General features: G+C 53.8%; 114 protein-coding genes, 1 tRNA gene and 1 pseudogene (2 of these 116 cut by a window edge). 58 read left to right on the top strand and 58 right to left on the bottom strand.

The annotated features are described in order from the left end of the window. The 5 genes from HF685_RS16410 to HF685_RS12370 all read right to left on the bottom strand — a co-directional run. Positions 1–476, bottom strand: the 5' portion of a protein-coding gene (locus HF685_RS16410) for a heparinase II/III family protein (RefSeq protein ID WP_246218607.1). Its footprint begins 397 nt before the window's first position; the window shows 476 of its 873 coding nt (coding positions 1–476); its start codon is at positions 474–476; its stop codon lies off the left edge, out of view. Positions 477–484: 8 nt separating this feature from the next. Next, the gene (locus tag HF685_RS16405; RefSeq protein WP_246218606.1) at positions 485–1,384 is read right to left on the bottom strand and encodes a hypothetical protein; all 900 of its coding nucleotides are present in this window, start codon (positions 1,382–1,384) and stop codon (positions 485–487) included. Beyond that, on the bottom strand, positions 1,381–2,043 hold the full coding sequence (gene rpe, locus HF685_RS12380; protein WP_168820254.1) for a ribulose-phosphate 3-epimerase: 663 nt from the start codon (positions 2,041–2,043) through the stop codon (positions 1,381–1,383). The genes HF685_RS16405 and rpe overlap by 4 nt, the downstream gene beginning before the upstream one ends. A gap of 120 nt (positions 2,044–2,163) precedes the next feature. Further along, positions 2,164–3,465 carry an RsmB/NOP family class I SAM-dependent RNA methyltransferase gene (locus tag HF685_RS12375; RefSeq protein WP_168820253.1) on the bottom strand — a complete coding sequence of 434 codons (1,302 nt, stop codon included), beginning with the start codon at positions 3,463–3,465 and terminating at the stop codon, positions 2,164–2,166. A gap of 99 nt (positions 3,466–3,564) precedes the next feature. Further along, entirely contained in the window at positions 3,565–4,476 is a 912-nt protein-coding gene (locus HF685_RS12370; protein WP_211051181.1) for a M48 family metalloprotease, read from the bottom strand. 86 nt (positions 4,477–4,562) lie between these two features. On the opposite strand from HF685_RS12370, the gene HF685_RS12365 reads away from it, so the two are divergent. Together HF685_RS12365 and HF685_RS12360 are read left to right on the top strand one after the other, a co-directional pair. Further along, positions 4,563–4,745, top strand: coding sequence for a DUF1674 domain-containing protein (locus HF685_RS12365; protein ID WP_168820252.1), 183 nt, complete (start codon positions 4,563–4,565; stop codon positions 4,743–4,745). Between the two features lie 124 nt (positions 4,746–4,869). Beyond that, positions 4,870–5,205 carry a PilZ domain-containing protein gene (locus HF685_RS12360; RefSeq protein ID WP_168820251.1) on the top strand — a complete coding sequence of 112 codons (336 nt, stop codon included), beginning with the start codon at positions 4,870–4,872 and terminating at the stop codon, positions 5,203–5,205. Between the two features lie 39 nt (positions 5,206–5,244). On the opposite strand, the gene HF685_RS12355 is transcribed toward HF685_RS12360, so the two are convergent. Genes HF685_RS12355 through HF685_RS12345 form a run of 3 tightly spaced genes read right to left on the bottom strand, consistent with a single transcriptional unit; the run spans position 5,245 to position 7,403 of the window. Next, on the bottom strand, positions 5,245–5,607 hold the full coding sequence (locus HF685_RS12355) for a nuclear transport factor 2 family protein (protein WP_168820250.1): 363 nt from the start codon (positions 5,605–5,607) through the stop codon (positions 5,245–5,247). Positions 5,608–5,618: 11 nt separating this feature from the next. Further along, the gene (bla, locus tag HF685_RS12350) at positions 5,619–6,590 is read right to left on the bottom strand and encodes a subclass B3 metallo-beta-lactamase (RefSeq protein WP_168820249.1); all 972 of its coding nucleotides are present in this window, start codon (positions 6,588–6,590) and stop codon (positions 5,619–5,621) included. 51 nt (positions 6,591–6,641) lie between these two features. Then, positions 6,642–7,403: a helix-turn-helix domain-containing protein gene (locus tag HF685_RS12345; RefSeq protein ID WP_168820248.1), complete on the bottom strand. Its 762-nt coding sequence runs from the start codon at positions 7,401–7,403 to the stop codon at positions 6,642–6,644. A 127-nt stretch (positions 7,404–7,530) separates the two neighbouring features. Here HF685_RS12345 and HF685_RS12340 point away from each other — a divergent pair, with 127 nt between their 5' ends. Then, positions 7,531–7,965 carry a hypothetical protein gene (locus HF685_RS12340; protein WP_168820247.1) on the top strand — a complete coding sequence of 145 codons (435 nt, stop codon included), beginning with the start codon at positions 7,531–7,533 and terminating at the stop codon, positions 7,963–7,965. Here the strand turns inward: HF685_RS12340 and HF685_RS12335 are convergent, their stop codons facing one another. Next, complete coding sequence (locus tag HF685_RS12335) at positions 7,966–8,958, bottom strand: SDR family oxidoreductase (protein WP_168820246.1); 993 nt, start codon at positions 8,956–8,958, stop codon at positions 7,966–7,968. It abuts the gene before it with no gap. Between the two features lie 75 nt (positions 8,959–9,033). On the opposite strand from HF685_RS12335, the gene HF685_RS12330 reads away from it, so the two are divergent. From HF685_RS12330 to HF685_RS12320, 3 genes are all read left to right on the top strand, one after another. Continuing rightward, positions 9,034–9,858 (top strand): TauD/TfdA dioxygenase family protein, encoded by an 825-nt coding sequence (locus HF685_RS12330; protein WP_168820245.1) that lies wholly within the window; start codon positions 9,034–9,036, stop codon positions 9,856–9,858. Positions 9,859–10,037: 179 nt separating this feature from the next. Further along, the gene (locus HF685_RS12325) at positions 10,038–11,240 is read left to right on the top strand and encodes an acyltransferase family protein (RefSeq protein ID WP_168820244.1); all 1,203 of its coding nucleotides are present in this window, start codon (positions 10,038–10,040) and stop codon (positions 11,238–11,240) included. A 191-nt stretch (positions 11,241–11,431) separates the two neighbouring features. Beyond that, positions 11,432–12,304, top strand: a complete 873-nt coding sequence (locus HF685_RS12320) for an alpha/beta fold hydrolase (protein WP_168820243.1) — start codon at positions 11,432–11,434, stop codon at positions 12,302–12,304. A gap of 44 nt (positions 12,305–12,348) precedes the next feature. Here HF685_RS12320 and HF685_RS12315 read toward each other — a convergent pair whose 3' ends face one another. Next, positions 12,349–13,473, bottom strand: a complete 1,125-nt coding sequence (locus HF685_RS12315; RefSeq protein ID WP_168820242.1) for a hypothetical protein — start codon at positions 13,471–13,473, stop codon at positions 12,349–12,351. Between the two features lie 148 nt (positions 13,474–13,621). On the opposite strand from HF685_RS12315, the gene ribB reads away from it, so the two are divergent. After that, positions 13,622–14,938 (top strand): 3,4-dihydroxy-2-butanone-4-phosphate synthase, encoded by a 1,317-nt coding sequence (ribB, locus tag HF685_RS12310; protein WP_168820241.1) that lies wholly within the window; start codon positions 13,622–13,624, stop codon positions 14,936–14,938. Then, positions 14,938–15,360, top strand: coding sequence for a 6,7-dimethyl-8-ribityllumazine synthase (gene ribH / locus HF685_RS12305; RefSeq protein WP_168820240.1), 423 nt, complete (start codon positions 14,938–14,940; stop codon positions 15,358–15,360). The genes ribB and ribH overlap by 1 nt, the downstream gene beginning before the upstream one ends. A 42-nt stretch (positions 15,361–15,402) precedes the next feature. On the opposite strand, the gene HF685_RS12300 is transcribed toward ribH, so the two are convergent. The 3 genes from HF685_RS12300 to HF685_RS12290 all read right to left on the bottom strand — a co-directional run bounded on the left by HF685_RS12300 (position 15,403) and on the right by HF685_RS12290 (position 17,738). Next, entirely contained in the window at positions 15,403–15,921 is a 519-nt protein-coding gene (locus HF685_RS12300; protein ID WP_168820239.1) for a preprotein translocase subunit YajC, read from the bottom strand. 154 nt (positions 15,922–16,075) lie between these two features. Then, positions 16,076–16,852, bottom strand: a complete 777-nt coding sequence (locus tag HF685_RS12295) for an ion transporter (protein WP_211051180.1) — start codon at positions 16,850–16,852, stop codon at positions 16,076–16,078. 94 nt (positions 16,853–16,946) lie between these two features. Continuing rightward, a complete protein-coding gene (locus HF685_RS12290) occupies positions 16,947–17,738 on the bottom strand; it encodes a class I SAM-dependent methyltransferase (RefSeq protein WP_168820238.1) in 792 nt (263 codons plus the stop codon). Between the two features lie 145 nt (positions 17,739–17,883). Between HF685_RS12290 and HF685_RS12285 the strand changes: the two genes are divergently transcribed. From HF685_RS12285 to HF685_RS12275, 3 genes and pseudogenes are all read left to right on the top strand, one after another. Next, entirely contained in the window at positions 17,884–18,801 is a 918-nt protein-coding gene (locus tag HF685_RS12285) for an ImuA family protein (RefSeq protein WP_168820237.1), read from the top strand. A gap of 90 nt (positions 18,802–18,891) precedes the next feature. Beyond that, complete coding sequence (locus tag HF685_RS12280) at positions 18,892–20,244, top strand: Y-family DNA polymerase (protein WP_343040050.1); 1,353 nt, start codon at positions 18,892–18,894, stop codon at positions 20,242–20,244. A gap of 97 nt (positions 20,245–20,341) precedes the next feature. Beyond that, positions 20,342–23,897: pseudogene (locus HF685_RS12275) on the top strand (error-prone DNA polymerase). Here HF685_RS12275 and HF685_RS12270 read toward each other — a convergent pair. Continuing rightward, positions 23,894–25,153, bottom strand: coding sequence for an ACS family MFS transporter (locus HF685_RS12270; protein ID WP_168820236.1), 1,260 nt, complete (start codon positions 25,151–25,153; stop codon positions 23,894–23,896). The pseudogene HF685_RS12275 and the gene HF685_RS12270 sit on opposite strands and share 4 nt — an antisense overlap. Positions 25,154–25,292: 139 nt before the next feature. Here HF685_RS12270 and hppD point away from each other — a divergent pair, with 139 nt between their 5' ends. The 3 genes from hppD to HF685_RS12255 all read left to right on the top strand — a co-directional run bounded on the left by hppD (position 25,293) and on the right by HF685_RS12255 (position 28,176). Then, the gene (gene hppD / locus HF685_RS12265; RefSeq protein ID WP_168820235.1) at positions 25,293–26,396 is read left to right on the top strand and encodes a 4-hydroxyphenylpyruvate dioxygenase; all 1,104 of its coding nucleotides are present in this window, start codon (positions 25,293–25,295) and stop codon (positions 26,394–26,396) included. 97 nt (positions 26,397–26,493) lie between these two features. Continuing rightward, positions 26,494–27,051 (top strand): VOC family protein, encoded by a 558-nt coding sequence (locus HF685_RS12260; protein WP_168820234.1) that lies wholly within the window; start codon positions 26,494–26,496, stop codon positions 27,049–27,051. A gap of 114 nt (positions 27,052–27,165) precedes the next feature. Beyond that, entirely contained in the window at positions 27,166–28,176 is a 1,011-nt protein-coding gene (locus HF685_RS12255; RefSeq protein WP_168820233.1) for a fumarylacetoacetate hydrolase family protein, read from the top strand. Positions 28,177–28,251: 75 nt separating this feature from the next. Here the strand turns inward: HF685_RS12255 and HF685_RS12250 are convergent, their stop codons facing one another. From HF685_RS12250 to HF685_RS12240, 3 genes are all read right to left on the bottom strand, one after another. Further along, positions 28,252–28,641 (bottom strand): hypothetical protein, encoded by a 390-nt coding sequence (locus HF685_RS12250; protein WP_168820232.1) that lies wholly within the window; start codon positions 28,639–28,641, stop codon positions 28,252–28,254. An 84-nt stretch (positions 28,642–28,725) separates the two neighbouring features. Then, positions 28,726–29,196: an Lrp/AsnC family transcriptional regulator gene (locus HF685_RS12245; RefSeq protein ID WP_211051179.1), complete on the bottom strand. Its 471-nt coding sequence runs from the start codon at positions 29,194–29,196 to the stop codon at positions 28,726–28,728. A 53-nt stretch (positions 29,197–29,249) separates the two neighbouring features. After that, a complete protein-coding gene (locus HF685_RS12240; RefSeq protein WP_168820230.1) occupies positions 29,250–30,761 on the bottom strand; it encodes a hypothetical protein in 1,512 nt (503 codons plus the stop codon). 91 nt (positions 30,762–30,852) lie between these two features. Between HF685_RS12240 and HF685_RS12235 the strand changes: the two genes are divergently transcribed. Together HF685_RS12235 and HF685_RS12230 are read left to right on the top strand one after the other, a co-directional pair. Further along, positions 30,853–32,064 carry a CaiB/BaiF CoA transferase family protein gene (locus HF685_RS12235; RefSeq protein ID WP_168820229.1) on the top strand — a complete coding sequence of 404 codons (1,212 nt, stop codon included), beginning with the start codon at positions 30,853–30,855 and terminating at the stop codon, positions 32,062–32,064. 283 nt (positions 32,065–32,347) lie between these two features. After that, on the top strand, positions 32,348–33,079 hold the full coding sequence (locus HF685_RS12230) for a class I SAM-dependent methyltransferase (RefSeq protein WP_168820228.1): 732 nt from the start codon (positions 32,348–32,350) through the stop codon (positions 33,077–33,079). A 446-nt stretch (positions 33,080–33,525) separates the two neighbouring features. Here the strand turns inward: HF685_RS12230 and HF685_RS12225 are convergent, their stop codons facing one another. The 12 genes from HF685_RS12225 to gspH form a co-directional block, all read right to left on the bottom strand. Continuing rightward, the gene (locus HF685_RS12225) at positions 33,526–34,509 is read right to left on the bottom strand and encodes an MBL fold metallo-hydrolase (RefSeq protein ID WP_168820227.1); all 984 of its coding nucleotides are present in this window, start codon (positions 34,507–34,509) and stop codon (positions 33,526–33,528) included. A gap of 24 nt (positions 34,510–34,533) precedes the next feature. Continuing rightward, positions 34,534–35,178, bottom strand: coding sequence for a TetR family transcriptional regulator (locus HF685_RS12220; protein WP_168820226.1), 645 nt, complete (start codon positions 35,176–35,178; stop codon positions 34,534–34,536). 26 nt (positions 35,179–35,204) lie between these two features. Beyond that, on the bottom strand, positions 35,205–36,077 hold the full coding sequence (locus HF685_RS12215; RefSeq protein WP_168820225.1) for a crotonase/enoyl-CoA hydratase family protein: 873 nt from the start codon (positions 36,075–36,077) through the stop codon (positions 35,205–35,207). Between the two features lie 94 nt (positions 36,078–36,171). Then, the gene (locus HF685_RS12210) at positions 36,172–36,954 is read right to left on the bottom strand and encodes an SDR family NAD(P)-dependent oxidoreductase (RefSeq protein ID WP_168820224.1); all 783 of its coding nucleotides are present in this window, start codon (positions 36,952–36,954) and stop codon (positions 36,172–36,174) included. 112 nt (positions 36,955–37,066) lie between these two features. Beyond that, positions 37,067–38,239, bottom strand: a complete 1,173-nt coding sequence (locus tag HF685_RS12205; RefSeq protein ID WP_168820223.1) for an acetyl-CoA C-acetyltransferase — start codon at positions 38,237–38,239, stop codon at positions 37,067–37,069. A 179-nt stretch (positions 38,240–38,418) separates the two neighbouring features. After that, positions 38,419–39,849: an aldehyde dehydrogenase family protein gene (locus tag HF685_RS12200; protein WP_168820222.1), complete on the bottom strand. Its 1,431-nt coding sequence runs from the start codon at positions 39,847–39,849 to the stop codon at positions 38,419–38,421. A gap of 84 nt (positions 39,850–39,933) precedes the next feature. After that, positions 39,934–41,247 (bottom strand): cytochrome P450, encoded by a 1,314-nt coding sequence (locus HF685_RS12195; protein WP_168820221.1) that lies wholly within the window; start codon positions 41,245–41,247, stop codon positions 39,934–39,936. After that, positions 41,247–42,731: an acyl-CoA synthetase gene (locus HF685_RS12190; protein WP_246218605.1), complete on the bottom strand. Its 1,485-nt coding sequence runs from the start codon at positions 42,729–42,731 to the stop codon at positions 41,247–41,249. The genes HF685_RS12195 and HF685_RS12190 overlap by 1 nt, the downstream gene beginning before the upstream one ends. A gap of 173 nt (positions 42,732–42,904) precedes the next feature. Continuing rightward, positions 42,905–44,245, bottom strand: coding sequence for a serine hydrolase domain-containing protein (locus HF685_RS12185; protein WP_168820219.1), 1,341 nt, complete (start codon positions 44,243–44,245; stop codon positions 42,905–42,907). A gap of 13 nt (positions 44,246–44,258) precedes the next feature. Next, positions 44,259–45,008, bottom strand: coding sequence for a 6-phosphogluconolactonase (locus HF685_RS12180; protein WP_246218604.1), 750 nt, complete (start codon positions 45,006–45,008; stop codon positions 44,259–44,261). A gap of 69 nt (positions 45,009–45,077) precedes the next feature. Beyond that, positions 45,078–45,509 carry a type II secretion system minor pseudopilin GspI gene (gspI, locus tag HF685_RS12175; RefSeq protein ID WP_168820218.1) on the bottom strand — a complete coding sequence of 144 codons (432 nt, stop codon included), beginning with the start codon at positions 45,507–45,509 and terminating at the stop codon, positions 45,078–45,080. A gap of 17 nt (positions 45,510–45,526) precedes the next feature. Further along, complete coding sequence (gene gspH / locus HF685_RS12170; protein ID WP_246218833.1) at positions 45,527–46,012, bottom strand: type II secretion system minor pseudopilin GspH; 486 nt, start codon at positions 46,010–46,012, stop codon at positions 45,527–45,529. Positions 46,013–46,120: 108 nt separating this feature from the next. Here gspH and HF685_RS12165 point away from each other — a divergent pair, with 108 nt between their 5' ends. From HF685_RS12165 to HF685_RS12140, 6 genes are all read left to right on the top strand, one after another. Beyond that, on the top strand, positions 46,121–46,918 hold the full coding sequence (locus HF685_RS12165; protein ID WP_168820216.1) for an enoyl-CoA hydratase-related protein: 798 nt from the start codon (positions 46,121–46,123) through the stop codon (positions 46,916–46,918). 1 nt (position 46,919) lies between these two features. Then, positions 46,920–48,866, top strand: a complete 1,947-nt coding sequence (locus tag HF685_RS12160; protein WP_168820215.1) for an alkyl/aryl-sulfatase — start codon at positions 46,920–46,922, stop codon at positions 48,864–48,866. A 12-nt stretch (positions 48,867–48,878) separates the two neighbouring features. Then, positions 48,879–50,033, top strand: a complete 1,155-nt coding sequence (locus tag HF685_RS12155; protein ID WP_168820214.1) for an acyl-CoA dehydrogenase family protein — start codon at positions 48,879–48,881, stop codon at positions 50,031–50,033. Between the two features lie 116 nt (positions 50,034–50,149). Next, the gene (locus HF685_RS12150; protein ID WP_168820213.1) at positions 50,150–51,178 is read left to right on the top strand and encodes an acyl-CoA dehydrogenase family protein; all 1,029 of its coding nucleotides are present in this window, start codon (positions 50,150–50,152) and stop codon (positions 51,176–51,178) included. A 39-nt stretch (positions 51,179–51,217) separates the two neighbouring features. After that, entirely contained in the window at positions 51,218–52,198 is a 981-nt protein-coding gene (locus HF685_RS12145; RefSeq protein ID WP_168820212.1) for an NAD(P)H-dependent flavin oxidoreductase, read from the top strand. Positions 52,199–52,201: 3 nt separating this feature from the next. Next, positions 52,202–52,987 carry an SDR family NAD(P)-dependent oxidoreductase gene (locus HF685_RS12140; RefSeq protein WP_168820211.1) on the top strand — a complete coding sequence of 262 codons (786 nt, stop codon included), beginning with the start codon at positions 52,202–52,204 and terminating at the stop codon, positions 52,985–52,987. Here HF685_RS12140 and HF685_RS12135 read toward each other — a convergent pair. Both HF685_RS12135 and HF685_RS12130 read right to left on the bottom strand, forming a co-directional pair. After that, positions 52,984–54,696 carry an alpha/beta hydrolase family protein gene (locus HF685_RS12135; protein ID WP_168820210.1) on the bottom strand — a complete coding sequence of 571 codons (1,713 nt, stop codon included), beginning with the start codon at positions 54,694–54,696 and terminating at the stop codon, positions 52,984–52,986. The two genes, HF685_RS12140 and HF685_RS12135, sit on opposite strands and share 4 nt — an antisense overlap. A 114-nt stretch (positions 54,697–54,810) precedes the next feature. Beyond that, the gene (locus HF685_RS12130) at positions 54,811–55,752 is read right to left on the bottom strand and encodes a carbon-nitrogen hydrolase family protein (protein WP_168820209.1); all 942 of its coding nucleotides are present in this window, start codon (positions 55,750–55,752) and stop codon (positions 54,811–54,813) included. A gap of 162 nt (positions 55,753–55,914) precedes the next feature. On the opposite strand from HF685_RS12130, the gene HF685_RS12125 reads away from it, so the two are divergent. Both HF685_RS12125 and HF685_RS12120 read left to right on the top strand, forming a co-directional pair. Further along, positions 55,915–57,231 carry a metallophosphoesterase gene (locus tag HF685_RS12125; protein ID WP_168820208.1) on the top strand — a complete coding sequence of 439 codons (1,317 nt, stop codon included), beginning with the start codon at positions 55,915–55,917 and terminating at the stop codon, positions 57,229–57,231. 39 nt (positions 57,232–57,270) lie between these two features. Next, positions 57,271–57,411, top strand: a complete 141-nt coding sequence (locus HF685_RS12120) for a hypothetical protein (RefSeq protein WP_168820207.1) — start codon at positions 57,271–57,273, stop codon at positions 57,409–57,411. 32 nt (positions 57,412–57,443) lie between these two features. On the opposite strand, the gene HF685_RS12115 is transcribed toward HF685_RS12120, so the two are convergent. The 8 genes from HF685_RS12115 to HF685_RS12080 form a co-directional block, all read right to left on the bottom strand. Then, complete coding sequence (locus tag HF685_RS12115; protein WP_168820206.1) at positions 57,444–58,430, bottom strand: alpha/beta fold hydrolase; 987 nt, start codon at positions 58,428–58,430, stop codon at positions 57,444–57,446. A gap of 9 nt (positions 58,431–58,439) precedes the next feature. Further along, positions 58,440–59,201, bottom strand: a complete 762-nt coding sequence (locus HF685_RS12110; RefSeq protein ID WP_168820205.1) for a crotonase/enoyl-CoA hydratase family protein — start codon at positions 59,199–59,201, stop codon at positions 58,440–58,442. Between the two features lie 18 nt (positions 59,202–59,219). Beyond that, on the bottom strand, positions 59,220–60,344 hold the full coding sequence (locus HF685_RS12105; protein ID WP_168820204.1) for an acyl-CoA dehydrogenase family protein: 1,125 nt from the start codon (positions 60,342–60,344) through the stop codon (positions 59,220–59,222). Positions 60,345–60,359: 15 nt separating this feature from the next. Next, complete coding sequence (locus HF685_RS12100; RefSeq protein WP_168820203.1) at positions 60,360–61,571, bottom strand: acyl-CoA dehydrogenase family protein; 1,212 nt, start codon at positions 61,569–61,571, stop codon at positions 60,360–60,362. Between the two features lie 125 nt (positions 61,572–61,696). Continuing rightward, entirely contained in the window at positions 61,697–62,155 is a 459-nt protein-coding gene (locus HF685_RS12095) for a MaoC family dehydratase (RefSeq protein ID WP_168820202.1), read from the bottom strand. Positions 62,156–62,262: 107 nt separating this feature from the next. After that, positions 62,263–63,177 (bottom strand): SDR family NAD(P)-dependent oxidoreductase, encoded by a 915-nt coding sequence (locus tag HF685_RS12090; protein ID WP_168820201.1) that lies wholly within the window; start codon positions 63,175–63,177, stop codon positions 62,263–62,265. Between the two features lie 101 nt (positions 63,178–63,278). Next, positions 63,279–64,856, bottom strand: coding sequence for a WS/DGAT/MGAT family O-acyltransferase (locus HF685_RS12085; protein WP_168820200.1), 1,578 nt, complete (start codon positions 64,854–64,856; stop codon positions 63,279–63,281). Between the two features lie 97 nt (positions 64,857–64,953). Next, the gene (locus tag HF685_RS12080) at positions 64,954–65,859 is read right to left on the bottom strand and encodes an arginase family protein (protein WP_168820199.1); all 906 of its coding nucleotides are present in this window, start codon (positions 65,857–65,859) and stop codon (positions 64,954–64,956) included. A gap of 108 nt (positions 65,860–65,967) precedes the next feature. Here HF685_RS12080 and hutI point away from each other — a divergent pair, with 108 nt between their 5' ends. The 4 genes from hutI to HF685_RS12060 all read left to right on the top strand — a co-directional run bounded on the left by hutI (position 65,968) and on the right by HF685_RS12060 (position 70,842). After that, positions 65,968–67,191: an imidazolonepropionase gene (gene hutI, locus HF685_RS12075; protein ID WP_168820198.1), complete on the top strand. Its 1,224-nt coding sequence runs from the start codon at positions 65,968–65,970 to the stop codon at positions 67,189–67,191. A gap of 39 nt (positions 67,192–67,230) precedes the next feature. Next, the gene (gene hutH, locus HF685_RS12070; RefSeq protein WP_168820197.1) at positions 67,231–68,763 is read left to right on the top strand and encodes a histidine ammonia-lyase; all 1,533 of its coding nucleotides are present in this window, start codon (positions 67,231–67,233) and stop codon (positions 68,761–68,763) included. Between the two features lie 13 nt (positions 68,764–68,776). Then, a complete protein-coding gene (hutU, locus tag HF685_RS12065) occupies positions 68,777–70,441 on the top strand; it encodes a urocanate hydratase (RefSeq protein ID WP_168820196.1) in 1,665 nt (554 codons plus the stop codon). Between the two features lie 324 nt (positions 70,442–70,765). Beyond that, a tRNA-Arg gene (locus HF685_RS12060) sits at positions 70,766–70,842 on the top strand. Positions 70,843–70,924: 82 nt separating this feature from the next. Here HF685_RS12060 and HF685_RS12055 read toward each other — a convergent pair. The 3 genes from HF685_RS12055 to HF685_RS16730 all read right to left on the bottom strand — a co-directional run bounded on the left by HF685_RS12055 (position 70,925) and on the right by HF685_RS16730 (position 72,067). Continuing rightward, on the bottom strand, positions 70,925–71,275 hold the full coding sequence (locus HF685_RS12055; protein ID WP_211051177.1) for a hypothetical protein: 351 nt from the start codon (positions 71,273–71,275) through the stop codon (positions 70,925–70,927). A 268-nt stretch (positions 71,276–71,543) separates the two neighbouring features. Then, positions 71,544–71,909, bottom strand: coding sequence for an LmrA/YxaF family transcription factor (locus HF685_RS16400; protein ID WP_246218856.1), 366 nt, complete (start codon positions 71,907–71,909; stop codon positions 71,544–71,546). A gap of 35 nt (positions 71,910–71,944) precedes the next feature. Next, a complete protein-coding gene (locus tag HF685_RS16730) occupies positions 71,945–72,067 on the bottom strand; it encodes a helix-turn-helix domain-containing protein (protein WP_425500187.1) in 123 nt (40 codons plus the stop codon). A gap of 149 nt (positions 72,068–72,216) precedes the next feature. On the opposite strand from HF685_RS16730, the gene HF685_RS12045 reads away from it, so the two are divergent. Both HF685_RS12045 and HF685_RS12040 read left to right on the top strand, forming a co-directional pair. Further along, positions 72,217–72,894, top strand: a complete 678-nt coding sequence (locus HF685_RS12045; RefSeq protein ID WP_168820194.1) for a crotonase/enoyl-CoA hydratase family protein — start codon at positions 72,217–72,219, stop codon at positions 72,892–72,894. 36 nt (positions 72,895–72,930) lie between these two features. Continuing rightward, entirely contained in the window at positions 72,931–73,404 is a 474-nt protein-coding gene (locus HF685_RS12040) for an AAC(3)-I family aminoglycoside N-acetyltransferase (RefSeq protein WP_168820193.1), read from the top strand. Between the two features lie 34 nt (positions 73,405–73,438). Here HF685_RS12040 and HF685_RS12035 read toward each other — a convergent pair whose 3' ends face one another. Together HF685_RS12035 and HF685_RS12030 are read right to left on the bottom strand one after the other, a co-directional pair. After that, the gene (locus HF685_RS12035; RefSeq protein WP_168820192.1) at positions 73,439–73,825 is read right to left on the bottom strand and encodes a DUF4345 domain-containing protein; all 387 of its coding nucleotides are present in this window, start codon (positions 73,823–73,825) and stop codon (positions 73,439–73,441) included. 85 nt (positions 73,826–73,910) lie between these two features. Further along, entirely contained in the window at positions 73,911–74,795 is an 885-nt protein-coding gene (locus HF685_RS12030; protein WP_168820191.1) for an alpha/beta fold hydrolase, read from the bottom strand. Between the two features lie 187 nt (positions 74,796–74,982). Between HF685_RS12030 and HF685_RS12025 the strand changes: the two genes are divergently transcribed. The 3 genes from HF685_RS12025 (at position 74,983) to HF685_RS12015 (ending at position 76,862) form a co-directional block, all read left to right on the top strand. Then, the gene (locus HF685_RS12025; RefSeq protein ID WP_168820190.1) at positions 74,983–75,507 is read left to right on the top strand and encodes a TetR/AcrR family transcriptional regulator; all 525 of its coding nucleotides are present in this window, start codon (positions 74,983–74,985) and stop codon (positions 75,505–75,507) included. A gap of 154 nt (positions 75,508–75,661) precedes the next feature. Next, positions 75,662–76,483: a sterol desaturase family protein gene (locus HF685_RS12020; RefSeq protein ID WP_168820189.1), complete on the top strand. Its 822-nt coding sequence runs from the start codon at positions 75,662–75,664 to the stop codon at positions 76,481–76,483. After that, complete coding sequence (locus tag HF685_RS12015) at positions 76,467–76,862, top strand: PaaI family thioesterase (RefSeq protein ID WP_246218603.1); 396 nt, start codon at positions 76,467–76,469, stop codon at positions 76,860–76,862. Before HF685_RS12020 ends, HF685_RS12015 begins: the two co-directional genes overlap by 17 nt. Positions 76,863–77,052: 190 nt before the next feature. On the opposite strand, the gene HF685_RS12010 is transcribed toward HF685_RS12015, so the two are convergent. Both HF685_RS12010 and HF685_RS12005 read right to left on the bottom strand, forming a co-directional pair. Beyond that, on the bottom strand, positions 77,053–78,054 hold the full coding sequence (locus HF685_RS12010; protein ID WP_168820188.1) for an aminotransferase-like domain-containing protein: 1,002 nt from the start codon (positions 78,052–78,054) through the stop codon (positions 77,053–77,055). 17 nt (positions 78,055–78,071) lie between these two features. Then, positions 78,072–78,485, bottom strand: a complete 414-nt coding sequence (locus HF685_RS12005; protein ID WP_168820187.1) for a GntR family transcriptional regulator — start codon at positions 78,483–78,485, stop codon at positions 78,072–78,074. Between the two features lie 70 nt (positions 78,486–78,555). Here HF685_RS12005 and HF685_RS12000 point away from each other — a divergent pair, with 70 nt between their 5' ends. The 11 genes from HF685_RS12000 to HF685_RS11950 all read left to right on the top strand — a co-directional run bounded on the left by HF685_RS12000 (position 78,556) and on the right by HF685_RS11950 (position 87,625). Beyond that, complete coding sequence (locus HF685_RS12000; RefSeq protein WP_168820186.1) at positions 78,556–78,960, top strand: nuclear transport factor 2 family protein; 405 nt, start codon at positions 78,556–78,558, stop codon at positions 78,958–78,960. Continuing rightward, positions 78,957–79,595: a glutathione S-transferase family protein gene (locus HF685_RS11995; RefSeq protein WP_168820185.1), complete on the top strand. Its 639-nt coding sequence runs from the start codon at positions 78,957–78,959 to the stop codon at positions 79,593–79,595. The genes HF685_RS12000 and HF685_RS11995 overlap by 4 nt, the downstream gene beginning before the upstream one ends. A gap of 9 nt (positions 79,596–79,604) precedes the next feature. After that, a complete protein-coding gene (locus HF685_RS11990) occupies positions 79,605–80,123 on the top strand; it encodes a hypothetical protein (RefSeq protein WP_168820184.1) in 519 nt (172 codons plus the stop codon). Between the two features lie 71 nt (positions 80,124–80,194). Then, positions 80,195–82,033 carry a DUF885 domain-containing protein gene (locus HF685_RS11985; protein WP_168820183.1) on the top strand — a complete coding sequence of 613 codons (1,839 nt, stop codon included), beginning with the start codon at positions 80,195–80,197 and terminating at the stop codon, positions 82,031–82,033. Further along, entirely contained in the window at positions 82,030–82,716 is a 687-nt protein-coding gene (locus HF685_RS11980; protein ID WP_168820182.1) for a hypothetical protein, read from the top strand. The genes HF685_RS11985 and HF685_RS11980 overlap by 4 nt, the downstream gene beginning before the upstream one ends. Positions 82,717–82,722: 6 nt before the next feature. After that, positions 82,723–83,373, top strand: coding sequence for a hypothetical protein (locus HF685_RS16390; RefSeq protein WP_246218602.1), 651 nt, complete (start codon positions 82,723–82,725; stop codon positions 83,371–83,373). Continuing rightward, positions 83,360–83,905, top strand: a complete 546-nt coding sequence (locus HF685_RS11970; RefSeq protein WP_168820181.1) for a GNAT family N-acetyltransferase — start codon at positions 83,360–83,362, stop codon at positions 83,903–83,905. Before HF685_RS16390 ends, HF685_RS11970 begins: the two co-directional genes overlap by 14 nt. Next, a complete protein-coding gene (locus HF685_RS11965; RefSeq protein WP_168820180.1) occupies positions 83,902–85,053 on the top strand; it encodes a WD40/YVTN/BNR-like repeat-containing protein in 1,152 nt (383 codons plus the stop codon). Before HF685_RS11970 ends, HF685_RS11965 begins: the two co-directional genes overlap by 4 nt. Positions 85,054–85,812: 759 nt before the next feature. Continuing rightward, positions 85,813–86,550 carry a DUF5694 domain-containing protein gene (locus tag HF685_RS11960; protein ID WP_211051176.1) on the top strand — a complete coding sequence of 246 codons (738 nt, stop codon included), beginning with the start codon at positions 85,813–85,815 and terminating at the stop codon, positions 86,548–86,550. Between the two features lie 65 nt (positions 86,551–86,615). Continuing rightward, complete coding sequence (locus HF685_RS11955) at positions 86,616–87,209, top strand: hypothetical protein (RefSeq protein WP_168820178.1); 594 nt, start codon at positions 86,616–86,618, stop codon at positions 87,207–87,209. 164 nt (positions 87,210–87,373) lie between these two features. Next, positions 87,374–87,625, top strand: a complete 252-nt coding sequence (locus HF685_RS11950; protein WP_168820177.1) for a hypothetical protein — start codon at positions 87,374–87,376, stop codon at positions 87,623–87,625. A gap of 188 nt (positions 87,626–87,813) precedes the next feature. Here the strand turns inward: HF685_RS11950 and HF685_RS11945 are convergent, their stop codons facing one another. Next, complete coding sequence (locus HF685_RS11945) at positions 87,814–87,990, bottom strand: hypothetical protein (protein WP_168820176.1); 177 nt, start codon at positions 87,988–87,990, stop codon at positions 87,814–87,816. A 448-nt stretch (positions 87,991–88,438) separates the two neighbouring features. Beyond that, positions 88,439–88,828 (bottom strand): hypothetical protein, encoded by a 390-nt coding sequence (locus tag HF685_RS11940; protein WP_168820175.1) that lies wholly within the window; start codon positions 88,826–88,828, stop codon positions 88,439–88,441. 110 nt (positions 88,829–88,938) lie between these two features. Between HF685_RS11940 and HF685_RS11935 the strand changes: the two genes are divergently transcribed. Next, a complete protein-coding gene (locus HF685_RS11935; protein WP_168820174.1) occupies positions 88,939–89,118 on the top strand; it encodes a hypothetical protein in 180 nt (59 codons plus the stop codon). Positions 89,119–89,199: 81 nt separating this feature from the next. Here HF685_RS11935 and HF685_RS11930 read toward each other — a convergent pair whose 3' ends face one another. Beyond that, entirely contained in the window at positions 89,200–89,790 is a 591-nt protein-coding gene (locus HF685_RS11930; RefSeq protein WP_168820173.1) for a hypothetical protein, read from the bottom strand. 68 nt (positions 89,791–89,858) lie between these two features. Here HF685_RS11930 and HF685_RS11925 point away from each other — a divergent pair, with 68 nt between their 5' ends. The 11 genes from HF685_RS11925 (at position 89,859) to HF685_RS11880 (ending at position 101,619) form a co-directional block, all read left to right on the top strand. Next, positions 89,859–91,070, top strand: a complete 1,212-nt coding sequence (locus HF685_RS11925; RefSeq protein WP_168820172.1) for a helix-turn-helix domain-containing protein — start codon at positions 89,859–89,861, stop codon at positions 91,068–91,070. Positions 91,071–91,255: 185 nt separating this feature from the next. Beyond that, positions 91,256–91,693 carry a hypothetical protein gene (locus HF685_RS11920; RefSeq protein ID WP_168820171.1) on the top strand — a complete coding sequence of 146 codons (438 nt, stop codon included), beginning with the start codon at positions 91,256–91,258 and terminating at the stop codon, positions 91,691–91,693. A gap of 579 nt (positions 91,694–92,272) precedes the next feature. After that, complete coding sequence (locus tag HF685_RS11915) at positions 92,273–93,850, top strand: serine hydrolase domain-containing protein (RefSeq protein WP_211051175.1); 1,578 nt, start codon at positions 92,273–92,275, stop codon at positions 93,848–93,850. Beyond that, a complete protein-coding gene (locus HF685_RS11910; RefSeq protein WP_168820169.1) occupies positions 93,807–95,006 on the top strand; it encodes a M23 family metallopeptidase in 1,200 nt (399 codons plus the stop codon). The genes HF685_RS11915 and HF685_RS11910 overlap by 44 nt, the downstream gene beginning before the upstream one ends. Before the next feature lie 44 nt (positions 95,007–95,050). Next, a complete protein-coding gene (locus tag HF685_RS11905) occupies positions 95,051–96,112 on the top strand; it encodes a helix-turn-helix transcriptional regulator (RefSeq protein WP_168820168.1) in 1,062 nt (353 codons plus the stop codon). 101 nt (positions 96,113–96,213) lie between these two features. Next, positions 96,214–98,298 carry a M13 family metallopeptidase gene (locus HF685_RS11900; protein ID WP_168820167.1) on the top strand — a complete coding sequence of 695 codons (2,085 nt, stop codon included), beginning with the start codon at positions 96,214–96,216 and terminating at the stop codon, positions 98,296–98,298. A gap of 63 nt (positions 98,299–98,361) precedes the next feature. After that, positions 98,362–99,072, top strand: a complete 711-nt coding sequence (locus HF685_RS11895) for a DUF6624 domain-containing protein (RefSeq protein WP_168820166.1) — start codon at positions 98,362–98,364, stop codon at positions 99,070–99,072. Positions 99,073–99,232: 160 nt separating this feature from the next. Further along, positions 99,233–99,466 carry a hypothetical protein gene (locus HF685_RS11890; protein WP_168820165.1) on the top strand — a complete coding sequence of 78 codons (234 nt, stop codon included), beginning with the start codon at positions 99,233–99,235 and terminating at the stop codon, positions 99,464–99,466. Positions 99,467–99,528: 62 nt separating this feature from the next. Then, a complete protein-coding gene (locus HF685_RS11885; protein WP_211051174.1) occupies positions 99,529–99,864 on the top strand; it encodes a hypothetical protein in 336 nt (111 codons plus the stop codon). Between the two features lie 196 nt (positions 99,865–100,060). Next, complete coding sequence (locus HF685_RS16120; RefSeq protein ID WP_211051172.1) at positions 100,061–100,444, top strand: hypothetical protein; 384 nt, start codon at positions 100,061–100,063, stop codon at positions 100,442–100,444. A gap of 830 nt (positions 100,445–101,274) precedes the next feature. Beyond that, the gene (locus tag HF685_RS11880) at positions 101,275–101,619 is read left to right on the top strand and encodes a single-stranded DNA-binding protein (RefSeq protein ID WP_168820163.1); all 345 of its coding nucleotides are present in this window, start codon (positions 101,275–101,277) and stop codon (positions 101,617–101,619) included. Between the two features lie 362 nt (positions 101,620–101,981). Here the strand turns inward: HF685_RS11880 and HF685_RS11875 are convergent, their stop codons facing one another. From HF685_RS11875 to HF685_RS11855, 5 genes are all read right to left on the bottom strand, one after another. Then, entirely contained in the window at positions 101,982–103,307 is a 1,326-nt protein-coding gene (locus tag HF685_RS11875) for a tyrosine-type recombinase/integrase (protein ID WP_168820162.1), read from the bottom strand. A gap of 230 nt (positions 103,308–103,537) precedes the next feature. After that, positions 103,538–104,170: an isochorismatase family protein gene (locus tag HF685_RS11870; RefSeq protein ID WP_168820161.1), complete on the bottom strand. Its 633-nt coding sequence runs from the start codon at positions 104,168–104,170 to the stop codon at positions 103,538–103,540. Positions 104,171–104,304: 134 nt separating this feature from the next. Then, positions 104,305–105,459, bottom strand: a complete 1,155-nt coding sequence (locus HF685_RS11865) for an acyl-CoA dehydrogenase family protein (protein WP_168820160.1) — start codon at positions 105,457–105,459, stop codon at positions 104,305–104,307. Beyond that, a complete protein-coding gene (locus tag HF685_RS11860) occupies positions 105,456–106,550 on the bottom strand; it encodes a CaiB/BaiF CoA transferase family protein (RefSeq protein ID WP_246218601.1) in 1,095 nt (364 codons plus the stop codon). Before HF685_RS11860 ends, HF685_RS11865 begins: the two co-directional genes overlap by 4 nt. A gap of 147 nt (positions 106,551–106,697) precedes the next feature. After that, on the bottom strand, positions 106,698–108,104 hold the full coding sequence (locus HF685_RS11855) for a glutamate ligase domain-containing protein (protein WP_168820158.1): 1,407 nt from the start codon (positions 108,102–108,104) through the stop codon (positions 106,698–106,700). A 57-nt stretch (positions 108,105–108,161) separates the two neighbouring features. Between HF685_RS11855 and HF685_RS11850 the strand changes: the two genes are divergently transcribed. Then, the gene (locus HF685_RS11850) at positions 108,162–109,004 is read left to right on the top strand and encodes an LD-carboxypeptidase (RefSeq protein WP_168820157.1); all 843 of its coding nucleotides are present in this window, start codon (positions 108,162–108,164) and stop codon (positions 109,002–109,004) included. On the opposite strand, the gene HF685_RS11845 is transcribed toward HF685_RS11850, so the two are convergent. From HF685_RS11845 to HF685_RS11830, 4 genes are read right to left on the bottom strand one after another with little or no spacing between them, the layout of a single operon-like run. Continuing rightward, positions 109,001–111,532: a TonB-dependent receptor gene (locus tag HF685_RS11845; RefSeq protein ID WP_168820156.1), complete on the bottom strand. Its 2,532-nt coding sequence runs from the start codon at positions 111,530–111,532 to the stop codon at positions 109,001–109,003. The two genes, HF685_RS11850 and HF685_RS11845, sit on opposite strands and share 4 nt — an antisense overlap. Before the next feature lie 60 nt (positions 111,533–111,592). Continuing rightward, complete coding sequence (locus tag HF685_RS11840) at positions 111,593–111,991, bottom strand: nuclear transport factor 2 family protein (protein ID WP_168820155.1); 399 nt, start codon at positions 111,989–111,991, stop codon at positions 111,593–111,595. Further along, entirely contained in the window at positions 111,991–112,422 is a 432-nt protein-coding gene (locus tag HF685_RS11835) for a nuclear transport factor 2 family protein (RefSeq protein ID WP_168820154.1), read from the bottom strand. Before HF685_RS11835 ends, HF685_RS11840 begins: the two co-directional genes overlap by 1 nt. Continuing rightward, positions 112,422–113,174 (bottom strand): aspartate/glutamate racemase family protein, encoded by a 753-nt coding sequence (locus HF685_RS11830; protein WP_168820153.1) that lies wholly within the window; start codon positions 113,172–113,174, stop codon positions 112,422–112,424. Before HF685_RS11830 ends, HF685_RS11835 begins: the two co-directional genes overlap by 1 nt. 112 nt (positions 113,175–113,286) lie before the next feature. Here HF685_RS11830 and HF685_RS11825 point away from each other — a divergent pair, with 112 nt between their 5' ends. Then, a protein-coding gene (locus HF685_RS11825; RefSeq protein ID WP_168820152.1) for a GntR family transcriptional regulator crosses the window boundary here: on the top strand, positions 113,287–113,666 show its 5' portion. 268 nt of this gene lie beyond the right edge of the window; the window shows 380 of its 648 coding nt (coding positions 1–380); its start codon is at positions 113,287–113,289; its stop codon lies beyond the right edge, outside the window.

Here is a 113,666-nt window from a genome sequence, read left to right as displayed (position 1 = left end):
AGCCGGGTCGCATTTTCAACATCGCGGCGGAACAATTCCACTTCATTGACACCGCGACCCAGCTTGCCATCGGGCAGGATCGAGGTGCTGTTGCTATCATCAATGCACAGGGTGCTGTGAGCCGCCGTTGTGCGAAGTCCACGCGCAAGACTGGCAGGAATCGTCGCACCGACCAACCCTGCGCCGCCGCAATTGGTGATGATCCGGCAGTCGCCATTGGAAAACTCAAAGGCCAAAGTGGAAGCGCAACCCGCGACTGCCATGCGCGCAATTGGTGGCGGTGCTGCGTCGAGAATGAGCACCGAGCGCCCGGACGACACGCGCTGATAGCCCCAGTCCCGTGCCTGGCGCAGAGGCCGCGCCCGCACACCACTGGCTTCGATAACCTGTGCCACCTGTTCCCGCGCCGTTGCGCCGCTGCCTTGCCAATTGCCCATCGTGCCATCAAAATGGGTGAGCCCGGTGAGCGGCGGCACCGCTTTGTTCAGCGCTTCTTCCAGATATTCCGGAGCATCTTCCCGCGAGCGATATAGACTTGCTTGAGCATCGAGAGCAGGATGACGGCATCCATCTGGTTAAGCGGAGAACGGGACACCGAACCGCCATCGGCAAAGAAAAACTCGCCCATCGCTTTTTGCAGACCGGCCTCGCCAACAATCTGGCGCACCCGCCCTTCCGGCAACAATAATGAGGACGCAACAACGCCGCTCCATGCCACCAGCCGTCCGAGGCTGGAGGTTGCCTTGTCTGCCGTGCGGTCCAAATGCCGCGCGGTGCGGGCGATATTGTTGAGCAATTTGGAGCGGTAGATCAGATCATTGGACGAGAGAATAAGCGGCGCATGGCTGGCCCAGATCAGCAACCGCCAACCGCAATTATCGGGCCTCCATGCTGGTTGACGGATTTTTCCGCCGTTCGCGTCCAGCCATTGTTCGATCAGCTTTTCGGCAACCGGTACTGCCTGGTCGCGTGACGCCGCGGTATCAAGATCACGCAGCCACTGGAAGCGGTGCACATAATCCTCAAAAGCGGGCGGCAGTTTGAGGTCGGCAAAATCAATGCCCTCGTGTTTCTTTTTGAGGCCACGAAACAGAAAATAGCCCGCACGCACGGCGGTACCCTGCACCCGGTCGCCATCAACAGGATCGACCGGCACCGCAAGCAGCCTCAACGGCAATTTTCCCGACAGACGCAGCTTGTGCATCGGCATCCGCCACGTCAGACGGTAGTAGAGCATGGCCGCTTGCTCGGCGAGTGATTGCCCGCGATCGCCATCCGAGCGCAAGGTCAGGCTGCGGCCGTCCGGCGCTTCCTCATGCTCTCCGCTATAACGATCCGGGCTTTCCTCATCCCAATCGTCGTGATCCGGTGCGCTCTCGCTCATTCACCCCTCAGGCCGCTGATATTGGCGGCATATTGCTCCGGGCCGCCACGGAAGGTCGCGGTGCCAGCGACCAATGTATCCGCGCCGGCGGCAATTGCTTTTGGCGCGGTGGTCAAGTCAATGCCCCCATCAGCTTCGAGCCGGATATCCTTGCCTGTCTCGTCAATACGTTTCCTGATCGCTTCGATTTTCCTCAATTGCGTGTCGATAAAGCTCTGCCCACCAAAGCCCGGGTTCACGCTCATCACGAGAATGAGGTCGAGGTCATCTATCAAATAATCCAAAGCGCTCAGCGGTGTCGCCGGGTTTAAGACCAAGCCTGCCATTTTTCCAAGCGACTTGATTGTCTGCACGGTGCGGTGCGGATGCGCGCCTGCCTCAGGGTGGAAAGAAATAATATCCGCGCCGGCGTCAGCGAAATCCTCAAGAAACTGATCGACCGGTGAAATCATCAAATGCACGTCAAACGGTTTTGCACTGTGCGGTCGCAGCGCTTTTACCACCGCCGGGCCGATTGTGATATTCGGTACAAAATGCCCGTCCATCACATCAACATGAACCCAGTCACAACCCGCTTCATCAATGGCGCGCACTTCTTCGCCAAGCCTCGCAAAATCAGCAGACAGGATAGATGGCGCAATGCGGATGTTGTGGGACATGGAACTTCCTTAATCTGCCATGGCATCTAGAATTTTTACACCGCGCTAGCAAGATGCGATTCCGACGTATCCACACTCCCTTGTGGACAGTTTGGGGACAGGTTCACAAGATATGGATTTTCAGCTTTTGCGGCGCAATCTCGCGATATAGAAACCGTCAAGATAACCCTGTTCGGCAAGCATATTGGGCAGCGTGCGAACCGTTCCGTCAGCTTGTGGTTCTATGCCATCGGGCAACTCACCACTGGTGACTTTTTCAATCTCGAAATCATCCCGCTTTTCCAGAAGTCCTTCGATCTGTTCTTCGCCCTCTTCCGGTTCCAGCGAACAGACCGCATACACGAGAACACCGCCCGGCTTCACGCACGGCGCTACGCGCTCAAGCAAGGCACGTTGCACTTCAGCGCGGTCCGCTATCTGGCGCGAGCCGATGCAATGTAGCACATCGGGATGACGCCGGAAAATGCCAGTCGCACTGCATGGTGCATCGAACAAGACAGCGTCTGCTGGCTCGGACGGTTTCCACTTCATCAAGTCCGCAATAACGGTTTCGGCCTCGAGCTTGGTGCGGCTCAAATTATCGTGAAAGCGCTCCATGCGTTTTGCATTATTGTCGACCGAGATCACTTTCCAGCCATTGCTCGCCAGTTGCATCGTCTTGCCGCCGGGCGCTGCACAAAAATCAAGCACGGTCTTTGCCCCACCATCAACATTGCCTTCTCCGAGCAGGCGCGCTGGTATCGATGCGGCCAGATCCTGCACCCAAAACGCGCCCTCATCAAAGCCAGGTAGCTGGGTCAATGGAACAGATGGAAGCATCCTGAGGTGTTTTGGAGCGAGGCTTTCGCCTTCGAATTGCTGGATAAATTCTCCAACATTTTCATCCCGAAAACTTAAATCGAGCAATGCGGGTTTGGACCATGCCTGTGAAGCCGCATCGCCAATATCCGGACCCCAATTCTGCATCCAGCGGTTCTCGGTTTCCTCAGGGATCGCAGGGTATTCCGGCAGCTTGAGCTTGCCGGATTCAATGCCGCGCATCACTGTCGAGAACACGCCATGCACCAGCCGCCGCGGACCGCCATGAACCAGCGGCAAAGCGGTTGAAATGGCGGCATGCTGGGGTGTTTCCAGAATCAGCACTTGCACCAGCGCGATACGCAGAGCCATCCGCGGTTTGGCATCATCGGCAAGCCGGTTGCGGGTTGCGCTGTCAATCATCGCATCCAGCGCGCTCATCCAGCGCAGCACATTGGCCGCAATATTGTGGGCAAGCGATTTGTCCGAAGGATTGGAAAGCTTGCCGGTCGCCGCTGGCATCGCCTGATCGAGCGTCTCGCCGCGCCGACATACAGCGTCGAGCAGCCGGATAGCGGACTGGCGAGCAGCGAGACCGGGGATTTTTGCGTTGGGTTCGTTCATTATCTGTGTTCCGCACTTGATGCGGAACCTTTGGCGATTCTCGCAGGCCTCCCCATAGACGCAACCGGCTCCGGATCAAGTCCGGAGCACAGTGTTTCGTTATCGCGGCCCTCTAGGATCCAGCGCGCTGCGCTTCCTGAGGCCGCTCATATCACCCACTTCATCGGGGCGACTGGACCAGCTATCTGTTCCGCCGCCGCCAAATGCACCGGCCATATCCTGCAGCGCGGCAATCCGGTCTTCCGTCGGCGGGTGTGTGGAAAACATCTGCTTCACGCCAGAGGGCACAATATACAGCTGCGCGGCAGCAGGATTGCGCTCTGCAACAGGATTGCGAATATGTTGCGCCTCGCTTGAAATTTTCGCCAAAGCGGAAGCCAGCGCCAGCGGTTTCCCGCTAATCTTCGCGGCGGATTTATCCGCGCCAAACTCGCGGGTCCGGCTGATCGCCATTTGCACGATCATCGCGGCGAAAGGCGCAACCAGGACGGCCAGAATCCCGGCCAGCCCTCTGTTGCTGCGAAAGAACATCCCGAAATTGGCTAGCATGGAAACGGCACCGGCAATGGTCGCCACCATCGTCATGATCAGCGTATCGCGGTTTTTCACATGACCCAGCTCGTGCGCCATCACACCTTCCACTTCATCGTGGCTGAGCATATTGAGCAGTCCGGTGGTCGCCGCGACGGCCGAATGTTCAGGATCGCGCCCGGTTGCAAAAGCATTGGGCTGCGCCTGATCGACAATATAGACCTTTGGCATCGGCAACCCGGCGCGCTGCGCGAGCCGCTGCACCATGCCATAAAATTCCGGATGGCTGGAAGCATCGACCTCCACAGCATTGTGCATTTTCAGAACGATCTTGTCGGCGTTCCAGTAAGTAAACAGGTTCATCCCTGCTGCGACCATGAACGCCAGAATAGCACCACGCGGGCCGCCTAACGAGAAACCCATGACCATGAACAAAGCGGTCAGTGCCGCCAGCAACATTGTTGTCTTCATCATATTCATCGCAAAATACTCGCTTGCTTATACCTGTTTCTCATCCAATATAAGGAGGGAGGCGGGATGTTTCAATTTTACGGGATATCAAAAATATGGACAAAAACGATAGAAAACCTGGCGATCGCCCTAACCACGTAAAACCGCCCGCACATCTTTCCAAAAGCAAGCCGGTGCCAGAACCTGATCCGCTGGAAAAAACCGACGAGATATTGGAGAAAAGCGGGCCGACCCGTTATGGCGACTGGGAGCATAAAGGCCTGGCGATTGATTTTTGACAGCAACAACGCCTGACCAATATGTTTCGCGTTTCTCACCGATATTTGGTATTGAGCCACTAATCACAATTTACAAAAAATTAACCAGATGCTGGTACCGCCATTTCGAACTAGGACCAGAATCATGGCTTCAACGGCACAAAATAATGACATGACAACACGGAGTGAAAACCGTGTTCAATGTCCATTTGTCGGTCAATTGCGCCGCGGTGCGGGGATGATGCAGCCGGTCACGATCCGCGACATGTCATCAGGCGGCCTTCAGGCGACCTGTTTCAACGCGCCGAGCGAAGGGGAACGGGTTACCGTACGCTTCGACAATGGCCGCAGCGTGCATGGCTTGGTGCGCTGGGTGCGCAAAGGTGTCTTCGGTGTGGAATTTCAGGCGCCGGTCAATGTTTCCATGGTCACGGAAAATGCAAAAACCCATCCGTTGCGACGCAGCACCGATATTCGCTGATTTTATTCAAACATATAGCTTGGCGACAAGATATCCCGTTCAGCTTGAATCAGCCAAATTTTCCGGCACCGCAAAAACGTCGCGATAGGAAATGAACTTCCCATCCTGCACCCGGTAAAGCCCCACCCCTTCAACATCGCCCTGTGGCCGCTTCCAAATCCAGCGCGACCACGCGACCGTCTCGTCTCCGGCAATTTCCAGCACTTCAAACTGCGGCGGATTACCTGCGAATAATTTGTCCAGATGGGCGAGCAATTTTGCGATGGCAGGCTTGCCTTCAACCCGCCCAATCGCAGGGTCTTCAAACACCGCATTATCAGCGAAGAGTGGCAGCAGATCCACATGGCTGCCATTGATCTGAATGTCCCAGAATTGCTCGGCCAGCGCCTTTGCCTGTCCCATATGCTGCTCCCCTAGTTCATGATGGCGTTATGTTTGAGCATCTGTTTTTGCAGCGCCGCTTCAAAATCGCTTTTCATTTTTGCAATAAAGACGGGGAAGCCGTCGCGGTCGACAAAAGCCAGCGGATCGCCAGAATCCAGCTTCTCCTGCTTGCCCGCCATGCCAAAAAATTCCGGATGGTTGGACAGAAATATATCCGGTTGCCAATCCTTGGTGATCGCGAATGTCTTGCGGTAATCCTCTACGATCCCCTCATATTGCGGCGGTCCGATCAGGCGGTTGGCCGCCACCGAGGCAGAACAGAAAAACAGCGTCTTGAAGCTCTCGCTGCCCTGCTTCACATCCATCATCCAGCTAGTGCAGCCACGGGAATGTCCCGGCGTGATATGGGCGGTCAGGGTGACGCCGCCCAGAGATACAGTCTTCCCGTCTGCTATGATTGCATCGACCTTCACCGGCGGCGCGTTCAGATAGCTCTCCTTTTCCGAGCCGAGATAGAAGCCGCCTTCCAGAGCCGAACGGTCGCCCTCGCTCGCCAGCAACTGCGCACCGGTCAACGTCTTCAATTCAGCCAGACCGCCCGAATGATCGAGATGCGCATGGCTGTTGAGCAGAATTTTCACATCCTGCGGATCATAGCCCAGTTTTGTGATCGCATCGGCGACATATCGCCCCTGCCCCGGCATCCCGCCGTCGATCACGATATGACCATCCTTGGTGGGAATGAAATACATCCCAAGTCCCTTGGTGCCGACAAAATAAACCGCGCCCTGATCTTCGCCGATGACCTTGAACGGCTCCACCGATGCGAACCAGTCGGGCATATTTTTCTGCCAGCCAGACATGTCCAGCTCGCCGGAATCGATCATGGTGTCGATTTTGGACAGCGTGTCGGGCTGGGTGTCCGCTACCGGTGGAGCAGCAGTGGTGCAGCTGGCGAGGCACAAGCCAATCGCCAACAGGCCGCGTTTCGAGATTGTCATATTTCTCTCCCTTGCGCCAATCTATCTGCGAGGGAGCCACGATGCCAGCCCTTATCTTGCGAAAAACTGAACGGTTTCCTCGTCCATCGGGAACATCAACTCGATCTTCGTTTCTCCTGCCCTGGTATCTTGCACGCTCCCAAACTGGGCGATGGTCGAAAACAAAGACAATCGCTTTTCGCCGATGCGAAGGATCGTTGGAATAACCGCCTGATTGAGGTTGATCGCGCTCATGTCGATTTGCTTGACGCGCTCATGATTGGCGAGGCGCTGCATAAGCGCCGCGAGCTTTTCATCCCCACCCAGTTCCAATATTTCGGTACGCAGACGGGTCAGCGAGAGCATTGCAGCCTCGTCCCAGTTCTCAATCAGATCAAGCCCGGCGCTGTTGATCAATATGTCCATCATATTGGCAGTGCCGTCGGGACTGGCGAGCGCCAGCAACATCTGCGCGCCGTTGTTGGATTTTACTACATTCCAGTGCCGGTCCACCGCGATGCCGGGGAAGGGATCATGGTGGCTGAGCATCATGTCAATCGCCTGATTGACCGGAGCCAGTTCGGGGGCATCATCGGGCAGGCTGGGATAGACCGGAGCAAAGCCGGCGGCGTTCAAGGCCTGATTGGCGGCGGGTCGCGGGAGTTGCAGTGCATCTGAGAGCCGCAGCACCATCTCGCGGCTGGGGTTTGATCGACCCGATTCCAGAAAGCTCAAATGCCGCGCGGACATTTCCGCTTCCAGGCTAAGGTCAAGCTGGCTGAAGCGGCGCACCTTGCGCCACTCCTTCAATATGCTGCCAAATTCGCTTTGCATCGATAGGTCTCCCGATAAGCTGATTTCTTTGCCACAATTACAGCTGCCTTGCACTTACTTGAGAGGTAATTGTTTTGCCGAGACAATGGTGCTTTATCGACGGAGGAACTGAAAACAGGAGAATATCATGTCACCACAAATGGCCGGAAAATATATGCGCATTGTCGGGATTTTCTCGATCCTTGTCGCCGTCCTGTTCGCGCTGGCAGGCGTGAATGACTTTACCGGTGTGAATGACCTGTTCTTCCGGCTTGCTTCATCGGGCAACGAGGGTGTCGCCGGACTGAACACCCTTGAGGCAAAAATGGCGATGGCAATTGCGGGCGGTGTGTTTGGCGGGTTAATGGCTATGTATGTATTTATATCCGCGCCGGGGGTCGAACAAGGCAATGAACTGATCCGCAAGGGTTCAATCTACACGTTTCTGACGTGGTTCATCATTGATAGCGGCGCTTCGCTAGCCTCCGGCAATGCGCCAAATGTGATACCGAACGTGATATTCCTGGTAACCTATCTGGCGCCGCTGCTATTGGTGAAACGCGAAACCGCCCGGCACACCTGACTAACCGCGCCCGTTAACATCCTTCACCCAAGGCCCAAAGGGCGAATTGCCGAGCATCGCAACCTGCGTTTTCGCGCTGACGTCATTTATCCCGATCTGCGGTTTGCCGCCAGGATGCACCGGCAAGCGCAGCGGACGTTTACCCGGAGCCATTGCAATTATGCTAGCGATTGCGCGCGGAATATCCATCGGATCAGTCGAGCCACCGCCGTCGCGCAATGCACCAGCAACCAGTTCGGGATAGGCCGCTTTGCGCTCTTCATCTGCACGCTCCAGCATCGGGGCGGTCAGTTTATTTCCATTTTCCCAGATTTTGGTCGGGAACCCGCCGGGCTGGACGATGGTGACATCAACGCCATGCGGCACAAGCTCATAAGCCATTTGCTCGCTCATCGATTCCACCGCAAATTTGGTCGAACTATACAGTCCCATGCCCGGCACCATCACCCGGCCAAGCTGCGAGGACACATTGAAAATCGCTCCCGATTTCTTTGCCCGCATAGCCGGCAGCGCCGCGCGCGCCACCCGTTGATAGCCGAGCACATTGGTCTCAAACAGCAACTGCATCGCCTCGATATCCTGCAACTCGACCGGCGCGCCGGTGCCAATACCGGCGTTGTTGATGATAACATCGAGCGCGCCACCGTTCAGACGTTCGGCCTCGGCCACCGCTGTGTTCACCGACTCATCCGACAAGACATCAAGCTCCAGCAACGTCACATCGAGCTTTCCGTCCTTCGCTGCCTTTCCCAGCGCAGCGCCTTCAGGTCGCGGCAAGCCTCGCATGGTTGCAAAAACCTTCGCGCCCAGTTTGGCATAATGAATTGCGCCGAGATAGCCGAATCCCGAAGAGCAGCCGGTGATCAAAATGGATTTGCCTTTTAGATCGGGCGCGCTCGTTTCAGCGGCGCTGGCGGGGCCCGTGGCAAGCACAGCGCCTGTTGCGGCAGTGGCGGCGATTAACTGGCGACGATTCAGTTTTGCGGCGGTCATCGGGGATTCTCCTTGTTTCCTTTATCCTATCATGGTTTTCGACTATAAAGAAATGCGTTATTTGGGAGAAAAGCGATGCAAATTACCAAAGCCAGCGATGCGGTCGGGGCTATTGTTGAGGATATTGATGTCAAATCGCTGAGCGATGGTCAATTCGCCGAAGTCCGGAATGCCTTTCAGAAACACGGCGCTTTGTTTTTCAAAAATCAGAACCTGACGCCCGAAGATCATATTGCCTTTGCCGAACGCTGGGGCAACATCGATTTCAACCGCTTCTTCAAACAGCGCGAAGGCTATCCCGCGATTGCCGAAGTGCTCAAAGAGCCCGACCAGCAGCTTAATATCGGTGGTGGCTGGCACACCGATCACAGCTATGATGAAATTCCGGCGATGGGCTCGATCCTCTACGCACTGGAAATCCCGCCCAGCGGTGGCGACACATTATTTGCCGGAATGGCAGCGGCCTATGAAGCGCTCGATGATGACATGAAAGAACGGATTAAAGACCTGAAAGCCCGTCACGGCAACGCGCATATTTTTGGCGAAGAAAGCGAATATCGCAAGGCCGTTGGTGATCGCTACACCAATGCCGATCAGGCCGGGCAAACGGCCGTCCATCCGATCGTGCTCACCCACCCCGAAAGCGGCGCGAAAGGGCTGTACGTCAATCCCGGTTTCACACTGGAAATTGTCGATATGGAGCCCGAAGAAAGCAAGGCGCTGCTACAGGAGCTGTACGCCCACATCATGCAGGACCGTTTCCACCATCGCCACAAATGGAGCGAGGGCGATCTGGCGATGTGGGACAACCGCGCGACGTGGCATTATGCGCTGAATGATTATCAGGGGCATCGGCGCTATCTGAACCGGATTACGATTGAGGGTGTGGCGCTGGGGTAGCGGCAGCGATGGGCGCAAAAAGTGGACATCAGCTATTCAATAGCGGTCAGTCAGTTTACGACTCAGTTGATGACGTTGGCCTGCTGTCGTGAAAATAGTATCGATATTCGTTGGGCGAAGCTGGATGTTGCATCACCACCGACGAGCGGCGAATTGAATTTCTTGCATCGGTTTGACAAGTGACCACTACGAGGCCATCTGTCGACCCGGAACTGATCGGCAGTGGCGGTCGTGGAGAACATAATATTTCGGAAAATTCGCCACCTAAAATTGAAGAGCTTGAAAGTCTCCGCGGGATTGCTGCTACACTAGTAGTGTTTGTGCATTTCCCGGCATGGAATCCTTGGCTCTACGATATTGATTTTTTCCGAAACGGAACCGCCATGGTGGACCTGTTTTTTGTCTTGTCGGGTTTTGTGATCTGTATGATCTATGGAGACCGACTGAACTCCACCAGAGATGTACTCCGCTTTCAACTGCTACGGCTGGGAAGGCTCTATCCAGTTCACTTCCTATTCTTTCTTGCATTCTTTGCGATCGAAGTGGCCAAATGGATAATTGGCGCAATTGGGTATCCGGAGTTTGAGGCTGCCGCATTCACGGCGAATGGCTTTTCCGATATTATATCCCAACTCACGCTAACGCAGGCGCTTGGCCCGAGCATTGGTTGGGGCACGTTCAACGGCCCTGCTTGGTCAATTAGTGTTGAGTTCTATTGTTACCTGCTTTTCGCCTTGGTGGTTTTAGTTTTTGGTCGAGCGAAGTGGCATGTATTTGGATTTTTCGCTCTACTTGGTTTGACGAGTTCTGTTTTCGCGATCATTGATAACAGTGCAATCTACCGATGCTTAGCTGGGTTTTTTACCGGTTGTATAGTGAGCGGCATTTGCGCGCGCAAACCATCGTTGGAAGTTCCAGCTTGGCTTCAATGGGCGATATTTGTCTCTTTTTTTCTATATGTCGGAATTTTTATCGAGCCGTATCAAAAGGTCGGTGTCTTTTTGATTGCTGCCGCTCTTATACTAGCCATTGCTAAAGGAAGGGATGGGAGCTTGCGAAGACTGCTACGGATGCGCCCTTTCGTCGCAATGGGTGCATGGTCATATTCGATCTATATGTCTCATGTCCTGGTGATCTATATATTCCTTCAGGCTACCATCCACCTGTCTACGGCTTCAACAGTCGTCGTTTCTGGGGTTGCTATTCCTCAGTTTTCGATTGCCGATACCTTGGCGCTTTACAGCGTCGTGCTCATTGTCGTAACCTTGGTCAGTGCCTTGATTTGTCGAATCTACGAGTTACCACTTCGCATAATGTCCCGGCGCTTGATTTTCTCGCGCCTTGGGGGGCCGCTGCCCTTTCCTAAATTGACTTCGCATTGACTTCGAAGGGTAAATTCTTCTTTTTGGCGCGAAGGCGCCAACTTGCCACCCAATTTGCGCCATCAAAGAATGCAAATGCGAATGTCCGGTTTCGGGATGTTGAGATCACAACAAATTTGACGGATGCTTGTCCGTCACTGTAACTCCCCTACAGCCGTCCTCAAACAAACCCACCACCAACGGAACCCGCCATGACCCTTATCGGCCCCGCCTCCCACAGCTATTTCTCCCAACGCCTCCGACTGCATTATGCCGATTGGGGTAATGCCGATGCACCACCGCTGATCCTGCTGCACGGGGGCAAGGACCACTGCCGTAACTGGGACTGGGTGGCGCAAGAATTGCGTCATGACTGGCATATTATCTGTCCTGATGTGCGTGGGCATGGCGACAGCCAGTGGAGTACCGATGGCAATTATTCCAGCATGGCGATGGTCACCGATCTGGCGCAACTGATCCATCAGCTGGACCTCTCACCCGTCACCATTGTCGCGCACAGCATGGGCGGCAATATCGCGCTACGCTATACCGGGCTTTATCCCGATACAGTGCGCAAGCTGGTCGCGATAGAAGGGCTTGGCCCGGGACCCGAGATGCTAGCCGAACGCGAGAAAATTGGTCAGTTGCAGCGGGTGCGTAATAGCATTGAGGAAAAGCGCAAGGCCGCCGGCCGTCAGGTCAAGCGCTACGCAACATTTGAGGATGCGCTCAAGCGGATGCAGGATGCCAACCAGCATCTGTCTGATGAACAGGCTCGGCACCTCACCACCTATGCGGTGATCCGCAATGAGGATGGCAGCTATAGCTGGAAATTCGATCCCTATGTGCAACACTGGGACAGCATCGACCTGACCCAGGATGCGATCCACGCGCTGTGGGCCAATGTCACTTGCCCGACCCAGCTCCACTATGGTGCCGACAGCTGGGCCAGCAATCCGGAGAAAGATGGTCGCATGCAGTATTTTGGCGACAACGCGGTCGTGAAGGAATTTGCCGATGCCGGTCACTGGTTGCACCATGACCAGTTTGATAGGTTTATTGCGACCTTGCGGGAATTTTTGTAAGCCTTATCTTCTTCGCGTATTACTGCGGGGGGTCACTTGTCGCATTACCGGGTTTTAGCATAATATCCGCGACTGCCATCTGCGGATAACAGCTTGTCACCGGACATATTTAATCGAAGCTCCGCAAAAGGCGGCTTTATAAACACGCGTCTGTCCACGCTGACTTCATAAACCCGCGCATTAAAATCCGCCGGAACATCGAATTGGGAAGAATATTCCTTCCCGTCATGGAGCAAGGTCAGTTTGATCGACTGTAACTGCCGCTGCATAGCTGCTGAAGCGAGGGCAAAGCCAAGTTCGTAGCTGTTCGCGCGTTCCTTGCTACCATCGGCAAAGGTAAATTCGGCGCTTATGTTCAAACGCGCATCGGGATATTCGCGCCGGTTGACCCATATACCCACGCCCTCGCTCCAGTTTGCATAAGACCCGTTTTCATTAGCCGAATAACCGGTTTTATCAGCAGACAGATACAGGCATTCCGCCGGCATAGGGGGCGGTTGATATTGCATTGTCTTGCCCGCAGCGCGGCCACTTTCTGCAAGAAACGCAACCGCCTCTTCCCATTCCAGCTTTGCCGTGCGCGCGGCTATTTCAAGATCATCGTCCGTGCCGGACCGGTCACGCGCAAAATAGGCCGTCATCGCTTTTTCATATGCGCGATACCGATCACGCTCGATTTTAACACCAGCATCAAATTGTTCTTCTGGCCGCAGGTTTTTTGGAAAAGGCGTGTCATCCGAAGATGAAAAATAGCCGCCATCTGTCAGAAAAGCACAATTCCATTTAGCCCGGTTTATACGCCGGATATTTTCCGCGTCAAAGGCGGCATCGGATTCTTCATTGTCCCAGCGATAGCTTTGACCCAATACAAAAACCGGCATATCCCTTTTAAACTGATGCGGGCCGAGTATCACCTGCCCGCCGGTTTGCGTCCAATTTCCCTCGCTATACAGGTCCAGGCCGCCAACTATAAGTTCCCATTTATATGTGCCATCTTTTTCAAGCAGAAGATTGGACGCCGTTTCCATAACACCGGTGAGGCGATAGGAACCCACAGGACTTTTTGCAGCAGCGTCCGTTTCGCCTGGCGCGGTTTCTTGTGCCAAACCGGCTGGCGACAAGACCAGCGCGGAGAATATGGCGGTGAGATAAGTCGCTATATTATGCATGAGCAAGTCTCTACAACGTGAAGTTTACAGGCGCAAACAGGACGAACTACAGCGATATTGCTATCACATCTAATGTGATAATCACTCTAGACGTATCACACTACAATGTGATAGACGCTTTGCAACATCACATTGCAAAGGCGATTCCATGAGCAAAATATTGATAGAGCAACTGATCGAACTGATCGAATCCGGTGAAGAAACCCGCGCTGGCCTTGCTCGCGCGGCGGGCCTACACGCTAACAGCCTGCGCCGTCTTGGTGAGGATGACTGGAATCCGACCGCTGAAACGCTTGGCAAGCTGGAGAAATATCTCGCGCGCGGCGGTAGCGACGTGATGGCAACGGCGGAAGAGATTATAAACGAAGCACGCAACGGCAGAATGTATATTCTCGTCGATGACGAAGACCGTGAGAATGAAGGCGATCTGATCATTCCGGGCCAAATGGCAACGCCCGATGCGATTAACTTCATGGCCAAATATGGCCGCGGGCTGATTTGCCTGGCTCTGGAAAAAGCGCGCGTCGATGAACTTGGTCTCGATATGATGAGCCAGAATAACCGTACTGCGCATGAAACCGCCTTCACCATATCCATAGAAGCGCGGGACGGGGTGACCACCGGCATTTCCGCCGCCGACCGGGCGCGTACTGTCGCGGTGGCGATTGACGGCACCAAGAGCAAGGAGGAGATTGTTACACCGGGCCATGTCTTCCCGTTGCAAGCGCGCAACGGCGGCGTGCTGGTGCGCGCGGGCCATACCGAAGCGGCGGTTGATGTGTCGCGGCTGGCGGGACTTAATCCTTCCGGCGTGATCTGCGAGATCATGAAGGACGATGGAGAGATGGCGCGGCTTGATGATCTCATTGAGTTTGCCCAGCACCACGGCATGAAAATCGGCACGATCCGGGATTTAATTGCCTATCGCCTGCGTAACGATCATCTCGCTGCCCGCCGCGCAGAAGCGAACTTCACCAGTGACTGGGGCGGCGAGTGGAAAGCTATCACCTATTACAACAAGGCAACAGAGACCGAGCAGATCGTGCTACAGAAAGGTCATGTCAACCCCGAAAGACCGACCTTGGTGCGCATGCATGCGATGACCATCTTCAACGACATATTTGGCCAGACCGGTCCCAGCGGCAAGACGTTGTCCGAATGCATGAAAATCATCGGGGAGGAAGGTGCGGGACTGATTGTGTTCATTACCCAGTCGAGCCCGCAATTTCTGTCCAACCAGGTTCGCAAACTGGCTGGCGAAAAGGGACCGCATATGGACCAGCTCCGCGATTATGGTGTCGGCGCGCAGATCCTGACCGAGCTGGGTGTCAGCGATATGGAACTACTTTCCAACACCAGCCATGATCTGGTCGGGCTGGATGCTTATGGTCTGCGCATTGTGGGACAGCGTGAAATTCCAACCGGTGATGCGTCTAAAGAAACCATAGAGCTGGAGTCGGCATAATGGCAAAATTCCTGATCGTCGAAGCACGGTTTTATGATCATCTCAACGATATGCTCCTCGATGGCGCGCGCTCTGCGCTCGAGGCTGCCGGCCACGAGCATGAGACCCTCACTGTTCCCGGGGCGCTCGAAATTCCCGGCGCGATTTCGCTGGCGATGGAGAGCGACCAATATGATGGCTATGTCGCCATCGGCGTGGTTATCCGCGGCGAAACCTATCATTTTGAAATTGTCGCTGGCGAAAGCGCGCGCGGAATCATGGCGCTAACCATGGACGGGGCCGCAATCGGCAATGGTATCATTACGGTCGAAGACGAAGCACAGGCTTTGGCGCGTGCCGACAAGACGGAAAAAAACAAGGGCGGCGAAGCAGCGGTTGCGGCCATTGCGATGTATGAACTTGGGCTGAAATTTTCCAGCTAGCAGCAGCGGACCTGTTTGCCCGCCGCCGTCATGGAAACTATTTTATTGCGTGCCCGCTAGCGCCGCTTTGAACTGGTCTTCGGTCATCGTGATGGAAACACCATCCGCCTTCGCCATGAATGCTGCCACCGGCAGCTTCACTGGCAGGCCATTATGTTCGACGGTCACATATTCTGCATCGCTTTCCTTAATGGTGCCAATCACCGCGGCACCGGTAACGGTTTTCACTTCCGTGCCAGGAGTGAGGCTGGCGAGCAATTGGGCTCTGGCATCGGCAGCAGCCTTTTCGACGGCTGTATCCAGATCAACCTTCGTCATCATGATGGACAAGCCATTGTCTGCCTCGGCAAAAGCATCGGTCGCAAGCGCGGCTTTATTCTTGCCGGTATCGACCACGACGACACCGTCGCTCACCGAATCTACCGATCCTACCTCACCGCCATTGGGACCAATAACCTTCATTCCAACCTGGGCTTCGACAGCCGGAGCGGCATCTTGTGCCAGAGCCGGGGTCGCGGCCAGTAATGCGACACCGGTCATGAGGGTCAGGAAATTCTTCATATTTTACTCCTAGAGATTACAAAAAATGGCGGCCTTCCGCCGAAACCTGCTGGCTAAAAAAAGATGGCCGTGATTGTTAAGGGGATTGAGGCGAATGGACGCATGGACAGGACAAAGAGTGCTGCGCCGTCCCTGTTTCAATGCGACAGCTGTTTCATTTTCGTTCCACTTGCCCCTCACGCATGTCCGCCACTTCCCGCCGCAATCCTCTAATCTCATGCAATATCTCGTCCCGCTGCGCTGCCTGTTCTTCATCCGTCTCTTCATGCATCGCGTTGACAATGATCGCGATGAACAGGTTGAGCACGACGAAAGAAGTCACCAGAACAAATGGCACAAAAAACACCCAGGCCCATGAATAGACTTCCATGATCGGGCGGACGATGCCCATCGACCAGCTCTCTAATGTCATGATCTGGAACAGCGAATAAAGCGACGCGCCGATCGTGCCGAACCATTGGGGAAATTCGCTACCGAACATCTTCGTCGCCATGACGGCGGCAATATAGAAGACCAGTCCAAGCAATACGATCACTGTCCCCATCGATGGGATTGCGGCGAACAGGCCCTGCACCACTTTGCGCATTTTTGGCATAGCGGAGATCAGGCGAAGCGCCCGCAATATCCGCAAGGCGCGCAGGACGGACAAGCTGCCACCTGTCGGCAGCAGAGCCGCGCCAACAATCACAAAGTCAAAAATATTCCAGCCGTTTTTGAAAAAGCTGAGCCGGTAAACAATCAGTTTCAGGGCAATTTCGACAATGAAAATCACGATGGCGATCCGGTCAAGCGCAACGAGAATCTCGCCATAGCGTGCCATTAACCCCGGCGAGGTTTCCATTCCGATGATGATCGCATTGAGCACGATCACCACCATGATCGCATTTTGAAAACGTGAAGACTCAATCAACGCACGGATTTTTTCGATCACTATGTCACCCTTTGATAGACACAGATCATCTGGCGCTTCGGGCAGCGCTTATCAAGTCATGCCAGAAGGAAAATCGAAGCTCTTTCGGCTGTGTTTATTCCGGCTTCGTCAGCTTTAATATAAACCGGTCGGTCTTGCCGCGCACGGCGGGATCAAACACATTTTTGCTATGCTCATCGCCGGTTCCCTCCAACAGTTCATCATTGCGCTCGACCATGAAGCCGGCGGCTGACGCAGCTGCTACGGCCAAGTCAGGATCGATCCGGTGAGTGGCCGTGTTATCGCCATCAGGGTCGCCAACATGGTCGATCACGCCAAATACACCGCCCGGTTTGAGCTTGGCCTTCACCGCCGCGAGCATTCCGGTCGCAGCCTCTGCGCCGAAGCTGTTATACACATCATGAAAATTCAGCGCAGTGATCGCGACGTCTATGCTGCCATCAGGCACACCGAGGTCTGCAATCTCACTATTGAGTCGCTCGATTTGCGGTAGTTTGTTTGCCTCCAGCCGCGCGGCAATTTCTTTTTCATAAGCGCCATCGCGCAGTTGCAGAGCAGCGGCCGGATTTTGTGCATAAACCTTGCCGTTAGCGCCGGTGGCTATGGCTGCAGCGACGCTATACCAGCCGCCGGAAGAAATCAGATCGAGCACCGTGTCACCAGTTTTCAACCCGATGAAGGCAAGCACTTCAGCCGGTTTTCGGGATTCATCACGGGCCTTGTCTTCATCGGAACGATTTTCGGAAGCGGCAAGAGCTGCCTTGGTCATCGCTATATCAATGGTCGCAGCGCCGGCTTCTTCATGATGGTTGGCCAATGCCGGCAGGGGTCCGAAGGCGGTAGTCGCGAGGCAAAAAGCGGATATTCTCAGCAGCGCAGATTTCATCGATTCTCTCCCATTTGGCAACAATGTCGGTCAGGCTGAGGGTTCAGTCAAGCGCCATGCGATGGCTGGCGATTATCTGAAATGATCATAGTTATGCACGAGTCCGCTTGACCAAATCTGTTCTTTCTATATTTTAGAACAAACCATGAACAATATCGATTCGGATTCGGGCAGGCCTTTCGACGCCTCACCCATTAACCCTGTTGCTGTACCCAAAGAGGTGTCAGCAAAATCTTCTGCCTTGCGGGTGCGGCTCGCGAAGATATTGGCTGCGTCTGGCGTAAAGACAGCAGGCGAGAGTGGTGCGCCATCCCACTTCACCTTTGGCATAGACAGGATCGATGCCGCGTTACGCGGCAATGCCTCGGCAGATGGCTTGCCGCGCGGAGCGTTGCATGAACTGCATGCAGCCGAAAAAGCGGATGCCACCAGCGCAGCGGCCATGGCTTTGCTGCTCGCGGAGCGGTGCCGGGACGACAGCAAGCCGGTCCTGTGGATTACCCAAAGCGGGGAAGCGCGGCGGCAAGGCAAACTTTACCCACCGGGTCTTGCCGAATTGGGAATTGATCCTGCCAGCATTATCCATGTCGCTGCGCCCGATAGCATCGCGGCGCTGCGGGCAGCGGCAGACGGGGTGCGCTCTTCCGCCATGGGCGCGGTCATTGTGGAACTGGCGGGCAAGAAACCCAAGGGACTGGACCTGACGGCAACGCGGAGACTGTCGTTGTCGGCTCAGAAATCGGGTGTCCCGACCCTGCTGCTGCGATCCGGTTCTGATCCGGACAACCCCTTGCCCACGTCTGCGTTTAGCCGCTGGCAGGTTAGCGCGGCACCGTCCATTCCGCTGGAAGCCAATGCTTCGGGGCATCCCGCTTTTGATATCACCCTGCTGCGCCATCGCAGCGGGCTCTATGGGCTGAGCGCCCGACTGGAGTGGAATCGTGAACATAGAATCTTTGGAGACATTGGCCACGAACAGCAGTCGGAAGACACGCCGGACCTTGGCATTATTCCTCCCCCATCTGCCATGCGAGCGGTTGATCAAGGCACACGGGCAGCATGAAGCGCCTTTTACGCTGACCGAGAAGGTCCGGGGGCCGTTGTCATTGCTGCTGCAGACCATCAGGCATTATCGCTGGGTCTTGGACCCGGCATGAATCTGGCGGACGCGCGGGCGCGGGTGCCGGACTTGCTGGTTTTTGCTTATGATCCGCTGGGTGATGCGCGCCTGCTCGGGCGTCTGGCAGAAGCGTGTGAGCGCTACACGCCGATGGTCGCGGTCGATCCGCCCAATAGCCTGATCCTCGATATAACCGGTGCGACACATTTTTATGCCTCTGAAGAAGCGCTCGCGCAGGATGCCGAAGATCAGCTCGATAATGCAGGTTATTCAGTGCATTGGGCGCTGGCAGGCACGCCCGATGCCGCGCTGGCGCTGGCGCGGCACGGTCTCAAAGAAGGCGCAGAAGCCCAGCTTCCTGTTTCCGCTTTGGCCATGGATAGCAAAACCCATCAGGCGCTGGAACGTGCCGGGCTTTACAAGATAGGTGATCTGGCAGAGCGGCCACGTGCAGGGCTGGCGGCGCGCTTCGGGATGGAACTGACCTTGCGTCTCGACCGGTTGCTGGGCATCGAAGACCGCCCGATTGATCCGGTTCGCAGCCTTGGCAATGTTGTGACCGAACGCCGGTTTGCCGAACCTCTCGCCCATATTGATGCTGCGCTCATATGCCTGTCGGAGCTGTTTGCCGAAGCCGCCGAGCGTTTAAACGAACGCGGGGAAGGCGCGCGAATGGTCCGCATGATGCTGTTTCGCTGTGACGGTGATGTCGCGCGATTGGGCGTTGAAACCGGAGCACCAACCCGGGACAATGCCCTGTTCAAACGGCTGCTGCGCGAGCGGATTGATGCACTCAACGATGAACTTAATCCTGGCTTTGGCTATGATCTAATCCGGCTTTTTATTGTGGCAGCCGAGCCGCTGGCACCGCAGCAACTGAAGCTTGAAGGCGGCGAGGATCGTCAGGGTGATGAGCTTGCTCTGGTCAGCCAGCTTAGCACAAGACTTGGTCGGGAACGCGTGCAGAGGTTCATACCAGCCGATAGTCATATACCTGAACAGGGCTTGCTTGCATTGCCAATGTTGAGTGCGCCTGCTCCGATGCCGTGGAAAGCATCTTCATCTAAAAACCCACCTCTACGCCCTCTACATATGTTCGATCCACCACAGCGCGTGCAGGTGATCGCTGAGGTCCCCGACGGGCCGCCTTATCGTTTTACCTGGCGGCGCAAAACTCATCAGGTGATCCGCTATGAAGGGCCGGAGCGCATCGCCTCGGAATGGTGGCAGCGCGGAGATGGTCATGAAACGGGGAAAGGCGGCCTCACCCGCGATTATTACCGGGTCGAGGATGTCAAAGGACGACGCTACTGGCTGTTCCGCCACGGTCTTTATGGCGCAGAACATACCAATCCGGATTGGTATGTTCATGGGTTATTTGCGTGAACACGAGCGCGGCACCAATTCCGTTCGTGCTGAGCCTGTCGAAGCATCTTTTTGCGATGGTCCTTCAACAAGCTCAGAATGAGCGAGTGTCTGATAAATGAGTGTCATCACCCCTCCTCCCTTCGCCGAACTCGCCGCCTCCACCCATTACAGCTTCCTGCGCGGTGCATCCTCCCCCGCCGCCATGGTGAGCCAGGCAATGATACTGGGCATGACAGGCATCGGTATCGCCGACCGCAACAGCGTTGCGGGCGTCGTACGCGCGCATGTTGCCCTGCGCAGAGCGCGGGAGGATGCGGAGGAGGAAGGGGTCGCCCTGCCGGATCTCAAACTGCCGGATCTCAAGTTGATCGTCGGCTCGCGTCTGATCTTTGCCGACGAGACACCAGATATCATTGTCTATCCGCTAAACCGGCGCGGCTGGGGGCGACTGACGCGGATGCTCTCGACCGGGAACCTGCGCGCCGAGAAAGGTGATTGCCACTTATTTGCCGCTGACCTGCTGGAATGGTGCTCGGAGGATTGGGCTTTGATAATATTAGCCCCTCCCCTTCAGGGGAGGGGGAAGGGGTGGGGTATGAAGGAGTTGGCTCGATGCCAACTTCTGAGTTTGGTGTGTGAGGACAACCCCCACCCCAACCCCTCCCCTGAAGGGGAGGGGCTTATAGCGGCGCTCAAATCCTGCACCTCCCATATCTGGCTTGCTGCAACCATGCCGCGATCGGGCCCGGACAAACGGCACCTAGTCCAGCTCGCCCGCCAGGCCGATCATCTCGGCATTCCCATGCTCGCCACCAATGATCCGCTCTATACCGCCCCGAGCAACGCCCGCTGCACGATATTCTCACCTGCATTGCTCAGAAAACCACGATCGACAAAGCAGGTCACCTGCTTGCTGCCAATGCCGAGCGCTATCTCAAACCACCGGAAGAAATCGCGCGATTGTTCAAGGATTATCCCGAGGCGATTGCCGAGACGCAGAAGCTGCTTGGATTGATCGACTTCACCCTCGATGAACTCAGCTACCATTATCCCGATGAGCCTGTACCGAAAGGCTGGACGCCGCAGGATTGGCTCGAACATCTCGCCTGGTCTGCGGCCCATGAAAAACATGGTACGATCATCCCGGAACGACTGCGGTCCAAAGTCGAGGAAGAATTGCGGCTGATCGAGAAACTGGATTATGCGCCCTATTTCCTGACCGTCCATGACATTGTCAAATGGGCGCGCGATCAGGGGATATTATGTCAGGGTCGAGGCAGCGCAGCCAATAGTGCGGTCTGCTATTTGCTGCACATCACCTCGGTTGATCCGATGAAGCACGACCTGCTTTTCTCGCGGTTTATCTCCGAGGAGCGCAAGGAGCCGCCAGACATTGACGTCGACTTCGAACATGAACGACGCGAAGAGGTGATCCAGTATATATATGAGCGCTATGGTCGCCATCGCGCAGGCATAGCCGCCACTGTCGTCCATTATCGTTCGCGTAGCGCGATCCGCGAAGTTGGCAAGGCGCTCGGCCTGTCGGAAGATATTACCAGCCGCCTCTCGAGTACCGTCTGGGGCAGCTATTCGAGCAGCGCCCCGGATAATCGCTTTGCCGAAACCGGTCTTGACCCCGAAAGCCCCGAGATCAAACGTGTTGGTGATCTGGTGCGGCAGATATTGCAATTCCCCCGCCACCTGTCCCAGCATGTCGGCGGCTTCGTGCTGACGCAAGACCGGCTCGATGAAACCGTGCCGATCCACAATGCAGCGATGAAAGACCGCACGTTTATCGAGTGGGACAAGGACGATATCGACGCGCTCGGCCTGATGAAGGTCGACATATTGGCGCTCGGTATGCTGACCTGCATCCGCAAGGCGTTTGATCTGATGGAGAGCATCGGGGTACGGCCGGAAGGAGAACAGCAGTGGGCACTCCAGAACGTCCCGACCGAAGACCCGGTCACCTATGACATGCTCTGCAAGGGCGACAGCATCGGTGTGTTTCAGGTCGAAAGCCGCGCGCAGATTAACATGTTGCCGCGCCTGAAGCCGCGCGAATTTTATGATCTGGTGATTCAGGTCGCGATTGTCCGGCCCGGGCCGATTGAGGGCGATATGGTCCACCCCTATCTGCGGCGGCGCTCCGGCATCGAAAAGACGGTCTATCCCAAACCCAACCCGCCACATGATCCTGATGAGTTAAAAACCGTGCTGGGCCGCACCTGCGGCGTGCCCCTGTTTCAGGAACAGGCAATGAAACTCGCCATTGTCGCGGCAGATTTCTCCGCCAGCGATGCCAATAAATTGCGGCGGGCAATGGCGACTTTCAGGAACGTGGGCACTATCCATCATTTCCAGGCGAAGATGATCGAAGGCATGGTGGCGCGCGGTTATGAGCGCGAATTTGCCGAGCGCTGCTACAAGCAGATCGAGGGGTTCGGCAGCTATGGTTTTCCCGAAAGCCATGCGCAGAGCTTTGCGATACTGGTTTATATTTCCAGCTGGATCAAATGCCATTATCCAGCGGTGTTTGCAGCGGCCTTGCTTAACTCGCAACCAATGGGTTTTTATGCCCCTGCGCAGCTTGTCCGCGATGCGCGTGAACATGAGGTGGAAGTGCGAGAAGTCGATGTGAATTATAGCGCGTGGGATAACGGGATTGAGGTTGAAAGCCCTCTCCCCTTCAGGGGGAGGGTTGGGAGGGGGGCAGTGCGCCAGCTTCTCCGACTCCCCCTCTCCCGGTCTCTCCCCTGAAGGGGAGAGGAGAAGTTGCTCTCCGGATCGGCTTCCGTCAAATTGACAGCTTCCGCGAGGAGTGGGCCGAGAAAATTATCACCGCGCGCCCTTTCAGAACCATCGAACAACTCGCCCATAAAGCTAATCTGCCGGCCCGTGCATTGCGTCTGCTCGCCGATGCCGATGCTTGCCGTTCGCTGGGACTGGACCGGCGCAAAGCGCTCTGGGAAGTTCGCCGCACGCCGGTCAATACACTACCCCTCTTCGAAGCCGCCCAGGCAAAAGAGCTTGCCGAGGAAGAAGATGCGCGTCTGCCAGCGATGACCAAGGGGGAGCATGTTGTGGCCGATTATCAAAGCGTTAGATTATCGCTCAAAGGCCATCCGATGGAATTTCTGCGCGAGCGGTTTCGTTCGCTAGGCGTGCTTAGTTGTGCAGAAATAGCGCGAGCCAAAAATGGATCACGGGCGCAGGTCGCCGGCGTTGTCCTGATCCGCCAACGCCCCGGCAAGGGCAATGCGGTCTTCATCACGCTGGAGGATGAAACCGGTGTCTCCAATCTGCTGCTATGGGCCAGCCGGTTCGAAAAAATGCGCCGTCCGGTTATGGCTGCGCGGCTGATGCTGGCTACGGGTGAAGTTCAACGCAGCGTCGAAGGCGTTGTGCATCTCATGGTCAGCCGGGTTGAGGATTGCACGCAAATGCTGGATGAGATCACTGCGCTGGGACAAACGCCGGTCCCAATGATGCATGCTGATGAAGTGAAACGCCCGATTTATCGCAAGGAAGATCGGCAACAGGAACGTGAGCAAGCGGGCACAGCGGAAACGCCGGTGAAATACCCTCCAGTTACACTGCCATCCCAATATACCCGGCATGGCCATCCGCGCAATGTTCGCATCCTGCCAAAGTCTCGGGATTTTCATTAAGTCACTGCCCCGTCAAACTGGCGCTCGCCGCTACCAAAGATCAGATAAAAGACCAGACCGAAAGCGGTAACCCCGGCCGCAACCTGGAACACCAGCGCCCATGATCCGGTAACTTCCAGTATCCACCCGCTCACCAGCACCCCGATAATGCCCGGGATTGTGCCTGCCGTATTGGTGATGCCCATCAGCGTGCCGGCATGTTCCGGCGCAATATCCATATGATTAACGAAAAAACCGCTGACCGCAAAAGCGCCCAGCGCGCTGCCAATCGTCATGATCGTGATTGCCGCGACTGCGCTTTGCGCCTGTCCCACAAGCAGCAATGCGGAGATGCTGCCACCAAATCCGATCAGCATCATGATCTTGCGCACCCGCGTAATCGTCATGCCCGTCCCAATCATCCGGTCCGCGACAATGCCGGAAATATTGATAAACAGAAACAGCGCAATATGCGGCATCATCGCGAACAGACCGACCGAGGCATAGTCCACACCCAGCCCCTTGGTCACAAAAGTCGGCAACCATGCCAGCAGCACATAGAACCACCAGTTATTACAGAAATGCGCGACGATGATTGCCCACACCGGCATATTTCCCATCAGCGCCCGCCAGGGCGTTGCAGCAGCCGGTCGATCTGCGATCGCGTCCGCTGCAATCAGGTCCAGCTCGGTCTGGCTAATCCCCTGTTGCTTCCGCGGATTCGACGTGATCAGGACTTGCCAGAGGGCACACCAGATAAATCCGGCTGCGCCAAATATGTAGAACACCCATTCCCAGCCCCACCACGCAACAATGACAGGCGTCGCCAGAAGGGCAAAAACGGTACCCAGGGGAATGCCGCTATTGGAAAATCCGGCTGACCGGGACCGTTCCTTTACAGGTATCCAGCGCGCATATAGTGCATAAATGGCCGGAAAGGTAACCGCCTCGCCCATGCCCATTAAAATACGGGCAACGATCAGCACCGCCACACCCAGAGCCGCTGCAGGCGGCGCGATGAGGGTGAACAGCGACCAGATAAAAACGCCAAAGCCCAGCACAACCTTGCCACCGTAGCGATCAGCCAGTTTGCCGCCCACTATCTGGGTCAACAAATAGCCGACGAAGAAGCTGGAGAGAACCAGTCCCTGCGTCGACATGTCCCAGCCATAAGTCTCGACCATTGGAATAATCGCCACGGAAATCGCGACACGGTCCATATAGCAAATGAAAATGGCCAGAAAGGCCATAAGTACCAGTTGGTGGCGCTTTTGCATTGAAACTTCCCCCGAATAACCGCAGCTTGCCATAAGCCTGACGGCATTCCATTTTCCTTGCATAAATAACCCGTATCCCCTATAGTTTCATTTGTAACTATATAACGTGCTCTGCACGATTGCATCTCAAGGAAAACAAATGGCTGATCTGTTTGAAAACCCCGTCGGTCTTGACGGCTTTGAATTTGTCGAATTCTGCGCACCCGAGCGCGGCGTGTTGGAGCCGGTATTCGCAGTCATGGGCTTTACCGAAATTGCCCATCATCGCAGCAAGGACGTCCACCTCTGGCGGCAGGGTGGCATTAATTTGATCATCAATTATGAACCCAAATCGGCAGCCTGGTATTTTGCCCGCGAGCATGGTCCATCCGCTTGCGGCATGGCCTTTCGCGTAAAAGACGCCCGCAAAGCTTATGCTCTTTTGCTGGAGAACGGCGCAGAGCCAGTCAATATTGAAACCGGCCCGATGGAACTCCGCATTCCGGCCATCAGAGGCATTGGTGGAGCGATCCTCTATCTGGTGGACCGCTATGAAGGCGGCGAGCGCAGCGAAAACCTGTCCATCTATGACATTGATTTTGAATATCTACCCGGTGTTGACCGTCATCCTGTGGGCGCAGGGTTCCACACCATCGATCATCTGACACATAACGTCTACGGCGGCCGGATGAAATATTGGGCGGACTATTACGAGACGCTGTTTAACTTCCGCGAAATCCGCTTTTTTGACATCAAAGGCGAATATACCGGCCTCACCTCCAAGGCGCTAACCGCACCGGACGGCAAAATCCGCATCCCGCTCAATGAAGAAGGCGAAGGCGGCAAGGGGCAAATCGAGGAATTCCTGCGCGAATTTAACGGCGAAGGTATCCAGCATATCGCTCTGATCTGCGATGATCTGATTGCCTGCTGGGACAGGCTCAAAGAGCTTGGCGTGCCCTTCATGACCGCGCCGCCGAATACCTATTACGAGATGCTCGATGGCCGTTTGCCGAGCCATGGCGAAGACGTAAAGGCGCTGCAAACGCGTGGCATCTTGCTTGATGGAACAACGGAAGGCGGCGAACCTCGCTTGCTGCTCCAGATTTTTGCCGAAGCGCAGGTCGGTCCGGTGTTCTTTGAATTTATCCAGCGCAAAGGCGATGATGGTTTTGGCGAAGGCAATTTCAAGGCGCTGTTCGAAAGCATCGAACGCGATCAGGTTGCGCGCGGGGTGCTAAACGTCGAGGAACCTGTTGGCTGATTATGGCGTTATCAAAACAATCCGTTCGTGTTGAGCCTGTCGCAGCATGTCCGGAATATGTTCTTCGACAGGCTCAGGATGAACGGAAAACATCATCATGACAGATTTACCCGCACCCAAAATCAACGGCATCCATCACGTTGCCTATCGCTGCAAGGACGCCAAGGAGACAGCGGAATTTTATAAACGCGTTCTGGATATGCCGTTCACCGTCGCGTTTTCAGAAGACTATGTGCCGTCAACCGGCGCATATGATCCCTATATGCACATTTTCCTGGATGCAGGCGGCGGCAACATATTGGCGTTCTTCGAATTGCCCGAACAACCCGAAATGGGCCGCGACGAAAATACTCCGGAATGGGTGCAGCATATTGCTTTTCAGGCACCCGGCATGGACGACCTTATGGCAGCCAAAGCCCGCGCCGAGGCCGAGGGGCTGGAGGTAATCGGCCCGACCAACCACGGCATTTTCAAGTCCGTCTATTTCTTCGATCCCAACGGACACCGTTTGGAACTCGCCTGCAACACCGGCACGCCGGAAGAAATGGCCGAACTGGAACGCGTCGCGCCAGATATGCTTGAAGAATGGAGCCGCACCAAAAAGGCACCGCAACACGCTGCATGGCTGCATGAAAAGGCGCGCGACGAACATTAGCCCCAATCCCTCCTTTATTTCCATTCGTGTCGGGCGTAGTCGAGACATTGAACCAATGCACACCGTTCTCTCGACGTAGCTCGAGACGAACGGCTGACAGATAAAGGAACACAGATGAAACTCGCTACCCTCAAGAACAATACCCGCGACGGCCGTCTGGTCGTGGTCTCGAAAGACCTGACCCGTTGCTGCGAAGCGAGCAACATCGTGCCGACGCTGCAAGCTGCTCTCGATGATTGGGAGAATTGCGCACCAAAGCTGGAAGCGCTTTATCGCGATGTCGAACATCAGGCGGTGCCCTGTGAACGTTTTCACGAGCGCGAAGCCCACTCCCCCCTTCCCCGCGCCTATCAATGGGCCGACGGCAGCGCCTATATCAATCATGTCGAACTGGTTCGCAAAGCCCGCGGCGCCGAAGTGCCGGAGAGTTTTTACAGCGACCCGCTGATGTATCAGGGTGGCAGTGATGCCTTTCTCGGCCCGCGCGATGATATCCCGCTAGGTGATCCGGCCTGGGGCTGCGACATGGAAGGCGAGATCGCGGTCATCACCGACGATGTGCCACCGGGCGTCAGTGCTGCCGATGCCGCTGGTCATATCAAGCTGGTCATGCTGTGCAACGATGTGTCCCTGCGCGGCCTGATTCCCGGCGAACTGGCCAAGGGCTTCGGCTTTTTCCAGTCAAAGCCGCCATCGGCTTTCTCCCCGGTCTGCGTGACCCCCGACGAACTGGGCGATGCGTGGAAAGGCTCGGTCATCCATCTGCCGCTGCAGGTCGACTATAACCGCGAACCCTTTGGCCGCGCTAATGCCGGCGTAGATGCGACCTTCAGCCTAGCCGATCTGGTCGCCCATGCTGCCAAAACCCGACCGCTATCCGCCGGCACGATCATCGGCTCCGGCACGGTGTCCAACCAAGGCCCCGACGGCGATCCCGGCAAACCGGTCAGCGAAGGCGGCTTGGGCTATAGCTGCATCGCCGAAATCCGGATGATCGAGACGATCAACACCGGCGAAGCCAAGACGCCGTTCATGAGCGCTGGTGACACGGTGAAAATCCAGATGCTGGATGCGGATGGGCATTCGATCTTTGGTGCGATCCGGCAGGAGGTTGTGGCGGTCTGACGGGGTTGGTTGTTTGGGTGATTTTGGGGTCGGATATATTACGAAAGCCGACCGCTAACTAGCTTCCTGGCGCAATTAGTGGCGGCGTTGCTCTATCTGGTGAAGTTGCACAAGCCGAATAAAATCGTCCGCATCCTGCCATCTTTTAGGACGATGAACTCCTCCCCAAATTGTTGGAAACCGGATTCCTGCCATCCACAGCTTTTCAACTTTTTTCCACTGCAAAACATTCGATTTTTTGGGCGCCTTAAAAGACCTCCCCATCGGAGCCAAAGGGGCTCGGCAATTAGGGCATGGAGCCAATCCGTCTCTCAGCTCGACTTTGAAGCTAACTCGACAATGAAAGCAGGCATGCGCTTCCAATGAACCACCAGATTTCATTCTAGGTTGTGGCGACATGATAACTCTAGAACCAGTATTTTTCCTGATTTCCATCCGCCGAGCTTTTTCTTTTTTGGTCGTCATGCTGGCACAGTAAGATACAAAACCTAGCAATGCAATTAATGTCCCTTGCGCGCCTATATCGAACGATAGCCTTGCGGAAACAATTCAAACCGGCACCGCAGTCTCGTACTTAATCCGCTCCATCGCAAAGCTCGCCGAGACATCGGACAAGGGCACCGCCTTGATCAGTTTCTTGTACACCCGGTCATAGTCGGCGACATCGCGGACGAGCAGCTTGAGCAGATAATCCACTTCGCCCGCCATCCGGTAAAACTCGACCACTTCCTCGATGGAAGAGGCTGCATCTGCAAATTTCTTGAGCCACGCATCGCTATGGTCACCGGTGCGCACGGCCACAAAAACGGTCATGCCCAGGCCGACCGCTTCCGGGTCCACAATCGCCACCCGGCGCGCGATGATCCCGTCTGCTTCCATCCGCTTGATCCGCCGCCAGCAGGCATTGGTCGAAAGACTGAGTTTCGCTGCGAGGTTTTCCAATGATAGACTGGAATCACGTTGCAATTGTTTCAGAATATTCCGGTCATTCTCGTCAATATTTTTGGTTTCATTGGCCATGGATAGAATATTATCACACATACCGGAGATAACAAGGCGCTATCTCCCCGAAATCAACCCGCCAATGTCGCCAGATTTCGATTATCTTCTGTTTTCACCTTCACCTTCATGCCGATGAAATCGGTATCTTCCGGCGCATCATTCAATATGCCAATAGCGGGCAAGCCATTTTCATCTTCTAGCCACAGGCTCGCTGCCCCGCGACTGGCCTTGCCATAAGGCATCGCATAGCTTTTGATCACCGCGCTGCCGTCAAAATAATGCTCGGGTTTGATATGCTCCGCCCTGCCAATTCTATTGGGTTCAGCTATCCGGTCCGGGGACCAGCCGCCGACCACCGGTTGTGCCGCATAAATGCCGACCGACTCCTTGTTGATCACGCCGCCATTGGCCGAGATCATACCCGGCTTGCTGCCGTCGTTCCGCAGCGCCTGAACCAGCGCCACGATGCCGTGCGTGCTATAGCTATTTCCCGGACCACCAAAGAACGATAGCCCTCCAGTCAAAGTATATGACGACAACGGCCGGTCTGGCGAGCCTAAAGCATCCATTGCCAATGAGACGGCGACCGGGAAGCAGCTGTAAATATCCATCGGTCCCAGATCACCGGCGTTCACTTCCGCCAGCTCCAGCGCTTTGGGAAAAGCCGATTCCATCGCCGGTGAAACGGACAAATCGGTTTGCTCGCTAATCAGCGGCACGCTGGCATCCGCGCCGCTGTGGAGATAGATCATCTTGTCTTCAGATATACCCAGTTCCGCCACATGACCAGCGGTTGTGAGTATCACGGCCGCGCCAAGTTCGACAGCATCCTGCGCCACCATCCAGCGGCGATAGGGATCGTTGAGCTGATAGTTGCCGTGGTCATCTTCGAGCAATTCCTCCGCGGTCCAGTTCCGGGCAAAATTCGCATGGTCTCGCGTCACCGAAACACTCGCAAAGGCAGACCAGAGCTCGGCCATGTCTTTCGCATAGCTTGCCCGGTCCATACCGAGGCGCGCGCGGCGGGCATTTTCGACAATGCCATAGGCCATCGGCATGCTGATAATCCCCTGCCGCCATTCATAGGGCGTGAGCATCTTGTCTTCGGTCGTCAGCAGATTGGTAAAGTCGCGGTCTGATGTCTGGCTCCAGTCCAGTTTGTGCCCGGCGCGGCGGGCGCGCTTCACCGTGCCGATATTCTCACCGCTGGAAATTACGACGGCTTTATACTTTCCATCATACACCTGCTTGGCGAGCTGGTTGATATGCTTTTGCGGGCTCTGGCCGCCAACATCTCCATAGAGAAGCGTGGCCGGTCTCAGGCCGGATGCAATGGCCACAGCATCGGGATGATTATCCGGCGATCCGCAATCATGCGGTAAGCCGCTATCATGGAAAAGCCGCGTCGAGAGCAGGCAGTCTATCGAGGCGCCAAGTTTTTCGCTAGCCCCGCTATCAGCCAATGCGGCGTTTACCGCTGCTGATGCGAGATCAACCGTAGAGGGCCAGTCCGTTTCCAGAAATTTGCCGCTGGATTCCCCAACGCCTACAATTACCGGAGCTTTCGGATCAGTTATTGCCACGCACATATCCCCCAAATAAACAGTTCATCAATCGATTAAAGCTGATAACAGACGGGCTGTTTGATGCACCTAGTAATTTGAGGATATTTTGATGAGCGGATGGCCGGAACTGAAATGGGACGCAGAACAGACGGGGCCACTAAAAGGTCTCAAGATTGTCGATATGTCGACCGTTGTGCTCGGCCCGTTCGCCACGCTCAACTTTGCCGATATGGGTGCCGATGTCATCAAAATTGAAAATGGCGAGGGCAAGTTTGCTGGCGACATGATGCGCCATGCTGGTGATAGCCCGACCGGTGACCTTGGCCCCATCTATACGGCGCTCAATCGCAACAAGAAGTCGATCACGCTGAACGGCAAAAATGAAGACGACAAGGCGGTCATTCTCGAGCTGCTCAAGCACGCCGATGTGTTTTTCCACAATGTCCGCCTCGCCGGAATGGAGCGACTGGGGCTGGATTATGAAAGCGTCAAAGCGATTAACCCCGGAATTGTCTATGTCCATTGCGCCGGCTTTGGTCAGGGCGGCGAATATGAGAAACGCCAAGCCTATGACGACTTGATCCAGTGCGCTTCGGGCTTTGCCAGCCTGTTTGAAATGCGCGGCGATAGCGGCAGGCCGCTCTATATGCCGTCGCTTGTCGCGGACAAAACCATCGGCCTGTTCGCGGTGAACGCGACGCTGGCGGCGCTTTATCACAAGGAGAAAACCGGTGAAGGGCAGTTTGTTCAGGTGCCGATGTTTGAGGCGTTTACCTGGTTCAATATGGTCGAGAATCTCTGGGGCGAGACGTTTATTCCCGGCAACGGACGGCTGGCCTACACGCGGTCAATAAACGAGAATCGCAAACCCTATCCGACCAAGGACGGCTATATCGGACTGGTGCCTTATAATGATGCACAGTGGCGCAAATTCTTTGAGCTTGGCGGAAAGCCGGGGGTTTTCGACGAACCGCGTTTTTCGGATTATTCGCAGCGCACCAAAAACATCACCGCGCTCTATGCAATCATCGAGGAAATTGCCGCGACCAAGACGACCGACGAATGGTTGCCGCTGCTGGACGAGAATAATATTCCGGCCATGCGTTACAACAAGATGGAAGACGTCCTCACCGATCCGCATCTGGAACAAGTGGGCTTCTGGCAAGAACGCGACGGCAAAAAAACCGGTAAATATCGTACGATCAAACATCCGGTGCACTATTCCGCCAGCCCGGCGAATATCTATGCCGACCCGCCGACGCTGGGTGCGGACAATGACGAGATACGCGGAGCGCTTGGAATGCCCGCGAATGATGATTAGGCTTGTGAACCTTCTCCCTTGAAGGAGAAGGATACGGCGGCTTATCTGAAAGATTAGCCGAAGTTGGATGAGGGTGCACGGGCTGCCGCTGCGGGGCTAAGCGATGCCAATAACCAAATCGGTTCTGCAATTCAAAGACTTGCGTTTAGGTCACACAGGGTCACACCCCCTAAGACAGAAAAAGCTATCCCCCATAGAATAGCCGTTTAGCGATGGGATTCAGGACTGAGAAAGAACGGAAAAGAGGTTACAAAATCGTCCCGATGTAGGAAAGAGGCGAACGATGGCAGCTTTATATGACACGATCGGGGTGGGATACGCCAACCTGCGCAAACCTGATCCCCGGATTGCCAAGGCCATTCATGATGCGCTGGGTGATGCGCGGTCGGTATTGAATGTTGGTGCGGGGACCGGGTCCTATGAACCGACGGACCGAGAAGTAACCGCGCTGGAGCCCTCGGCGGAAATGATCAGCCAGCGTCCGCCTGATGCAGGTAAAGCGTATCAGGGCGTCGCCGAAGATATGCCCTTTGCCGATAATCAATTTGATGCGGCGATGGCGGTTTTGACTGTGCATCACTGGAGCGATCTGGAGGCCGGCCTGCGCGAAATGCGGCGGGTGGCGAAGGAGAGGCTGGTTATCCTGACTTTTGATCCGGAGGCGCATTATTTCTGGTTGGCGGATTATATTCCGGAGATTGTCAAGCTGGACCAGCCGATCATGCCGAAAATGAGTGAATATGGACGCATCCTTGGTGATGTGAAAATCGAGCATGTTTCGGTTCCGCATGATTGCACCGATGGATTCCTGGGCGCCTATTGGCGGCGACCGAATGCCTATCTCGACCCGCAGGTCCGGGCGTCGATATCGACCTTTGCCAAACTGGACGATGCGCCGAAAAGTCTGGCGCAGCTGGAACAGGATTTGGAGTCCGGCGCGTGGGAAGAGCGCTATGAGTATGTGATGGAGGACGAGAGTTTGGATGCGGGGTATCGGTTGGTGATTGCGGGCTAATCCTGTGGCTCAAATTGGCAAAATAAGGCAAAGTGCTTTCGGACTTGACTTAGGCTTGCATCTACCGATCAATCACTTTGATACGATTGAATGGATATTCTTTGCTCACCCCAATGTATTTCAGAAAAAGTATGCATTCCGAATTTTTACCTCGAACATGAATGATTTGGTCTCTTTCGTTAAGCATGACCATTTCTACTGAGGGGTCGGCATCAATGAAGGTTCGCACGGAATTCATCGCGTCCTTTCTGTGCTGGTCATCAGAGATAAGTTCGAAACTAATTGATTTGTTGCATTCGGCCAAGTCGGTGTTCGAGCAACTCGACAGAAACGCACATGTTAACAAAACCGAGATAAACATCTTAAGCATCACGACTATATCTGGACCGCCTAAATCTTTCAGCAAAGACTACTTATCCACACTTGATGGTCTCTAATGTCAGCTCCTACTCCCGCGTCAAACTAGCATAAACCCGACCCAGAAACGCCGTCGTCGTCACCTCAGCCCCATAAAATTCTTTATCAAACTCCGCAGTCGGTTGCGCCGCAACAATCGCATCCAACCCCTTACCCTCATCAATCATCGCCTGCACGCGGTCGCGGATGGTGGTCAGCACTTCGATATAGCGCGCCAGCTTTGCTCGCGTGGTGACCGCACCGTGGCCGGGGATGACCTTTGTGTCATTGTTGATCGTGTCATGCACCGCCTGACAAAAGGCAATCATGCCTGTGATATCACCGCCATTGTCGGCATCGACAAACGGATAGCCGGAGTTGTTGAACACATCGCCCAAGTGAACGGCGTTGGCACCGCGAAAAATAACTGCAGTATCGCCGGTCGTGTGCGCGGGGCCGACGTGGAGCAGATCAATCTGCTGGTCGTTGATATGAAACTGCATCGTCTTGTCATAGGTGATGTCTGACCGTGCGTGCTTCGGATAAGCTTTCTGCTCATAGGCGACGAAGCCGAGATTGATGATATGATCGTCCAGCATTTTTTCACGGCTATTGGATTGAGAGACAATCCATGTGCCATCCTTGCCCAGCGCCATGTTGCCGTCGGCATGGTCGAAATGCCAATGGGTGTTGATCACAAAATCAACCTTCTCGCTGCCAATTTCTTTGAGCGCCGCCTTGATTTTGGGCATCAGCTGGGGGAACTGGTCATCGACGATCAGGGTTCCGTCTTCGCCAACGGAAACCGCAATATTGCCGCCGTTGCCGAACAGCACATAAAGCCCATCCGCAACCTTCTCGGTCTTTATCTCGACGCCATCCATGTCCCAGCCAAAGGCTTTATAGATTCCTTCAGCATCAAGCGGCGGGGCTTGATCGGCTTTGCCCTCGTGAGATTTTACATCATGTGCGGTTGCGGGAGTAGCAATCGCCAAACCAAGAGATAATCCAAGAACCGTTATCGCACGTTTCATAAAATCATCTCCTACTACAATCCGTTATTTCAAAATGCCGTTCATGATCAGATCAACGGTCTGATTGCGATACGCATCGCGCATCCGTTCGTCGAAATCCGTACGGCCGTAGCAATATTTCCACACCAGCTTGCCGGTAAAGAACCGGTCCGCCGCGCCGGTCACGGCCGAATAGAACAGGTCGGGATCAACATCGCGGAACACGCCGGACTTGATACCATCGCCGACGAAGATATTATAAGCCTCCGACAATGGCTTGAGATATTTATCGGCAATTTCGCGCGCGCCTTCCGGAGGCAAGTCGCGGATCAGGCGCATCGTCAGCCGGTGAATATAGGGAAATTCATAGTAGGTATCTATCACCGCGCCAATATGATGGCGCAGCTTGTCCTCGGGCGGCATATCTTTTTTGATGAGCAGCCCGACATCCTCGACAATTTTGGTCATGTCGCGCTCAAGTATCGCTTCAAGCAAACCGTCTTTGTTTCCAAAATAATATTTGACGAGCGCGCTGTTCAGGCCGGAACGGACCGACAGTTCGCTGAATGATATGTCGATCGTATCACCTTCGCGCATGATCTGACTGGCGGTTTCGATCAGTTTGTCACGGGCACCCGCTTCATTCTCTTTGTCGTCATTGGATTTTTGCGCCAGTTTTTCGACTTTCATATCCGTCCCCCGGAGTGTTTAACCGGTCACTTATAAGCAGGTTCTTCCCACCAAGGGAAGCTGTCTGGTAAATCGGTCGAAACTTTGTCGGGGTAAGCCGGCGCACGCTTCTCCAGAAAGCTGGCTATGCCCTCTTTCGCATCGGCAGATTTCGCGCGGTTATAGATGATCCGGCTATCCACTTTATGGGCTTCCATCGGGTGCGGGGCAGCTGGCAGTTGCCAGAGCATTTGCCGCGTGACCGCGACCGAAACCGGTGCAGTATTATCGGCAATTTCACGGGCCAAAGCATAAGCAGCAGGAAGCAGGTCTTCCGGTTTGTGGAGCGAGCGGACGAGGCCGCCATCAATCGCTTCCTGCGCATCAAACACGCGCCCGGTCATGCACCATTCGAGCGCCTGCGCGCGACCAACAATATTGGGGAGAAACCAGCTCGCCGCGCCATCGGGCGCAATCCCGCGCCGCGCAAAAACAAAACCAAAGCGCGCAGTTTCGCTCGCAAGCCGCATGTCCATCGGTAACAACATGGTCGCACCAACGCCTACCGCCACGCCATTGATTGCGCCGATCACCGGTTTGAGGCATTGATAGATACGCAGGATGAGCAAACCACCACCATCGCGAACGCGGGGATCGGAATAATCCTCGACCGGGTCTTCGCTGGCGAATGGCTTTCTGCCGTCTTCCGGAGTGAGATCAGCCCCGGCGCAAAAAGCCCTGTCACCTGCCCCGGTTACCACCACCGCCCGCACCTCATCATCGGCATCGATGCGATCAAAAGCGTCGGTCATTTCCTTGATCATCGTACCGGTAAAAGCGTTCATCTTTTCCGGACGATTGATCGTGATTGTCGCGATTTGATCGGCGACGGCATAAAGGATTTGCGTATATTCAGTCATGTCCAAACTCCGCTCGCCCTGAGCCTGTCGAAAGGCGGATTATCTAGCCAACATCCTTCGACAGGCTCAGGATGAGCGGGTTTGTTGGTAATTCCTAACGCGGTGCCATGCGGATTGCGCCATCGAGACGCACATCTTCACCGTTGAAATAGCTGGTTTCAATCATGCACAGCGCAAGCTTGGCATATTCATCCGGCACACCCAGGCGCGGTGGATAAGGCACCATCGCGCCCAATGCATCGCGGACCTGTTGTGGTGCGCCAGCCAGCAGCGGCGTATCGAAAATGCCCGGCAGGATCGTGTTGACTCGAATGGCTTCGCGGGACAGGTCACGTGCAATCGGCAGGGTCATACCGACAACGCCGCCCTTGGACGCCGAGTAAGCCGCCTGACCAATTTGGCCGTCTTCCGCCGCCACAGATGCGGTGTTTACAATCGCGCCGCGATCACCATCTTCCAGCGGATCGAGCGTCAGCATCCCGGCCGCAGACTTGGCAATACAGCGGAACGTGCCGATCAGGTTTACTTCGATCACGAACTTGAAAGCGTCCAGTGGAAAATGCTTGATCGAGCCGTCTTCCTTTGACCGGCTAACCGTCTTGATCGCATTTCCGATACCAGCACAGTTCACCAGGATACGCTCTTGCCCGATGGTGGCGCGCGCTTTTTCAAAACCGGCTTCGACACTGTCATCATCGGTCACATTGACCTTGCAGAAAACGCCGCCCAGTTCCTTGGCCAGTGCTTCGCCTTTTTCCTCATTGAGATCGAACAAGGCGACCTTCACGCCTTTTTCTGCCAAACGCCGCGCGGTTGCGGCACCGAGGCCGGAAGCACCGCCGGTAATGACGGCTGAAATATTGCTATTGAGTTCCATATTGATTCCTTCGAAAAAATATCGTCATCCTGAAGTTGTTGCAGGATCCGCGAAGACTATTCCCAGCCCTATGAGATACTGAAACAAGTTCAGCATGACGATTGATAATCTTTTAATTAAGCCGCTCGATAATCGTAACGTTGGCCTGACCACCACCTTCACACATCGTTTGCAGGCCATATTTCGCGCCCTTGCCTTCCATTGCATTGAGCAAAGTCGCCATCAGCTTCGTGCCCGATGCGCCGAGCGGGTGGCCGAGCGCAATCGCGCCGCCGTGAACGTTGATCTTGCTGCGATCCGCGCCGGTATGCTTGAGCCAGGCGAGCGGAACGGGCGCGAATGCTTCGTTGACCTCATAAAGATCAATATCACCGATTTTCATGCCAGCCCGTTCCAACGCGCGGTCGGTTGCGAATAGCGGCTCTTCCAGCATGATTACCGGGTCGCCAGCCGTCACGGTCAAATTGACGATGCGTGCGCGCGGCGTCAGGCCGTGATCTTTCAAAGCTTGCTCGGAACAGATGAGAACAGCGCTGGAGCCATCGCAAATCTGGCTGGCATTGGCAGCCGTAATCGCGCCGCCTTCCTGCAAGATTTTCACAGCGCCGATGCTTTCCTTGCTGGCGTCAAACCTTATGCCTTCGTCCACTTTATGTTGCTCTTTACCGTCGGCAGTTTCGATTTCGATAGCGACAATTTCATTATCAAACGCGCCGGATTCGGTTGCTTTTATTGCCTTGTGATGGCTTTCGAGAGCGAACTGATCGAGATCATCGCGGGTAAAGCCATGCTTTTTAACCAACATTTCAGCGCCCATAAACTGGCTGAACTGAACACCGGGATAAGCTTTTTCAAGGCCTTCCGATTTGCTGGTCCCAAGACCGGCATCCTTGAACAGCTTGAAAGTGGAGCCCATCGGAACGCGAGTCATGCTTTCGATGCCGTGGGCCAGAACCATATCCTGCGTACCCGACATAACGCCCTGTGCTGCGAATTGAATTGACTGCTGCGAAGAGCCGCACTGACGGTCGATGGAAACCGATGGGATGGAATCAGGCAGTCTGGAAGCCAGCACCGCATTACGCCCAACGTCGCCCGCTTGCTCGCCGCCCTGCATGACGCAGCCGGTAATCACATCTTCAATCGCCTTAGGATCAAAATCATTGCGGTCGGCAATAGCATTAAGAGTGGCTGCACCCAGATCAACCGGATGAATTCCTGCCAAACGGCCACCACGGCGGCCACCAGCGGTTCTTACTGCGTCTACAATATAGGCTTCTGCCATATTCCTGCTCCTTGATATTAATAAGATTCGAAAATTTAACTGAACGGTTAAACCGCACTCTGGTGAGCGTCAAATGAAAAAGGCCATAACTAAATTAGGTCCCAACAAAAAAGGCCGCCCATTACATTTGCAATGACCGGCCTTTCCTGTTCATTCACCTGCGCAATTGGTCAGTGCGTTTAGGCAGGGACATTGTCTCTCTTGACCGTAATCACCTGCGGATATGTAAATTCAAGCAGGCCTTCCTTGCCATATTCTGCACCAAAGCCGGATTGCTTGTGGCCGCCAAAAGGCGCGAAGGGCGACAGGTGGAGAAATTCATTCACCCACACCGTGCCGGTTTCCATTTGCTCGGCAACACGCACGCCTTCATCGGGATCAGCAGTCCAGACAGCGCCAGCAAGGCCGTATTCACTCGCATTCGCGCGGCTGATAGCCTCGTCCGTTGTACTGAATTTCATCAGCGGCATAACCGGACCAAATTGCTCTTCGGCCACAATCCGGGCGTCTTCGGGTGGGTTATCGAGGATCGTGATCGGCACGTAGTAGCCGGGTATATCGGATTTTTCAGCGTCACCACCGACGAGGAATTTATAGCCATTATCCTTCGCATCCTGAATCAGTTCCAGCACTCGGTCATATTGTTTCTTGTTCTGAATCGGTCCAACTGCTGTACCTTGCTGCGAGCCATCGCCGACTTTCACATTCTTGGCATAGGCGGCAATAGCTGCGCTGAGTTCGTCATATATATCTTCGTGGATATAGATGCGTTTCGCCGCCACACAGATTTGTCCGGCATTGGTAAAGCTCGACCAGAATAGCTGCTCGGCGACCTTCTCGACATTGGCATCGGGTAGCACGATCGAGGCATCATTGCCGCCCAGTTCCAGCGTAATCCGCTTGAGATCTTTCGACGCACCTTCCATAATCTTCTTACCGGTCGCGGTGGAGCCGGTGAAGGTGATCTTGTCGATATCGGGATGTGCAGTGATCAGCGGACCAAGGCTGTCTTCGCCGGTAATGATATTTACAACGCCCGGAGGGACCGCATCCTTGATCAGTTCTGCCAACCGCAATGTCGTAAGCGGTGTAAACGGCGAGGGTTTCAGCACAATGGTGCATCCAGAAAGCATAGCCGGAGCGATTTTCTGGACCGCCATCATCACCGGAAAGTTCCACGGCACGATGCCGCCAACAACACCTACGGGAACTCGGCGGGTGCGGCTGAGCCGCTGATCCGTATCTTCGTTGATTTCATCATCCAGATCGAGTGTCGCTTGCGCACCCGACATACCCGCTGCGCCAGCGATCTCGCCCTGTGCCTGTGCATGGGGCTTGCCCTGTTCAGCAGTTAGCAGACGGAACAACTCGTCGCTATTCTCTGAGATAATGGCCGAGATTTTCTGAACCGCTGCGCGGCGCTCTTCGATCGGTGTCTTCGACCATGTTTTAAATGCTGCGCGGGCCGCAGCCACTGCGCTGTTCAATTCCGCTTCGCCACAAGCCGGAACTTGCCCGATGACTTCTTCATTGGCTGGATTTACGACATCCAGAACATCGGATGTGCCAACCATTTCGCCGTTGATCAGGTTCTTATATTGGGTAACCATTTTACTCTCCTTCAAGGGGGTTTTGCCTGTTATTTCGTTTCTATTTGAGTCGCTTATACATGAATTCAAGGGGCCGCGCGTCACTCATTTTGATATGGTATATTTGAGCGGCAGCGTTTTGAGACCACCTACAAATACGGATTGTGCGCGCTTTGGTTCGCCAGCCAATTCCACCGTTTCAATCCGGTCGAGCAACTCGTTAAACAATATCCGCATTTCCAGCCGCGCCAGGTGAAGCCCCAGACATTGATGCCCGCCAGCACCAAATGCCAGATGCCGGTTGGGTGAGCGCGAAGCGTCAAACTTACGCGGATTGTCAAACGCTGCCGGATCATGGTTCGCCGCAATATAGCTTATCATCATCCAGTCATCTTTGGAAATTTTCTGACCGCCGACTTCGGTATCTTCCGCAGCGGTCCGCATGAAATGCTGCACGGGCGTAGTCCAGCGGATCGCTTCCTCGACTATGCCGGGAAGCAAATCACGGTCCTCGCGGAGCCGTTGCCATTGCTCGGGATCTTGCGCCAAGGCCTGCATCGCACCGGCGGTCGAAGCAGAGGTCGTATCATGTCCTGCGGCGGCAAGAATAATATAATATCCCGCCATATCACGGTCACTCAGATATTCGCCATCCACCTTGGCATTGGCGATAACGCTCGCGACATCCTCGGTTGGACTAGCGCGTTTCTCTTCGGTAAGCTTGGTGAAATAGGCCTCGAAATCAGCGACCGCACCGATGACCAACTGCATCACCTGCTCTGGCGGCATTTCCGCGATACCCGATTTGTTGAGATCAGGATCGGTTCCACCAAACATTTGCTGGGTGAGGAAAAGCATGCGCTGCTCGTCCTCTTCCGGCACACCCAAAATCTGCATCACAACATGGAGCGGATAGGGAGCGGAAACCAGCGGCACAAAATCCGCTTCGTATTTACCGTCTTTCTGGCCAGCATCAACAAGCCGGTCAACGGTTGTCTTTGCCAGCACGCTCACCTCATCCTCTATCTGCCGGAGGTTTTTCGGCATGAACCAGTCCTGCGTCAGGCGACGATATTGTGGATGGGTTGGTGCATCAAGTGCGACGAGCGAATTGACCAGATTGGGGCTACCGCCGGTGACCGATTTGACCAGTGCATCGGCGGCGTGATTGGAGAGCGTGACGCTGCGCGGGCTGTTCAGGAAGGTCTTGTTATCCTTGCTGATCTGCATGACATCATCATAGCGGGTGACCAGCCAGAACGGATCGTGCATTTCATCATTCACAACCCGGGCGACGGGTGTTTCTGCCCGTATGCGATCAAACTGGTCAAGCAACTTGTCCCAATCTACATAATTGATCGGATCAACAACTGCCAAAGCATCATCGGTATTCAGAACAGGCGCTGCTTTCGTCGCCATCACGCTATTTTGCTTTCGTTCTTGTCCGCCCAATATTCGTCGCGGAGCAGCCGTTTGTAGAGCTTTCCCGTTGCGTGACGGGGCAGCTCTGCGCGGAAATCAATCTGCCGCGGGATTTTGACGCCTGAGAGAGATTGCCGCAAAAATGCCTCCAGTTCCTGCGCCAGATCATCGCCGGCTTCACCCATGTCTGCGGGTTGAACAACCGCCACGACCTTTTCACCCATATCGGGATCAGGCGCACCAATCACCGCGGCATCGGCAACCTTGTCATGGGTGATCAGGGCGTTCTCGATTTCCTGCGGATAAATGTTCACGCCGCCTGAAATAATCATGAAGCTTTTGCGGTCGGTCAGATAAAGAAAACCGTCTTCATCAACCTTTCCGACATCGCCGAGCGAAGTCCAGCCATTGGCATGGGTCGCCTCTTTCGTTTTTTTCGGGTCGTTATGATATTCAAATTTATTGGGGCTATCGAAGAAAATCTGACCCTCCTCACCGACCGGCACTTCTTCGCCATCTTCACCGCAAATATGCACCTCACAATTTACTGGCAGTCCGACCGTGCCTTTATGCGACATCCAGCTATCGCTGTTGCACATCACAAAGCCATTCCCCTCGGTCCCGGCATAATATTCAAACAGAACCGGTCCCCACCAGTCAATCATCGCTTCCTTGATCGGAATCGGGATGGGCGCAGCGGCATGCACTGCGCTTTTGATCGACGACATATCATATTTGGCGCGCACGTCTTCGGGCAGTTTCAGCATCCGGACAAAATGGGTTGGCACCCACTGGCCAACGTCGCACTTATATTTCTCGATCAGCTGGAGCGCATGTTCGGGATCGAATTTTTCCATGATGATGGTGGTGCCTCCCAGCGCGTGAACGGCCATATTCCAGCGCATCGGCGCAGCGTGATAGAGCGGCGCGGGAGAGAGATAAATGCAATCCTTGTGAAAACCGAACGCCATCTGCGCCAGCGCGCCAAGCGCGTTGAGCGCGTCAAACGCCACTTCCGGCAACTTCATTCTTATGCCCTTGGGGCGCCCGGTTGTGCCGGAAGAATAGAGCATGTCGCTGCCAGCAGCTTGGTCGGCAATCGGGGTATCGGGCATATCGGCCAATAGCTCATCAATATTGCGTTCGTCATTCACACCGAAAATTAGCTGCGGGACATCGGGATTTGATGCTTTCAGTTGCTCAGCGATCGGCAATAATGTCTGGGTACTAATCAGCAGCTTTGCGCCGGAGTCCTTCAATATATAGCTAATTTCATCAGGCGTGAGACGATTGGAAATTGCGACCTGGATGATGCCGGACCGTTGCGATCCCCAGGTGACGGGGAAAAATTGCGGGTGGTTTTCCATACAGATCGCCACGACGTCACCAATTTTCAGTCCGCGCGAACGATATAGTTGGGCCACCTGGTTGGAGCGCTTGTCGAGTTCGCCATAGGTGATCGTTTCACCAGAACTCGCCATGATAATAGCCGGTTTATTAGGATTTTCAGCTGCGTGGTGGCAGGGGTGGGTCAATGCTCTCTCTCCATAATGACGGCGCGAATATTGTGTCCGATTCGTCTTTGCTGCATCATGGTTTAATCAAGTGATTAAATCAAACATTTGTATCGCTGACCTGTTGCCGGGCCGAAAGACTATTTGTTCAGCGCATCGTAAACCATCTTGCCCGAGATGCCTCTGAAATCCACTTCGGGTCCGTTTTGACCAAAGCGCTGGATCATGCCGATGAAGTAGAGATTATTAACCGGATCAACCCAGAACCAAGTTCCCGCAGCCCCGCCCCAAAAATAGGTGCCATCTGGGTATACAACGCTACCGGAGCCATCATTTTTGATGATTCCGAAATCAAGTCCGAAACCCAGCGAGTCTATCGTGGCCTGCGTCAGCGTTCCAGCGATTCCGACTTTTTGACCGTCTTTCAGGACATTTGTGCGCATCAGTTTAAGTGTTTCGGGCTTCAGGATTTGCTTGCCATCCAGCGTGCCGCCATTGGCCAGCATCTGAGAAAAGCGCGCATAGTCATCTAGCGTTGCAACCAAACCGCCGCCGCCCGATTCCATTGCGATTGTTTCCGATTTGAAGGCAACTTGGGGAAACGGTACTTGGCCAAATTCCTTGGTGACCGGATGATAGCCGAACACATCGGAAAAGCGGTCATAATCTTCTGCCGGAACCGAAAAACCGGTGTCTTCCATGCCCAAAGGATCGAATATGCGAGTCTTCAAATACGCTCCGAATTTCATGCCCGAAAGACGCTCGACAATCGCTCCCTGAATATCAACAGAGGCTGAGTAGAACCAATCCTTACCGGGTTGTGTCATCAAAGGGACTTTTGATACCTTGTCGATAAAGCTCTGCATATCAGGCGAACGCAGAATTTGTTGCTGCTGGAATGCCTTGTTTGAGGGATCATCTCCGTACAACCCGTAAGCAAAGCCTGCCGTATGGCTCATTAACTCGCGCATTGTTGGCTGACGGCTGAGAGGTTCCAGCTCGACACCGCCATTGCCGTCATAACTTTTGACCACTTTAAGATCAGCAAATTCGGGAATAAATTTGGAAACCGGGTCATCGAGTGAGAATTTGCCTTGCTCATATAGTTGCATCAGCGCCACGCCGGTAATCGGCTTGGTCATCGAATAGATTCGGTAAATCGTGTCCTCTGCGATGGGTGCATTGTCGGACACACGGCGAATGCCGGATTGCATATGACTGATAACTTTACCGTCTTTGACAAGCAGGGTCGCAATGCCCTTGGCGTCGCCGTCAGCGACAAATTGCTTCATGCGCGCTTCCAGTGCAGCAATCTTGGCGGGGTCGAAATCTGCGCCAGCGGATTCGGTTGTGTAATCGGGGAAAACCGAAGGTGCTGCGGCGGCACTTTCGGTTGGAGAACTAGACAACTGCGCACTCGCGCAGGATGCGAGCGCAAAAGCGCTGGCGGCTATTAGCGCCTTAAAACCCATGCTGGTCATTTTGAATTACCCCTTAATTTTCCACATATATATCCACAGGCACAGCCAGATCGGCAAACACCCGGCCAATCGGGGTCATGCCCGTGGCACCATCATCGATCACCTGTTCAAGCCCGGCCTGTGCGCCTGCGCCTTTGAGCATCACAACCACCGTCCGCGCTTCGCAGATTGCGGCCTTGGTGAGCGTCACCAGCGGCGTGTCACCATCATCGGGAAGCAATCCAATCGCCCGTTTTTCCGGTGGTCCGTCGAGTGCTTCTTCCATATCGGCGCTTTCCATTATGCCCGCCGTGCTGCCGTCTGCACCCATGCCCAGCCAGACAAGATCCAACGGCCATTTGGTATCCTGCAACCGTGCATCGGCAGCGGCTCCGGCCATGTGATAATCATCATGCTCGGGCGCAAGCGGCAACACCCGCGCACCGCGGGTGAGGAAAAGTTCGGCCAGCTTCTTGACCTTGCTGCGCGGATCATCAACCGGGACAAGAAAATCATGGGTCGGGATGATCGTGACATATTTCCATTTAATCTGCTTTTCGGCGAGCGCCTCCAGGACCGGCATGGCTTCATCGCTAACCGGCAACGCGAGCAAGGCATCCCCGCGTGCGTCCAGCGCGCTTTCGATGATAAAAGCGACATCACCTGCGACCGCACCGACCATCTCGGCATGATCGTCAAAATCCCACCATTCAAGCTGCGAATCTTCACCCTCGGGCAAGTCATCCATATCCCAGTCTTCCATTGCGTCTTCGATTTCGCTCATTTTCGCTTCCGTAATTTTTGTTATGTCCTTGCTTCTAAACGCTTGGCTTGTCGCCGCAAGGGAAGAAATTTATTGTTGAGACAATCCGTCCTGGGTGGCGGCCTGTCCATCGGCAGACGGCTCATCCAGCCGCAAACCGGATGGTCGCAAAATGGTGAGCGAGGCCGGAGCGCCGCTGATCGGCTCGCGGGCGGCAATATCCACCTGAACAAAGCCCTGATCCTCCGTAAGCTTGGCGGTTTGTGTCCATTGCCATTGCAGCCCGCCATTTTGCTCCTCGCCGCGTGTTTCGCCCAGCGTCGGAGGTCGTGGATCGGTGAGAATTTCCACGGCGCGGTTGCGAACGACGGATTGCGCGATCACCCGCAGCTCCAGCTCTGCTGCATTTCGGGTGGTATAAGCTTGCAGGCGGATCAAGGCCAGGGCGGCAAGACTGAACACCGACAGTGCCACCAGCATTTCAATCAAGGTGAAACCGCGTTCGTTTTGTTTTGGAGACATATATCTTTCCAACCGGATCATGGCCGCGACCCTACACCAACGAGTTGCACATCACCCATAGGCGCAATTTCTATAGCGCGTTCCGCATTTTGAAAGCGCAATGTCACCTCTGCCGCGTCACTCGGCAGGCCCGTGCTTTCAAAGCTGATCAGCATAGAGCCCGATTGTTCGATGTCTGCGCGGACGCCGTCAGACCAGTTGGTCGTTTGAAATGGCTTGTCTTCCAGAACCGCCCAGCCTTCTTTGCCGCGCTGCAAAAAGCTGTAACCCGAAACCGTAACCTGCACCGCCATCGGGCGTGACTGCAGGATGGCATTGTCACGCAAGGCTGCCGTGCGCGCAGCAAAGCGCTGGGCATCATCTTCCAGATCACTGGTACCGTCAGGAAAATTGAGCACTACGATAGACGCCATCAGCCCCATGATGACGAGCACGATCATCAATTCAACCAGCGTGAAGCCGGCTTCATTTGAGCGACTGTTCATTTTGATCGGGAGAATCATCACGTCACACTCCAATCTTCCTCATCCCTCTCTTGCAGAACAGCGACGCGCCTGCAATGACGGGCACAGAGAGTCGAAAAGACTGCAATATTGTCGGAGGAAAATAGCATGAGTGACGTCGTCTTATACGACCAGCAGGACCGGATTGTGACAATCACCCTGAACAAGCCGGAAACGCGCAATGCGTTGTCGAAAGACCTGTGTGAAGCCTTGGTCAATGCGATGAAAAGGGCCGATGCGGATGCGGGCGTCAGCTGTGTGGTTCTGGCCGCCAACGGCAAAAGCTTCTCCTCCGGTGGCAATCTGCACGAAATAAAAGCGATGACCGCAGAGCAGAATATGACGCCGCTCGAAATCGAAAAATGGTACAAGACCGGTATCCAGCGCATCCCGCTAACCATGGCTGAAATTTCGGTGCCGGTGATCGCTGCAGTTAATGGCCATGCCATTGGTGCGGGCAATGATCTGACCACGATGTGCGACATCCGGATTGCTGGCGAAGATGCGATTTTCGCCGAGAGCTTCCTGCGTGTCGGGATTATTCCGGGTGATGGCGGCGCGTGGCTATTGCCACGGATTATCGGACAGGCACGAGCGAACCAGATGCTGTTTACCGGCGAGTTTATTGATGCCCGGAAGGCGCTGGATTATGGCTTGGTGTCAGAAGTCGTGGAGAACGATAAGCTGCTCGAACGCGCCTATGAACTGGCGGAAATGGTGGTCGGATTGCCGCCACTCGCGATCCGCAAGACCAAAGAACTGGTGCGGACAGCGCAGAGCGTAACGCTCAAGGAAAACCTTGATCAGGCCGCGCTGTTTCAGGGCGTGTTGCAGCAGCTGGACGATCACCGCGAGGCGATTGATGCCATTCTGGAGAAGCGCAAACCAGTGTTCAAGGGAGCTTGAGATGAAAAAGATTTTAGTTTCAATATTGGCATTGAGCGTAGCAACAATCGCCCATGCGGCACCGCCACAAGGCGTGGCAACTGAAGCCACGAAAGCGGCCAATGCCGAAGTCGCCGCGCGCCTGCCGATTGCCGACCAGACGGATTTCGAAAACGCAACACGCGGTTTTCTCGCCAAAATCGAAAAACCCATTCTCAATGAGGATGGTTCGGTTTCGTGGGATCCCGCCCAGTTTGATTTCGTCAAAGGCGAAGCGCCCGATACCGTCAATCCTTCGCTTTGGCGGCAGGGCAAGCTCAACAGCATCCACGGCTTGTTCGAGGTTACTAAAGGCATCTACCAGATACGCGGCTATGATCTGGCGCAGATGACCCTGATCGCTGGCAAGACCGGCTGGATCATTGTCGACCCGCTCACTACGCCCGCACCTGCCAAAGCCGGACTGGCGCTCGCCAACAAGATGCTGGGCAACCGCCCGGTGGTTGCGGTGATATTCACCCATAGTCACGGCGACCATTTTGGCGGCGTCAACGGCGTCGTATCTGCGCAGGATGTGCAATCGGGCAGAGTCCAAGTCATCGCGCCGCATGGTTTCCTTGCTGAGTCCATCGGGGAAAGCGTGATTGCCGGAACCGCAATGAACCGGCGCGTCCAATTTCAATTTGGCACGGCCCTCCCGGTCGGAAAAACCGGTCATGTTGGCGGCGGCCTTGGACAAAGACTCTCCAGCGGTGATGTTGCGTTGATGCCGCCTACCCGCTCGATCAGCAAAGATGGCGAGACCCTCACAGTCGACGGCATCACATTTGATTTCATGGATGCAGGCGAAACCGAGGCACCCGCCGAACTGGTTTTTTATATGCCTCAATTCAAGGCGCTCCACACCGCCGAAGTGGTTACGCGCACCTTCCATAATGTTCTCACGCCGCGCGGCGCACTGGTGCGTGATACGCTGAAATGGAGCAAGGTTATCGACGCCATGTACGCCAAATATGGCGTAAAATCCGATTTGATGCTGGCATCACATCACTGGCCGACGTGGGGCAGCGAAAATGTTCAGACTGCGCTCAAAAACCAGCGCGGACTGTATCGTTACGTCCATGACCAGACCATGCGCCAAGCCAATCAAGGCGCAACGATGCACGAAATTGCCGAAAACATCGGCGAGCCGGATTTTGCCACAACCGACTTCGGTGTGCGCGATTTTTATGGCACGATGAATCACAACTCCAAGGCCGTCTATCAACGCTATTTTGGCTGGTGGGATGCGGTTCCGGCGAACTATCACCAGCTTCCCCCGGCAGAAGCATCGGTAAAATATGTCTCGGCGATGGGTGGCGCGGACAAAGCACTGGCCGTTGGCGAGAAAGCTTTTGCAGACGGCGATTATCGCTGGGCGGCGACCGTCTTCAATCATATTGTCTTTGCTGACCGGGCTAATGAGGCAGCCAAAAAATGGCTCGCTTCGACTTATGAACAGCTCGGCTTTCAGGCAGAGGCTGGCACCTGGCGGAATATCTATCTGGTTGGTGCCAAGGAGCTGCGCGAGGGGAATATTGTCAAAGACTCTATCTCTACGGCAAACGCAAAGGTGCTGAACGGTATTCCCGCAGTTGATCTGTTCGACGCGCTGGCAACGCGGTTTAATCCGGCCAAAATGCAGGGCAATGGCGGTATAATTACATTTACCTTTCCGGACCGCAAAGAAGAGGTCTCCGTGGATGTTGGAAAAAGTGTGATGTTCCCGCGTGGCGGCACTAATCAAGAGGCTGTCGCCACCGTGACAATTAGTCGCATTAATTTCACCAAGCTGTTGATGCGCGAAACAAGTCCAATGCAGCTAATCCAGTCCGGGGCAATGACCTTAACAGGCGATACCGCCCTTATGGCAGCTATGTTCAGTGCGCTGGACGAGGTTAATCCGCAGTTTGATATCGTGATACCATAAGAGGCAATCCCCATGCAGCGTTTCAATTTCCCTGTCGTCCAGCCCGATCCAGCGCTGGAGGAATTGCGCACCGAGTTGCAAGCTTTCCTGCAAGAAGAGCGTAATACAGGAAATTTCCGGCCTGAGCCGGAATGCTGGATGGCGTCTGCTGATCCTGAGTTTTCGAGGAAAATGGGCAAGCGCGGATGGATTGGTCTGACTTGGTCCAGTCAATATGGCGGCCATGACAAGACCGCGCTGGAACGTTACATCGTTACCGAGGAAACCTTGCGAGCCGGTGCTCCGGTTGGCGCGCACTGGATTGCCGACCGTCAGCACGCACCCATGTTGCTGGAACATGGCACTGAGGAGCAGAAGCTGGATATCCTGCCTCGTATCGCTGCCGGAGAATGCTATTTTGCCATTGGTTTGAGCGAGCCCGGCGCGGGTTCCGATCTGGCAGCTGTAAAAACCACTGCCGAGAAAGTGAAAGACGGCTGGAAGGTCAACGGCCAGAAAGTTTGGTCTTCCGGAGCGCATATTTCACATTATATGGTGGCGATATTGCGCACCTCGCCCGCCGATGGCCGCAACCGACATGTCGGGCTTTCCCAGATCATGATTGACCTGTCGCTGCCCGGCGTCACCATCAAACCTATCGTGGACTTGTCCGGCGATGCGCATTTTAACGAAGTATATTTCGAAGACGTAATTGTACCCGACGATTGCCTGCTCGGCGAAGAGGGCGGCGGCTGGAAACAAGTAACAGGTGAACTGGCGATGGAACGCAGCGGCCCCGAGCGGTTCCTGTCTAGCTATATCACCTTGGAAACGGCGCTGTGGCAGTTGACTGGTAAAATGGGATCGGACTCGCAGGCGCGGCTTGGCAAGCTTATCGCCAATCTCCGCACCCTCCGCGGGATGTCCTGGGGCATTGCCAATCTGCTACATCAAGGCGTGTCACCGGAAACCGAAGCGGCGCTCGTTAAAGACCTTGGCAACCGGCTTGAGAATGACCTCACACAGCAGGTCCGCGCGATGCTGACCGACCTGCCGCCCGAAGAGTGGAGCCCGGAAATGCAGCGTATCCTGAATATCGGTATTTTGCGCTCGCCGCCCAATACCCTGCGTGGCGGCACAACCGAAGTGATGCGCGGGATTACGGCGCGCCAATTAGGGCTGCGGTAGATGGTGAAGTCTGTTTATTCTTTGCCGTTCGTCCTCAGCCTGTCGAAGGATACTTCTCGTCGCACGGCGCACTTCGATAAGCTCCTTGCGAACGGAACTCTCTCTGGGGTTTTGTCATGATCAACACCACCGGCATGGTCGCCGAAACGGCCACGAAAATTTACGCTGACCTTTCCGGACGCGAAGTGCCGCATCAAGCAGAGGCGGGGCAATATCCTCAAGCTTTATGGGATGCGCTTACCGAGAACGGCCTGCATCTGGCTTGGGTGAGCGAAGACAACGGCGGCTTTGGTGCAGATTATGATGAAGTCTTCGGAGCCATTTGGGCGTCGGCGCAGGCGGCTTCTCCTGTGCCCTTTGCCGAATCCCTGATTGCCAACTGGATGCTCGACCGTGCGGGCCTTGCGCCTGCTGATGGTAGTGTCAGCTTTGCTTTGACCGGCCACCTTCCTACGGCCGATATTCCATTTGGGTTGCATGCCGATAAAGTGGTGTTGTTCGACGAGGCGCATCAGGAAATTGCGCTGTTCGATAATCGCGGTGCTGACATGACCAGTAATGAAGCGCTATCTCCCGATGGCAGCACGCGGATGGTTTTTTCCGGCCATGTCGCCGAAGCATCAGCCAAAACGAACCTGTCGCGACGGGCTATCGAAGCACTGATCCTCACGGTCCGCGCTGTTCAGATGGCAGCAGCGATAGAAACCGCGCTCAATCTTTCCATCGACTATGTGTCCCAGCGCGAACAATTTGGCCGGCCGCTCTCCAAGTTTCAGGCCATCCAGCACCAATTGGCTGTCGCGGCATCGGAAAGCGCGGCGGCGACAATGGCTGCGACGCAAGCGGCGAGCGCGATTGCGCGGCACAAAGACAACCCAGAAAATGCCTGGCACGAAGCTGTTATCGCCAAAGTCCAGATTGGTCACAGCGTTGAGGCGGTCACTGTGCCGTTCCATCAGGTGCACGGGGCGATGGGCTATACGCAGGAATATGATCTGCATCACTACACGCGCCGCCTGTGGGCGTGGCGCGATGCGCTGGGCAACGAACACCACTGGTCGAAACTGCTGGGCGCAGAATTGGCCGCGACCTCTCCTGACCAAATCTGGAAAGGCGTGACAACGGGTGATTGGCAGGCTAGTTAACCGACCGATTAAACTGATTCTTGCACAAGGAAATTATCCATGAAAACACGCATCACAGAAATGTTCGGCATTGAGCATCCGATCATCCAGGGCGGCATGCACTATGTGGGGTTTGCCGAATTGGCAGCGGCGGTTTCCAATGCAGGCGGGCTTGGTATCATCACCGCGCTGACCCAGCCCTCTGCTGCGGCACTCGCCGATGAAATCGCAAAATGCCGCGATATGACCGACAAGCCGTTTGGCGTGAACCTGACCTTCCTGCCGGTGGTCAATTCACCCGATTATGAAGGCATGGTCAAAGCGATTATCGAAGGCGGCGTCACGGTCGTGGAAACCGCAGGCAATAATCCGGTACAGGTGCTGCCCGCGCTGCATGACGCCGGAATCAAGGTGATTCACAAATGTACCGCTGTCCGTCATGCACTCAAAGCGCAGAGCATTGGCTGTGATGCGGTATCGGTTGATGGATTTGAATGCGGCGGCCATCCCGGCGAAGATGATATCCCAAACATGATCCTGTTGCTGCGCGCGGCTGACGAACTGGATATTCCGTTTGTGTCTTCCGGCGGTCAGGCCGATGGTCGCAGTCTCGTCGCGAGTCTCGCAATGGGCGCGGACGGCATGAATATGGGCACGCGTTTTATCGCGACCAAGGAAGCGCCGGTTCACCAGAATGTGAAAGACGCCATTGTTGCTGCGAGCGAACTCGACACACGCCTCGTGATGCGCCCACTGCGCAACACAGAGCGCGTGATGACCAATCCGGCCGTTGAACGCCTTCTCGAGATCGAGAAAGAGAAAGGGGCTGACCTGCAATTCACCGACGTGATCGAGCAGGTAGCCGGTGTCTATCCGCGAATCATGATGGAAGGCGACATGGATGCGGGCGCGTGGAGTTGCGGCATGGTCGCGGGCCTCATCAACGATATCCCGACCTGCAAGGAACTGATCGACCGGATCATGGCCGAGGCGGATCAGATCATCAACGAACGCCTCAAAGGATTCCAGAACGCGGCCTGATCGATGGAGCCATATCAACCGCTTAGCCGCTCCATTGCTGGCAAGGTTGCCATAGTGACCGGCGCGGCCAGCGGCATGGGTCGAGCGACGGCGCATCTCTTTGCATCGGAAGGCGCACATGTCGCGGTGACCGATCTCGATCAGGGCAAATGTGATGCCGTTGTACAGGAGATTGGAGCGGCTGGTTATAAGGGTTCGGCAAAGGCCTGGGCATTGGACGTCAGCGATCAGGCGGCGATCAAGGCGGTCGTGGGTGACATTGCCCAAGCCTTTGGCGGCATCGATATCCTCGTCAATAATGCCGGCTTTGCGATTCCCGCTGATGTAGCCGAAGAAAGCTACGAGGACAGCTGGGATCCAACGCTCGCAGTCATGCTCGCCGCGCACCAGCGGATGATCCGTGCCGCATTGCCGCATCTCAGAAACGCCGAACATCCACGCATCGTCAATGTTGCCTCGACCGAGGGCATGGGAGCAACGCCTGGGAACAGCCCTTATGTCGCCGCGAAACACGGCGTGATTGGCCTCACGCGCGGTCTGGCGGTTGACCTTGGCCGCGAAGGCATCACGGTCAACTGCATCTGCCCCGGCCCGATCCGCACTGGCATTACCGATGCTATATCCGAAGAGCACAAAACGATCTACGCCAAGCGCCGTGTCCCGTTGCGCCGTTATGGCATTCCCGAAGAGGTCGCGCATCTGACGCTCTCCTGCGTGCTGCCGTCGGCGAGTTTTCTGACCGGAGCGGTGATTCCAGTGGATGGCGGATTGACGATCAAGAACGCTTAATCCGGCCGGGCTTTCCGGTGTGATAGGCTAGCCAATCTATCAAAAGACTCAAACAGCAATCCATTGAAACCGGACACATCGCCCAAACCCGCCTTGCAGACGCTGTCCGCCTTCAGACCGATATGCTGGGTACCCGGAAGATTGATAATCTCGAAATTCCCATTCTTTGCGCCGGGAAGCTTTTCCAGTCTTTTGGTTGCCAGAGCCGTCGGGGTTGAATCGTCATATTCGGAAAAAACAAATACGGCCCGGCCGTCATAATCTTGCCAGACGGGAATAGGGTCAAACGCCAACTCAAGAGTGGTGAACCAGTCGCCGGCATCAAAATCAACATCTGCGGACGATGGAAATAGCCAGTCCCGCAGCGCGGGATAGACGCTTGCACGTTTGGTCAGGCCATCAAGTTTTTCGGGGTTGCTGCGGGTCCGGACATATTTGAAAAATTCTTCCTGCTGGTCCAGCGCCATCCTGATTTCGGCTTCGACGATTCCCGCGCAACGCATGCGCACTTCAGTATTATACAGATTCTGTTCCTCCACGGTCAGCGCCGATCCTGCGGCACCAAGCAGGTGCACATGACCAGGTTTTGCGCCCTGTTCTATCGCCTTGGCGACCACCCAACCGGCCTGACTGGAACCGGCAAATCCGATATTGGAGCCAACATCCTGCTGCATTGCGAGCCAGTCCATTGCGGAGATCGCATCGGATGCCAGATCGGCAAAGCCCATTTTCGACCAGTCCCCTTGCGATTTTTCGACACCGCGCTTGTCATAGGTCAGCACAATGTGACCGCGTTGCGCCAATGCTTCCGCCGTGACCGCCATAATCGAAGCATAGCCATTGCGGTCCTGGGGCCCAGACCCGTGGACCAGCACCATCGCCAGACCATTGGGGTTGGCTGGGCGATACAAGTCTCCGGCCAAAGTCAATCCGTCCCTGCTTTGGAAGGATACCGCTTCACGTGTGTAATTTGGCTGTTTTTTGGCAATAGTTATTTTGTTATCCTTGCGGATGCGAATAACATCAGCGCCCTCGGCTTCTTTGAAAAATTCATAGGCCACCAGTTCCTTGTCGGACAATACCCTGTCACCACCGGTCCAGATGCGCCCCGATTTCCGGTTCAGACCTTGCCAGTCATTCGTGCAACTGTTGCGGGCGAACATCCGCACGATCGAATGGGTAATGATGAGATCGCACTGGTCGTCGAGTTTGTAGCGGCCGGTCAAAGTGCCATAATAGGCTGAATCAAGCTCTTCATTTTCCTGATCGAGACGAACGGGGCCGGGCAGGGATTCGAAATCATCAACTGTAGCGCTGGTGCCGAAGTCGCTGATAAACCGGCCTTGGCCTGTTGCTTCTCTCACGACTTTGAATGTCCCAAAACTGGTCTCTGCATCGCCAAATCTGAGCCGGTAGACGCCATTTTCTTCGATGCGTCCTTTGGCTGTCTTGCTGTTTGCTGTCCGGAAATTCAGATCAAGCTTCAGCTCAGGATCCACGCGCTTGAAAAGATCATCGAATGACCGCGCAATTGCGGCAGAGCCTTCATATTTTTCAATGGGATCACCATAGTCATACGTCAGGGTAGCGTCAGGCACATAGGCCGCTGCTGCCCTTTCAGCATCGCGCTCGGCATAAGCTTGCCGGAGAACCGCATAGGGATCAGATACAGGGTCTTGCGCCGCAATTTGCTGTGCGCAACTGGTCAAGATCAGAAAAAAAAGACAGAAGAACGGGCGCATATCAAATCCGGGCTCTAGTTTCAGATTGCTGTATTACTGACTTAAAACAGTTGGTTTTGCAACCGATAAGCGTCTTTTAATTTACTCCTCCCGCACATTCATCTGCTCGCCTATATTCGCCTTCAACTCAAAAACATCAGGCCGCGCATAATGCCCGGCGACATCCATATCAAACTTGCCGCGCATCCGGTCGTTCAGATCAACCTCGGCGGTCAGGATCGCTTCCTCGCCAAAAACTGGCCCAGCTAGAACCTCTCCATCTGGTGCAATGATGCAGCTACCGCCGTTGATCAAAACCGTATCGGCCCTGTTCCCCTGCACTGCATCAAACTGGTCATCGCCCAGCCCAATCATACCGCGCTCCAGATATTGGCACGCCGACAAAACGAATGAACGACTTTCCAGCGCGATCATTTGCATGGTCGGCAACCAGACCGGACGGTCATCGACAGTGGACACGCAGTAGAAATCGGGATTGGAATCGTAATAGAAACTCCGGAGCAGCGGCATGTAATTTTCCCAGCAGATCGCGCTGACCAGCCGCCCGGCGGAGCTTTCCATAATGGGCAGATCGCTGCCATCGCCCTGTCCCCAGATCAGCCGTTCCATCGCGGTGGGGACCAGCTTGCGGTGGACACCGAGCAGCGATCCGTCCTTTTCAAAAGCGAAAGTGGAACAATAGAGTGTGGCACCTTTGCGTTCGATCACGCCGACAATCACCGCGATCCCGCTAGCTACGACCGCTTCACTCAAGGCGTCAAATTCGGGTGTACCCAATTCCACCGCATTATCCGAATAGAGCCGGAATAATTCCCGCCCCGCCGCATCGCGGGACCCGACGCGCACGCCGAAATCAACGCCCTTGGGATAGCCGCCAATGAAAGCCTCCGGGAAGACCGCAAGCTCACTGCCTGCCGCCTTGGCCCCGGCGAGCCAATCTGCAAATTTGTCGATTGTAGCGGGCGTATCAAATGGGTCTGATCCCGCCTGTATAACGCTCACGCGCTTCGTCTTGTTCACCATAAGCTATCCCAAAAAATCAATTGCGCCGTTCTCAACCGCGACAAAACTAGCACTGGACGACGCGTCAGCACAGCAAATTTGCCATCCCAGCGCGCATGGGTTAGCCTAATTCCGGGTCAAATAGTGTTGTTCGCGTTTTAGATAAACAGGGGAAGGACTATTATGGTCGGGCAATATCTATCAGCGGAAAAACGGGTCGGCGAAAACCGCAAATTGGTTGGCTTTCGCGGCGCCTGCGCTGCGATATTATTGGCCTGCATGGCTGCCGGTTGCTCCGAAACGGACAAAGCGTCTGAGCTTGTCGTCGAGCCGGAGGAAGAAGTTGTCGCCGTTTCAACCGTTGCAGCCCCGTCTCCACAAGGCGCATTCATGCTGCTGTCCGATGTCCATCTCGGGTTGGATAAATCGCAAGCATCGGGGAAATGGTATTGCCAATACCAATGCGAAACCGATGATGCTCTATGGACCAGCGCGCAGAACGAAGCGATTAATCTGGTAAACCAGAACAGCGCCGAATTCATCATTTATACCGGGGATCTGTCCGCGCATAACGAGAGTGATAGCAACCGAAAAAGCGAATTTGGACAGGTACTAGACGGGCTTGAAAATATATCGAGCAAAACCGGAAAACCGTTGCTGTATCTGCCGGGGAATAACGATTCCGACGATGATGACTATTGTGCCTTCACTTTTAATAGCGAGGATCCCTTCGATTCCGCAGCAAACCCAAATAACTGGCCGGTGGCTGGCGGCAACGCCAATATCATCAGCCGGGATGCAGCCAATGGATATTATTCGGTTTATCCGCTCGGTAAACCGGCTGCGGGAACCGGCGCGCCCGCTTTACGGGTGATCGCGCTAAACACCGTCATATTCAACAAACATTATGTTGGGCCAAGATTTGGCTGCAACCAGAGCAATTATCGCACGCGCCAACAATCAGACTCCGATAATCAACTGGAATGGCTGTCCGCGCAGTTGGCGGACGCAGCAAGCAAGAAAGAAAAGGTCATACTCGCGATGCATATTCCGCCCGGTTATGACGGCTTAGGCGGCAGCGATAATTGGCATTACAGCCTGAACTATCTAGCGACCGGCAAAAACCCGCTTCGGCAATATAAGGGCCAGTGGATTCAGGATGTTTTCCTCCAAATCGTGGCCCATCACCAGTCGGAAATTGTCGGGATGGTGACCGGACATACGCATCTCAATGGCATCCAGCGCATGCATGATTGCAGCGCCCAGCAAGCTTTCACGGAACTGGGTGTATCGGCATCCTCGATCGTTACCGACCATGGCAGCAATCCGGCGCTAAAAATATTCTCTTATGGCGATGATTATGAATGGACCGGCAACACAACCTATTTTGCGACCCGGCCATCAGACACAAGCGAGATTAACTGGAAGTACAACGACCTGAATGGTCAAGAAACCTATAATCAATTTGCGTTTGCCGAGAATTATCTGTGCACATCCTGAGACACTGCAAAGATGGGGCTTTATTCGCGCATCAAGACCATGACCGCCGATGACGAGAAAAATGGAACAGAAGCCGTGTATGACGGCATGATGAAATATCTGAAGGTCGACAAAGACAGAAGCAGCAGAAGCCGTAACTACAGAAAAGCGATGGACGTGAAGTGCCGCGCCAGGTTCTGATATCATAGGGTGATATTAGCGGTTTAAGCGGCCTAGCTGTCGTTCGATGCCCAAACCGCCAGCACTGATCGCAGCGCTGCCACCAATGCCAGAGGTTGATCAAGCATCAGGTGATGCTCGGCCTCCGGCACCGCGATCATCGGGATATGTTCTCCGCCCAGCTCGCGGATATAGGCGGCGCTGTCGGCATCAAACAACTTGCTCTTTTCCCCATAGATAATGGCCTGCCGGTGCTGCAAATCAGCGATACGTTGGGCCGCTTTTAACCATTTCGCCTGATCATTCTCGCTGCGAGCAAATACTTGCGGATCGAATTTCCATGTCCAGCCGTCACCCTCTTCACTGGCAACCTGTCGCATTGAGTGATAGGCCATATATTCGAGCAGGAAAGGTGCTTGCGCGTCTTGCGGCGGCGAGAGAATGAACCGGCCACGCGCGGTTTCATAATCGGGATAGATATTGGTTGGCCGGTTAGCCTTACCGGAACCGGGAGGACCGCCGCCGCGCTGAAAATGCTCCATCAGTTTTTCCGGTCGCATGATCATAAGATCGCAAATGATCAGCCCGCCAAAGCGCTCACCCGCTTGTTCCATAGCCGTCAAGGCAACACCTGAACCAAAACTGTGGGCGATAATCCTGGGCTTTACCGGGCCTGAGAAGAGGCCCAGCGCCTCTGCCAGCAACACCATCCCTTGCGCGCGCTTTTCACCGTCGCAATCGGGGATCATTTCGCTCTCTCCCATGCCGGCAAGGTCATAGGCGATCACATCATATTCCCCGGCCAGAAACGGCGCGACAAAGGCAAAGCAACGCGCATGAGCGAGGAAACCATGGGTCAGCAGCAACGGCGGATTTCCGCGCTTGCCCCAGCGGAAATAGTGGACTTTCACGCCATCTACTTCGATATACGCCTCTTCGCGCGGCACATCCATCGCCGTGATGAACCAGTCGGGCAGGTCCTGTCCGCCGGCCCAGATATCAACGATATCCGTGCTGGCGCTTGTTTGTTTTTCATCCATATGGAGTGTTTACTTACCTTGCCAATTTGGTTTGCGTTTTTCTGCAAAGGCGCGCGAACCTTCCTGAGCGTCCTGCGATGCAAATACCGCTCCAGTGATTTCGACCTGCCTTTTCCAAGCCTCTTCCTCTGTCCAGTCATAGCTTTGATTGATCATTTTCTTGGTCGCTTTGAGCGCTAGCGGGCCATTGGCAGCGACGGTCGCGGCCAGTTCAATCGCTGCATCGAGTGCTGCGCCTTCGGTTACACGGTTGACAAAGCCTACTTCATAGGCGCGCTGGGCAGAGAAGAAATCGCCGGTGAGCGCCCATTCCATCGCGATACGCTTGCCGACCAGCTGTTGCAGTTTGATAACGCCGCCAGCCGCTGCGACCAGACTGCGTTTCACCTCGGGAATACCGAATTTCGCTTTGTCATTCGCGACGCAAAGATCGCACGCCAGAGCCAGTTCCAAACCGCCGGCAAGGGCATATCCCTCAACTGCGGCAATCAATGGCTTTTCCGGGCCTTTCTCGGTGATCCCGCCAAAGCCGTAACCTTTGACCGATGGTAATTCACCTTTCAAAAACCCTTTCAAATCCATGCCGGAACAGAAAGTCCCGCCCGCGCCGGTAATGATCCCGGCGTTGAGGCTGTTATCATTATCAAGCTGTTCCATCGCCGCGCGGATGCCTTCGGCCGCCTCCTTGGTCATCGCGTTTTTGGCCTCGGGCCGGTTGATCGTGACGATAATGAAACCATCCTGAATATCGGTGAGTACTTCTTCGGTCATATTCTTTTCCTCTCAAATTTAATCAAACAGCAAATCAGCCAGCTTTGCCCGGTGCCATGCTGCATCGCCGATCAGGGCACCTTTGAAAATTGCCTGACGTCTGTACAATTGCGCATCGCAATCATGCGTAAAACCAAATGCGCCATGAAACTGGATCGAACGGTCTGCGGCATGGGAATAGACACTATGTGCGCTTGATGCTGCCATATGGACCGCAACTTCGCCGCGCCCCTGGTCGCCCCAGCAATGCGCTGCGCTGTAAAGATGCGTGCGGGCTTTTTCATAATCGACATAATTATCGACAGTCGGATGTTTGACCGCCTGAAAGCTTCCGATGATTTTATCAAATTGTTTGCGGGTGGTGAGATATTCGATGGTATAATCGATGACCGCTTGCGTCCCGCCGGTCATCTCGGCGGAATGAATCAGGCTGGCGGCGAGCTCGATCCGCTCCAGTGTCTCGCGGGTTCGAGACGCATCGAACAGTGCATCGGTCGAGATTGTCAGACCGTCCAGCGTTAACTCAAAACTGCGCACGGTTTCGTCAATCACCGACTCCCGGCGCAGTGCGCTGTCAACTATGACGTTGCGTTCAATCAAAGCGAAACGCAGCTCGCCATCAATCTTGATGCTCGCTATGATTAGCTCGGCACTATCCGCCCAGAGCACAAACTGCTTCTTGCCGGACAAGGTGACGGTGTCGCCGCTTATAACCCCGCTAGCCGCGATATTGGCCAAATCCCAATCGCCATTATCTTCCTGGAGCGCCATTGTTGCCGCGGCTCCTGCAGCAATTTTCGGCAGCCAGGCCGCTTGTTGGCCCGCACTTCCACCCGCAAGCAAGACCTGCGCTGCCAAGGTTGTCGAACCGAACGGCGTATTCATTAGACGCCGCCCCATCTGCTCGGCAATCGGCACAACCTCTGCCATCGACAGACCGACGCCATCATAGGCTTCGGGAATAGCTATCGCGAGCCAGCCGAGTTTGCCAATTTCTTTCCAGATATCCGGATCATAACCCAGCTCGTCACCGATCAGTCCGCGCACTTTTTCAATGGGACTCTTGTCGCGGCAAAAATTGGTCGCCACGTCCATCAGTTCGATCTGCTCTTCGGTCGTGCCGAGTGTGCCTAAATTATCCATCTTACTTACCCTTGATCAGCGTGTTTTCGGCAAACCAAGCGCATGCTCGGCAATGATATTACGCTGGATTTGTGAAGTCCCGCCGCCAATGGTGGAGGAAAAACTGTTCAAGTAACTACGATGCCAATAGCCGTCATCAACCGCATTCTCATCGCCCACATAATAACCTGCTTTTGAGCCTTGGAACTCCAGCGAAAACTCGGTCAGGCGCTGGATCAAATCCGTGCGCGCCAGCTTGTTCATTAGCGGCAATCCCATGGGCCGATCCTGCATCAGCTGCGGCATCCGGCGGCGGGTGTTGTTCAGATTGAGCGCCTGAATATCGATCATGAACTGCGTCATCTTGTCGCGCATCACCGGATCATCAAGCAACGGCTTGCCGCCGCGTGTCGAGTTTTTCGCCAGCTCGACAATCTGCATCACATCGAGCTCTTTGACAAAATAACCGCCGACCGGTTTGACCTTCGCGCCACGTTCGTATTCCAGTGTCTTCATCGCCATCGACCAGCCATTGCCCTCGCCGCCGAAAAGGCAATCGGCAGACACGCGGGCATCGGTGAAGAAACATTGTACAAAGCCATATTCGCCAGTCATTTTCTTGATCTTGGTCGTGGTGATCCCCTCCACATTCATCGGATTAAGGAAGAAGCTCAGTCCCGCATATTTATTTGGCGCATCAAAATCTGTACGCGCGAGCAAAATCATATATTTTGCGCGATCGCCGAGAGACGTCCAGATTTTGGAGCCATTGAGGACGTAATCGTCGCCATCACGAACGGCTTTCAGCTGCGCATTGCCAAGATCACTGCCATGCTCAGGTTCCGAAAAACCCTGACACCAGATATCTTCGGCGCTCAGCATCGGTTTGATAAATTTTTGCTTCTGTTCCTCGGTGCCCAGATCAAGGATCAGCGGCCCTGCCCAACCATTGCCAATCGCGTTGATCATGATCGGCGCATCATATTTTTTCATCGCCCGGGTCGCCGCGCGCTGGTAGTCGTCATGCAGCCCGCCGCCGCCATATTCTTTCGGCCAGCTTGCACCCAGATAACCCGCTTCATAAACCTTCCGCTGCCAGTCCTGCAGAAAATCAAACTGCTGGTCGGTCGACACTTCCATGAACGTCAGCGGCAACATAAAACCCGGATCACGGACGGTGTTTTCCTTAAACCAGGCATCGGCCTGTGCCGCATAGTCTTTCAGTTCGGCTGCGCTTGGTTTGGTCATGTCTTGATCTTTCCCTCAAAGGCGAATCTCACGTCTTAACTGCACGGTTAAATCTGCAAATGCAATGGGCCGCAAAAGCGGCCCATCAATAATGCTAATCAGGCTTGCGCCAATCCCAGCTTGGCTTATCCAACAACAACCATCGCCAGCGAACGCGCAATCAGAGCCGGCGTTTCGATGCCGTCAATCTCGACCGTGACATCATAGGTCAGCAACCAGCGGCCCGGTTGTTTTTCAACCGCGTCGACCAGCGTATGGCGCCCGCGCACTTTAGAACCTGCACGAACCGGATTGAGAAAGCGCACTTTGTCAAAACCATAGTTGATCCCCATCACCGTGCCTTCAAGACCGAGCGTTGTGCCATAGGAAAGCTTGGGCAAAAGCGAGAGCGTTAGCAGCCCGTGCGCAATGGTCCCGCCAAAGGGCGTTTTGGCTGCGGCTTCTTCGTCAATATGGATGAACTGGTGATCCTCAGTGCAATCGGCAAAATTGTTGATCCGCTCCTGATCGACGGTGACCCAGTCGGACACACCGACTTCCTTGCCTTTCCAGGATTCCAGTTCGCTTGCTTTGATCATTGGCATATTATCTCTCCTGCTTTTTTGTCTATACGGTTATGTTCGTCCTGAGCCTGTCGACGGACAGCGTCATAGATACTGACTTCGCCAAGCTCAGCCCGAACGGGCTTTTGCTAACCCTTCATCACTTCCTGCATCCGGCGGAAGAATTTGCCGCCTTGGCCGCCGCCATTGGCATATTCCTGCATACCGGTTTCATCGAGGATCTTGTCGATATTTGCGGCAATGGCTTCTGCACTGCGATCTGCTTCTGGAAGCCAGATGCCTTCGGTTTCCAGAATTTTGGCCGCAGCAAAGCCGCCTGCACCAGCCGTCAGGATTGTTTTGGACGGCGCGCCATCGCTGCAGAGATAAACCACTGCCGGTGTTACCGCTTCGGGTACCAGCATTTTCAGCGCCTCTTCAGGCATGATATCTTCGGTCATGCGGGTGGCAGCGACCGGTGAAATACAGTTGGTGTGAATGCCCTTGCCCGCGCCTTCCTGATGCAGACTATTCATCATACCCACCAGCGCGAGTTTCGCGGCGCCATAATTGACCTGACCAAAATTGCCGTAGAGACCTGTCGAAGACGTGGTCATGACGATCCGGCCATATTGGCGCTCGCGCATATGGTCCCACACCGCCTTGGTACAATTGGCGCTGCCGGTCAGGTGAACATCCATCACGAACTGGAAATCTTCCATGCTCATCTTGTGGAAGCTCTTGTCGCGCAGCACGCCTGCATTGTTCACCAATATATCGACGTGGCCCCATTTGGCGATCGCATCAGCGACCATTTTTTCGACCGCGGGCATATCGGTAACTGAGCAAGCAGCAGCCATAGCCTCGCCGCCTTCGGCCTTGATCTCATTGACCACCTCATCCGCCGGGCCTGCGGAACCCCCACTGCCATCGCGTGCGCCGCCAAAATCATTGACCACCACTTTCACACCGCGCCGTGCCAGTTCCTTGGCATGTTCGCGTCCCAGCCCAGCGCCAGCACCAGTGACGATGGCAACGCGGTCATTAAATTCTACTGTGCTCATGGGGAATCCCTTTTGTTAACTGAATGATTAACGAAGAGCGATGCGCAATCCTGCGCATCGAGTCAAGGCGGGATTGCCGCAATAACGGGTGGCAGCCAGCGCTATTTTTTAGCCCGCTTGGCTCTTCCCCTGCCGGCCGTAGCGGCGGATGCGGCGACGCGCTTTTTCGGTTTGGTCGCTTCTGCCTTTTTAACTGCTACTGACTTTTTCTTGGGAGCGACTTTCTTCACCGGCTTGACCGCCTTAGTCGACTTGGCCTTCATCAGGTCCATGAAGCTCTGCTCGACACAGGCAGCATAAAATTCGGGATCCGGCATGATTTCCCGATCCGCAAGGAATGTCAGGATGACATTGCCATTATAGCTGGTCACGACATGGAACACGCCCTGCCCTTCGGCCAATATCCCCATGCCGAAAGATTTCACCAGCTTTGCGCCAGCAAAATACATCGGAACCATCGGTCCGGGTACGTTGGTCACCACCGTATTCACCGCCGGGTTCATGTTCTCAACCAGCCCCATCCGTACCATCAGTTTGGTACTCGCAGCGGTCAGTCCAGCAGGCATTGCGCCGGAAATCTCCATCAGGGTCTTGGCTCCCATCGCCTCGGTCATAGCCTTGGAGCGCTGGGTCTCGGCCATTACAAATTCGAGCCGCTCAGCCGCGCTATCGAGGTGCGTACCCGCACCGACCTGCATCATTGTCACCTGATTGCCGGCGCTTGCTTTGTCGTCATCAGATCGCACGGACACCGGCGCGCCGATTTTCAATGTTTTCTCCGGCAGATCATTTTTTGCCTTCAGATAGGCGCGCAGGGAACCGCCGACCAATGCAATCATCACATCATTCACCGTCGCGCCGGGAAAATTAATGCGGATTTTCTTGATATCGGCGAGTGAAAACTCCCGTCCGTCAAACACCCGGTGCGGGGAGATTTTTTTGTTAAACCGCGTTTTGGGTGCACGCCCCTTGGCATCATCGCGCTGTTTCATCCGCCGAGTCAGGTCGAACATCCGCTTGGGTACAGGCAGCAGGTTTTGTAAAGTCTTCAGACCGCGCACCGGGTTCACGACATTGTTAATTTGTGCCTTGAACAACAGATTGAGCGGTGCCGGATCGGGCTCAGGGCGATAATTGCCTTCAAATTCGCGCGGTGCCATTTTCGCATCCATGTCATGCAACGCCAATGTCATCTCAAGGCCCGACTTGCCGTCCATCGCCGCATGATGGAACTTATGGAGGACCGCGAAGCTGCCCGGCGGCACGCCATCAACATTATTCAGCCCCTCAATCACCGTAAATTCCCACAGTGGCCGTTTCATATCGAGCGGGCGCGCATAAATGCGGGCGGCCTGAATGCAGAGCTGCCGCCAATCCCCAGGCTGCGGTAATGCGATATGGCGAACATGATATTCGAGATCAAAATCCGCGTCATCCACCCAATAGGGGTGATCGAGATCAAGCGGCACGCGCACCAGTTTTTGCCGGAAAATCCGTGCGCCATCGAGCCGGCCTTCAATATAACGCAAAATATCCTTGAAACCGACGGCACCTTTCTTCCCGCCATTTGTAGCCGGAGCGGTGGAAGGATCATAGATCAGCATCTGGCCGATATGCATTGGCGTTGACTGTGTTTCCGTATAGGCAAATAGCGCATCGAGCGTGCTAAGTTGTTCCATGTATCCAATTCCCTCCATCATTCCGAATGCGCGATTAGAATCCGGTTAGTAAGCAACATAAATGAGATTTGCCAAAGAAGCGAATCAGTTAAGCACTTTACCAATCACGCATTTGCAATCCTGCCAGCAGTTCGGCCAGCCAGCGCCCCGCGATAAGTGCGGTGATGTTCCCGATATCGCTATTGGGATCAAATTCAGTCAGATCGACCGCGCGAACTTTTTGGTGAGAGGCGACTAATCGTGTCGCGGCGAAAAATTCCGTTGGTGTCATTCCTCCTGATCGTCCTCCCGTCGCACCAGGAGAAAGTGCGCGGTCAATGACATCAATATCGAAATCGACGTAAATATACTCGCACCGATCCGATAGCCGATCGAGGGCCTCCGAGATCACAGCGTCCAGACCCCGCTCCCGGCAATCAGCCATTGTATAAACCGAGATTTCTTCCGTCTTTGCAAGATCGTGCATCGCTTTGCTGTTGGCGAAGGGTGCCAAACCAATTTGCGCGATATGGTTTCCCGACAAGCCGTCTTCCAGCAGCGCCGATATGGGGTTGCCGTTTATCAAACCTTGCGCGGTGGGTCGCAGATCAAAATGGGCGTCCAGCGTTAACACACCCACGGTGTCGAGAGCGACGTCGACAGCATGAACACCCGCTCTGGTAATCCCGTTATGCCCACCCAATACAGCGGTCAGCGGGTGCCGACTGACGAGCGGCTGGATTGCCTTGACCAGAGGCGCGAAACCTTCGGCAGGCGAGAAACCGGCAATCAGAACGTCTCCGGCATCAAAAATGCTGCTCCCGGCCAGTTCGATTTCGCTTTCCAGATCATAAGTGCTTATCCGGCTCAATATGTTGCGCACGACTCCCGGCGCTTCATCGCAAGCGTTCTTAGACACCGATCCCAATGTCATTGGCGCGCCGATCAACGCCATATCCGCCGCAACATCATGGCCCAAAAGTCCGGCGATGGACGGCCAATCGGAATTTTGGTTCACGGTCATTCTTTGCCTCTCCAGCTATCAACAGCCATAGCGAGTGTTCTTTTCCCAGAAGCGGACTATAAGGCCTTAGATAGATGGAAGCGACCTCTATGCGAAACAGGCTTTATCATGTGGGATAGACTTTGGTTGAATGCGAATTTGGCCACGATGGCTGATGCCGAAGGCTATGGGTTGATCGCCAATGGCGCTATCGCCTGCAAGGGCGGACGCATTGCCTGGATTGGTCCGCAGGCTGCATTGCCCGACGCACCTGATAGTCTCGCTTTTGATATTGTGGATGCTGGCGGCCGATTGATGACGCCGGGCCTGATCGACTGTCACACCCATCTGGTTTTTGGCGGTAATCGCGCCGGCGAATTTGAAATGCGGCTCGAAGGAGCGAGCTACGAAGAAATTGCGCGTGCTGGCGGCGGGATTATCTCCACCGTCAAAGCGACAAGGCAGGCAGATGAGGAAGTGCTCTACGAGAGTGCATCTGCACGGCTGAAGAATGTGCAGGCCGAAGGCGTGACCACCATCGAGATTAAATCGGGTTACGGGCTGGACATCGCCAGCGAGGTAAAAATGCTGCGGGTGGCGCAATCGCTGGAACGGGATAATCCGGTTCGGGTACAAAAAACATTCCTCGGCGCACATGCTGTTCCGCCCGAATATGCGGGGCGAGCTGATGATTATCTGGACCATGTCATTGATGATATGTTGCCTGCTATTGCGGCGATGGGCCTCATTGATGCCGTTGATGCCTTTTGCGAAAATATTGCCTTTAGCGCAGTACAGCTGACCCGCCTGTTCGACGCTGCCCATGCGCTGGGTCTTCCCGTTAAATTGCATGCGGAACAATTGTCGGATTGTGGCGGTTCCCGCATGGCAGCATCCCATGGCGCGCTTTCTGTCGACCATCTGGAATATCTGGATGAAGCAGACATCCCGCTGCTTGCCAAACATGGCACGGTTGCCACGCTTCTGCCCGGCGCTTTCTATTATCTGAAGGAAACCCGATTGCCGCCGGTTGCAGCGCTGCGCACTGCCGGTGTGCCTATGGCGCTTGCGACCGATTGCAATCCGGGCTCCTCGCCCATTACATCACCGTTGCTGATACTCAATATGGGGTGCACACTCTTCGGAATGACGCCCGCCGAAGCACTGCGCGGCATGACGATCAACGCCGCCAAGGCCTTGGGGCGACAGCCCGATATTGGCTCGCTTGAGCTTGGCAAAGCTGCTGATCTGGCGATCTGGAATATCGACCATCCCGCAGAACTCAGCTACTGGATTGGTGCTAACGCGCTTCACCAAAGCTATTTTGCCGGTGATCCGGCTTTCGCAGCATGAACAATTTATAGCGTCAATTGATCTGGCAGGATATTGAGAATGAACATTGAAATCATCATCCCCGGGTCGGTGGACCTTCCCGTTTTGGAACGCATCTACCGCCAGGGTCTGGCCGCAGCATTATCTGCAGATGCCAAACCAAAAGTCGATCAAGCCGCCCAAGTCGTCGCAAAAGCGGCTGTTGGCAGCGATGCGGTTTACGGGATTAATACCGGCTTTGGCAAATTGGCGCAGACCCGGATTGACGCCAGCCAGACCGAAACATTGCAGCGCAATCTGATCTTGTCCCATTGTTGCGGTGTGGGTGAGCCCATGCCCCGCCCGCTGGTGCGCTTGATGATGTCGCTCAAACTCAATTCTCTTGGCCGCGGTGCTTCTGGCGTTCGCTGGGAATTGATAGGTTTGTTGCAGGATATGCTTGCCAATAACGTAATGCCCGATGTCCCTGCACAGGGATCGGTTGGTGCATCCGGTGATCTGGCTCCGCTCGCCCATATGGCAGCAGCAATGATGGGCGAGGGACAAGCTTACCATGAGGATAAACTCATGTCTGCTGGGGAAGCCCTTGCCCAGGCGGGCCTTAAGCCTATTGTCCTGCAAGCCAAAGAAGGGTTGGCCCTTATCAACGGTACCCAATTTTCCTGCGCTTATGCTCTCGCGGCCTTTTTTGACACTTGGCGTCTGGCCCAATCGTCCCTGATAACCGGCGCGCTGGCGACTGACGCGGCCATGGGTTCGTCCGCGCCGTTCCATCCGGAAATCCACGCGCTGAGAGGCCATCAGGGACAGATAGATGTCGCCGCTGCACTGCGCGCCTTGATGGAGAACAGCGTACTGCGAGAATCCCACCGGATTGATGATGACCGAGTGCAGGATCCCTATTGCCTGCGCTGCCAACCGCAGGTGGTGGGCGCGTGCATCGATATGCTGCGCCATGTTGGTCGGGTTCTTGCTATTGAGGCCAATGCGGTCACCGATAATCCGCTTATTGTGGACGACGGCGCAATCATGTCGGGCGGCAATTTTCATGCGGAGCCCGTGGCCTTTGCCGCCGACCAGATGGCAATCGCGATTTCAGAACTCGGCGCGATTGCCCAGCGGCGGATTTCGACTTTGGTGGACCCCGCTCTCAACAGCGGCCTGCCGGCATTTCTCAGTCCGGATCCCGGCATTAACAGCGGCTTCATGATCGCCGAAGTGACCAGCGCAGCTCTCATGTCGGAAAACAAGCAGAGGACAATGCCGGCCAGTGTCGATTCCACCCCGACCAGCGCCAATCAGGAAGATCACGTATCGATGGCGGCCCACGGAGCGCGGCGGCTGATGCAGATGAACGACAATCTGGCGATCATCATTGCTATTGAATGGCTGGTCGCTTCGCAGGGCATTGAGCTACGCGCACCGCTGACCACCAGCCCATTGCTGAGTGGCGCAATCGCAAAATTGCGCATCAGGATACCGGCCCTTGAGAATGACAGGTATATGGCAGATGACCTTGCCGCCGCTGGGCAGCAAGTTTCCAACGGGGATCTCGTCCGGACGGTCCCGAATAATATTCTTCCACAACCATGAGCGAGGCCCAGATATGACTGATCGCAGAAAAAACAGCCGGAGCGTGAAGGCTCCTATGGGAAGCCAATTGCACTGCAAGAGCTGGCAGACCGAAGCACCTTATCGCATGCTGATGAATAACCTTGATCCCGAGGTAGCAGAAAACCCCGACGAGCTCGTGGTTTATGGCGGCATCGGCAGAGCCGCCCGCAATTGGGCTGCTTTTGACAGTATCATTGAACAGCTTGAAAATCTTGAGGGCGACGAGACATTGCTGGTGCAATCAGGCAAGCCCGTCGGCGTCTTCAAAACCCATGAAAATGCACCCCGCGTTCTCATCGCCAATTCCAATCTGGTGCCGCATTGGGCGACCTGGGACCATTTCCACGAGCTCGATAAAAAGGGCCTGATGATGTACGGCCAGATGACGGCGGGAAGCTGGATATATATCGGCTCCCAAGGCATTGTGCAGGGCACCTACGAGACATTTGTCGAAGCCGGTCGCCAGCATTATGGCGGCGATCTGTCCGGTCGCTGGATATTGACCGGAGGATTGGGCGGCATGGGCGGCGCTCAACCTTTGGCGGCCACGATGGCGGGGGCGAGCTGTATCGCAGTGGAATGCGACGAGACCCGCATCGATTTCCGCTTGCGCACGCGCTATGTCGACAAAAAAGCCAAGACACTCGATGAGGCGCTGGCGATGATCGAGGCGGCCAAGGCAGAAGGCAAACCCGTCTCGGTTGGTCTGCTCGGCAACGCCGCCGATATTTTCCCCGAAATCTATGAGCGCGGCATCCGCCCGGACCTGGTGACGGATCAAACCTCCGCTCATGATCCGATCAATGGCTATTTACCACAAGGCTGGACCATGGCGAAATGGCAAGCCAAGCGGGAGAGCGACCCCAAAGCCGTGGAGGCCGCTGCCCGTGCGTCCATGAAAGTCCACGTCGCGGCGATGGTTGATTTCTGGAACGCCAAAGTGCCGACGGTCGACTACGGAAATAATATACGCCAGGTTGCGCTCGAAGAAGGCTTGAAAACCGCCTTTGCCTTTCCCGGCTTTGTGCCCGCCTATATCCGGCCGCTATTTTGTCGCGGTGTTGGCCCGTTCCGCTGGGTAGCGCTATCGGGTGATCCGGAAGATATTTACAAAACCGACGCGAAGGTGAAAGAGCTTTTGCCCGACAATCATCACTTGCATAATTGGCTCGACATGGCGCGCGAACGCATCGCGTTTCAGGGTCTACCTGCCCGCATATGCTGGGTGGGCTTGGGCGATAGGCACCGGCTTGGAATGGCGTTTAACGAAATGGTCGCCCGCGGAGAGCTCAGCGCGCCAGTGGTGATTGGCCGCGATCATCTCGACAGCGGTTCTGTTGCCTCACCCAATCGTGAAACCGAGGCAATGCGTGATGGGTCAGATGCCGTGTCAGACTGGCCGCTGCTTAACGCGCTGCTCAACACAGCGTCCGGCGCGACTTGGGTCAGCCTGCATCATGGCGGCGGCGTTGGCATGGGGTTTTCACAGCATGCCGGGATGGTGATTTGTGCCGATGGAACCGAGGATGCGAGGCAAAGGCTGGAACGAGTATTGTGGAACGATCCGGCTACCGGCGTGATGCGCCATGCTAATGCAGGCTATGAAACGGCGAAGGATTGCGCCCGCGAGCATCGCTTGAATTTGCCCGGAATATGATGCCAATCACGAAATCCCATCCGTTGCGGCCAAAGGATGGTTCGAGGCCCAAAATAGCAACCAGCTCAGAGCTCAATAAACGCCTTTATTCGCCGTCGCAATTCCGCTAACGCGCCAGTGAGTGATCAAAGGCTACCGTTTTGGAGGCCTCGTGAATGCACCTGTAGCTCAGCTGGATAGAGCGCTACCCTCCGAAGGCAGAGGTCAAGTCAGGAATGGATCAAAAAGAGGAATTTTTTGCTATTATACCAAGTCTCTTACGCACTTTCGCCGTATCGGCTTCACAATGCTGATTTTTCCGCGTAAGCATCGCGTAAGCAATATGCACCCGTAGCTCAGCTGGATAGAGTGTCGCCCTCCGAAGGCGAAGGTCACAGGTTCGAATCCTGTCGGGTGCGCCAGCTTACATTTCTGTTATTGATACGTTGGCATTGAGATTATTCTGTTTGGCAATGATCGGGGTCGGACCCTTCTAACTTTTTATCAGTAGGTGACTGGCTCGAAACCAGCAGGGCTCACCATATTTTTCATATAGTTAGTGTGAAACACCGTTCTAAAAATTTGAATTAGAACGGTAAACTGCGTTTGAAACATGGCGATGTTGGCCGGGTTTTGAAAATCATCAATAATCGCAATGGTAAATAAATGAGCAATTGCATCTCCACCTGCTTTGCTGATCGCTTCAGCTAGTTCGAACAGTTTTAGGTATCCGCATTTGACCGAGCAGGTGCGCGGGAAGTTTGAAAGCGGGATTGGCATTTTTTTGGAACGGAAGCCAATGCAGGCCAGACTTTCAAACTGCGCTTTCGTTGGAAGATGATTTCTCAAGATCACGCTTTTTGGGAACAAGCTTACCCGCGCCCTGAAAACGGAGATTGGGAAATCAATTGGACGCTCGACTTAACGTGCCCTGCTTCTGCGGTGGACCGGTAAAGTTGAGAAATGAGCGTTGGGTGACGGTTCGACCTGTAGCTTTTGGAGACGGCAAAATATGGCATGAACTGCGGCTTGCCAATCTCAACAACTTCCGATCTTGTAGGGCGTGCAGCCCGCATGTCTACTTTGTACAAAGTTGTACATCCGGGCAATAAATCCTTCTGTTTCACCCGATACCATGGTTGCGGAAGCTTTCGGCTAGTTTGTCAAGCGGCCCCACATTTTTTCGGATACGCGAAAGTATTAGTGCACCTTGAATGCCTGCGATGAAGGCCTCTCCCTTCGAGGCAGCATCAAGAGAATCGTTCCCGTTTTTTTTGAAGGCATCAGCTACAATGGTGATCCATCGATCAATTGCGACAAGGCCGGCGGCCCTGATTTCAGGCGAATGCGGCGCACATTCCAACATGGTTGTTGCGATTGGACAACCGGAGGAAAAGTCGCTTGTCTCCATCCATATTGCATAGGTGTCAGCAACGGCGGTCACAAACTGGTCAGAACCGCTGCTTGCCTCCAAATGTTCCTGCATCATATTGGCCACCATGTTTCCGGCAAGTTCGATTGTTGCTACTGCAAGATCCTCCTTTCCCCCGGAAAATAGTGATAAAGCGAACCCTTGGGCGCTCCGCTTTCAGCGATAATTTGTTGCAGGCCGGTGGCAGCATATCCCTGCTGCCGAAAGAGACGCATTGCCGTGCGAACCAGATTTTCCTTGTGCAAAGGCTTTCGGGCCATCGATATGCTCCTTCCATTGATTATTGAACTACACTGACAATTCATTGTCTTGCATGCAACAAAATGTTTATATAGACCGGTCATTATAATGATGGAGAATCAGTATGACTGTGAATTGTAAAATTGAAGATGGCATTGCGCACATCACGATGGATGATGGCAAGGTCAACGCACTTTCGGGTGAGCGCCTGGGCGAATTATCTGCAGCCTTGAAACAAGCAAAAAATGCGGATGCCATTGCTTTCATTTCCGGGCGCCCGGGTATATTCTCTGCCGGATTTGATATGAATGTATTCGCGCTTGGAGAAGGGCCATCACGAGACATGTTGTCTGCCGGTATCAGGGCAATCGTCGATATATTGGCCCATCCCCGTCCGGTTGTCACATTCTGCACTGGCCATGCCTATCCGATGGGTGCATTCCTGATGCTGGCCGCTGATCTCAGGTTGGGGTTGAATGGCGATTTCAAGATCGGCATGAATGAAACAGCGATCAAAATTGATGTTCCGGACTTTGCACTGGCACTTGCCAATGCTCGGCTCACACCTGCGGCACGTACCGGGATTCCTGTGGCCAGAATGTTTTCTCCTGAGGAATCAATCGCAGCAGGCTATCTTGACTTCATTGCTCAAGAAAATGATTGCGAAGATCTGATTGGCGGACAACTGTCAGCATTGCAGTTGCTGGACCATGGCGCATTCCGGTCAACCAAAGCGCGTCAAAATAATGCGCTGATCAAAGCCATTAACAAGGCCGGAGTTCCAGACAGCCTGACCGCTTAATTTTCAATATATGAACACATGTATATTAAACCGCTCATGTCGCAGAAACCAGATTTTCAAATTGTGCAGATTTCAGCAAACCAGCCGGAAGACCTGACTGCAATCCTAGATTTGTTTGGCGATGCTTTTGAAGATGCTCAAACATATTGCGCCGCGCAGCCCGATAAGGCGTATCATGAGAAATTGCTCGCAAGCGACAATTTCATCGCTTTGGCGGCTTTGCATGAAGAGCAGACTGTCGGCGCGCTAACCGCCTATGTTCTGCCAAAGCCAGAACGCGAGCGCAGTGAGATTTACATCTATGATCTTGCGGTAGCCGAACATTTTCGGCGCAAAGGTATTGGCACTGGATTGATTGAGAAAGTGAAAGAGTTGGCAATCGAAAAAGGGGCCTGGGTCATATTCGTTCAGGCCGACCATGATGATGAACCGCCGATAGCGCTCTATACCAAGTTGGGTGAGCGAGAAGATGTATTACATTTCGATATTGCGCCAGCAAAGCGCGAATGAATTTGAAAGCAAGTTTAGAAAATTCCGGCTGTTCTCAATCTGGCGTTTGCTGGCGTAGAGATCGAAGCCAATACCAGCAAATCGGCGGAATGATCAGTTCCAGAGCACCTAGGAAAATAAACAGGGGAAAAGGCCAGCCCACTTGAACTACCGAAATTATCCGCGCGATGCCGCCGAAAAAGAAAACTGCCATCAAAGCTAAATAAACGCCGGATCGGTTTTCCAGATCAAAACTGCACCAGATAATTGCCAAGCCAAATCCCAGAAAAAGGGATGCATAGAAGCGGTCTTCGCTGTCCATCGTCGCATTAACTGGCACACCGCCGGGAATGACGTCCGGACCCAGCACGATATGGGACAAAGCGACAATGACACACACAAATCCGAATAGCCGGGAGAAATAGATCAGCGCCGTTCTCATAGGGATTCAATTAGACCAATTGATATATTTTTGCAAAAATATTTTGGCCCGCAAACGTTTGAGCAAATTGTCAGAGCCGAGCTAATCATACCAAACTCTCCCAGAAGCGAAGAGCAACATTGTTTAGTTCTTCCGGTCGTTCTTCGGGGAAAAACAGTTTGGCTCCGCCGATTTCAATAACATCTCGGGCCTCTATCAGAGCATCCTTCAGCCAATAAGCCCATTGTACGGGAAAAAATACATCATTGGTTCCCCAGACGATGAGGGAAGGAATTCTTAGTTTTCGCAGATCATTTTCAATCACGACAAGTTGCTGATGATCCTGGAGCCCCGCATAGCGATTAAACGCGGCCTTTCGCTCGGCTGACGAAACGATCGGAACCATATTTGCGTCTATCGACTCACGAGTCGTCATTGCCTTGGCATTTTCGTAAACCATCGGTCCGATCCCACCGTCAGCATAAAATACTTCCGGTGATCCAATCATCAGTCCAAACTGGTCTGCTAGGAGGCCTGCTCTTGCCGCATCTCTAATTTCGCCCAGCGCTTCGGGAGGCCAGTTGTCATGCACATCGCAGTTTGTGATGACCATTGACCGCACACGATCTGGAGCCTTGACGGCCATGATCTGGCCGACCGCACCGCCGCTATCGTTAAGTAGCAGATCAAATTTCTCGATTCCTATTTCTGTTAATGCTTCCAAAATCATCTGGGCCTGCTCCCGGAAACTTACATCCTGATCGGGATTAGCCTCCGTATCACCATGCGCCATCAGATCGACTGCGAGGCACCTTCGACGGGGATAAAAAGAGTCAATTTGATGCCGCCAAAAATAGGAGCTCTGCCCGAGTCCGTGGATCATGACAGCTGGGAAGCCTGTTCCGCAATCCAGGTATGACATCGTACCGAAGCGTGTTTTGACCGTGCTTTTCTTCATGAGCGGCTCATGCACATTGGTATTTTTTAGCATCACAATACTCCAGGTCGCCTTTGGGTGATTTATCCTCGTTTACATAACATAATTATGTTTTGTCAATGCCGATTGATTCTAACTCTGGCTTATTTAATAACCGGAAGATAAGGATATGCCTGCAATGACAAGCCAGGCCAGCAAAAGTGAAGCAACAAAAGAGCGAATTATCGCCACTGCGAGAACTATGTTTGCTGCGAATGGCTATGCGGATACGGCGCTTTCCGACATTGTCGCGGAAACGGCCATCACGACTGGCGCTATCTATCATCATTTTGGTGGGAAGAAGGAACTGTTTCAGGCAGTGGCTGAGAATGTAGAAAAAGACATTCTCAGTGCTGTGGCGACAGCGGCGACTTCAAAGAAATATCCGTGGGACCAGCTATTGGCAGGCGTATCGGCTATGCTGGAACATTGCACCGCACCGGATGTGCAGAGAATCGTATTTATCGACGCTCCAACGGTTATTGGGCCTGCTGCGTGGCGTGAAATTGAAATGAAATATGCCTTTGGAGCAATGCAGCAGAGCCTACAAACTTTGATCTCCTTGGGGCAGGTTCGCCCTTTTGCAGCTGATCCTCTCGCTTCAATTTTGTTGGGCGCGTTGATCGAGGCTGCCCATAGTGTTGCCAGATCAGAGGATCAGGCTCGCAGCCTGAAAGAAGCGCGAGAAATGATGCGCTTGCTTTTTGAGTCAATCAAAACGACTTGACCTTGATGCTAAAATAACATAATCATATTATGCTGGGCCAACAGCAGACGCCCGATAAATCGAGGTGGCTTCCACCCAAGCTCTGCTCCGTTGTCTTTTCAGGGCCGGGCCGTGCGAGCGTGAACCAGCTTTGGGTAATAATCGGAGTTTGGATATGGAAATCGCCTCAAGCATGTCTGCTGTTGGCATCATTCTAACATCAATCATCATCCTGTCTCTTGTCGAAGCGCTGATACCTCTCAGGCGGCGCTCAGACTGGAGCAAACGTCATCTTGCGCCCAACCTCGTCATGACGTTTCTGACCTTTGCAACCAACCTCATTTTCAACATCCCGTTTCTCTTCGGCTTGGTCTGGCTACAATCCAGAGGCTGGGGTCTCTTCAACGCAGTGACGTTACCTACCGCTATAACTCTTCTGGGAACTGTCATCATCCTCGACTTTGCGTGGTATCTTACCCATGTATCCATGCATAAAATTCCATCTTTTTGGAGAGTGCATGCCGTTCACCACTCTGATCCCATCGTCGATGTTACCACGACCGTAAGGCAGCATCCATTGGAAGGCGTCATACGCTATCTGTTTCTCGCTGCCTTTGCGTTTTCATTCGGCGTGCCACCTGCAGGATTTGCAATATACCGGATATGGTCGGTCCTATACGGTCAGTTCGAGCACGCAAATATCCGGCTCCCCCAATGGCTCGATACCGCCATTACATTCATCGCTGCCAGCCCCAATATGCACAAAATCCATCATTCAGCCAATCAACGGTACACCGACACCAATTACAGCAGCATATTGAATTGGGACCGCCTGTTCGGAACGTTTGTTCCCTCAAAATTTGGAACCGATGTCCGATATGGACTTGATGGATATTATACGGAGAAACAGCAATCGGTGGCCGGAATGCTAGTCCTGCCATTTCACAAAAACTTGAGCAACAACCTCATGGGAGAGCACAATGAAGATGAACAGTAACTTGGCCGACACCATGCCCTTTTCAAAACTCATGGGCGTTAAAATTATTCGCGCGGAAAAGGATGGTGTGATTGGGGAGCTGCTTGTAAAAGAAGAACTGTGCACAACTAGCGGAACCATCCACGGCGGTGCGATTATGGCATTTGCCGATTCTCTTGGCGCTATCGCCGGTTTCTTGAATTTGCCAAGTGGTTCGAATGGCACCACGACCACGGAAAGCAAAACCAATTTTCTGGGCGCGTCGCTCGAAGGATCATTGATAACCGGCGAAACGAAACCCATCCATGTCGGGCGGCGACTTTCCGTGTGGCAGACAAGGATTACACGCCCCGATGGAAAACTCATTGCGCTCACGACGCAAACGCAAATGACGCTATAATCTTTGCTTTAACCTAATGACAGGATTTCGGCGACGGTAAATTGGATGCGATTGCAAGCAATTGGGGCGTAAGCGGTACGGCAGCTGTCGAAATTGCAAGTACGTATCCACCATGTCCGCCGGAAAGCATGTTAAGATACATGTTCCAGCAAATGCCGGTTCAGCCCAAATCTGAATTTAGCGCCAAGAATTAAATCTTGTCGAGGCATTGAATACCATCGAAAAGTTGCTCCTCACTCGCATCGGCATATCCCAGGATCAGCCGATTATCGGCAACCGAGTTTTCTATCGCATAATGGCTTACAGCAGGAATGTTTACACCCTGGGCTTGCAGTTTCCTGGAAATCACTGTTGCAGAATCTTCGACCTTTAGCTCCACTACTGCATTCAGTCCCGAATTCAGCCCGGTAAGTTTCGCGGGAAACGCACTGGCTTCAATTGCTTGCGATAAAATCATTCGTTTTCGAGCATATATTTTGCGCATTTTTTGGATATGCCGCTCGAAATGATGATCGGCGATGAAGCGTGTAAGTGCACCCTGGATTATCGAGTTTGGAGCATATTCTGTCATAGTCCGTAATTTGGCCATTGCGGTTATTATTGCCGGGTTGGCAACAACATATCCTACGCGAAGGTCGGGAAACAGGGTTTTGGAAAAAGTCCCGCAATAAATGACACAATTATTGGATAGCGCTGCAAGCGGCGCGAGCTGCGGAACATCATAGCGAAATTCGCCGTCGTAATCATCTTCGATGATCAATATCTGATTTTGGTGCGCCCAATCGATCAACGCGCGGCGGCGGCCAAGCGATAATCGGCTGCCGGTTGGAAATTGGTGTGAGGGCGTAATATAAAGAAAGCGCGCTCGCGAGGCATCTTTAGGAATTGCGCCGACAATTAAACCATCTTCATCAACGGGAACCGGAACAATCTCGGCACCCGTCAAGGCAAATGTTTGCCAAGCCAATTGATATCCTGGATTCTCGACAAAAACCTGGTTCGATGAGTTGAGGAATAATGACGAGAGCAGATGCAATGCGTGAATGGTACCGTTTGTAATTATAATTTGGTCTGGCCCTACGGTCAGGCCTCGTGCACGGCGCAAATATCCAGATATTTCATTTCGTAGATCGGAGAGGCCTAGAGCACATCCATAGTCTGATGATGGATGTGCACCTGCTGCGTCAGCCACGCAGCGTCGCCACGTCTTCAGCGGAAAGGCTTCGAGCGAGGGCGGCAGGGCCTAAAGTCAATCAGGCTGTCAAGATTCTCATCAACCTTGGGAGAAGCGATCACGATTGGCGCAACGTTGATTTCCTGTGCCTTGTCCATTTTTGGATCACGAAGGTGTTTGGCATCGACGCAAACAAATGTCCCTGACCCCTGGCGCGCCTCGATCAATCCCTCAGCAATCAATATGTCTAATGCAATATTGACCGTTCCCCTGGCGACGCCCAATTCCAGGGCGAGCTTCCGGGCGGACGGAAGCCGATCTGATGGTCTTAACCGCCCATTCTGAATGTTCATGCGAACGGCGTGCACGATCTGGCCGGAAAAATCTCCGCTTGTTCGGTCGATTACCCAATTGACCTCACTGGCAGTCGGTTCAAACATGTTGGCCATAAATTGGTCTACTAAAAATATGCAAAATTGGATCAATACATAGGGCCACTCTCTACTGCATGTAAAGGTCATGACCAACACAGAAATAAATGATCTACTCACCCGGTTCGCGCAGGCCTGGTCCAGCCAAGACCCCGCCCAGGTTGCTTTGTATTTCTGCGAAGATGGTGAATATCGGGCCTCAAAAGGTTCTTTTTCAGGACTTTCTGCGAAAGGACGGAAGGATATTAGCCAGCTCGTGAAAAAGATGTTTGCTGTTGATCGCAATTGCATGGCGACAACAAACCGTCTGTTGATCGACGGTCAGATGGCCGCCTGGCAATGGCGCTACGACTTTCCCGACGGCTCTTTTGAGCTGGGGAGCGATTTCTTCGAATTTCGCGACGGGCTAATCGCGTTGAAAGACGCATATCGAAAGGTGATTACCGATCTCGACACTTGCCAAAAACTGAAACAGGGAAAGATGTCATCATGAAATTGCTGATTGGAAACAAAAATTACTCCTCGTGGTCCTTTCGGGTCTGGCTCACCATGAAGGTCAAGGAAATCGAGTTCGAAGAGGATTTGCGGCCATTTGATGTCGAGAACGACTATGCCGATTTTTTCGAATTTTCGCCCACTGGCAAAGTTCCGGTGCTGCAGCATGACGGTCTAACTGTGGTCGAGTCTCTGGCGATACTTGAATATCTCGCCGAGCAGTTTCCGGACAAAAATCTCTGGCCTGCCAATCCGCGCAGCCGGAGCGACGCCCGCTGTATATCGCATGAAATGCACGCCGGATTCATGGCCCTGCGTGCGGCCTGTCCAATGAATATGCGCCGGAAACACGCGGCCATTGCAGTTGATGAGGCGGTGCTGAAAGATGTCCGCCGGATTGAGACGATCTGGTCGCAGTGTCTCGATAAATCAGGGGGGCCCTTTCTGTTCGGCGATTATTCAATCGCCGACGGTATGTATGCACCAATCGTCAACCGGTTGCAGATTTACGAGCTGAGCAATATCGACGCCGTGGCATCCTATACCCAAACCATGACGTCTCTTACCCCCTGGCAGGATTGGGACAAGGCCGCCAGAGATGAGCCATGGGTCATCGATATTGACGAAGTATAGGCCAGTTTGATGCCGCTTCCCAATATGTCCGGCGTGCGCGACTTTGATTTTCTCCACGGCAAATGGCGGGTCACCCATCACACTTTGAAGGGGCGACTGGTTGGCGCGACGCAATGGGAGGTGGCCGAAGGAATCGATATCGTCCGTCCGGCGTTTCGGGGTTGGGGGAATAGCGGGCGCTTTATGCGATTGATCGATGGCGAACCCTATGAGGGGATGCCGATACGGCTTTACAATCCCCGGGACGCGCGGTGGCGGATATATTGGCTCGACACGCTCGACCAGCGCATGGAGCCGCCGCTTGTTGGCGGATTCAAAGACGGTAAAGGGCTGTTCTACGGCGAAGACCAGCTGCGCGGAAAAGCGATCAAGACCCGTTTTACCTGGTCTAAAATTACCAGCAATACCGCGCGATGGGACCAGTCATTTTCGGACGACAGCGGCAAGAACTGGGAGCTGAATTCGGTGATGGATTTCCGGCGCGACAACAGCCTGCCAGACAATCCGGTTTTTCCCTTACCTGCATGAATGGAAACAGAAAAATGAAGCAATATGTTACGAGAAAATCACGGCCAAGAACCAGGCTCACTGCGAGCATTATGACGTTAAGTGCCCTATGCCTGCCCCAAATGCAGCCGGACAATGCCCATGCGGAAACAGCTGGCGTTGAGACAGAAGCTGCACAATTTGACGCACTGCTCGCGACCCATGCCGCGAGGATCATGAGGTCAGCCCCGGAATGGGCAACCCAGATGGGCGTTTCCGAGGATGTTGCCGGCACTGGTTTCCAGTCGCATCTGTCGGCTTATTCGCCTCAGGCCAATGCCGAAGTGGCCGAGCTGCTCGACCAGTCAGCCGCCGAACTCGCGGCAATCGACAGGTCGAAACTCTCTACGCGGCGGCAGATCAGCTATGATGTGCTTTCCTACGCCTATAACATTGCCCAACGCCAAAACCGGTTTGGCAAAGGTCAGCCGTCCGTATTGCTGGCCAACCCGCCCTATGCAGTGAACCAGCTGTTCGGGCCACAGATAGACATTCCCCGATTGCTGATCGCGCAGCAACCGGTGCGCTCAGAAGCAGAAGCAAGGGCCTGGCTATCCAGGGCGTCAGAACTATCGCGTGTGCTCGACGAGCTTGCGGCAATGACCGAAGCTGACGCACGTCGCGGCGTTATTCCGCCGTGGTTTGCGTTGGAGGCAATCGCGAAATCGGCCACTTCGTTTACCGAAAAACCGGAGAGCGAACATCCGATAATGGCGGCTTTTGGCGAAAAGCTCGAGGTGATCAAGGATCTGGATGACGCCAAGCGCGCAAGCCTTCAAAGCGAGGCTTTAACGATCCTTTCCAGTCAGATTTATCCGGCATACCGCCGGTTCGGTGCACGGATGGCAGCACTTGTCCCTGCAGCAGGCAGGGACGCCGGCCTTTGGCGAATGAAAGACGGTGCGGCCATGTACCGTGTTGCGCTTGAGGCCTATGGCGCCAATGGCCTGTCTCCCGACGAAATACATCAAATCGGTCTTGGCGATGTCGACCGTATCCATGGTCAGATGGATAAAATTCTGAAGGCGCATGGCTATTCAAATGGATCAATAGGAGAACGGATGGCGGCGCTAGCCAAGGATCCGGAATATTTGATTCCCGACACCGATGAATCCAAGGCAGAGTTGATAACGAAGCTCCAGTCGGACGTTGACCGCATATTGGCACTGGCTCCCCAATGGTTTCTGGACGTACCCGAATATAAAGTCGAGGTTCGCCGGATTCCGGTCCACGAACAGGATGCATCATCGGGTGGTTATTATACACCGCCACCGCTTGACGGTTCGCGGCCAGGAATATTCTGGATCAATATGAAGAATGCAGCCGACATTCCAACCTATACCTTAAAATCTCTTGTCATGCACGAAGCCGTACCCGGCCATCATTTTCAGGCGGCCAAATCGCTTTCTATCACCGACCTGCCGCTCATCCAGAATATGATGTGGTTCGGTGATTACGGCGAGGGATGGGCTCTATATGCTGAAGAGCTGGCCAAGGAAATGGGTATGTATGAAGGCGATGATCTCGGTAATCTCGGACGGCTGCGGATGGAACTCTACCGCGCCGCACGGCTGGTAGTTGATACCGGCATTCATGACAAGAAATGGAGCCATGATAGGGCGATTGATTATATGGTCGGCGTAACCGGGGAAAGCCGCGATTCGATTACCCGCGAAATTGAACGTTATGCTGTCTGGCCCGGACAGGCCGCCTCCTACAAGCTGGGCATGATCCAGTTCCTGCGGCTGCGCAAAAAGGCGGAGACAGTGCTCGGCGACCGGTTTGATATTCGCGAATTCCACGATGTCGCGCTCCGTGATGGTTCGATGCCAATGAAGATTCTGGAAATGCGGATAAATGCGTGGATTGCTGAAAAGCGGAGAGAAAAATGATGGCCGCAAAAACCCCTGTTCGCCAGCTTGCTATGGTTCTGAGCCTTGCAGCTTGCTCTTCGCATACGGCACAGGCCCAACAACTCGATATCCTGCCTCGCGCCTGCGAAAGCTCGCTGGCATTAAGTGCGGCGCCCGAATATTTGCGTGCAAAGGCCGGAATATATGTTCTGTCAGCCGAGGGCTATGAACAGGTCAGACCATCTGCAAACAATTTCACCTGCATCGTCAACCGCGATGATCCGCGCGTGCTCAAGCCAACCTGTTTTGACGCGGAGGGTGCAGCGACCATCATTCCAAAAATACTGGTGGTCGGCAAAAGGCTGTTGGCAGGCGAAGCGGCGGATGCAATCAACTCCAAGCTCAAGCTTGAATTTGCCGACGGAACTTTTATCTCGCCGCGCCGTCCCGGCATCGCATATATGCTTTCCCGCTACAACCGGCCGGTAAATCCGCAGACTGGCCAACTTGGATTCTTCCCGCCGCACGTCATGTTCTATGCGCCGAACCTGACCAATGACGATATCGGCCATGACATGAAGCATCACAATCCGGCACGCCCATTACCTATGATCGCCTATGGCGGGCCGCAAGGCTATATGATCATGATCGCCGATGACGGCACACTTCGACAACGGTCCGATCTTGATGCCTCCTGTCCCAACTGGATATTCGGGGAATAGTCGACAATGATCGCGCGGAATTCCACAATCAACAGTCATTGTCCTTGGTCAGGCAAGCCGGTTGCGAACGATTCCACGACATTCTACCGCGGACACCCAGTGGGATTTTGTAATCCGGGCTGCCGGGATAAATTTGACGCCGCGACCGGCCTGTTTGAAGATATCTTGCGCAATCCTGTTGCGGCGGCCAATATCAAACCAGCGGATTATCAGAGGCGGTATTTCCAGTTTCACAATATCTGGCGGGTGGACGACCTGCGGTTGAAAATTTACACGATCCAATTGGCAGAGACAGCCACCCTGAAAGGTGAGCTTTTCGAAAAAGCCTTGGTCTATATCCAGTCCAATTTGCCGAAGGTGCGTCAAGAGGAAGGGCCGGACCATAGGCTTGGCTATGCCATTATTCATCCCGGCGAGATGGCTACCTGGCTGTTAATCCACTGGTGGGCGCATAGCGACATTGCCATGCGCCTGCTCGCTTCCGCCGAAGTCGGCCAAGCATTGTTCAGGCCACAAGATCATCGGAGGTTCCACGCCTGCGTTTGGGAGCATATTGTTATTGATCACGAACGTAACGCTTGGGTTGGGAATATGATGTGCAACGATAATAGTCCGGACGCCTATCTAGAATGCAGGCTCGCAGATGGTCTGTACTGAAAAAATTGTCGTCCGCCCTTTCGTTGCTGATGAGGCTGATCAGCTACTGTCATTGATGCGTAGCCTTGCCGAATTTGAAGACTATGTTGAAAGGTTCAAAGTGACCGCCGAAGATCTGGTCACCTATGGCTTCGGGCCCAACGCCCGATTCACTGCCTATGTTGCAGTTTCTTCAAATGAAGATAGACTTCCGTCGGATCCTTCCGTGTTGCTGGGCATGGCCGTTACATATATGATTTCATGGACCTATGACCGCAAGCCAACGCTTGTGCTGAAAGAACTATTTGTACCCGAAGGTTCAAGGGGGCGCGGGATTGGCAGCGAATTGTTAAAGCGCGTCGCTCGGCAAGCCGGGGATCTGGGGGCATCGCGAATAGTCTGGACCGTGTTGAAAACAAATGGACCGGCGAAGGAATTTTATTCGCGTCATGGCTGCAAAATGGACGACCAATGGGAGCCTTGGGCTATGGATGGAAACCGCATCATCGAATTTGCAAATGGTGCCGGAAAGCAGGATAAGAACAGCAAATGAAAATTGTGAAATTGGCAAAAAGGCTCGGCTGCTGCGTGCTACTCGTAACTCCGGGTTTGCTGTTGGAGTCTCAACTGATTCAGGCGCAGCCGCATCCAATCTCCGCGGCAGAAGCGGTGAATTCTTGGCAGACACTCGATACCGAAGCTTACAAGGGCAAGCGCGATGATATCAGCTTCGGAACGCCGACGCATGGTTGGTACGGAACGGGAAAAGGTGATCTTTTTGCGACCGAAGATGGCGGAGAAAACTGGAAGCTGGTCTCCAGCCGTCCTGGCACGTTCATCCGCGCCCTTGGGTTTATTGATGAGAAAACGGGTTTTATCGGAAATGTAGGAACCGACTATTATCCGGGCGTCACAGATGAGACACCACTTTACCGCACCGATGATGGCGGTATGAACTGGACCCCGGTTGACCTTGGCAACAATACGATCAAGGGCGTTTGCGCGATTGATATTTTGCCGGTTCGCAATTTCTATCAGGGCGAGCTGCGTGATGAGACTATCATTCACGCCGCCGGGCGCGTGGGTGGACCCACCGGCATCTTGCGCTCGCTTGATGGCGGACATAGCTGGACAGTGATCGACATGCAGGATCATGCCGGCATGATCCTCGACATCAAGTTTTTCGACGCATGGACCGGACTGGTGTTTGCCAGCTCGTCGACTGGCGATGACCGACAAGGGCTTATTTTGCGGACGACTGATGGCGGCAAATCATGGAAGCAGGTCTATCGTTCAGGCCGCGATGCGGAGCTGATCTGGAAGGCCTCATTTGTCGATTCAAAAACCGGCTATGCCACCGTACAAAGTTACGATGCCGGGCGGGCACAGCAATTGATCGTGAAGACGAGCGATGGCGGCAAGAGCTGGAGCGAATTGCCGCTAACCAGCGACACGGGAGCGCGCCAGTTCGGGATAGGTTTTGTCGATGAAAATCACGGCTGGGTCGGCACAATGGCGGGCGGATTCTATACAAGCGACGGCGGCAAAAGCTTTACGCCGGCTCCAATCGCCAGAGCGGCCAATAAATTCCGGATCATTCGCGGTGAAAAAGACATTAGTGTGTTTGCTATTGGAACCGAAGTGCAAAGACTAAAGCTGGAAGCATCAGGTCAACGCAATAAGAGAAATGGCAGGGAATAATAGATTATGTTCAAATGCCTAGCCAAGGACAGGTGTCCAGCACGAAGCGATTTTGTCTACTTTTTATCGGAGCGGTATTCGACTTCTAATCTCGAGCAAAGATGCAATTATCCGGTTCCCAGATAGTGATCAAATCAAGCGCTTTGGAGCAAAGATAACACTCGAACAAATTGCCCATCACACCAGCGGCTTGCATAGTCCCAACTATGCAGCGCTGACGGAGGAATGTTCGTGATCTTAATGCGGGAGGCGTGCCATGGTTATCCGAAACATCTTTGTTGCGAGAACTGATCGACATTAAGCAGTGATCACACAAATGTTCCAACTGGATGTGTATCCGATTAGCCTCGACCGCGCCCCTTGCGAATGATAAACAATCCCAAAAGGGCTTAGAAGTCGGCAGGAGAATGTATGGCGTCACTGTTCCAGTTGAGGAAGTCGATACTTTTCATCACACTGCTCTTGGTAGCGATGCCACTTCAGATTCGGGCACAAGTCGTCGATCTTAGCGGCGTGGACAGAGACCTAATGGTACCGCCCACGGAAATTATGGTCCTTGGATAGACGCATTTAGCGTCACTGGAAACCCCTCTGACAAACAGCGAATTGGAACCGTTGCTCCAAAGACTTGAACGATATCGCCCTGATATAGTCACCATTGAGGCGGTATCAGGTGGAGAATGCTGGCTGCTAAGGCAATATCCCAGCGAGTACCCTGGAGTCGCCAAAGACTATTGCTTCGATGCCCGAGAATACCAGGTGGAATCGGGCCTCACTGACAGCGATGCAGTAGCGGAAATTCGCCATATTCTCTCTCAATGGCCTGCAAAGCCGGCGGCGAGCCAGAGGCGCCACTTGGCAGCAGCATTTGTCGCCGCAGGTGATCCTTATTCTGCGCTGGTGCAGTGGTTCCAGCTTGCGGAAGCAGAGAAACGAGCGGCAGATGGGCTCGGCGAACGATCCGCAACTTTCCTCAATGAATTATCTGAACGTCCAAACGAGAGCGCACAAATCGAGGCGCGGTTGGCAGCAAAACTGCGGCATGTTCGCGTCTACGCCATTGATAATCACAGCTCAGACGCGATTTTCGCAAACTTCGATGAAGGTTTCTGGGACCGAATGCAGGAAATCTGGCGATCGGAACCGGTCCCCGATCAAAGCGAGATGCGGTCTGTCGAAGAAGATATCCGAAGCGAAGGCGGAGTCTTGCGGGCTTTCCGTTTCTATAATTCAGCCAAGGCACAATCATTTGCCATGGATTACGACTTTCGCAAGGCGATGAACGATGCCCTGCCAGAAGGATATGGGCGCAAATATGTAGCATGGTTCCAGGCGCGAAACCTGAGAATGGTCGCATCCATTGTTGAAGCAGCCGCGACGAAGCCAGGCGGCAAGGTGCTGTCGATTGTTGGAGCATCACACAAACCCTATTTTGAAGCCTACTTGGACCAAATGCACGATTTCAAGATCGTCAATATCGACGCATTCTTGGAGTGAGCATACTTTTAGATTACACATCATTATGCTCGGTCTTGCGCCTCTTGCTCACAGAAGGATATGAAATGAAGAATCTCAATTTTCATCTTCTGACTTTCCTTGGGATGCTTCTGGCCCCTTCGTCACTCATGGCGACCGAACCAGCTCAAGATAGCGGTGAGATCGATGCCGCTTCAGAGGAAAATGCTTCCGAGTTTGCTCAGCATTCGATCACGCATTCACGCGATAACATATTGTTTGATGCACTCATTTCGCTGGAAGGCAAGCATGAAATCGCTGGGTCAAAGAGAGGTTCCTTCGTAGAGTACGAAGTGATGTCGAGAGGCAGCATTGTAACAGAAACATGGGTCTTCCCGAAGGATGAGGGTCTTTTGAAAGAGTTAACCGTCTTTAACATGGACAACGGGAAAATTCGGGCAACGCACTTCTGCGCTTCGGGCATTGTAAGTGAAATGTCGCTAGTTTCGGTTGGAAATGACGGCAGGTATGAGTTTACAGCGGAAAAAACTCAAAACCAATCTTCGTCAACAACAGCTTTCAATTCCGGCTTCGCTTATATTTTTGAACCCGGGCGAATCAAGAGAGACGAATATTGGAAAGAAGGTGAAACCATAACAACATCGCATATTGATTTAATCGCCACAAGATCACTCCGTTAGTTGATTTATCCATCCTCAATTTGGAGAGAATGCAAAGCGGGAGAGAACTTCATTGGCCGAGAATTCACCCCTTGCCATCGCTGTCCGCGTCAAGCTGGGAGTTCAGATGCCTTTGCCCATCGAGGATACCGAAGATTCGCTCAAACACTCTCCATCCGGCTCCAGTGAATGAAGCGGTTGTTGATCGTTTTGTCTCAACCGTATTGGCGCAGTGGTTCGCGACAGCGCAGTCCGTTATGGATCACGAAGATGATGTCGTAGATGATCGGCGGTTGTCGCCCCGCGGCATCCCATGGCAAAGCAGCAAAGATGACTCTGCCCGGCGCATTTGCGCCTCCGGCAATCAGATCACTCATGGAAGTGCAGACTCAGCGCTACCACTGACCCAGATTATCGGCGCGGTGAATTTCCCTTGAAGCGCTCTGACACCAGAACGAATGTACTCCTCCCAAAGTGCACTCTTTGCTCCAGCCATCCGGATCTGTGCGCACGGAAATTGAGGATAGATGCTTGGGATTGACTGTGCGCGTTGCTGCTTCAGAGTGCCATAACAACTGAGCCTGATGAGTCAGTCTGGTGGCTGTCTTTGCCCCGCGCAGAACCGCTAACAACCATCTCTCAAAAGGCTTTTTGCAAGATTGGGATCGACATCGACTTGTTCGAGAATATCTTCAATCGCCGCTTTATCTCCTTTGGCCAAGGCGCGATCAAAGTCGTCTAAGAGACCAGAGGCAAACAGCCTCTCATTCACCGTCATCCCGCCATAGTCTCGCTTGCCCATCGTCAGAACCGAAGTCGAAGAACAAGCTTCCGCAATTGGGCCGTTCGCTGAACATCGGATTTGCCCGCCACATGATTTGAAAGCGGAAAATCAGGTATCAGCCCATTCCAAACCGTTGCCGTAGTCAATATCATACCGATGCTTTCTGGCTGTGGAGAAAATCGATTTAATCAGAAACACCGATTCTGTTCTTCAAGGAAGATTTTGTTCCGGTCTTTTGGTGCCGGTATCACTGCGACGTAAGTCCCTACATGTCTACAGGTGAACTCGCGGCCTCCGCGAATTGCGTTGATCAAGTTGGCTTTGCTGCCATAGGAGACCAGTCCGACTAGGTCATGAGCGAGCAAAAGCTTCGGGCCGTGTGTGGTAGGCGCGGAATGGTCGCTGCAGTTCGTCAGAATGATAAGCAGCACCACAGCGGCAGATGGTTTTGTGTTGTTTGTCAAACTCAAGCTTTGCACCACCAACTCTTGACTTGCCGTTCTCCGGCTTGGGAAGAGTCGCTGCTACGGCCAACCAATTTACCGTTCGTTCCAATTACTCCAACCCACTGCGTATCGGCTTCCCTGAAGTTCATATTGGTAGGAGAGTTTGATGGTCGCTGCGCTTCGATCCTTGGTGTTTGTGTGAATATCTCTTCGTCATAAATGGAGAGGAATTCGGCGGGGTGCCAGTGGACTATATCGTCCTTGCCATCGCTATTTGAATCGAATGCCCAGCCAACATATATTGGTGACCCGTTCTCAACTGCGGCAACTAACGCGGCCTTTGCTCCTCTTTCGATACTACCGTCATAGCCAATTGAAAGGAGATGACGGTTGCCGCATACGTCGCTCATAGCAGTGCGGTCGGGTTCATGCGAGTTTGCGCCTTGGCAGGCTAAGGTGAGCGACGGTCCCGCTGTGGCGATCAAGCTTCTAAACATGGGTTTCTGCACTGCCTTTCTCCTTGTCCGTCGTCAGTGCATCTGGCACTGATGGCTGCGTAAATGAGCGGAGCATCGGCCTCGCCCGGCTGGCTGAGGAGCAGCTTGAGACGGCCAGAACTTCGCTCGGCTCACCTGCCATTGCCGTACCTGGACCGTCAGAACCAATAGAAGACGATTGGGTCGGCGGTGCAGCTTTCTAAGAAAACGGAACCGCTGCCAACAGGATCCATGTAGCTGCCGACTTCATGGTTCAATACAATGAGTCGGCAAGAAAACCCACGCTATTCCACAGTCCCATCTTCGGCCGGCCTTTGTATGCCCGAACGACGCGCAACCGTTCTTCCCGCCTCATTGACGTGAAATTCAGTGAAATATGAACCATGTTCGCTGTACCATGAGACGTTGTGAGCGGTATCAAAGGTACCATCCCCATTTGGAATTCGGTATTCAACCTCCGCCTGATAGCGCCCCTCAGGATCGGGGCCAGAACAGGAACGATAGTGTGTATCGGCAGACAGATTTAGTGTTCCATCGATAATTGGTACCAGCCTGTCGCCAACCAACCGGACGAGGTTGGGTTTCGCTGAGTCCTCGCTCGTTCCCGTATCACCGCCGAAAGATTGGCTGGACCAGGTGTCTGTGTCGATCTGGGTATGGACGGATGTCGCTCGGTAAATGCGAAATTTGCCGTTGAGCGTGGCGATTGTGCCAAAGTACTCCCAGCGGCCTTCATCCAGCTGCATAATCTTTCGAATGCAGTCGCCCTTTTCATCCGCCGGAACGCTTTGATCTGCAACAGTTTCGGAGAGGGTGGGGGAGAAGGCTGAAAGAGATATTATTGTGGCCAAAGCCGCTTTGAGTTTCTGTGTCATGTGAACCCTTGCTAAATTTGAGGAAGTTCGGTGCGGCATGAATAGGTAAAGGCGGTAATGAAGTCTCATTGATTCCGCGTGAAATGCTATCGTTTGTGCGCTTTTTGCCGCAATTCTCAAAGGGGAGGTTGACGCATCCCTTAACCACGTTACATTGTCGCCACGACGCGTATAAAAAGGCAAATTGCAAAGCGGTGGTGTTTCTCAATGCACTGGTAGGGGTGTCGGCAATAACGCTGCTGGTTGTCATGGCGATTGTTGCTGTGATGTATATTCGTCCCGCGCGCGCATGGCCTTACCTCATTTTAGCCAGCCTCACGACCGCCAGCCTGTTCTTGAGCCTCTCTGCGCCAGCTCTTGAGGTTCCAGCATTGCTCACACTTATTGCTGGATTCGCGAATGTCCCCCACCTCTACTTCGTCTGGATCTTCGCGTTATCTGTATTCCAGTCCGGGTTTTCCCTTCAGGCGTGGCACTTGGCCATCGGCGGCATTTACACTTTCCCGATCTTCTGGTTTCGGGCATTCCAGTTCGATCTGACAGGGGCGCCGCCTTATGCTTTGAGTATTGGCGTGTCGATTGGCTCTGCTCTGCTGGTGATGCATGTCGCATCGGTAATCATTCGCGAAAGTGGTGCCGACCTGGTCGAGGCGCGAAAACGAACACGGGCATTCTTTGTTACGGCGCTAATCTTGACCACAATTTTGACTGCTATCGTGGACCTATATCTCATTGCCGCTTGGCCGGAATATGCCCAACTCATAAAGGCTGCCTGTATCTGGCCCGCTGTCTTTGCCGCCGCCATTTGGCTCGTGAGATCTTCAAAGGACGACTTTGTTTTGGTTCGCGCGGTAATAGATTTTTCGAACGCCGAGGATCAGACAAGTTCCAAAGACCGCGCACTACTGACGGCTCTGCAATGCAAGATCCTGAAAGAGAGGATATATCTCAACCCTGATTTGACCGTGTCGACATTGGCCAAAGACCTTGGAGTGAATAGTCACCGATTGCGGGCACTTATCAATACGTCGCTTGGCTATGAAAACTTCAATCAGTTCATAAACTCGTTTCGTGTTGAAGCGATTGGACGTCGCCTTACCGATGAGAAACACGATCATCTGCCCATACTTACGATTGCATTGGAGGGAGGTTTTCGTTCGCTTGCGCCATTCAACAAGGCGTTCAAAGCGCAGTTTGGTACGACACCGTCCGACTTCCGCAAAAGAAGACAGGTCAGCCTTGCTACGATCAGAGCGACTCCAAATCGCTTGCAGGGCTGAAAGGTGAGCCTAGGACTTTCCAAACACTGGTTTTGCCACAGACAGCAAGACCATCTCTCCGACTGCAAACACGTCGAAGCAATTGGAGAAGGGACTGCCAAAGTGAGGCTTTCGACTTATCCTGCCAGATATGGTATTTGAGCTTTCCTGATGAAGCCCGCAATACTCATCCCGGAGATTGGCAAATGAGTGACCCAGGCGACGATAGAAGTGGGCGGGTTCTTTTTCAACATGTTGTTGCGACACTGGGAGCAGCTTGCCAATCACTTGCCCTAAAAGAGCACGTTCGCAGACCTCATCGACTTGAAGAGATACATACCTTCGAATTCAAGGGTGGAGCAATTGAAGTCTTGTTTGACATGCGTGAAGACAAGACATGGATATATCTGCGCAAAGGTGCACTTGCCAAAAATGAACTGTATTTCCTAGAATTAGATGACAATTTTCAGCCAACCCGAGCTCTGGCTGGAAGAGTTGTAATCTACAACAACTGGAGTGCCGGAAACAAATCAAAGGACAGCAGGGCTGAGATGGTAATTCTAGATTGGGAAGTAGATTTGATTTCAAAGCACATTAGAGAAATTGCGGATGGAAGTTGGGCGCTGCCTGTTAACCGTCAATGAATAGCCCCTAGTTTACCGGACGCCTTCGATACCGATGTTTTGCTATCGTCCGTGATGGACCAGTGCCTCTAATGCTGCATAGCCTTGCGAGATATGTCGACCCTGCGTTCTGCCCGCCAGACCTCTTCGTTTCCCTAGGAGAACGGGAAACGAACAAGCATCATTACAGCAACCAAGATGCCCTCAGTCCATGAGCCAAAATGCCGAAACGGAGCGGTTGTTTCCTGAACCCCGGGAATTGCTCCACAAGTCTCTAGCGCTTCACCCGTCGATCAGGGACATTTAATCTGACAATGTCGATACTCACGGTCAGATTTGCTTGCACTGGAATGTCGCTTCCAAATTCGAGCAATTGTGTATGGAGTAGACTTGGGACTTCACCGCTGGCGGGGCGGTTGTGATCGGCTTTGGGCTAGCGTTGCTCAGCGCTACTAATTAATCTATAGGCCGAGGGGAGATTGCAGGCGAGTGGAGGGCGAGTTGACCGGAAGCCGACGTTTTAATCGCGGAGGTTACGCTTGTCTGAAGGGGAGTAGTCTCCTGAATATCAGTTCATGTGGAATTGGGTTGTTTCTATCAATGGTTGCATTGCTCATGCTGGTTCCCCAATCCAATGCAATCGCTTCATCGGAAGATGAAACGGTGGAGCGCGAAAAAATCCAATGGATCGAACGCTGGATCGAAGACGGAATGAAGTCCACGGCTTTGCCGGGCATGTCCGTTGTAATCGTTGAGAATGGCTTGGTGGTTTACAACAAGGGCTTCGGGGTCAAGAATCGCAAAGGCGATCCTGTTTCGACGTCGACCGCATTCCCGCTCGCGTCGGTATCCAAGACGATGACCGCGATGCTCATTCTGCAAACATCAAGCGAAGGCTTGATCCGGCTGGACGATCGCGTTGTAGACTACTTGCCCGATTTCCGAACGCGGAACGTTGACCTTTCGGATCAGATCACGATCCGGCATCTGCTCAATCAAACGAGCGGTTTTTCCGGATATGTCGGAAATCTGCATCAAGACGACACCGCCAGGCGTACCGATGCGTTGCAAATCGCGATGGCTCGATTGCGGGATGTTACACTGGAGCGAGCGCCTGGGTCGAAATTTGAATATTCGAATGTCAATTTTGATATTCTTGGGCTCGTGCTTGAAACAATTCGGAATAGTCAGTTTGAAGAGATAGCGAAGCAGGGGATCTTCGCGCCTCTCGGCATGAATGACAGTTTCATACTTGCGCCTGAAGGCCCCGTTCAAGACGTTTCCGAGAGATTCAGATATTGGGGTCGTTGGCCAGCCTATTATGATCGACGCCTTGGCCGCGGCTTAGTCGCTTCTGGTGCGGCTTTTTCCAGCAGCGATGACATGGGAAAGTATCTGATCGAATTGACCAACGACAACCCCAAAATATTTCCGGTCGCGCAGCGCGAAGATATGCTTACTGCACACGGCGGTGCCTCGGGCATCGTCTATGCGAAGGGCTGGTTTATCGACAACTCCGGAGCCGATACGCTTGCCTATCATGACGGATCATTAGCAGGGGCGACAAGCCTGATTGGTTTTGTGCCCGAAAGGCGGATTGGTTTTGCAATCCTGGCAAATTCCAGCATCGGCCTGCTGTCGGGCGATACGCGCGGTATCGAGGCCGGAATTGTCGACATATTGCTTGATCGACCCCTTAGGGAAATAGGTTCCCCGCCGCTCTATCAATTCATATTCTGGGGGCTGGTTGTCTTGCTGCTGGCGCTGGTGACCTGGCTAATCCTCTTTGTGCGAGCGTGGCTTGGCGGACGGCTAAAGGCGACCACATTGATGCTCTTGGGACCAGCATTCCTGCTCACAGTGCTGGTGCCAGCCTTGCTCTACAGCGCGCCGCTTGCGTTTGGATCCTCCTTGCCATCATTGGCTGAATTCCTTCCCGACATTGCACTGTTCATCAGTCTGGGCGCAGCCGTTGCAGCCCTATTGGCTGCACTCCGGATAGCGGTATGGCTCAAGCAAAGGTTAGCGGAAAAAGGAGAAAGAAAGTGGGGGCATGATCGTCCAAGATCCGTCTTACTCGGGTTTTGTCAGCAACTTGATTCCAAAGCTGCTCAAGGCTCACTTTGGAAGCGTCATGACCCTATTCGCCTTTTCAATGTTCTGTTCGGGCCCCATTAGCCATGCAATGCAACCGCCAGCCTTGGAGACTTCGGAAACGGCGCCGCAGGGCCGGCTGGCAATTGGACCCATGCCAATGGAGGTTATCGAAGCCCATATCCCGACCAAGCCTGTGCCGGTCAGAGTTAATGACAGGGCTCAGCTGTCGTATGAAATCACGATCGCGAATGGCATCTCCAACGCATTCGAACTGCGCAGGATCGAAGCTTTTGATGTGAGATTCCCGGCGGATCCCGTCGCCACCTGGGACATGGACTACCTAGGCGAACATTTCTTGCGCCATGGGATGCGTCCGCCGACCGGCAATACCGTGGTGGCTGGGAATGGGTTTGGAATTGCGAACCTGCGTTTTGACATTGCGGAGAATGCCTTGCCATCGGTGATCTTCCACCGTCTGATCTTCAATGCGATCTTGCGTGACGGCTCGACACGGCAGCTGATAATCGAAGCCGCACGAACGGAAGTACCAGCAATGACCGATCTCGTCTTGAGCCCTCCCTTCAGGAATGGGGCGTGGTTCTATTCAACAGACAGCCACCGGGACACCAGGATCATCACAGAAGGTCGCCCCAGCTATGCGCAACGATACGCAATCGATTGGGCGCGAGTTGAATACAATGGCACCTTTCGGCAAGGCGAAGACGGCAGCAATCAGAGCTACGTGGGCTATGGAGCCGAACTCCTTGCTGTTGCCGATGGTACCATTGTCGCGTTGCGCAACGATATGCCTGAGAACATAGCTGAGGGAGAAGGTGCGGTATTGAAGCCTTCGCAGGATACGCTGGTCGGCAATTTCGTGATGATCGACATAGGCGGTATCAATGCGGTCTACGCTCATCTCGTACCCGGTTCAATTCGGCTTGCTGTCGGGGATTCGGTGAAGCAAGGAGACATTATCGGAAGACTGGGCAATTCGGGCAATTCAGATGGCCCCCACTTGCATTTTCACTTGGAAACGAGGACCCCGGCCAACGTTCCGCTTTCCGGGGAGGGGGTTCCGTACCATTTCGCCACCTTCCGACAAATTGCGAAATATCCGGAGCAGGAATTGGAGGCGCTTTTTGACGGAAAGAGGCTTCCCCTGAACCTGAGCCCCATCAAGACATTTGAAGCGCTGCCGCAGGGGGCTGGAATTGTCTATTTTGGCGGAGACTAGGAAGCCGACCGGGTGCGTATTGTTTAGAGGCCAATTATTCTGAGATGCTTTTTTTTGAAGCACTTTTGCGGTTTTCGACCGTCGCTATCCTGCTGGTTTTTGCCATCATTGCATTTCGGCATTCTCCCAAGAACATAAGAATTGTTCTGGGCGGTTGCCTTGCCGTGTCGCTTTCCGGCCTCTTGCTTGCTACGCTGCCGGAAACCCTGGCTCCTCCCGAGCCGCTTGCGATTGGCTTCAGGATCATCGAATTGCCGAACTTTGTGCTGATTTGGCTTTTCGCTCTGGCGCTGTTTGATGACGAATTCCGGATTGACCTGCCGAAAGCGAGCTTTGGCATTATCTATATAGCCTGGATGGCGCTGGTCCAGCTGGCACAACATGGTCTGCTTACCTTGCCTGTGGAAACCATGATCTCAGCGCTCGATCTGGCATCCATAGCCCTGATGGGGCATCTGTTTTGGTCCATCATGACCGGTATCAAAAATGACCTAGTGCCGCGCCGTCGGGCAGCGCGCTTTTGGTTCCCATTTGCGCTGGCGGTTGCAGGAGGTGCGGCAATTCTTGTCCAGTCGCAATTGCATCAACAATACCCTGAGGCAGTCTCACTGTTCCGCGTGGCATTAAGCCTGCCCTTGGCCATTTGGGGATTCATCTCGTTTGTGAAACTCGACTTGCGAATGCTGGCTTTTGGACACGACGCATTTAAGTCCGACAAGATTCCCGGTACTGAAATCGATCCCAGGGACCAATATGCAAGGGACCGGCTTCTTGCGATCATGGATGAGGAGCACTTGTATCGCGAACATGGACTCACGATATCGCAGCTGGCGGAAAGAATGAGGATTCCTGAGCACCAGTTGCGGGCATTGATCAATCGCGGCTTGGGCTACCGGAATTTCTCAAGTTTTCTGAATCACTATCGGTTGGCTGCTGCAAAAGCGGACCTCTCGAATCCACATTGCGCTCGCAAACAGGTGCTGCAAATTGCGATGGACGTTGGTTTTGGCTCGCTAGCCTCCTTCAACCGGGTCTTTCGGATATCCGAAGGGGTGCCGCCCAGTGAATATCGCCAAAAATGCCTCGCTGAAGCCGAGCCAGATTAGAATTCACCGCTTATTTTCAGAATTGCGCATTCTTTTTCAAAATTGAGGGGACTTGGGTTATCTCGTCTGCTTGTTTGCGCTCATGCAAGCGGAGATGGACAATGACTAATGAGGCAGCCCCATGGAAATCGAAAGTGCTTGTCGTCTCTTGCATTTTTCTGGTGTTTTTGAGTTTCTCTTCTGTAGCAAACTCTGAAGCTTCTAAGCTGCGAAATCCGGAATTTGGCGCTTGGGGCGTGGCCACAAACCAGCTCAGCGTATCGACTTTGCCCGGCGATAACTTTTATCAATACGTAAACGAAGGTTGGCTGAAATCAACTGAGCTTCCGCCTGGCTATTCCTTCTACAGCGAACCATATGCCGTGCAGGACAAAATCATTGACGAGATCACCACATTAATCACGCGAGCGGCCGACGCAGGAGAAAATGCAAGCACGCCCGCTGAACGCCGCATCGGGGATTTCTACCTAAGCTACCTGAACAAGGACCAGATCGACAATTCAGGGGCGGCAGGATTGCAGCGTGAAGTTCAAGCCATTCTGCAGTTGCAAACCCACGAGGAAATAGCTGCTTGGATGGCTAATCCACGTTCGAGCTCCATCTTCAACCTCATTGTTCAACCGCCAATCGATATGCAAGGCGGCTATGTCTTGACGATAGCGCAGTATCGGACCACCGGCCTCGGATTGCCGGGGCAAATCTACTATGAAAGCGAACTGGCTCCCTACCCTGAGCATCGCGAAGGCTATGTCCGATACGTTGCAGACACGCTGGAGCGGGCTGGTGTTGATCGGACAGAACAGCGTGCCCGTGACGTACTTCAGCTTGAGACCAAATTCGCCAGTATCATGTGGGATTTTGCCCGCTTGCGCGAAGCCGGAGCGAGCTTCAACTTAGTTCCAATTGGCAGGCTTGAAACACTCGCTCCAGGTTTTCCGTGGTCTGACTTTCTAGCTGCTCGAGGTCTTGAAGACCTTGAGCAAGTGAACCTGGGTGTCGGCGCGATCAAAGAGAGTGCAGAACTCTTTGAACAGTTGCCGGTCGATGCGCTCGCGTCCTACCTTGCGTTCCACTGGATCGACAATCATGCCGCAATGCTGCCCGAGCCATATGCCGAGGCCGAGTTCGACTTCTTCCAGCGCAGCCTCTTTGGCGCAGAGGAACGCCTGCCGCGAACCGATCGTGCAATCCAGCTCGTTCAGCGCCATTTGGGCGCAGATATCGGGAAGATCTACGCTCAGGAGAATTTGCCAGCTGCCAATCGCGATCAGGTCGAACAAATCATTTTCTATGTCCGCCAGGCGTTTCGGGAGCGATTGCGTGAATCCGAATGGATGGACGATCCAACCCGGGATGAGGCGATCGCCAAACTGGATGCTATCATTGTGGAGATTGGTGAACCGAAAGAAGGTACAGACTGGTCTAATCTCGCCACTGATCGCGATAACCTGATTGGCAACTATGCCAATTTGAGTGACTATCGCTGGGCAGTGCAGCGTGATCGGATTGGCAAGCCGATTTCCCGGTTCGGGGATTGGAACATGCACCCGCACCGGATTGGTGCGGGCTATCATCAGCAGTACAACAAGATTTTCATCACGGCCGGCGCGCTCTTGCCCCCATTTTTTGATCCCAACGCTGACCCAGCCGTTAACTTCGGGGCCATAGGCGAGACTATCGCACACGAATTTGGGCATGCCCTTGATGACCAGGGATCGCAGTTCGACAGCAACGGGGCGCTCAGAAATTGGTGGTCGCCCGGATCCCGGGCTGCCTATAAGCAGCAGACTGATACCCTGATTGAGCAATTTGAGAGATACGAACCTGTTGCCGGGGTCCACCTAAAGGCCGATCAGATGATCGGTGAAATTGTCGGCGATCTCGTAGGCACGTCGATCGCATTTCGCGCATATGAACTGTATGCGGAAGACCATTACCAGAATGGACCGCCGGTGCTTGACGGATTTACCGGCTATCAGCGCTTTTTTCTGGCAACAGCGCAACAAACCCGAACAATCGCGACCGACGATGCGCTTAGGGAAATCGCAAACCATGAAACCCATCCGCCATCTGAATTCAGGGTCAACGGCGTCCTGAGGAATATGGACGTTTGGTACCGCCACTTTGGTATTGGCGAGACTTCAGAGCTCTACCTGCCTCCAGACGAACGCATAGTGCTTTGGTAGCGACCGGAGGTTCACCCTAGGACATCCCGAGTTTGAAATCTGCAGATGCTAAAGGAGAGTGCGATGATCAAATTCTTTCCGACGGGTATTGCAGGCCTTGTCGATCTGGCGATCGTGCCACAAGTGGCCTTTGCGCAGGAGTACATTGAGCCGGATCGGGTGATTCATGAACCCAGCGCTGGGGAGAAGGCTTGGATCCGCGCTATGCTAAAAGAGCGTCGAGAAGGCGACTTCGATGTTCGTGCCGCGTACAAGCTACGCAGTTTTCATCCCGCAGATATTGCACGGTACCGTGATGAACTATCAGACGCCGATAGTCCTGTAGAAGCCTTTGCCCTGATGCGACGCTATAACGAAGAGGTTTCGCAACGAGATACTGAGGAGCTGCGCGTGCAATACGCCCTTGCAACCAACGCATATGATGCTCAGACATGGGGCTTGCTCGTTTGGATAACCGAACGCTTTGGCTTTCCATCGCGCCAGCGGATCGGCGACGACAACGATAACGCTTTGCTGTTCCTGCAACATCCGCCAAGCCGCGAAACGCAACGCCGCCTTGATTGTCTATTCAAATCCGAAGTGCTAGCAGGGCGTATGCCAGCAATGGCCTATGCATCGATGGTCGACAAAATGAATTTTGCCCACGGTGAACCCGTAACCTACGGAGTCACTGAGCGACTTGTTGACGGAGAAGTCGTACCAACACCTGTCGAGGACCTCGAAAAGGTGAATGCGGCCCGTGCCGAGCTGGGCCTCCCGCCTCGTGAGAAATAGGGCGAGGAAGACATCAGACAAAATGATCTCAGCCGATCGCTTCTACAGATTCTAGATGAGCGCGAGTCATCACTTTGATCTGTCACTATTTTCAGAACTCGGAGATGGGCTGCAGGCATCATCTTCACGCAAATCCGGTTCATCAACAATGGGACGCCAGATGAGCGAAAGAGAGCTGGAAACCCGCTATAGCCCTGATCGAGAATCCCGGATCATCTTCATTTCTCGAACTGGCCTTGTGCATTACGAACTGGAGAGAATGGTCCGTGATGATTTCATTGGCGGCGAGATATGGGAACCTTGCGGGGAATCTGGGTTGTACCTGACCCTGGCCGAGGCAATTGCCGATGCGAAGAAGGAGGTCCCGTGGATGCGGGATAACGAGATGAATTGACAATCGATCACCTATTTAGGCTGGGAATTCTGGTTCTTCTTTGCATCATTCTTTGTTGGCAATTGCTCAAGACAAGGACAAGCAAGACAGACTCAGCGGCGGAAAATTTTCCCGACACCTATTGGGTTTTTTCGCGCTACGAAGCGCAAAACCAGTCCAAGCATGACCAACAGCGTCTCCTGATCGAGGAATTTGCATCAGGGCATTTGTGGAATGAGGATAGTGGATTTCTGATCTTTGAATCGAGCGCCAGCATGCGCGAGATATTTGACGGCCTTGCTCCGCTAAAGCTCGATGGCGACGATTTGATCATTATTGGCGCATTCGGCTGGGATTCTTGCCTCATAATGGGCCGTTTGAAAGACGTGTCGTTACTTGACTTGGTGGATTTGGCGTGATGATCGTTCCCCGTATTCAGCCAGCTCTTGGCAAGAAGTGTCCGCTGACCGTCAGCCCGCAGGCAACCCTTCTCGCGCATGGAGCACAATTCGGACTGCTCGCGGCGTTAGGAGTGCGCGCTGCAAAAAAGCACAAAGTTAAACCGATTGTCACTTGGATCGCGCATGCATGAGAACTGACCGGTTCGAACGGATCATGGAAACCAGCTTCAAGCCTTTTCTAGCGGACTTAGGTTTCAGTTTCGCGCCGCTTGCCGTCAATGGACGACAGTATCGAGCAAGCTTCATTGCTCGAGCCCATACTCTTATCATATCATTCGAAGTCGGCTCCGAGTGTCTGGATATCATGCTCGTGAACAACGACGATTCAGGCTTGGCTGCGATCGATAATCACGAGAGGACACCTCGCCTGCAAGACCTAAACATCAGGTATATGGGCAAAGTATCGGAAAAGGAAAAAGTGCTTGGCAAGAGCTCAACCTCGTATTTCCGACCTGACGATCCAACGGAACGCCTGATGATCAAATGCGCCCGTGATTTGCGATTAGTCCTGCCACGATATTTGCGAAGCCACTCATGATATGACTGGGAGATTATGGCTTCCGCAAGGAATGTTGAGATAGGATGAGATGGACTGCAGAGAACGGCAAGATATGCTGGCGACTGTTTGGGCGCGTAGCGCTTGTGATAAGCGTAATTGCGATCTTGGCGGTTCTGCTCAAGCCGACATTAGAACTCCGACATAAATACAGCCTAATGCCTGCGGAACCTGAGGCCTCGGTGAAATTGGTGTATTTCTCCTCAGGAGGGGCCCCGAAGGTCACATCATATGGGATTTATCAGGAACGCTCTTGGTCCCGTCACGAAAATCTGGTGCTTACGTTCGCGGTTGAGGATGACTTTTCTAGGCTCGTGGTCCGATCAGTTGAACTTGAGCCCTTGGTGCATTCTGAGAATGTGGATGTTGCGGCCAACTTATTCTCCTTCAGAAAATCGGGGCCAAACTCACACAGCCAAAACGAAGGAACTCTTCAGATATCTGCGAAGGTTACCGGTCTGAAACCAACAGATTACCTCATCTCGATAAGGTACGAAACCTGCCATGATGGCCGTTGCACCTCGCGCGAGACCCGTCAGGAAATCAGATTCACAACGAGCAAGGAATTCCATTTCGAGAATCTCACAAATCTCATTTATGCGGCATGAGGCTGATTGTGCTGCCTAACCCACGAATCTTCAGGGCCGTGTTGCATCGCTACGCGCTGCTGCCCGCACCACCCCCATTGCATGTGAAACTGCGGAGTTTCCCTCATTATTATTCGGTGCAGTCCAGACCCTAACCGGACCTTTCGGGGCTAGTCAAAGGGATGGTCCCTTGGACGGGCAAGATAGCTTCGAAAGGCACAATCCATGAAAAACACAGTCACACTCGTCGGCTTCGTAGGTAACAATCCTGAGGTTCGCGAAACAAAATCAGATGCAACGATTACCAACATCTCACTGGCAACAACGCGCTCCTACAAAGACAGCGAAGGCGAACGTCAGCAAGATACCGAATGGCACCGCATCACCTGCTTCAACGGCATCGGAAAATGCGTTGCCAAACATGTCACCAAGGGTGCCATGATCATGGTCACTGGACGTATCCATTACACCAAGTGGACCGACCAAAATGACATCACCCGCTACGGCTGCGAAATCATCGCCGAGCAGGTTGATTTTCTTTCCAAGGCGAGAGAGAAATCTGCCGACTAAACGCAACTGACATTGCAATTTCCCAAGGCTCGGTAGCATCCGCTACCGGGCCTTTTCTTTTGTCTAATTAGGCTACAATGAAAAACGGTCGTTTCGGATATTCAAAACGGCATTTTTCCATCCTGTCTTCCACCGTCAAACCGCGCCGCAGTTTGCATGAACAAGGTGGCTATTTGTTACCAGATCACCTTTTGATGAGAACAAACCTCTTTCAAAAATCCTATCCATCAGACGTCGGATCGGTTATGAAGTCCGCCGGTAACGGGGAGAAATGAGTTCTTTTCGTGATCAAGATCGTTAAGATCAAAACATGTCCAAATAGGGAACAACAAAGTGCACGCCCTACTCAGGTTTAACAATCCCTAGTCATGTCCGAGTTCTGCCCGCGCTAAAAATTTTGAAAGTGCAGCACTGCGCGAACCACGATCTAGCCCATAAGCCATATGCTTGAATTCCATGCCGTCCAAAAGGCCTTGAATATATCCTGCAATAGTATCTGCAGCCATAACCAAAGCTACGTCGAGCGAATGGATATACTTGCTGGTGACGGTCCCCTTTGAATGACCGACCAGCGCAGCGATTGTCACTTCAGTGAAACCGAGATCGTTAGCGATACTCGCAAAACTGTGACGCAACACATGCGGCGTTACATCCGAAAGCGGGGAATCTCTGATTATCTCTCGCCAATGTTTCGGCAGAGCACCGTAGGCATTATCGTCACCGGAGCCTGGAAACACATAAGTGCCATCGTTATTTTCCCTGTGCTTTTCCAGAAACTCCACGACGGGCAACCCAATCGGGCGCACTGAATAGCCTTCCTTGCTATCAGACAAGCGAAAACAGCTTTTTTCAATATCAACATCTTTCCAAGGCAACGAAATAATCTCGCCACGGCGACAGCCCGTGAGTGCAATTTGACGAATCACCGCAACAGTCGTTGCATATTTGTCTTGTCTGGCAGCGGCAGAGAGCATTCTCCCCAGAATGCGGTATTCGTCTTCGGAAAGCCTGCGTTGCCGAACATTGTCTTTTGGTTTGCGCAGGCCATGGGCTGCATTGGTATCAATGATGCCTGCGTCCACCGCATACGTGAGAATTCCGCCCAGCAAACCGATGGTGCGCGCGGCCGTTCCCGCACCGCCACTGACAATGGACTTGCCGCGAAGCATTTTTGTTTTGACGCATAACCGTGTTTTCCCGGCCATAATGTCTTTCATGACTTTATTGGTGTCGGCCTTGGTCAAATCCTTGACACGCCTGTTTCCGATCAACGGAATTATATGGCGCTTTATACGCCCCAGATCCGAGGTAATTGTCGATGCCTTTTTGGGACGCCCTTTCCGTCCCAAAATAAGGCCCGCTTCGAGATCAGCTTGGTAAAGAACACAAAGCTCTTTGACGGTGATCGCCTTGTGATCGAGGTGGCGCTCCTCGGCAGGATTTTTGCCTTGTGCAATCCGGCCAAACTGGATTTTCGCTTCCTGCCGCGCCGTTTCAGCTGTCCAGACGCCGTGAAGCCCAATGGTATAGCGACGCGAACGTCCGGCGGAGCGATATTGAAGAACATAGCTACGTTTGCCCGAAGCGAAGACGCGCAGACCAAAGCCAGCTAAGTCATCATCCCAGATAACATAATCCTTATTTCTTGATTTGGCGGCATCCACCAACCTTTTGCTGAGTTTTGGCATATTACTCTCCAACTTTGTCGACCGGTTTCGCGTAAGCACCACGTAAGCAGCTGAACGGAAATCGCGGCGTAGTTTAGGATATGCCGGCGGAGCGAGCGCTTCAATTTAATTTATTAACTACAGTATGTTAGAGTAGAAAAAGAACCAATCGCACCCACTAGCGTAGAAGAACTTTAAAGCCTCCGAAGGCGAAGGTCACAGGTTCGAATCCTGTCGGGTGCGCCATTATCTTAAACTTGACCGAGCGACCTTAAATAGTTCGCGATTTCATCAAGATTCTTGAGGTCGGCATATTTTTGCCCGAGATCGAACAAATTGGCCGATTGCACCTGCGGGTCCCGGTCACCGCAAGCCTCAGTTACCACGACAGGGCGAAATCCGTTTTGTAATGCGTCCAGCGTTGTGGCGCGGACGCACCCGGAAGTTGAGAAGCCAGCTAAAAGACAAGTATCTATACCCAGCGCATTAAGCGTGGACGCTAGTGTCGTGCCGAAAAACGCACTGGCATATTGTTTGGTGACCACGATGTCGCCGGATTGCGGCTTGAGCCTGTCATCAAATTCCGCGAGCGGCTGACCTTTTTGAAACAGCGATAATGCGGCAACTTTCTGATAGAAGAAGCCACCATCCGCGCCACCGGGAGCAAATTCGACGCGGGTGAAGATCACCGGAACATTTGCCGCCCGCGCCATCCTATCAAGCGCGATCATTCCATTAAACGCGTCTTCCGAACCCACATAAAGCGGGGCGTCTTTTTCAATATAGGCTTTTGCGGCGTCAATGATAATCACCGCCGGGCGTTTGCCAAAACCAATCTTTCCGCCGAAGCCGGCAGAGCTATATGAATCATGCAGATCAGACATTATTTCATCCCCATCTTTGCTGGCATATTTCTATTACTCAAGGCGTTATCGGCATTGCTGTCAATATGCGGCTGGCACCGGTCCAGTCCATCGTCAAGTTTCGCCGCACCATGAGCAAATATTTCGTACCGTGTTCAATAGGAACGCGGCAAATCCAGCACATGTTCAGAAATATAGGAAAGGATGAGATTGGTCGAAATCGGCGCGACTTGATAGAGCCGGGTCTCCCGAAATTTGCGTTCGACATCATATTCCGCAGCAAAACCGAAACCGCCAAAAGTCTGCACGCAGGCCTCTCCGGCGGCCCAACTCGCATCGGCAGCCAGCATCTTCGCCATATTCGCTTCGGCACCACAATTTTCGCCGGACTCATATTTGGCAATCGCATCGTGCACCATCAGCTCGGCCGCACGCATCTGGGCATAAGCTTTGGCAATCGGAAATTGCACACCCTGATTTTGCCCGATGGGACGGCCAAATACGGAGCGTTCCCTGGCATAGGCGCTGGCGGTCTCGATAAACCATTTCGCATCGCCGATACATTCCGATGCAATTAAAATACGTTCGGCATTCATCCCGGTCAGGATATACTTAAACCCCTTCCCCTCTTCGCCAATCAGGTTTTCCGCAGGCACTTTCACGTTGTCAAAAAATACCTCGGTCGAGCTGTGGTTCATCATCGTCTCGATAGGGCGTATGGTGAGACCGTTACCCTTGGCTTGCTGCATGTCGAGAATGAAAACCGACAAGCCGTCCGTACGTTTGGTGACTTCTTCCTTGGGCGAGGTCCGGGCGAGCAGGATCATCAAGTCGGAATATTCGGCGCGGCTGGTCCAGATTTTTAGGCCATTGACGATATAATGATCACCGTCTCGTTTCGCGGTTGTTTTGAGCGACAATGTGTCGGTGCCGCTGGTTGGTTCGGTCACGCCAAATGCTTGCAAGCGCAGGTCTCCGGATGCCACCTTTGGCAAATAGGTCGATTTTTGCTCCTCAGACCCATGTCGCAAAACCGTGCCCATCGTGTACATTTGTGCGTGGCATGCTCCACCATTGCATCCTTGCGCATGGATTTCTTCCAATATTGCCGCTGCTGCTGATAGGGGTAAACCCGCCCCACCGAACTCTTCGGGTATCAGCACAGCAAGATACCCCGCGTCACTCAGCGCCTTCACAAATTCTTCGGGGTAATCGCGATTGCGATCTTTTTCCTGCCAATAGCTGCCAGGGAATTTTGCGCAAAGCTTGGCGACTTCTGCGCGGATTTCGGAATAGGTTTCGATCATCATTCTCTCAACAAAACACCGGCATCTGCGAGCGCTTCAACTTCATCTGCCGGGAGGCCGAGCCAATCCTCTAGCGCTTCCAGATTATGCTCGCCGCGCCTGGAAAGTCGCGTTCCGCTGGGAAGGCCGCTTTGCGATTCAGAGAACCGATATGGCGATTGCACGGTGCGACGCGCGTTACCAATATCATCCTCTATATCCACCACAATGCCGCGATGCTTGATGCTTTCCTGTTCATAAATTTCCGGGCCAAATTCATTCACCTTACCCCATGCGAGGTTCATCGCATCGAGCCGCTTGGTCAGCGCATCGAAGCTTTCGTAGGAGGCAATATGATGTTCCATTGCTTCACGGCGCAGTTTGATTTTGGTGGTGAGGTCTGCGCCTTTTGGAGTCGGGTCTTGCAGGTCGTCCATGGTTGAAAAACAATGCCACAGCCAGCGCATATCACCAACAATCAAGAGCTGCATATCCTCCGGTGCCTGCCAGACGATCGTCTCCACCGGTCGCGGCCAAGTACCATCTAGCGCCCAGTTGGCGTAATCGTCACTGGCATGCAGCGCGTTGAGCAATGTCATGTCAATCTGCTGACCCTGTCCTGTTTTTTCCGCCACCCGCAGGGCCGCCAAGACACCGATCAGCCCATGCAATGAAGTATAAGAATCGGCCATGGCAAATTGCATATCATAGGCGGGACCGCCGCTCATCTGGGCTTGCCGACCGATCAGGCCGGATTCAGCATGAATAATGGGTGCATAAGCCGCGCGCTTGGCCTCGGGACCCGTTTGCCCGAAACCGGAAATCGACAGCATCACCAGCTTGGGATTGAGCTTTTTCAGGTCTTCCCACGCCAAGCCAAATTTTGCCATCACACCGGGGCGAAAATTCTCAACGACGATATCGGCTTCCGCTGCAAGTTTTCGCGCCAAATCTCGTGCCGCTTCCTGCTTCAAATCCAGGCAGATATTCCGCTTGCCGATATTCTGCTGCATGTAGAAACCCGCCGCGCCGCCGCCGGGATTACTAAAAGTACGCGTAACATCGCCTTCCGGCGGTTCAATCTTGAGCACATCAGCACCAAGGTCAGACAACATGCGCGTGGCAAAAGGACCCGCGACGACCCGCGAGAAATCGAGAACTTTCAAACCTTCGAGCGGATATCCTGAAATAATGATGAGTCTCCTGAAAGCTTGGGATTGTCTATCAAACGGGTTAGCCTATCCTGATGATGCCGGAACTGTTTATTTAGCCAAGGCCGCCAGAATGTCCCTGGCAAAGCCCTGCAATGTATCATCGCGTGCGCCCATGATTACGATCCGGTCGCCGGGCTGGGCGAGTTCCAAAATACGCGTTGCGCAATCCGCTCGCGCCGGAATATGCTCGGCCTCCGGGCTTGATGCGCTCTGTTTGCCACTGATAGCGTCGATGATGCTCTTGCTCCCAATCGACTTATCGACCGTGCCGCCATAATAGACCGGATTGCAGAGGATGACATAGTCACGTTCATCGAGCAATTCAGCAAAACTCTCCGCCAGTTCCGCACCCATTTTGCGGATTGGACCAAATCCATGGGGTTGGAAGAAGGCAATAATCCGGCCCTCAAATGCCTTCATGGTCTTTAAAGTCGCGCTGATTTTATCGGGATTATGACCGAAATCGTCGATCACCGTGATGTCATTGGCAGTGCCCACCACATCATATCGCCGGGCTAATCCCGTGAATTTTCCAATCGCTGATACGCTGGTTTTAACCGGCACGCCTGCGGCATAAGCCGCCGCTATTGCGGCCAGTGCGTTGGCGATATTGTGGCGGCCCGGTACTTGGAGATTTACCACATATTTCTGGCCGTCTGCGGTCAGGGTGAAGCTGCTGCTCACCGGCGCCTCGACAACTTCGCTCGCCCGGAACGCAGCGGCTTCACCAAATCCAAAACTGATCGGGCTGGAGAGCGAAAGCCCTTCCAGCACAGAAACACTCTCGGCATCATCAAGATTCCAGATGACTGCCTTTGCTTTTGAAGAAAAATCGCCAAACAGCTGGTGCAGCTCCTCCAGGCTTTTGTGATCGAGGCTTACATTGTTAAGGACGGCGATTTCCGGATCGAACAAAGCAATAGAACCATCGCTTTCGTCGACTTCGCTTACAAATACCGCTCCTGAACCCACCCGCGAGCTGGCAAATGGCGCATCATCACCAACGAAATTCTTCATCACCGCGCCGTTCATGATCGTTGGATCAAGGCCGGCTTCGGTCAATATCCAGCCGATCATTCCTGTCACGGTAGATTTTCCACTGGTCCCGCCGACCGCGATACTATTCGATGAAGCATTTAGCTGCTCGGCCAGCAATTCGGCCCGGGTCATCCGTTTGCACCCGAGCTTATTGGCTTTGGCAATATCGGGTACACTGTCTTCAATCGCGGCCGAGGCAATCAGTATCTGCTCACTGGAGGTCAGCCCGCTGCCGTCCTGCGCGAACAGGCCAATGCCCTCGGCTTTGAGCCACTCGAACTTGGCTGCCAACCGACCTTGATCGAGCGCGCGATCAGAGCCGGCGACATTGGCACCACCCTCGCGGACGATCATTGCCAGTGGCAACATGCCTGATCCGCCGATGCCGCAAAAATAATAGGATTTGTGTTTCATCATTGCTCCCCGCTATTGGCTCCGGTTAGATTTTGCAATTGCTGAAGAGAGTATTTTACCATGCCACAAGTACGGATCGGCATTTGCGCGCCTTCCACGCCGTTTTCCCGGGAGGATGCGGCGCGGGTCAGCGCCGTTGCGGCAGCAAGCCATCCCGATGCGGAACTGGTGTTTGCCGACCAATGCTATTCCAGCGCTGGCCATTTTGCTGGTAATGATCAGGAAAGATGCGATGCTTTTGTCCGCATGGCTAATGATACGTCACTGGATGCAATCTGGTTTGCGCGTGGCGGCTATGGCGCGGCGCGGATTGCCGAGGATGCTCTGCAGCAGTTAACCGACGCCGCGAGCCGCAAAACTTACATGGGTTATAGCGATGGCGGCAATCTGCTGGGCGCTCTTTACCGAGCCGGGATTGGCAAGCAAGTGCATGGTTCTATGCCGGTTGATATTCAGCGTGAAGGCGGGGTTGATGCTATTCGCCGGGCATTGGATTGGCTGGTGCACCAAAATCCTTCTGCCTTGGAGGAGCATGTCGTGCCGGACCAGAAATATGCAGCGTTCAACCTGATGACGCTCTCGATGATGGTCGGCACACCGCTATTGCCGAACCTGCGAGACCATGTGCTGATGATCGAGGAAATCTCCGAGTATCTTTATGCCTTTGACCGCGCGATGTTCAATGTCACCAGCCATCTCAGCAGCGCAGGATTAACTGGTCTGCGACTTGGCCGGGTCAGTGCAGTGCCGGAAAACGATCGCCCCTTTGGCGAGAGCGAGGAAGAAATTTGTCAGCGCTGGTGCGCACGCCACGGCATAGATTATCTTGGCCGCGCCGATATCGGACACGACGCAGCCAATAAGATAGTGCCTTTCGGGATGCTACCGAAACAATCCGCTTAGAAGGTAAATCCGGCTTCGACACCAAAGCGACGGCGACCGCCTGGTGAGAGGAATGATCCACCAAATTCAATCGCCGGAATAACCTCATTGAGATATTTGCGGTCCAACAGATTGTCCGCAAAGGCCGTGATATTCCAGTTGTCGCCTTCAAAACCAAAGCGCAGGTCCATCACGCCAAAGGCTTTGCGTTGGGTGATCGAATAATCCGCATCGCCCACGAATGCAGGCGGCGGCCCGGGCAAATTGGAGATCGGCAGCAATCCGCTAAACAAAGTCGGGCTGGTGTTGTTCTGGACACTATGGAACCATGTTGGCCCAGTGATCCGGTAATCGGCGCGCATCACCAGATCAAAGCTGCTGGCAATCGGTGCAACCACTTGGGTGCCAAGGTTAATTGTGTAGTCTGCGGTATAGGGTGACTTATTGCCAACTGTGTTTGGACGGGAGGCATTGGCTTTGATCTCGCTTTCCGTCACGTTGACCGAACCAAAGATGTTCCAGCCTTCGATGATTTCTGCGTTGGCGTTAAATTCAACGCCATAAAGCTCAACCTCGTCGATATTTGACACCACGCGGAGCAGACCAAACGCCCCGACGAAGAATTCAAAAAACTGCATGTCGGTGACATCAGTATAATAGCCGGCCAGGTCGAATGTTACCGAGCCATTAAAAGCCGACCCTTTGAAACCCGCCTCAAACGCGCTCGATTTCTCTTTGCGGAACTGGTCGTTGATCAGAACATTGGTGCCGATGAACTGGTTGAAATTCTGGTCAACAATGGCGGCTGCGCCCTGATTATTGAAGCCACCCGACTTAAAGCCTATACCCCAGTTGGCGTAGAAATTCAGATCATCGCTCAGTCCATAGCGTAGCGACAATTTGGGTTGCAGCTGCTTGAATGTGGCATTCTGATCGGGAATAGGGCCAAACGCTTGCCCCGGATTAATCGCTGCTCCGGTAATCGGATCAATCGCAAGCGGCACCTGATTGGAAACCTCACGCTCTTCGATATCGTAGCGCAGCGCCAAACCAACATCGAAATTATCCGCCAGTTCATAATCCAGTGAACCGAAGGCGGCGTAGACATTGGTGTTGAAATTGTCCGAGAAAAGCTGCGAAGTCGGGTTGCTGCTATTCGTATCGTTAAACAATTGCCGCGTTACGCCTTGCCCGAGGTCCGCACCGAGGCTCACACCCACGTCGCGGTCAATATTGAGATAATAAGCCCCCACTTGCCAGCCGAGCGGACCATCGCCATTGGATGACAAGCGTATCTCGCCACTGATGTCGGTTTGTTCGCGGATCTGATACTGCGTACCATCGCAGGTTGTCGGGCTATAAGGACCGAAGGTCGAACCATTCGCCGGATCAAATATAAAGGGAACTGGAGAAGTGCCGATGAAACCCGGCTGATTGACCGGAAATCCGGTGAGTGCTGCGGTGGATGCAAAACAACTATTGGCTGCTGCCTGAGCCGTCGGCGTGCCCGCTGGGAACGGAATATAGCGTGCAAAGTCAGCAGACGTGCCATCTGCGGTCAACGCCTGATCAACATCGCTGTAAAGCGCCCATGCCGTCAAAGTCGCACCGTCAAAATCGTGCGTGACTTTGACCGATGTCTCAAAGGTTTTTTGATCGTTGGTTGGCCGGATGTTTGAATAGAAATCAAAAGGATGCGCGTTCACATCTTCAAAGAATGCTGGGTTAACCCCTGCAAAATTCGGCAGATGAAATGCAGCGTTAAAGTTGATTGATGCGCCAGACAAATCGGCGTAGCGCGCTTTTACATCCAGTTCGGTATCGCCGAATTCGGCTACGAAACGGCCATCGACAGACCAGATTTCCTGATCATCGACAACCGCACGGTTGTTCAAAAAGCGATTGCGGTAAAAACCGTCCGTTGTGTTGTAAGAACCGGATAATACCAGCCCGGCGTTTTCGCCGACCGGCACAGACACATAGGCTGATGCTTTGTACGTATTGTCTTCTGCAGCACTAACTTTAACGCCACCCTCGAGCACATCTCCGGGTTTCAACGTCTGGATAACAATCGCGCCAGCCGCAGCATTGCGGCCATAAAGCGCGCCTTGCGGCCCTTTCAATATTTCAATTTGGCGCAATGTGCCCTGATCCTGATTGAGCTGGGCGGTGTTGGTTTTGAGAATACCATCGACAACCAATGCCACCGAGCTTTCCGCATCGCGTGCGCCGTTAATTCCGCGAATGTTGATCTGGGTATCGCCGGCTTCTGCGGTACCGCTCACAATGGTTACGCCCGCTGTCAGCTGAACGAATTCATCGGCTTGCTGGATACCGGTGCGCTCCAGCGCTTCGGCGGTAAACACGGTTACAGATGCGGGGACTTCGGCGAGTAATTCGTCCTGCCGCCGCGCGGTCACGATAATGACATTGCTGTCTTGCCCGCCTTCAACCTGCTCGCCATCTGATGTTTGTGCGGCGGCTGGATTGAAAGCGATCAGCGCGGTAACTCCGACTGAAAGTGATAGGGCTGTTTTGATACGACTCATTCTAATTTTCCTTCCCTGAATGGAAAAAGATGCAGGCCTTTTTGGGCTGTCATCATTATATTATACGAGGACATTCGCCCCGCTCATGTAGATATAGACTTCCTGAAATTTGTCATCGCGCACCCGCCAGAAATTGGTGTTGTGCAACAAGGTCGTATTGCCTTCCGCATCCTTCAGTTCCGCTACGAAATTTGCTGCAATCCGGCCATTTAGGTCATCAATAGTGCAAGTGAAATCGCGATGAATGATAGAGTTATAGCTCTCAAAGAAATCGACAAACATCCGCCGGATCGCTGCTTTACCGGCGTGGCGGGTAAAACTGGTCTGGGTGCAAAGCAAGGCTTCGTCATGAAAGCAATCAAGCGTGGCCTCAAGATCCTTGCGGTCAACGCTAGCGAAATATTTGTTGATTGCCAGGTCTTGCAAAGCGGCACGGGATAAGCCGGGTTCATATTGCATCAGACATCTCCCTCTTTAAGCAAGTTATCACCGCTCATGTATACGAACACATGCTGGAACAGCCGATCCTTGCAGTAAAAGCGGTTACAATTTTCATAGCGCAATTGCTCGCCACCATTGGGTGTTATCAATACCGTGAATTGCGAACAGACCGCGTTGCTCTCGGGGTCCGCCGTGTGCACGAAATTGCCGTGCCAAATCTGTTCAAAATCGGCAAAAAGTTTTACAAACATCGCCTCAATCGCATCGCGGCCATTGTGGATGGTGTTGGAAGTTGCTTCATGAAGAATTGCGTCAGGCGCAAAGCAATTGAGTATCTGCGCCATGTTCTTGTTATCGACGCCATCAAAATAGCGCTTGGTTACGATGTCGATATAAAACGGATAGGGCAACGGCACCTGCCCTGCCATGCCGGGAGACCAGTCTGCCATTAATACCATCCTTTTCTGATATCTTCGTCTTTGGGCACTTCAGGCGCAGGGAATGCTTTCTTGCTGTGCGTCAGACCCAGTTCGAGCAATGTTTCAAGAAATTTATAAGCAACTTGGCCCGGGTTCAGTACGGGAATTGGCAGGTTATCATCGAGATATTTCGCCGACTGGTGCATGGTAGTAGAACCGAGCACGATTACATCTGCGCCGTCTTCTTCCATCGCCGCAGTCGCCTCATCGATCAGCTTTTCAAAAATCACTTCTTCTTTGCCCGCCAGCAGTTCCGTTACATCTGGGCGAGTTTCGATCGATCGCAGCGAAGCGACCCGCTCCCACCAGCCATATTCGGTTAGCGTCTTCTCATACAGCGGGAACCATTCGGGCCACATCGTCAGCACGGTGAATTTTTTGCCCAGCATCATGGCCGCTGCAAAGGATGCCTCACCCGGACCGACGACCGGAATGTTCAGCCGCGAGCGCAACGCTCGCATGCCACTATCGCTCACTGTATCAATGAGGACCCCGGCATATCCCTCTTCTTCCGCTGTGATCCCGGCCTGAAATACCGTCCAGTCCATCAGCATCGTGTCGTGGTAGCTATCGCCCAAAGCTGCACCCCAGGGCACTGCAACAAATTCCGGCTTAAATCCAGCGCGAACAAAATCAGCGGGAAGCTGCTCGGCGCGCGCAGCAACGCCCGCTTCATCCATTGGAATGGGAACAATGACCTTGATGCGTTTTTGTTCGTCCATCGGATAATTCCTTGCTGTCCCCTTGTATTGTATACAATTCATAGCCGTCAAGCAGAATTTCGCCATCAGAAGCAGGCTTGTCGGTCAGGAAAATTTCCGCCAAAGGCATGATATGAGCCGCGCATCAGAAACCGCTTACCGGAAAATCCGGTCCTTCATCCTGCAAGGCGATGCATATCCTGGCATGCAATTGACCGAAGAGAAGCTGGCGGAAATATCAGGTGTCTCGCGAACGCCAGTGCGCGACGCAGTGCAGCGGCTGGAAAACGAGATGCTGATCTTTCGGAGCGAATCCAAACGGTTGTCGGTCGCCAACTGGTCTGACGGCGAAATAGACGAAATGTTTACGCTGCGCGCGATGCTGGAAGCTCATGCGGCCGTGCGAGCTGCGGCTCGAATTGACGCCGAATCAATGGCACAACTCAAGACGATTAACGAAGCATTGAAGGAAGCTGTGCGCCAAAAACCACCAGACATCTCGGCATTTCTCGA

The sequence above is a fragment of the Parasphingorhabdus halotolerans genome, assembly GCF_012516475.1.
Classification (GTDB): Bacteria; Pseudomonadota; Alphaproteobacteria; order Sphingomonadales; family Sphingomonadaceae; genus Parasphingorhabdus; species Parasphingorhabdus halotolerans.
Note: the sequence above shows the minus strand (reverse complement) of the source record. Positions and strands in the feature narration are given on the sequence as shown.

Excerpts from the sequence above, each read along its gene's own strand:
- HF685_RS16405 (WP_246218606.1), bottom strand. The coding sequence starts at position 1,384 with ATGAGCGAGAGCGCACCGGATCACGACGATTGGGATGAGGAAAGCCCG.
- rpe (WP_168820254.1), bottom strand. The coding sequence starts at position 2,043 with ATGTCCCACAACATCCGCATTGCGCCATCTATCCTGTCTGCTGATTTT.
- HF685_RS12375 (WP_168820253.1), bottom strand. The coding sequence starts at position 3,465 with ATGAACGAACCCAACGCAAAAATCCCCGGTCTCGCTGCTCGCCAGTCC.
- HF685_RS12370 (WP_211051181.1), bottom strand. The coding sequence starts at position 4,476 with ATGAATATGATGAAGACAACAATGTTGCTGGCGGCACTGACCGCTTTG.
- HF685_RS12365 (WP_168820252.1), top strand. The coding sequence starts at position 4,563 with ATGGACAAAAACGATAGAAAACCTGGCGATCGCCCTAACCACGTAAAA.
- HF685_RS12360 (WP_168820251.1), top strand. The coding sequence starts at position 4,870 with ATGGCTTCAACGGCACAAAATAATGACATGACAACACGGAGTGAAAAC.
- HF685_RS12355 (WP_168820250.1), bottom strand. The coding sequence starts at position 5,607 with ATGGGACAGGCAAAGGCGCTGGCCGAGCAATTCTGGGACATTCAGATC.
- bla (WP_168820249.1), bottom strand. The coding sequence starts at position 6,590 with ATGACAATCTCGAAACGCGGCCTGTTGGCGATTGGCTTGTGCCTCGCC.
- HF685_RS12345 (WP_168820248.1), bottom strand. The coding sequence starts at position 7,403 with ATGCAAAGCGAATTTGGCAGCATATTGAAGGAGTGGCGCAAGGTGCGC.
- HF685_RS12340 (WP_168820247.1), top strand. The coding sequence starts at position 7,531 with ATGTCACCACAAATGGCCGGAAAATATATGCGCATTGTCGGGATTTTC.
- HF685_RS12335 (WP_168820246.1), bottom strand. The coding sequence starts at position 8,958 with ATGACCGCCGCAAAACTGAATCGTCGCCAGTTAATCGCCGCCACTGCC.
- HF685_RS12330 (WP_168820245.1), top strand. The coding sequence starts at position 9,034 with ATGCAAATTACCAAAGCCAGCGATGCGGTCGGGGCTATTGTTGAGGAT.
- HF685_RS12320 (WP_168820243.1), top strand. The coding sequence starts at position 11,432 with ATGACCCTTATCGGCCCCGCCTCCCACAGCTATTTCTCCCAACGCCTC.
- HF685_RS12315 (WP_168820242.1), bottom strand. The coding sequence starts at position 13,473 with ATGCATAATATAGCGACTTATCTCACCGCCATATTCTCCGCGCTGGTC.
- ribB (WP_168820241.1), top strand. The coding sequence starts at position 13,622 with ATGAGCAAAATATTGATAGAGCAACTGATCGAACTGATCGAATCCGGT.
- ribH (WP_168820240.1), top strand. The coding sequence starts at position 14,938 with ATGGCAAAATTCCTGATCGTCGAAGCACGGTTTTATGATCATCTCAAC.
- HF685_RS12300 (WP_168820239.1), bottom strand. The coding sequence starts at position 15,921 with ATGAAGAATTTCCTGACCCTCATGACCGGTGTCGCATTACTGGCCGCG.
- HF685_RS12290 (WP_168820238.1), bottom strand. The coding sequence starts at position 17,738 with ATGAAATCTGCGCTGCTGAGAATATCCGCTTTTTGCCTCGCGACTACC.
- HF685_RS12285 (WP_168820237.1), top strand. The coding sequence starts at position 17,884 with ATGAACAATATCGATTCGGATTCGGGCAGGCCTTTCGACGCCTCACCC.
- HF685_RS12280 (WP_343040050.1), top strand. The coding sequence starts at position 18,892 with ATGAATCTGGCGGACGCGCGGGCGCGGGTGCCGGACTTGCTGGTTTTT.
- HF685_RS12270 (WP_168820236.1), bottom strand. The coding sequence starts at position 25,153 with ATGCAAAAGCGCCACCAACTGGTACTTATGGCCTTTCTGGCCATTTTC.
- hppD (WP_168820235.1), top strand. The coding sequence starts at position 25,293 with ATGGCTGATCTGTTTGAAAACCCCGTCGGTCTTGACGGCTTTGAATTT.
- HF685_RS12260 (WP_168820234.1), top strand. The coding sequence starts at position 26,494 with ATGACAGATTTACCCGCACCCAAAATCAACGGCATCCATCACGTTGCC.
- HF685_RS12255 (WP_168820233.1), top strand. The coding sequence starts at position 27,166 with ATGAAACTCGCTACCCTCAAGAACAATACCCGCGACGGCCGTCTGGTC.
- HF685_RS12250 (WP_168820232.1), bottom strand. The coding sequence starts at position 28,641 with ATGACGACCAAAAAAGAAAAAGCTCGGCGGATGGAAATCAGGAAAAAT.
- HF685_RS12245 (WP_211051179.1), bottom strand. The coding sequence starts at position 29,196 with ATGGCCAATGAAACCAAAAATATTGACGAGAATGACCGGAATATTCTG.
- HF685_RS12235 (WP_168820229.1), top strand. The coding sequence starts at position 30,853 with ATGAGCGGATGGCCGGAACTGAAATGGGACGCAGAACAGACGGGGCCA.
- HF685_RS12230 (WP_168820228.1), top strand. The coding sequence starts at position 32,348 with ATGGCAGCTTTATATGACACGATCGGGGTGGGATACGCCAACCTGCGC.
- HF685_RS12225 (WP_168820227.1), bottom strand. The coding sequence starts at position 34,509 with ATGAAACGTGCGATAACGGTTCTTGGATTATCTCTTGGTTTGGCGATT.
- HF685_RS12220 (WP_168820226.1), bottom strand. The coding sequence starts at position 35,178 with ATGAAAGTCGAAAAACTGGCGCAAAAATCCAATGACGACAAAGAGAAT.
- HF685_RS12215 (WP_168820225.1), bottom strand. The coding sequence starts at position 36,077 with ATGACTGAATATACGCAAATCCTTTATGCCGTCGCCGATCAAATCGCG.
- HF685_RS12210 (WP_168820224.1), bottom strand. The coding sequence starts at position 36,954 with ATGGAACTCAATAGCAATATTTCAGCCGTCATTACCGGCGGTGCTTCC.
- HF685_RS12205 (WP_168820223.1), bottom strand. The coding sequence starts at position 38,239 with ATGGCAGAAGCCTATATTGTAGACGCAGTAAGAACCGCTGGTGGCCGC.
- HF685_RS12200 (WP_168820222.1), bottom strand. The coding sequence starts at position 39,849 with ATGGTTACCCAATATAAGAACCTGATCAACGGCGAAATGGTTGGCACA.
- HF685_RS12195 (WP_168820221.1), bottom strand. The coding sequence starts at position 41,247 with ATGGCGACGAAAGCAGCGCCTGTTCTGAATACCGATGATGCTTTGGCA.
- HF685_RS12190 (WP_246218605.1), bottom strand. The coding sequence starts at position 42,731 with ATGGCGAGTTCTGGTGAAACGATCACCTATGGCGAACTCGACAAGCGC.
- HF685_RS12185 (WP_168820219.1), bottom strand. The coding sequence starts at position 44,245 with ATGACCAGCATGGGTTTTAAGGCGCTAATAGCCGCCAGCGCTTTTGCG.
- HF685_RS12180 (WP_246218604.1), bottom strand. The coding sequence starts at position 45,008 with ATGAGCGAAATCGAAGACGCAATGGAAGACTGGGATATGGATGACTTG.
- gspI (WP_168820218.1), bottom strand. The coding sequence starts at position 45,509 with ATGTCTCCAAAACAAAACGAACGCGGTTTCACCTTGATTGAAATGCTG.
- gspH (WP_246218833.1), bottom strand. The coding sequence starts at position 46,012 with ATGATTCTCCCGATCAAAATGAACAGTCGCTCAAATGAAGCCGGCTTC.
- HF685_RS12165 (WP_168820216.1), top strand. The coding sequence starts at position 46,121 with ATGAGTGACGTCGTCTTATACGACCAGCAGGACCGGATTGTGACAATC.
- HF685_RS12160 (WP_168820215.1), top strand. The coding sequence starts at position 46,920 with ATGAAAAAGATTTTAGTTTCAATATTGGCATTGAGCGTAGCAACAATC.
- HF685_RS12155 (WP_168820214.1), top strand. The coding sequence starts at position 48,879 with ATGCAGCGTTTCAATTTCCCTGTCGTCCAGCCCGATCCAGCGCTGGAG.
- HF685_RS12150 (WP_168820213.1), top strand. The coding sequence starts at position 50,150 with ATGATCAACACCACCGGCATGGTCGCCGAAACGGCCACGAAAATTTAC.
- HF685_RS12145 (WP_168820212.1), top strand. The coding sequence starts at position 51,218 with ATGAAAACACGCATCACAGAAATGTTCGGCATTGAGCATCCGATCATC.
- HF685_RS12140 (WP_168820211.1), top strand. The coding sequence starts at position 52,202 with ATGGAGCCATATCAACCGCTTAGCCGCTCCATTGCTGGCAAGGTTGCC.
- HF685_RS12130 (WP_168820209.1), bottom strand. The coding sequence starts at position 55,752 with ATGGTGAACAAGACGAAGCGCGTGAGCGTTATACAGGCGGGATCAGAC.
- HF685_RS12125 (WP_168820208.1), top strand. The coding sequence starts at position 55,915 with ATGGTCGGGCAATATCTATCAGCGGAAAAACGGGTCGGCGAAAACCGC.
- HF685_RS12120 (WP_168820207.1), top strand. The coding sequence starts at position 57,271 with ATGACCGCCGATGACGAGAAAAATGGAACAGAAGCCGTGTATGACGGC.
- HF685_RS12115 (WP_168820206.1), bottom strand. The coding sequence starts at position 58,430 with ATGGATGAAAAACAAACAAGCGCCAGCACGGATATCGTTGATATCTGG.
- HF685_RS12110 (WP_168820205.1), bottom strand. The coding sequence starts at position 59,201 with ATGACCGAAGAAGTACTCACCGATATTCAGGATGGTTTCATTATCGTC.
- HF685_RS12105 (WP_168820204.1), bottom strand. The coding sequence starts at position 60,344 with ATGGATAATTTAGGCACACTCGGCACGACCGAAGAGCAGATCGAACTG.
- HF685_RS12100 (WP_168820203.1), bottom strand. The coding sequence starts at position 61,571 with ATGACCAAACCAAGCGCAGCCGAACTGAAAGACTATGCGGCACAGGCC.
- HF685_RS12095 (WP_168820202.1), bottom strand. The coding sequence starts at position 62,155 with ATGCCAATGATCAAAGCAAGCGAACTGGAATCCTGGAAAGGCAAGGAA.
- HF685_RS12090 (WP_168820201.1), bottom strand. The coding sequence starts at position 63,177 with ATGAGCACAGTAGAATTTAATGACCGCGTTGCCATCGTCACTGGTGCT.
- HF685_RS12085 (WP_168820200.1), bottom strand. The coding sequence starts at position 64,856 with ATGGAACAACTTAGCACGCTCGATGCGCTATTTGCCTATACGGAAACA.
- HF685_RS12080 (WP_168820199.1), bottom strand. The coding sequence starts at position 65,859 with ATGACCGTGAACCAAAATTCCGATTGGCCGTCCATCGCCGGACTTTTG.
- hutI (WP_168820198.1), top strand. The coding sequence starts at position 65,968 with ATGTGGGATAGACTTTGGTTGAATGCGAATTTGGCCACGATGGCTGAT.
- hutH (WP_168820197.1), top strand. The coding sequence starts at position 67,231 with ATGAACATTGAAATCATCATCCCCGGGTCGGTGGACCTTCCCGTTTTG.
- hutU (WP_168820196.1), top strand. The coding sequence starts at position 68,777 with ATGACTGATCGCAGAAAAAACAGCCGGAGCGTGAAGGCTCCTATGGGA.
- HF685_RS16400 (WP_246218856.1), bottom strand. The coding sequence starts at position 71,909 with ATGATGCAGGAACATTTGGAGGCAAGCAGCGGTTCTGACCAGTTTGTG.
- HF685_RS16730 (WP_425500187.1), bottom strand. The coding sequence starts at position 72,067 with ATGCGTCTCTTTCGGCAGCAGGGATATGCTGCCACCGGCCTGCAACAA.
- HF685_RS12045 (WP_168820194.1), top strand. The coding sequence starts at position 72,217 with ATGACTGTGAATTGTAAAATTGAAGATGGCATTGCGCACATCACGATG.
- HF685_RS12040 (WP_168820193.1), top strand. The coding sequence starts at position 72,931 with ATGTCGCAGAAACCAGATTTTCAAATTGTGCAGATTTCAGCAAACCAG.
- HF685_RS12035 (WP_168820192.1), bottom strand. The coding sequence starts at position 73,825 with ATGAGAACGGCGCTGATCTATTTCTCCCGGCTATTCGGATTTGTGTGT.
- HF685_RS12030 (WP_168820191.1), bottom strand. The coding sequence starts at position 74,795 with ATGCTAAAAAATACCAATGTGCATGAGCCGCTCATGAAGAAAAGCACG.
- HF685_RS12025 (WP_168820190.1), top strand. The coding sequence starts at position 74,983 with ATGTTTGCTGCGAATGGCTATGCGGATACGGCGCTTTCCGACATTGTC.
- HF685_RS12020 (WP_168820189.1), top strand. The coding sequence starts at position 75,662 with ATGGAAATCGCCTCAAGCATGTCTGCTGTTGGCATCATTCTAACATCA.
- HF685_RS12015 (WP_246218603.1), top strand. The coding sequence starts at position 76,467 with ATGAAGATGAACAGTAACTTGGCCGACACCATGCCCTTTTCAAAACTC.
- HF685_RS12005 (WP_168820187.1), bottom strand. The coding sequence starts at position 78,485 with ATGGCCAACATGTTTGAACCGACTGCCAGTGAGGTCAATTGGGTAATC.
- HF685_RS12000 (WP_168820186.1), top strand. The coding sequence starts at position 78,556 with ATGACCAACACAGAAATAAATGATCTACTCACCCGGTTCGCGCAGGCC.
- HF685_RS11995 (WP_168820185.1), top strand. The coding sequence starts at position 78,957 with ATGAAATTGCTGATTGGAAACAAAAATTACTCCTCGTGGTCCTTTCGG.
- HF685_RS11990 (WP_168820184.1), top strand. The coding sequence starts at position 79,605 with ATGCCGCTTCCCAATATGTCCGGCGTGCGCGACTTTGATTTTCTCCAC.
- HF685_RS11985 (WP_168820183.1), top strand. The coding sequence starts at position 80,195 with ATGACGTTAAGTGCCCTATGCCTGCCCCAAATGCAGCCGGACAATGCC.
- HF685_RS11980 (WP_168820182.1), top strand. The coding sequence starts at position 82,030 with ATGATGGCCGCAAAAACCCCTGTTCGCCAGCTTGCTATGGTTCTGAGC.
- HF685_RS16390 (WP_246218602.1), top strand. The coding sequence starts at position 82,723 with ATGATCGCGCGGAATTCCACAATCAACAGTCATTGTCCTTGGTCAGGC.
- HF685_RS11970 (WP_168820181.1), top strand. The coding sequence starts at position 83,360 with ATGGTCTGTACTGAAAAAATTGTCGTCCGCCCTTTCGTTGCTGATGAG.
- HF685_RS11965 (WP_168820180.1), top strand. The coding sequence starts at position 83,902 with ATGAAAATTGTGAAATTGGCAAAAAGGCTCGGCTGCTGCGTGCTACTC.
- HF685_RS11955 (WP_168820178.1), top strand. The coding sequence starts at position 86,616 with ATGAAGAATCTCAATTTTCATCTTCTGACTTTCCTTGGGATGCTTCTG.
- HF685_RS11945 (WP_168820176.1), bottom strand. The coding sequence starts at position 87,990 with ATGGGCAAGCGAGACTATGGCGGGATGACGGTGAATGAGAGGCTGTTT.
- HF685_RS11940 (WP_168820175.1), bottom strand. The coding sequence starts at position 88,828 with ATGAGCGACGTATGCGGCAACCGTCATCTCCTTTCAATTGGCTATGAC.
- HF685_RS11930 (WP_168820173.1), bottom strand. The coding sequence starts at position 89,790 with ATGACACAGAAACTCAAAGCGGCTTTGGCCACAATAATATCTCTTTCA.
- HF685_RS11920 (WP_168820171.1), top strand. The coding sequence starts at position 91,256 with ATGAGTGACCCAGGCGACGATAGAAGTGGGCGGGTTCTTTTTCAACAT.
- HF685_RS11915 (WP_211051175.1), top strand. The coding sequence starts at position 92,273 with ATGGTTGCATTGCTCATGCTGGTTCCCCAATCCAATGCAATCGCTTCA.
- HF685_RS11910 (WP_168820169.1), top strand. The coding sequence starts at position 93,807 with ATGACCCTATTCGCCTTTTCAATGTTCTGTTCGGGCCCCATTAGCCAT.
- HF685_RS11905 (WP_168820168.1), top strand. The coding sequence starts at position 95,051 with ATGCTTTTTTTTGAAGCACTTTTGCGGTTTTCGACCGTCGCTATCCTG.
- HF685_RS11900 (WP_168820167.1), top strand. The coding sequence starts at position 96,214 with ATGACTAATGAGGCAGCCCCATGGAAATCGAAAGTGCTTGTCGTCTCT.
- HF685_RS11895 (WP_168820166.1), top strand. The coding sequence starts at position 98,362 with ATGATCAAATTCTTTCCGACGGGTATTGCAGGCCTTGTCGATCTGGCG.
- HF685_RS11890 (WP_168820165.1), top strand. The coding sequence starts at position 99,233 with ATGAGCGAAAGAGAGCTGGAAACCCGCTATAGCCCTGATCGAGAATCC.
- HF685_RS16120 (WP_211051172.1), top strand. The coding sequence starts at position 100,061 with ATGGAAACCAGCTTCAAGCCTTTTCTAGCGGACTTAGGTTTCAGTTTC.
- HF685_RS11880 (WP_168820163.1), top strand. The coding sequence starts at position 101,275 with ATGAAAAACACAGTCACACTCGTCGGCTTCGTAGGTAACAATCCTGAG.
- HF685_RS11875 (WP_168820162.1), bottom strand. The coding sequence starts at position 103,307 with ATGCCAAAACTCAGCAAAAGGTTGGTGGATGCCGCCAAATCAAGAAAT.
- HF685_RS11870 (WP_168820161.1), bottom strand. The coding sequence starts at position 104,170 with ATGTCTGATCTGCATGATTCATATAGCTCTGCCGGCTTCGGCGGAAAG.
- HF685_RS11865 (WP_168820160.1), bottom strand. The coding sequence starts at position 105,459 with ATGATGATCGAAACCTATTCCGAAATCCGCGCAGAAGTCGCCAAGCTT.
- HF685_RS11860 (WP_246218601.1), bottom strand. The coding sequence starts at position 106,550 with ATGTTGTCTGACCTTGGTGCTGATGTGCTCAAGATTGAACCGCCGGAA.
- HF685_RS11855 (WP_168820158.1), bottom strand. The coding sequence starts at position 108,104 with ATGATGAAACACAAATCCTATTATTTTTGCGGCATCGGCGGATCAGGC.
- HF685_RS11850 (WP_168820157.1), top strand. The coding sequence starts at position 108,162 with ATGCCACAAGTACGGATCGGCATTTGCGCGCCTTCCACGCCGTTTTCC.
- HF685_RS11845 (WP_168820156.1), bottom strand. The coding sequence starts at position 111,532 with ATGAGTCGTATCAAAACAGCCCTATCACTTTCAGTCGGAGTTACCGCG.
- HF685_RS11840 (WP_168820155.1), bottom strand. The coding sequence starts at position 111,991 with ATGCAATATGAACCCGGCTTATCCCGTGCCGCTTTGCAAGACCTGGCA.
- HF685_RS11835 (WP_168820154.1), bottom strand. The coding sequence starts at position 112,422 with ATGGCAGACTGGTCTCCCGGCATGGCAGGGCAGGTGCCGTTGCCCTAT.
- HF685_RS11830 (WP_168820153.1), bottom strand. The coding sequence starts at position 113,174 with ATGGACGAACAAAAACGCATCAAGGTCATTGTTCCCATTCCAATGGAT.